The organism is Xanthomonas citri pv. mangiferaeindicae, from assembly GCA_002240395.1.
In the GTDB taxonomy this organism is placed as follows: domain Bacteria; phylum Pseudomonadota; class Gammaproteobacteria; order Xanthomonadales; family Xanthomonadaceae; genus Luteimonas; species Luteimonas citri_A.
Genome location: CP016836.1, coordinates 2100077 through 2214582, shown reverse-complemented (window position 1 = coordinate 2214582; position 114506 = coordinate 2100077). Strand labels below are relative to the sequence as shown.

Here is a 114506-nt window from a genome sequence, read left to right as displayed (position 1 = left end):
GAGAAGATGAAGTCGGTATGCGCTTCGGGCAGGTAGGAGAGCTTCTGCACCGACGCGCCCAGACCGACCCCGGAGAACTCGCCGCGCCCGACCGCCATCAGCGCATTGCTGAGCTGGTAGCCGGCGCCCAGCTGGTCTTCCCAGGGGTTCATGAACGAGGTGATGCGGCGTAGCCGGTAGGGCTCCATGACCGCGACCGCGACCACCGCCGGCAGCAGCAGCAGCACCGGCAGCATCATGCGCTTGAGGTGGCCGCCACCGAGCACGAGCATGCCGGCGGTCACGCCCAGCAGCAGCATCGACGAGCCGAAGTCGGGCTGCAGCAGCAGCAGACCGACCAGCACCACGGCCACGCCGATCGGCTTGAGCATCGCGCCCCAGGTGGCGTTGACCTCGTCGCGGAACCGCACCAGGTAGCTGGCCAGCCAGACGATGTAGATGACCTTGACCGCCTCGACGACCTGGAAATTGGAAATACCCAGGTTGATCCAGCGGTGCGCGCCATTGACCGAACGCCCCAACCCCGGCACGAACACCAGCAGCAGCAGGCCCGCGCACATCAGCAGCACGAAGCGGTCGTACTTCTCGATGGTCTTGAGCTCGGTGCGCATCACTGCGAACGCCAGGCCCAGCCCCAAGCCGATGAACATGAAGTGGCGGCTGAGGAAGTAGTACCGCCCCACCCCCATGTCCTCGCCGACGGCGATCGAACTCGACGCGACCATGATCACGCCCAGCGTCGCGATCGCGACCATGATCCCGACCAGCCACGGGTCGAACCGACCGTGGATCTCGTCGAGCCGGGTCGCCTGGCGGGCGCCGAAGCTGTCGTGGAGTGCGGTGTCGTGGACGCGGGCCATCAGCGCACCTTCAACGTGGCGAGACCGACGAGGACCAGGATCACCGAGATGATCCAGAAGCGAACGATCACCCGCGGCTCGGGCCAGCCCTTGAGCTCGAAGTGATGGTGGATCGGCGCCATGCGGAACACGCGCTTGCCGGTCAGCTTGAAGCTGGCCACCTGGATCATCACCGACAGCGTTTCGATGACGAAGATGCCGCCCATGATCACCAGCACCAGTTCCTGGCGCACGATCACTGCCATCGTGCCGAGCACCGCGCCGAGTGCGAGCGCGCCGATGTCGCCCATGAACACCATCGCCGGATAGGTGTTGAACCACAGAAAGCCCAGGCCCGCGCCGGCGATCGCCGCGCAGATGATCACCAGTTCGCCGGCGCCGGGCACCTGCGGGATCTGCAGATAGCTGGAGAACACCGCGTTGCCGGAGGCGTAGGCGAACACGCCCATGCCGCAAGCGACCAGCACCGTTGGCATGATCGCCAGCCCATCGAGGCCGTCGGTCAGATTGACCGCGTTGGAGAAGCCGACGATCCAGAAGTAGGCGATCGCCACAAAGCTGATACCCGCCAGCGGCAGCGCGATCGACTTGAACAGCGGCAGGTAGAACGTGGTCGCCGCCGGCACGTCCGCGTACAGATACAAGTACAGGCCGGCCGCCAGGCCGAACACCGACTGCAGCAGGTACTTCCAGCGCGATTTCAGACCGTTGGGATCGCGGTGCACGATCTTGATCCAGTCGTCGTACCAGCCGATCGCGCCGAAGGCGACCATCACCGCCATCACCAGCCACACGTACTTGTTGCGCAGGTCGCCCCACAGCAACACCGCCGCCAGCACGGTGATCAGGATCAGCGCACCGCCCATCGTCGGCGTACCGGCCTTGGAGAAGTGCGTCTGCGGACCGTCCTGGCGGATCGGCTGCCCCCCCTTGTACTGCGCCAGCTTGCGGATCACCGCCGGGCCCAGCCACAACGACAACGACAGCGAGGTCAGCGCCGCCAGGATGCCGCGGAAGGTGAGGTATTCGAACAGACCGAAGAAGTCCTCGAACCCCTGCAGCCAGCGGGCGAGTTCAAGCAGCATCGTGGGTTCCTTGCGCGTCGAGCAGTGCGGCGACCGTCCGGTCCATCGCACTGCCCCGGGATCCCTTGACCAGGATCGTGAGGGCCGGTCGGTCGTCCGTGGAAGACCGCGTGTCGTGAGCCGAGGCGCTGGCATCCAGGTCGCGGACCAGGGCCTGGGCGAGCGCAGCGTGGGTGTCGAAGCGCTGCGCGCCGTCGCCGAAGGCGTCGGCCGCGTGCGCGGCCAACGGTCCGAGTGCGTAGAGCGCAGCGATGCCGGCAGCCTTGGCGCGCAGCCCGGCCTGCGCATGCATCGCAGCGCCGTCGGCGCCGAGTTCGCGCATGTCGCCCAGTACCAGCCAGCGCGTGCCCGGCATGGTCGTCAGGGTCTCGATCGCGGCGTGCAGCGAGCCGGGATTGGCGTTGTAGCTGTCGTCGATCAGGGCCGCGCCACTGGACAGGCGATGTAGGGCCAGCCGGCCGGACACCGCCTGCGCTGCTTGCAGCCCATCGACGATCGTCGCCAGCGGCACGCCGGCCGCCAGCGCGATCGTGGCCGCAGCCAGCGCATTGCGCACGTTGTGGCGGCCGGCCAACGGCAGCGCAACCGGCGCCTCGCCAGCGGGCGTGATCAGCTGGAAGCGGGTGCCGGCCGCGTCGGGACGGATGGCGCGGGCGACCACGTCGGCCGTGGCCTCGATGCCGAAGCGCAGCAGGCGGCGCCCGTGGGCGCGCTGCGCGAAATACGGCGCGAACGCATCGTCGGCATTGATGACCGCGGTGCCGTCGGCAGGCAGCGCGTCGTAGACCGCGGCCTTGGTGTCGGCGATGCCCAGCAGGCTGCCCATGCGCTCCAGGTGCGCCGGCGCGACGTTGTTGACCAGGGCAATGCGCGGGCGCGCGATCGCGGTCAGATAGGCGATGTCGCCCGGCTGCCCGGCGCCCATTTCGTAGACGGCGAACATGGCGTCCTCGGGCGCATCGAGGATCGACAGCGGCAGGCCGATCTCGTTGTTGAGGTTTCCGGGGTTGAAGCAGGTCGCGGCATGCCGGCGCAGGATCTCGACCGTCAGCTGCTTGACGCTGGTCTTGCCGTTGCTGCCGGTGATCGCGACGACCTGCGCGACCCGCGCACGCTGGACCGCCGTGGCCAGTGCGCCGAGCGCGGTCTGCGGGTCGGCGACGACGATCTGCGGCAGCGCCAGGTCGAGCGGACGGGCGACGAGCGCGGCGCGCACACCCAGCTCGGCAGCGCGCGCGACGTGCGCGTGGCCATCGAAGTTCTCGCCGCGCAGCGCGACGAACAGACGCGCACGCGGGTCCGTGGCGTCGAGCCGGCGGGTGTCGGTGACGACGGCCTTGATCTGCACGCCGTCGTCGGCGCCCTGCAGGCGGCCGTTGACCAGCGCGGCGATCCGGGTGAGCGACAGCGGCGTCATCGTGCGCCCTCCGTCCCGCGCGCAGCCAGCGCGGCCTGCGCGACCTGCCGGTCGTCGAAGGGATGCTGCACGCCGTCGATCTCCTGGTAGGGCTCGTGTCCCTTGCCGGCGATCAACACGATGTCACCGGGCTCGGCCTCGGCGATCGCCTGCGCGATCGCGCGGCCGCGGTCGCGCTGCACACGGACCGTGTCGGCGCGTTCGAAACCGGCGAGGATGTCGGCGACGATGGCATCGCCATTCTCGCGGCGCGGATTGTCGTCGGTGACGATCACCCGATCGGCATGGGCCTCGGCGATCGCCGCCATCTGCGCGCGCTTGCCGGTGTCGCGTTCGCCACCGCAGCCGAACACGCAGGTCAGTCGGCCGCGCAGATGACCGCGCAGCGACTGCAACGCCTGCTGCAGCGGATCGGGCTTGTGCGAGTAGTCGACGACCACCAGCGGCTGCGTATCGCCGCCACCGAAGCGGTTCATGCGGCCGGCGATGGGCTGCAGCACGCCGAGCGCGCGCACGATCTGCGCCGGCGCCTGGCCGAGCGCGGCGAGCACGCCGGCGACGGCCAGCAGGTTGTCGACATTGAAGCGGCCCAGCAGCGGCGAGCGCACCGTCAGCCGTTCGCCACCGATGCGCAGCGAGAACGCGATGCCGTCGGCATCGAGCGCGACATCGGACGCGGCGATGTCGGCATCGGCCGCGCCGGCGGCGCTGACGCGGATCGCGCGTACGGCAGTATCGAGCCGCGCCGGCAGTGTGGCGCCGAACGGATCGTCGACATTGATTACCGCGGCCTTGAGGCCCGGACGCATGAACAGCTTGGCCTTCGCCTCGCCGTAGCCGGCCATGTCGCCGTGGTAGTCGAGGTGGTCGCGGGTGAGGTTGGTGAACACCGCGACATCGAAATGCACTGCATCGACACGGCCCTGGTCGAGCGCGTGCGAGCTGACTTCCATCGCCACCGCCTGCGCACCGTCGTCGCGCAACTGCGCCAGCAACGCATGGGTCTGCAGCACCAGCGGCGTGGTGAAGCCAGTCGGGGCGACCGCGCCGTGCAGGCCGGCGCCGAGCGTGCCGATGGTGCCGGCGCGCGTGCCCGAGGCCTCCAGCGCCTGCGCCAGCAGCTGCACCGTGGAGGTCTTGCCGCTGGTACCTGTGACGCCGACCATCGTCATCGCCCGCGAGGGCTGACCGTGGAAGGTATCGGCCATCGCGCCCATGCGGTCGCGCAGGCCCGCCACGGCGATCGCATCGGCCGGCAGCGTCTCGATCTCGGCCGGGACCGGCGGCTCGAACAGCACCGCGTTGGCGCCCGCGGCCTTGGCCTGGGCGGCGAAATGCAGGCCGTGCGTGCCGAAGCCGCCGATCGCGACGAAGGCATCGCCCGGCCGCAGCGCGCGGCTGTCCTGCACCAGGCCGGTGATGACGGTGTCGGCCGGCACGGTGGCGACGTCGGGCAGCAGTTCGGACAACGGCATCGCGCGGCTCATCGCGGCGTCCCCGTCGTCGTCGCCTGCGCAGCGGCCGGCGTGCGCCCGTGCTCGCGTGCGAGCTTGGCCTCGTTGGCGGCCTGCGCGGCCAACCAGGTCTCGATGTCGTCGGGCGGCACGTCCATCAGCCGCAATGCACCATCCATGACCCGCTTGAACACCGGCGCGGAGACGTAGCCGCCGCCGTAGGTCGATCCGCCCTTGGAGGTGTCGGGATCGTCGATGACCACGACCATTGCAAAGCGCGGATCGGCCACCGGCACCAGGCCGGCGAAGAACGCGAGATAGCGCCGGGCGTACCCGCCGCCGCTGGCCTTGCGCGCGGTGCCCGACTTGCCGGCGACGTGGTAGCCCAGGATCGCCGCGCGGGTGCCGGTGCCGCCGGGCTCGGTGACCGTCTGCATCATCCGCACCACTTCGTCGGCGACCTTCGCCGACAGCACCTGGCGCGGCTCGCCGGCACCGCCCTTGACGAAGGTCGGCGGCAGCGCGCGGCCGTGGTTGCCCAGCGTGGCGTAGGCGTGCGCGATCTGCATCGGCGTCACCGACAGGCCATAGCCGTAGGACATGCCCTGCTTGGTGGTGCCGCTCCAGCGCGAAGGGTCCGGGAACAGGCCGGCCGCCTCGCCGGGGAAGCCGCTACCGGTGCTGCGGCCGTAGCCGAAGCTGCGCACGAAATCGTAGAAGTACTGGCTGTCGAGCTTGTGCACGACCATCGCCGAGCCCACGTTGGAGCTCTTGGTGATGATGCCGGTGGTGTCGAGCACACCGTAATTGCGGAAGTCGCTGGTCTTGAAGCGCCCGTTGGGAATCCAGCCCGGGCTGGTGTTGAAGGTGCTGGTCGGCGTGATGACACCCTTCTCCAGCGCCGCGGCGATCGTGATCGGCTTCATCGTCGAGCCGGGCTCGAGCAGGTCGGTCACCGCGCGGTTGCGGTGGGCGTCGCGGTTTTCGCCGGTCACGCGGTTATTGTTGTAGGTCGGCAGGTTGGCCATCGCCAGCACCTCGCCGGTCGCCACTTCGAGGATCACGATCGAACCGGCACTGGCGCCGGTTTCCTCAATCGCGCGCCGCAGCTCGCGATGGGCCAGGAACTGGATGCGGCGGTCGATGCTCAGCACCAGGTCCTTGCCCGGCTCGGCGGCGCGGACCAGGTTCACGTGCTCGACGATGCGGCCGTGCCGGTCGCGGATCACGTTCTGCGCGCCAGGGGTGCCGGTCAACCAGTCGTCGAACGCCAGCTCGATGCCTTCCTGGCCGCGGTCGTCGATATTGGTGAAGCCGAGCACGTGCGAGACCGCCTCGCCCTGCGGGTAGAAGCGGCGGTATTCGCGCTGCGAGAACACACCGGGAATGCCGAGGTCGAGCACGCGCTTGGCCGTCGACGGACTGATCCGGCGATGGCGCGGCACGTACATGAACTCCTTGTCGGCCCGCTGCGAGACCGCGCGCGACAGCTCTTCGAGCGGCAGGCCGGTCGCCTCGGCCAGTTCGGGCAGGCGGTCGGGATGCTTGCTCAGTTCCTGCGGGTTGATCCACAGCGACTCGACCGGCGAGGAAATCGCCAGCGGCTCGCCGTTGCGGTCGGTGATCATGCCGCGCGAGGCCGGGATCGGGATTTCGCGGCGGAAGCGCGCGTCGGCCTTCTGCTGATAGAAGGCGTTGTCGATCAGTTGCAGGTCGACTGCGCGGCCGACCAGCGCCACCGCGCCCAGGCCCAGCGCACCGCCGACCAGCATCAGCCGCAGACGCAGGTCGAACTGCGCGCGCTTGCGCGGCTTTTTGGCGTGGCCGTCGCCGGCCTTGATGAACCTGCCGAGTTTCATGGCCGCACCACCACGATTTCGGCGGTCTCGGGGAAGCGCATGCCCAGGCGCTCGCGCGCGACCTGGTCGACGCGGTTGCTCATCGCCCAGGTGGCCTGCTCGAGCTGCAGACGGCCGAAATCGACGTTGAGTTCGTCGCGCGCGCGCTCGAGCCGGGTCAGCTGGATGTACAGCTGGCGATAGTCGTGACGCGCGTGCACCACGCCGATCGCGGTGATCACGTTGGCAGCCAGCAGCAGGGCGACGACGAGGTGGCGCAGCTTCATGCGGCCTCCCCGTGCACGGTCGGAAGCTTCTCGGCCACGCGCAGCACGGCGCTGCGCGCGCGCGGGTTGTCGTGCAGCTCGGCGGCGTCGGCCTTGGTGGCATCGGCAACGATGCGCAGCGCCGGCACGAAGGCCTGCGCTTCGGGCAGGCGGCGATTGCCGGCCGGCGCCTTGGCATGGCGTGCGATGAAGCGCTTGACGATGCGGTCCTCGAGCGAATGGAAGCTGATCACCGCCAGCCGCCCGCCCGGTGCCAGCGCGTCGAGCGCGGCATCCAGACCCGTCTCGAGATCGGCCAGTTCGCGATTGACGTGAATTCGGATCGCCTGGAACGAGCGCGTCGCCGGATGGGTCTCGCGCTGGCCGCGCTGCGGCTTGGCGCGCGGCACGTTCGCGGCGATGACCGCCGCCAGGTCCGCGGTGCGCTCGAATGGGGTCTGCGTGCGCCGGGCGACGAGCGCGCGCGCGATGCGCCGGCTCATGCGCTCCTCGCCGTAGGTCCACAGCACGTCGGCGATCTCGGCCTCGGCGGCCCGCGCCACCCACTGCGCAGCGCTTTCGCCAGCGTCCGGATCCATGCGCATGTCCAGCGGGCCGTCCTTGCCGAAGCTGAAGCCGCGATCGGCGACATCGAGCTGCGGCGACGACACGCCCAGGTCGAACAGCACGCCGTCAAGCGGCGCCTGCACCACGGCGTCCCACTCGGAGAGCGCAGCGAAGCTGCCGCGGCGGATGGCCACGCGCGCGTCGGCGCCGAAGCGCGCCTGGGCCACTGCGATCGCGTCGGGATCCTTGTCCATCAGCAGCAGTCGACCTCCGGGGCCAAGGCGTTCGAGGACGCCGCCGGCGTGACCGCCGCGTCCGAACGTGCCGTCCAGGTACCGCCCGTCTTCACGTACACGCAGGCCCTCGAGGACTTGCGCATACAACACCGGGAGGTGGCCGGACGTGGCATCCGCACCACCGCCCGTCACAACTGCAGTCCGACCAGGTCGTCACCGTCCATGTCCGCGTCGCTGAGCGTCTGCCGGATCTGGGCCTGGTGCGCCTGCTCGCTCCAGAGTTCGAATTTGTCCCCCATGCCCACCAGCACCGCCTTGCGCTCAATGCCGACGGTCGTGCGTTGGCTGGCGGGGATGCTGATGCGGCCGTTGCCGTCGGGCTCGACGACCATCGCCGCGCCGACCAGCTTGAGCTGGAGGGTGCGGTTGGTGGAGCGGGTGCGCGGCAACGCGTTGACCTTGTCGCGGACGCCTTCCCACACCTTGTAGGGGTAGAGATAGAGGCTGCCGGCGTCGAAGGGGTTGTAGGTCAGCACCAGGCGGTTGTCGCACTCACGCGCGACGACGTCCCGATAGGCGGTGGGAATCGCCAGTCGGCCCTTGTCGTCGATGGTGATGGCGGTTTCGCCCTGGAACACGTCCGTCCTACCTCGTGGCGCCCGTCTTAGGCGGGCTTGTGCGCCGGAAAACCACGAAATCCCAGGTTTCCCCACGTGTCGCCACCTTAGGAGTGCGTCTACGGGTTGTCAACAGCTTTGTACGGCGCTTTTCACCTGTCCGGTCAATGACTTGCGTCACTCTTCAGAGACTTGTTCAAGCTTTATCCACAACCATCTGTTTCGTCTCAAATTTTGAGAATGCGTCACTTTTGGACCTGAACGGCACCGTCACGCGGCCTTTACGGAATCGTCATGTTGCAACGCAGCAGATGCAGGCCGATCACCGAGGTGCGACGGGTTGACGCGCAGAAATGTCGCGTTTGTCTCACCTAAGCGACGAGAGCCCCGCCCCCAATCCCGCCCCCACCCGCGCGCTGCGCGCGCGACCTCCCCCGCGGTGCGGGGAGGTGATCGGTACGCGGCGCTGGCAGGAGACCTCGCATGCCTGCGGACCCGCCATGCGCCCTCCCCCGCCATACGGTGGAGGACTATCGCGTTTGCCTCAACCTAAGCGACGAGAGCCCCGCCCCCACCCGCGCGCTGCGCGCGCGACCTCCCCGCGGTGCGGGGAGGGTTGGGGTGGGGGCAGACGCCTGCGCCCTCCCCACCTGCGGGGAGGCCTGGGGTGGGGGGCGGACGCCTGCTCCCTCCCCCGCCATGCGGGGGAGGGCTGGGGTGGGGCGGACGCTCGCAGGATCGGGCCTTTCTCTCTCACCGCGTTCCATCACGCCGCGACCTCGACGAGCGCGCCGCCTCTCGATCAACGCAGCCCATCCAGCCCACAGCACGCGCCGACCTCCCTGCGCTGCAGGGGAGGTCAGCCGCGTCTCAAAAAGGGGCGGAGCCGGCCTGTAAGCCGGGTTCTGTCGTGGACAGTCATTCCTCTAGGCGCATCGTCACCGATACGCTCGAGCAACCTACCCGGACCCGACGCGGGCCGCGTCATGAGGTCCCTATTTGGTCTTGCTCCCGGTGGGGTTTGCCGTGCCGGCCTGTTACCAGGCTCGCGGTGCGCTCTTACCGCACCATTTCACCCTTGCCCGCACCTGGCCGTCCGGAGACGACCGGGCCGCTGGCGGTATCTTTCTGTTGCACTTTCCGTCGACTCGCGCCGCCCAGGCGTTACCTGGCACCGTGCCCTGTGGAGCCCGGACTTTCCTCGGCGCCGGTCTCCACCGAAGTGAAGGCCGACGACGCGACTGTCCGGCCGACTCCGCCGGCGCGCATTGTCGCATGCCGCTCCAGGCGTGGCAGCCTGGGCCAGTGCGATCGCCATCAACGCTGCGCGTCCATGCAGGCTTGTCGCCTGCACGGTACCCAACGATGCCAGTTCAGTCGCGCTCGACGCGGTCGAGCATCGCCAGCATGGCGGCGCGGAACTGCGGCGAGAACGACGCGTCGTTGTGGCCGCGCTCGGGCACGATCTCCAAGCGCTTGTCCTGGGCCGGCAACGGCGTCGCCTCGAACAGCGCCTGCGAGAACCGCGGCGCGGTGACGACATCGCGTTCACCGACGACGAACAGCACCGGCTCGTCCAGCCGTCTGGCGACCTCGAGATTACCGGCCTGCTGCAGCGCCGGTGCGATGTCGAAACGGCGCACCGCCAGCCGCGTCCAGAACCCCGACCGCGCGCGCATCGCTGCGGCCCAGTCCTCGGTCGTGGTCATCGAACTCTCGAGTACCAGCCCATCGAGCGTGCGCGCATCGGCGACATGGCCGGCGAGGAAGCTCCCCAACGATTGCCCGTGCACGATCAGCGGCCGGCCCGACGCCGCGGCATCGCTGCGCAGCGCGTCATAGACCTGCAGGGCATCGGCCTGCAGCGCGGCGATCGTCGGGGTGCCGGTGCTGCCGCCGTAGCCGCGGTGATCGACCAGCACCAGGTCCACCGGCAAGGCGTCGTAGGCCCGCAGCGCGTACTTGGCATGCAGGCCGATGCGGTAGCCGTTGCCGCCGAAGTACAGCACCGTCGCCCGGGCATCGGGCCGCTGCAGCCGCAGTTGATACAGCGAAGCACCGTCGGGCGTTGCGATCCGCGTCTCGGTCGCGGTGTACGCAGGGGACGCGGCACGCAGCGCGGCCAGATCGGTGGGCGGCGCCGGCATCGGCCGAACAAGATGCGATTCCTGCACGCGATAGGCACAGCCGGCCAACACGAGACAGCACACGACGGCCGCCAGACGGCATCGGGGTCGAGACATACGATCGGCATCCTTGCGATGGAAGTCGTTCGACCCGGTCAGGCGTCGTGAGTTCCCTGGCCGTAGAGCGCCTTGCGCGGCGCGCCGCTGAGCTCGGCGGCGACCTTGGCTGAGGTCGACGGCGGCAGGTGACGCGCGAGCGCGGCATAGAGCCGCCGCCCTTCCGCCAGCGCGGCGTCCTCGGACGCCGGGGCGCCTTCGACGAGCACGACGAACTCGCCCTTGCGCTGGTCGGCGTCGGCGACGACGCGCGCGTGCAAGGTCGCCAGATCGCCGTCGAGCACGGTCTCGAACAACTTGGTCAGCTCGCGCGCGACGACCGCGCGGCGCGTGGGGCCGAATGCGGCGACGGCATCGGCGAGCATCGCGTCGATCCGGTGCGAGGATTCGTAGAACAGCAAGGTGCGCGGTTCGGCGGCGAGCGCCTGCAGCCGCTCGCGCCTGGCGCCGGCCTTCGCCGGCAGGAAGCCCTCGAACACGAAGCGGTCGCTGGGCAGGCCGGCCACGCTCAGCGCGGCGATCAGCGCGCTGGCCCCCGGCACCGGCGACACCCGCAGGCCGGCCGCACGCGCGGCCGCGACCAGCCGGAAGCCCGGATCGCTGACCAGCGGGGTGCCGGCATCGCTGACCAACGCCAGCGCCTCGCCACCGCGTAGGCGCTCCACCAGACGCGCCGCCAGCCCGTCCTCGTTGTGCTCGTGCAGCGCGACCAGCGGCCGCTCGATGCCGAAATGACCAAGCAACTGGCGGGTGTGCCGGGTGTCCTCGGCGCAGATCGCATCGACCTCGCGCAACACCTGCTGCGCGCGGGGCGACAGGTCGCCGAGGTTGCCGATCGGCGTGGCGACGACGTGCAGGACGCCCGGCGCGGGCGTGAGGCGGGCGGATGCAGTCATCGTCTCCACAGCGGAACGCTAGAATGCGGCCATTATCCCGCAGCGGAACCGCGACATGACAGCAACCCAGGCCCAGACCGCGCACGCGACCCCGCGCGTCCTCCGTCCCGGCAGCGCCACCCGCCCGATGGTGGCTGTGGCTCTGGTGGCGCTGATCGCGGGGTGCGCGACGGTGCGCACCACCGGCACCACTGGCCCCGGGGCCAGCGACGTCGCCCCCGCCGAGCCGGGCCGCTGGCAGTTCGACGACGCCCGCCCCCCGCCGAGTCCGACGGCTACCGCCCGCCGCGCAAGCTCGCGGTGCTGCTGCCGATGAGCGGCGCACTGGCGACCGCCGCCGGTCCGGTCCGCGACGGCCTGCTGGCCGGCTACTACGGCGAGCGCCGCACGCGGCCGGAACTGGCCTTCTACGACACCGCCGGCACGCCGGCGGGCGCCGCCGGGGCCTATGCCCGCGCGATCGCCGAGGGCGCCGATCAGATCGTCGGGCCCCTGGGCCGCGACGAGGTCGACGCGGTCCTGCAGTCGGCGCCGGCGGTGCCGCTGCTGGCGCTCAACCGCGGCGCGACCACACCGCCCCAGAACGCCGCGGCGTTCTCGCTGGCACCGGAGGACGAAGGCGATGCGGCCGCGCAATACCTGCTGAACCGCAACGCGCGCAACGTGCTGGTGCTCAGCAACGGCGACGACAATGCACGGCGCAGCGTCGACGCGCTGCGTGCACGCCTGACTCAGGCCGGCGGCAGCATCGTCGGCACGATCGCCATCGTCGGCGACACCCCGGTCGACCAGACCGCCGTGTTCCGCAATGCGGTGACCGCCGGTGCGGGCGTGGACGCGGTGTTCCTCGCGATCCGCGGCAACCAGGCGCGCGTGATCGCGCCGCAGCTGTCGGTTGCCGGGCTCGGCAGCAGGCTGCGCCTGGGCACCTCGCAGCTGACCGCGGGCACCGGCAAGCCGGAGGAAGACCAGATCCTGGACGGCATCGTGTTCCCGACCGAGAGTTGGTCGACGGGCGCGAGTGCGCGCTCGCTGCCGCCGCAGGCGACGATCGCGCGCGACCTGCCGACCGCGCGCGGCGGCGCGGCGCGGCTGTTCGCGTTCGGCTTCGATGCCTGGCTACTGAGTGGCTACCTCGAACACCTGAGCCGCAATGCCGAGGCCGGTATCGGCGGCGCCACCGGCATGCTGCGCATCGGCCCCGGTGGTCAGGTCGTGCGCCAGCCGGCGTGGGCGACCTGGCGCGACGGTCGCGTGGTCGCGCAGGCGGACGCCGGCGGTTGAACGATCGCCGCAGCGACGGCCAGGCCGCCGAGCGGGCGGCGCGGGCTCACCTGCAGGCGGCCGGGCTGACCCTGCTGGCCGCCAACGTCGGCTATCGCGGCGGCGAACTCGACCTGATCATGCGCGATGCGCGCGGCGCGTCCGCAACGGTCGTGTTCGTCGAGGTGCGCCATCGTCGCAACCTGCGCTTCGGCGGCGGCGCGGCCTCGATCGATGCCGGCAAGCGCCGCCGGCTCGTGCTGGCGGCGCAGTTGTACCTGTCGCGACAGCCGCAGCTGCGTGACCTGCCCTGTCGCTTCGATGTCGTCGAAACCAGCGGCGATGCGGCCGCGCCGACGCTGCGCTGGATCGAGGACGCATTCCGCGCGGACGATTGAGCGTCTGCTGACGACGCCTGGGCGTCGATCCGTGAGGCCGCGATACCCGATGGCCGCACAAACGCGCCGGCTCCAGCGGGGCTTGAGACGCATCGCACGAGCGCATGCGAGAATCGGCGCGGAGAACCACAGGGGATTCAGGGATGAGGCGATCGATCGCCAGCTGCGTGCTGGCCTGCCTGCTGTTCACCGCTGCGATGGGCAGCGCGTCCGCCCAGGACGCAACGCCACCGGCGGTCGGCAGCCTGCCGCCGCCCTTGCTCGGCAAGGACCGCGCGGGCCGCGACGTCGACCTTGCCGCGCTGCGCGGCAAGGTCGTGATCGTGACCTTCTGGGCCTCCTGGTGTCCGCCCTGCCGCAAGGAACTGCCGGTGCTGGGCATTTCCAGCGCGTGGTGGGCCGCGATGCGCTCGAGGTCATCGCGGTCAACTACAAGGAACCGCGCGCCGAGTTCAACAACGTGGTCCGCCAGAACCGCGACATCGATCTGACCTGGATTGCCGATCCGCGCGGCCGCATCAGCGATCTCTACGGCGTACGGACGCTGCCGCATATGTTCATGCTCGACCGCGACGGCCGCGTGGCATTCACGCATCGCGGTTACAGCGAGCAGTCCCTGCCCGGCATCATCGACGAAGTGCTGAGCCTGCTGCCCGACGAGGTGCGCACGCGTCCGGTGCCGGACACCGCATCGCGCTGACTCAGCCGGCGAAATGGTCCCAGCCGGCGCGCGCCGGCGTCCACGCAGCCCCATCGCCCGTGCGCGCGACGACGCCGTCGCCGGCCACGATGCACCCGATCCGGGTGACCGGCGTGCTGCAGGCCCGCGCGACCGCAGCGATCTCCGCGCGCACATGCGGGGGAGCGGTAAAACACAGTTCGTAGTCGTCGCCGCCCGTGGCCTGCAACGTACGATGTCGTCCAGGATCGGCGATCTCGCGCCGCAACGCCTCGGAGGCCGGCAGCGCATCGACATCGACCTGCGCAGCCACCCCACTCGCCCGGCAGAGATGGCCGAGATCGGCCAGCAGGCCATCGGACACGTCGATCGCGGCATGCGCATGCGTCACCAGTGCCTGTCCCAGCGCAAGCCGCGGGTCCGGCCGGTCGAGCCGACGACGCAATTCGGCATCGCGCGCGCCGCCCTGGGTCCACTGCGCAAGTGCGGCCGCCGCATCGCCCAGGGTGCCGCTGACCCAGACGTCGTCGCCGACCTGGGCACCGTCGCGCCGCAGGGCGTGGCCAGGCGCGACGAAGCCGTGCACCGTGACGCAGACCGACAACGGGCCGCGCGTGGTGTCGCCGCCGACCAGCGCGACCGCGTGCGGACGCGCCAGCGCGTCGAAGCCGTCGAGAAAAGCATCGATCCAGCCGGCGTCAGGGGCCGGCAACGACAGCGACAAGGTGCACCAGGCCGGGCGTGCGCCCATCGCCGCCAGGTCCGAAAGGTTGACTGCCAGCGCTTTCCAGCCGATGTCGGCAGCGGCGGTGTCGTCTGGAAAATGCACGCCGACATTGAGCGTGTCCATCGCGACCACGAGCTGCGCGCCCGGTTCGGGCGCCAGCAGCGCGGCATCGTCGCCGATGCCCAGCACCACATCGCCCCGCTGCACCACACGGGCGCGGATGCGGTCGATCAGCGCGAACTCGCCAGGCACCGGAACGCGAGCGTGGTCAGCGGCCGCGCAGCGCCCCGACCTCGGGCGCGCGCCACTGCGCAGCGGCGCGGTCGAGCACACCGTTGACGTAGGTGTGGCCGTGCTCGGAGCCGAAGCGCTTGACCGTACGCAGGGCCTCGTCGATGACCACGCGGTAGGGCACGTCGACGCGGTGCTGCAGCTCGTAGGCGGCGATGCGCAGCATCGCGCGCTCGATCGGGTCGACCTCGTCGATCTCGCGGTCGAGGAACGGCGCCAGCGCGGCGTCGAGCTCGCGGTAGCGGCTGCCCACGCCGTGCACCAGATCTTCGAAGTACGCCAGATCGGCGACTTCCTTGGCCTGTTCGTGGGCGAACTGCGCGACGATCTCGCGCGCCTGCGCGCCGGACATCTGCATCGCGTAGACGGCCTGCAGCGCGCGGCGGCGCGCGCGCGAGCGCAGCACCGGGTCGACGCCATGGGGTTTGCGGGTCTGGGTCATCCAATCTTGTCCAGCAGGTTGCTCATTTCGATGGCGACCAGCGCCGCCTCCTCGCCCTTGTTGCCGTGGCTGCCGCCGGCCCGCTTCTCGGCGTCGCCGTAGTCCTCGACCGCGAGCACGCCGTTGGCGACCGGCACGCCGGCATCGAGCGCGACGCGCATCAGCGCATCGCTGCAGCCGTCGGCCACTTGCTCGTAGTGGCGGGTGTCGCCGCGCACCACGCAGCCCAGTGCCAACAACGCGGCATGGCCGCTGGCCGCGGCGAGGCGCGCGCACGCCAACGGGATCTCCCAGGCACCGGGCACGCGCACCACGTCGACCGCGTCGTCGGCGACGCCGTGGTCGGCGAACGCCTTGCGCGCGCCGGCGACGAGGGCGTCGGTGATCTTGGGATTCCAGCGGCTGGCGACGATCGCGTAGCGCGCGCCGGCCGGGGCGCGCAGGTCGCCTTCGATGTGACTCATGGGCATGGGGCCTCGCTCAGGCCGGCCAGTTTAGCGCGCGTCATGCCGGAACGGTCTCCACGACCTCCAGCCCATAGCCGGCCAGGCCGATCTGCCGGCGCGGCGTGCCCAGTACGCGCAAGCGGCCCAGGCCCAGGTCGGCAAGGATCTGCGCGCCGGCGCCGTTGCGCCGCCACTGCCCGACATCCTTGTCCTTGCCCGGCGGACGCACGACCGGCTCCTGCCGCAACCGTGCCAGCAGGCCGTCGGCATCGCGCGGCGCCGACAGCACGACCATCACGCCCTGCCCCTCAGCCGCGATCGCACGCAGCGCATCAGTAGCAGCGACGCCGAAATCGTCGCGGCGCCAGTGCAGCAGGTCGGCCAGTGGGTTCTCCACCTGCACGCGGACCAGCGTCGGCGTCGCTGCATCCGGCGTGCCGCGGACCAGCGCAAAATGCAGTTCGTGCGCGATCCGGTCGCGATAGGTCACCAGCCGGAACGGGCCGAACTCGGTCTCGATGTCGCGCTCGTCGATGCGCTCGACGGTGCGCTCGGTGCTCAGGCGATAGGCGATCAGGTCGGCGATCGAGCCCATCTTCAGGCCGTGCTCGCGCGCGAACGCCTCCAGTTCCGGGCGCCGCGCCATGCTGCCGTCGGGGTTGAGGATCTCCACCAGCACGCCCGCCGGCTCAAGACCCGCCAGCATCGCCAGGTCCACACCGGCCTCGGTGTGGCCGGCGCGGGTCAGCACACCGCCTGGTTGGGCGATCAGCGGGAAGATGTGGCCGGGCTGGTGCAGGTCCTCGGGCCGTGCATTGGGCCGGACCGCGGTGCGGATGGTATGCGCGCGATCGTGCGCCGAGATGCCGGTGGTCACGCCCTCGGCGGCCTCGATGCTGACCGTGAAGTTGGTCTGGAACTGCGCGGTGTTGGCCCGCACCATCGGCGCCAGGCCCAACTGGGCCGCGCGGTCGGCGGTCAGCGGCAGGCAGACCAGGCCACGGCCGTGGGTGACCATGAAGTTGATGTCGGACGGCCGGACCAGTTCGGCCGCCATGATCAGGTCGCCCTCGTTCTCGCGGTCCTCATCGTCGACGACCACGACCATCCGCCCGGCGCGGATCTCTTCGAGCAGTTCAGGGATCGGGGCGAAGTTCATGCGTGCGCTCCAGGCGGCACCACGCCGCTGGCGAGCAGGCGCTCGACATAGCGCGCGACCAGGTCCACCTCGAGGTTGACCGCCTCGCCCACCGCGGTGGCGCCGAACGCGGTGTGCGCCACGGTGTGCGGCACCAGCGCCACTTCGAAGCCGTCGGCATCGACCGCGTTGACCGTCAGGCTGACGCCATCGACGCAGATCGAGCCCTTGTGCGCGACGTAGCGCAGCAATGCCGCCGGCGCCTCGAAGCGCCAGCGCTGCGCGCGCGCGTCGTCGTGCACCGAGGCCACCCGGCCGACGCCATCGACATGGCCGCTGACCAAGTGTCCGCCGAGCCGATCGGTCGGGCGCATCGCCCGTTCGAGGTTCACCGCTCGGCCCGCGGCCAGCGCACCAAGCGTGGTCAGCGCCAGCGTCTCGGTCGATGCATCGGCCTCGAAGTGCGCGTCGTCGTGCGCGACGACCGTCAGGCAAACGCCATTGACCGCGATGCTCTCGCCCATCGTCACGTCCGCGAACGGCAGCGTGCCGACCGCGATGCGCAGCCGCGCGTCGCCGCCGCGGGGCTCGTTGGAAACCAGGCGTCCGACGCCTTCGATCAATCCGGTGAACATGTCGCTGCCTCCGTCCGCGCGGTCGCCCGCACGGTGTGCCGAATGGGAACGGTTCGGGACGCGACAGCGCGCGCGGCCGCGAGGCCACGCATGACGTCGTCTTCTCGCATCCGGACTATGACCGTCGGCCCCGGACTTCGACCGGGTCTGCTGACCTGTCGGGCCGATGCGAGGATTTCGCACGTCGCCGGCAGCGCTCGCGGGCTCGCGCGTCGCCGCGCCTACCGCCGGTGGGGACTTGCACCCCGCCCTGAAGACATTCGATTGGATGCCGGACAGGCCGGCGCGGGCATTCTAGCAGCGCCGCGTCCCTTGCCTGCCCTGCGCGGCGGGACGCTTCATTGCACTGGCCTCGCGCGCCTGCCGGGATGCGTGAGCCGATCCGGGGGGCGGGTGTCGCGATCAGGGGCCTTGGATCAGGGAGGCCGGCTCAGCCGGCGGCGAGCGGGCGCAGCCGCAGCCGGATGTCGTCGCCGAAGCGCGCGACATCGATGGTCTCCAACTGCAGCCGTTGCGCCATCGCGTCGATGCCCAGGCCATCGAACAGCGGTCGGGCACGCTCGCCGAGCAGCATCGGGGCGACGTAGAGCAACAACTCGTCGACCAGACCCGCACGCAGCAGCGCGCCCGACAGCACGGCCCCGGCCTCGACCTGGACCTCGTTGATCCCGCGCGCGGCCAGCAACGTCAGTGCCGCCTCCAGGTCCAACCGTCCGTCGCGCCGCGGCAACGCGGCGTGTTCGCAGCCCAGATCCGCCGGCACCGCGGCATCGGCGGCATGCAGATACAGGGTGGGCGCGGCCGCGTCGCGGACCTGGCGGCGCGACAGCGAGGCGAGCCCGGCATCGAGCACGACACGCAGCGGCGGCACGAACGTCGCCGCGTCATCCAATCGCACGGTCAGCGCCGGATCGTCGGCGAGCACGGTCCCGCTGCCGGTCAGGATCGCGCCACTGCACGCACGCCAGCGCATGACGTCGGCCCGCGACTGCGGACCACTGATCCACTTCGACGTGCCGTCGGCCATCGCCGTGCGCCCGTCGAGGCTGCAGGCGAGCTTGACCCGGACCCAAGGGCGGCCGCGCTCGACCCGCGACAGGAAGCCCACGTTGAGCGCGCGCGCCTGCGCTTCCAGCAAGCCGGCCTGGACCGCGACCCCGGCCGCACGCAGCCGGGCAAAGCCGGCGCCGTCGACTTGCGGGAACGGGTCGCGCATCGCCGCGACCACACGCGTCACCCCGGCCGCGATCAAGGCATCGGCGCAGGGCCCGGTGCTGCCGACATGCGCGCACGGTTCGAGGGTCACGTAGGCAGTGGCGCCCTGTGCCCGCTCACCGGCGGCCTGCAGCGCGACCACCTCGGCGTGCGGCCCACCCTTGCGCGCGTGCCAGCCTTCGCCGACGACCGCACCGCCTTGCACCAGCACGCAGCCGACCATTGGGTTGGGCCGCGCCGTCCAGGCGCCGCGCTCGGCCAGCGCCAGGGCATGCGCCATGTGGTGGTGGTCGTCGGTATCGAAGTCGGTCATGCGCGGCATTTCCAGTTGATCAGGGGTGCTTGCGCCGTGTGCCTAAGCGCGCAACTCGGATCCCGCCAACCGCGCGCGCGGCCCGTCAGCGCTTGCGCGTACCGCGACCGGACGGCAGGGTCTCGCCGCCGAGCAGCGGCAATTGCGCATCGGCCGGCAGGTCGCGTTCGAGCCGGTCGAGTTCCTCGCGGAAATCGGCCACGTCCTCGAACGCGCGATAGACCGAGGCAAAACGCACGAAGCCGACATGGTCGAGCTTGCGCAGTTCGGCAATGACGAATTCGCCGACCCGCCGCGACGAGACCTCGCGCTCTGCGGTCATGCGCAACTGATGCACCACCGCCCGCACCGTCGCCTCGATCTGCTCCTCCGACACCGGGCGTTTGTGCAGCGCGCGATCCATGCTCAGGCGCAGCTTGCGCGCGTCGAACGGCTCGCGCCGGCCGTCGCCTTTGATGATCGCCGGCAACTTGAGCTCGATCGTCTCCAACGTACTGAACCGTTCGCCACAGGCCTCGCACTCGCGACGCCGACGGATCGTCGCGCCGTCCTCGGACGCGCGCGAATCGATCACCCGGGTGTCGATGTGCTGGCAGAAGGGGCAGTGCATCAGGCGTGGGGATTCGCGATGGCGGATCGGGGATCGAGACAAGCAACCGCGCCGGGACGCGGCCGTACGCCGCATCCCGACACCTGCATCCCGAACCCCGGCGCGTCAGCCATACACCGGATACTTGGCGCACTGCGCAGCGACCTTCTCGCGCACCGCGGCGATGACAGTGTCGTCGGCCGGTGCGTCGAGCACGTCACAGATCCAGTGGGCCAGGTCGGTGCAGTCGGCCTCGGTGTAGCCGCGCGTGGTCACCGCCGGTGTGCCCAGGCGCAGGCCCGAGGTCACGAACGGCTTGCGCGGGTCGTTGGGCACGGAGTTCTTGTTGACCGTGATGTGGGCGCGGCCCAAGGCTTCTTCGGCCTCCTTGCCGCTGACGTCCTTGCCGATCATGTCGACGAGCATCAGGTGGTTCTCGGTGCCGCCGGAGACGATCTTGTAGCCGCGCTCGATGATGACCTTCGCCATCGCCTGCGCGTTCTTCACCACCTGCTGCTGGTAGGTCTTGAACGCCGGGTCCAGCGCTTCCTTGAACGCAACCGCCTTGGCGGCGATCACGTGCATCAGCGGACCGCCCTGAATGCCGGGGAACACGATCGACTGCAGCTTCTTGCTCATGTCGTCGAACAGGTCGCCCGCACCTTCGCGGCTGGCAACGATGATGCCGCCGCGCGGACCGCGCAGGGTCTTGTGCGTGGTCGAAGTCACGACATGCGCATGCGGCAGCGGGCTGGGGTAAACGCCGGCCGCGACCAGACCCGCGACATGGGCCATGTCGACGAACAGCAGCGCGCCGACCTTGTCGGCGATCGCGCGGAAGCGCGCCCAGTCGATCTTCTGCGAGTACGCCGAGAACCCGGCGACGACCATCTTCGGCTTGTGCTCGAGCGCGAGCCGCTCGACCTCGTCGTAATCGATCAGCCCGGCATCGTCCACGCCGTACTGCACCGCGTCGAACAGCTTGCCCGAGGCGTTGACCTTGGCACCGTGGGTCAGATGGCCGCCATGCGCCAGGCTCATGCCCAGGATCTTGTCGCCGGGCTGGAGCAACGCGAAGTAGACCGCCTGGTTGGCCTGCGAGCCGGAGTGCGGCTGCACGTTGGCATACATATCGTCCTTGGAGCCCGCCCCGAACAGCTGCTTGAGCCGGTCGATCGCCAGTTGCTCGGCGACATCGACGTACTCGCAGCCGCCGTAGTAGCGCTTGCCCGGATAGCCCTCGGCGTACTTGTTTGTCAGCTGGCTGCCCTGGGCGGCCATGACCAGCGCGCTGCAGTAATTCTCCGATGCGATCAGCTCGACGTGATCCTCCTGCCGGCGGACCTCCGCGGCGATGGCCTGGGCGAGTTCGGGATCGAAGCTGTCGAGACGGGCGTCGCGCGGGAACATCGAGAACTCCAGAGATCGGGCATGGCCGGCCATTGTAGCCGGCCGCGCGGGGCGAAGCCCGGCCGGACGCCCTGCCACGGCTCTGCAGCCGGAGGGCGCGGCGGTGCCGGGCTCGCCCGACGATGCGCAAGTGCGCGCCGCGGCCTCAGGTCGCAGGCACCCTCCGCACGGGCGCGACCGTGGTCCCGACGCGCGCAGCCGCGGACGCGTCCCTTGGGATGCGGGCTATAATCGCGGGCATTCTTCTCCCGCCTGACGCCGCCCGACCGGGCCCCGGCGCGGGCAGGCGCAACCGGAGCCCCCATGTCCTCGCAATACATCTACACCATGAACCGCGTGTCCAAGGTGGTTCCGCCGAAGCGGCAGATCATCAAGGACATCTCGCTGTCGTTCTATCCCGGCGCCAAGATCGGCCTGCTGGGCCTCAACGGCGCCGGCAAGTCGACGGTGCTCAAGATCATGGCCGGTGTGGACACCGACTTCGAGGGCGAGGCCCGCCCGCAGCCCGGCATCAAGGTCGGCTACCTGGAGCAGGAGCCGCGCCTGAACCCGGAGCAGACGGTTCGCGAGGCGGTCGAGGAAGGCGTCGGTGAGGTGCTGCAGGCCCAGGCCGCGCTCGAGGCGGTCTACGCCGCCTACGCCGAGGAAGGCGCCGACTTCGACGCACTCGCCAAGGAACAGGAGCGCCTGGAGGCGATCCTGGCCGCGGGGGATGCGCACACGCTGGAGAACCAGCTCGACGTCGCCGCCGACGCGCTGCGTCTGCCGCCGTGGGATGCGAAGATCGGCAACCTCTCGGGCGGCGAGAAGCGCCGCGTGGCGCTGTGCCGCCTGCTGTTGCAGAAGCCGGACATGCTGCTGCTCGACGAACCGACCAACCACCTCGACGCCGAGTCGGTGGAGTGGCTGGAGCAGTTCCTCGCTCGCTACACCGGCACCGTCGTGGCCGTCACCCACGATCGCTACTTCCTCGACAACGCCGCCGAGTGGATTCTCGAACTCGACCGCGGCCGCGGCATTCCGTGGAAGGGCAACTACACCGACTGGCTGACGCAGAAGGATGAGCGCCTGAAGCAGGAAGAGAACCAGGAGAAGGCGCGCCAGAAGGCGATCCAGAAGGAACTGGAGTGGTCGCGGCAGAACGCCAAGGGCGGCCGCTCCAAGGGCAAGGCGCGCCTGGCCCGTCTGGAAGAGCTGCAATCGCAGGATTACCAGAAGCGCAACGAGACCAACGAGATCTTCATTCCGCCGGGCGAGCGCCTGGGCAACTCGGTGATGGAGTTCAAGAATGTCAGCAAGAAGTTCGGCGACCGGCTGCTGATCGACAACCTGTCGATGATCGTGCCGCCGGGCGCGATCGTCGGCATCATCGGCCCCAACGGCGCCGGCAAGTCGACGCTGTTCAAGATGATCACCGGGCAGGAAAAGCCGGACTCGGGCGAGATCATCGTCGGACCGACCGTGCAGCTGTCGTACGTCGACCAGAGCCGCGACAAGCTCGAAGGCAACCACAACGTCTTCCAGGAGATCGCCGGCGGTCTGGACATCCTCAACATCAATGGCGTGGAGATCCAGTCGCGCGCCTACATCGGCCGCTTCAACTTCAAGGGTCAGGATCAGCAGAAGCTGGTCGGCTCGCTGTCCGGTGGTGAGCGCGGTCGCCTGCACATGGCCAAGACGCTGCTGCAGGGCGGCAACGTGCTGCTGCTCGACGAACCGTCGAACGACCTGGACATCGAAACGCTGCGCGCGCTGGAAGACGCGCTGCTGGAGTTCCCGGGCAACACCTTCGTGATTTCGCACGATCGCTGGTTCCTCGACCGCATCGCCACGCACATCCTCGCGTTCGAGGGCGACAGCCACGTCGAGTTCTTCCAGGGCAACTACCGCGAGTACGAGGAAGACAAGAAGCGCCGCCTCGGCGACGACGCCGGTCCCAAGCGCCTGCGGTTCAAGGCCCTGAAGTGACCCCACGAGGCCCCGCTCACCCCGGGGCCTCCACCCGGCCATGATCCCGACCCATCGCCTCCACATCTTCGGCGCGTCCGGAAGCGGCACCACCACGCTGGGCGCCGCACTGGCCGCACGCCTGGCGCTGCCGCACGTGGATGTCGACGAGGTCTACTGGAAGCCAACCGACCCGCCTTACACCGAGAAGGCGACGCCGGACGAGCGCATCGCAGCGATCGAACAACGTCTGGCCGGTCATGACGGGTGGATCCTGACCGGCTCGCTGGTGAGTTGGGGAAGCAGTCTCGTCGCGCGGTGCACGCTGGCAGTCTTCCTCTCGCTCGACGACACCGAACGCATGCGTCGCCTGCACGCGCGCGAACGCGCTCGCTACGGCGACCGGATCGCGCCCGGTGGCGACATGGTCGAGCACCACCGCGCTTTCATGGATTGGGCTGCGCAGTACGAGACGGGCGGGCCGGAGATCCGCAGCCGGGCGATGCACGACCGCTGGCGGCAAACCCTGCACTGCCCGGTCATGACGCTCGACAGCCGGCAGTCGCCGCAGGCGCTGGCCGATGCGATCATCGCCCGACTCCCAAAACCGGGGTCAGAGTCGATTTTTCCCTGACCCCGTACCCACAACGCCCTCGGCACACACTGCCATGAAATTCGACTCGGACCCCGGTTTTCCATGACGATCCAGACGCCTGATGAGCTCGAAGGCCTTCGGCGCGCAGGCGCGCTGGTCGCCGGCATCCTGTCCACAATGCGGGATCAAGCGATTGCGGGCGTCACGCCGCGCGCGCTCGATGCGATCGGCGCCCAGATGTTGCGCGAGGCCGGTGCGCAGTCGGCGCCGGTGCTGACCTACGGCTTTCCGGCGGCGACCTGCATCAGCGTCAATCGGGTGGTCGCACACGGCATTCCGGATGGCACGCCGCTGTGCGACGGCGACCTGGTCAACATCGATGTCTCGGCCGAGCTCGACGGCTTCTTCGCCGACACCGGGGCGAGCTTCGTCGTCGGCACCGCCAGTGCGGCGCAGCAGCGCCTGCTCGATGCGACCCGCGAGGCGCGCGATGCGGCAATCGCCCAGTTGCGCGCGGGCGGGCTGATCAACAGCATCGGCCGGACCATCGAGACCGTCGCCGCGCGTCGCGGCTTCCGGGTCATCCGCGACCTGCAGAGCCACGGCGTCGGGCGCGCACTGCACGAGGAGCCGGGCTCGATCCCGGGCTATTACGACCGGCGCGACACCCGTCGGCTGCACGCCGGCATGGTGATCACCGTCGAGCCGTTCCTGGCCACGCACAGCACCCGCACCGACGCGCTCGACGACGGCTGGTCGCTGATCTGCCCGAAGGGCGTCGGCGCGCAGTTCGAGCACACGGTCGTGGTCACCCACGACGCCCCGATCATCGTCACCTGAGGACCGCCATGCCCCGCTCCTTCATGCAGGCGCTGCATGCGCGCTGGCAAGCCGCCGACACCCTGGTCTGCGTGGGGCTGGACCCCGAACCCACGAAGTTTCCGGCCCGGTTTTCCGGCGATCCGGACGCGGTGTTCGCCTTCTGTCGCGACATCGCCGATGCGACCGCCGAGTACGCCTGCGCGTTCAAACCGCAGATCGCGCACTTCGCCGCGCTCGGCGCCGAGGCTGCGCTACAGCGGCTGATCGCGCACCTGCATGCCCAGCATCCCGACGTGCCGGTGATCCTCGACGCCAAGCGCGGCGATATCGGCAGCACCGCCCAGCAGTACGTGGGCGAGGCCTTCGAGCGCTACGCCGCCGACGCGGTCACGGTGAATCCGTATCTGGGGCGCGACTCGGTGCAGCCGTTCCTCGACCGCGAAGACAAGGGGGTGGTGATCCTGTGCCGCACCTCCAATCCGGGCGCCACCGACCTGCAGGACCTGCCGGTCGCGCACGGCGGCGCCACGCGTCCGCTGTACCAGCACGTCGCCGAGACCATCGCGCGCGACTGGAATGCGCACGGCAACTGCGCCCTGGTCGTCGGCGCGACCTGGCCGGCGCAGTTGCGCGAGGTCCGGGCGATCGTCGGCGACCTGCCGTTCCTGGTGCCCGGCGTCGGCGCACAGGGCGGCGATGTCGAGGCGGTCGTGACCCACGCCAGGACCGCCGACGGCACCGGGCTGATGGTCAGCTCCTCGCGCGCCATCCTCTATGCGTCGAGCGGCGACGACTACGCCGAGGCCGCGGCGCGGAGCGCGCGTCAGTTGCGCGACCAGATCCGCAGCGTCCGCTGATCGCGTGCGGCGTCAGCCCGCCGACAGGAGCAGGAATACGGCAAGTACCACAAGCCCGATCGCCACAGACGCACCGACGACATATAACGCCAAACCGAAGGCACCACGCAGCAGCGCGTTCCACCACGGCAGGCTGTCGACGCTGCGGACCAGGCTGTAGAGGAACCAGCCCACGGCCAGTTGCGTGGCCCACAGTTCGGCGTGCGCGAACACCCCGCGCAACGCGATGCCGATCGACCAGAGCAGGAAGGTCTGCGCGGTCAGGAATGCGGTCACGGTCAGCCACTCGGGATAGTTCAGTCGTGCCCCACGCCAGAAGGCCAGCTTCAGCGCGGCCGCTTCCAGCGGGACCAGCAGCAAGGTCACGATGCTCAGATTGGCCGCAGCGGATGCGCCGAGCCAACGCAACAGCGCCACCGCCCGCCCGGCGTCGCCGGCGGCGTCGGGTCGGGCCCCGATCGCGGCCTGCGTGCCGGCATGGAAATCGGCAATGGCGCCGGTGCCCGGCAGCAGGCGGTTGAGCAGCACCACCAGAGCGGCCGTGGAGACCAGCAACCACAGGGGCTTGGCATATGCGGCGCGCCGGCCGGACAGATAGTCGCCGATCACCCGGCCGGGGCGCAGCAGCAGCCAGACCATCGTGTGCAGCATGCCGTGCTCGAGGCTGAAAACGTCCCGGCGCAACGCATCGCCGATGAAGCGCCAGTCGATGCGCTGCCCGTCCGTGTTCGCGCAACGCGGACAGACCGCGTCCATGTCCCCGGACTCCAGCGCCTGCGGCTGCCGATCCCACCCCGTCTGCTGCATGCGTTGCCCCCTACGCTGCCTCGCGTGCCCGGGAGTATCGCACCTGGAAACACCCGCCGCGGAAGCTGGCGCAGCCGGTCAGTCCAACGTCTTGGCCACCCCGAACACCTGGCGCAGATAGCTCAGGTAACCGGGGTCGTCGCACATGCTCTTGCCCGGCGAATCACTGAGCTTGGCCACTGGCTGGCCGTTGCAGCGGACCATCTTGATGACGATGTTGAGTGGCGTCGGGCCGAGGTCGTTGGTCAGGTGCGTGCCGACGCCGAACGCGACCTGGCAGCGGCCGCGGAAGTGGTCGTGGAGCCGCATCACTTTGGCGAAATCCAGGCCGTCGCTGAAGACCAGGGTCTTGCTCGCCGGATCGACGCGATTGTGCTGGAAATGCGCGAGCATGCGGTCGCCCCAGACGAACGGGTCGCCCGAATCGTGGCGCACGCCGTCGAACAGCTTGCAGAAGTACATGTCGAAATCGCGCAGGAACGCGTCCAGGCCGACGACGTCCGACAGTGCGATACCCAGATCGCCGCGGTACTCATGCGCCCAGGCTTCCAGCGCGGCGACCTGCGAGTCGCGAAGCCGTGGCCCGAGCGCCTGGAACGCCTGCAGGTACTCGTGCGCCATCGTGCCCAGCGGCGTCATGCCGTAGCGGCGCGCGAAATCGACATTGCTGGTGCCGACGAACTGCGCGCCCAGCGCTTCGCGCAGCAGCGGCAGCATGTGCCCGTGCCACTGCCGCGAGTAGCGGCGCCGCGTGCCGTAATCGGCGACCTTGCAATCGTCGAAGCCGGGCGTGTCGCGCAACAGCGCAGCCTTGGCCTGCAGCCTGCGCTCACCCTCGGCAAAATCCGGCGTCGAGGTGTTGCGGAACCAGACCTCGTTGACGATCGCCAGCAGCGGCACTTCGAACAGGATCGTGTGCAGCCAGGGGCCACGGATGTCGAGTTCGATCTCGCCCGGCACCGATGCCGACGGCCGCAACTCGATGTACTTGCGGTCAAGCCGGAACAGCCCGAGGAAGTCGGCGAAGTCGGGCTTGATGAAGCGCAGTCCGCGCACGTAGGCCAGTTCGTCATCGGTGAAGCGCAGCGCACACAGCGCGTCGATCTCCTGCTCGATCTGGTCCAGATAACGCGCCAGGTCGATGCCCGGCGTCCTGCACTTGAACCGGTACTCGACGTGCGCACCGGGGTGCTGGTGCAGCACCGCCTGCATCATCGTGAACTTGTACAGGTCGGTGTCGAGCAGGGACTGGATGATCGGCATGGGGGAGGTCCGCAAAGAAAGCCCGGCTAGCCTAGCGCGTGGGCGATGGCGCCGGCGTCTGCACCGGCCACCGGCGGCAGAACGCTTCGGTCCAGCGCCTACAGCCGGCGCAGCACGGCCAGCGGGAAGCGCAGCCAGATCGCCATCCACACACCGACCCGCTGCGCGGCGCTCCGGTGCGGCGCCTCGAAGCGGTTGAAGTAGCGCCACAGCCCCCGGTGCTTGTGCCACTCGACGAACAGCGGCCGCGCGCGGCTGGAGACGCCGCGGACGTGCAGCACCGCGACGTCGTTGGCAATCGCAACCGTGGCGCCCGCCTCGCGGGCGCGGCGGCACAGGTCGAGATCCTCGGCATGCAGCCGATAGCCGGTGTCGAAGCCGTCGATGCGATCGAACAGCGTGCGCGGCAGCAGCATCAGCGCACCGGAGACCGCATCGACACGTTGCAGCGACTGCGCCGCATCGCGCGGCAGCGAGAGATCGCGCGCGGATGCGCTGCGCAACATCGCGACGAAATCGGGATCCCGGCGCCGGGCGGCGGGATCGGGCGCGCCGTCCTCGCCGAGCAGTTCGCTGCCCAGCAGACACGCGTGGCCGAGTGTGTCGGCATGCACGCGAAGCCGCGTCAGCGTATCCACCTCGACCAGGCAATCGGGATTGATGAAGGCGATCCAGGGCGCGTCGGCATCGCGGGCCCCCTGGTTGCAGGCGACCGCGAAGCCGGGATTGTCGGGGTTGCCGATGAAATGCACGCGCGGATCGAGCGAAGCGTGCCGCTGCACGATCGTCAGGGTCTCGTCGATCGACCCGTTGTCGACGATCCGGATCTGCGCCACGCCGTCGGCTTCGCGCAGACGCCGCAGACAGGCATCGATCGTGCTCGCGCTCTGGTGGGTGACGACCACGGCGACCACATCGGGCGCACGTATCGGAGTCGAAGATGCGCTCATCGAGGGGAGGCCCCGGCCTCGGTCTGCGTGGCCGCTGCGTCCTTGGGCGAAGCCGTGCCGTCCGGCGCCCCGGATGCGGTATGCCGGCTTGAGGTTGCGTCGTCGCCTGCTGGCCCATCACCCATTTCGGTGAGGTCGTGCGCGGCGAACAACCCCTGCTGGGTCGGTGCATTTTCGAGTGCGGCATAGCCGCGCTGCAGCTGCGCGCGGCAGGCGTTCAGCGGATCGTTCATCAGATACGTGGCCAGTCGCGCGTGCCAGGCTGGCCAGCGGGCCGCGAGCGCGTCCATGTCGCCCTCGCGCGGACCGCCCTCGCCGCCGCGCGCGACGAACGCGGTCTCGCACAACGCGTTGCGCCAGCCCAGGCCGGCCATGCGCAGCGACAGGTCGATCAGCGCGGCATACCAGGACCCGTAACTCGCGGCGTCCAGCCCGCCCGCCTTGCGCCGGGCGTTGCCGCGCAGCAGCACTGCGTGGTCGATCGCAGCCGGCAGTTCGGGATGCATGGGCGGCAACTGCTGGCAGGCACGCGCAAGGCGCAGCGGATCATCCGGCACGGGCGCGATCTCGCCGATGCGAGGCCATGAAGCGGCTTCGCCGGCATTGCACCAGGGCGTCGCGGTCGCGATCGAGGCGTCACGCGCGAAGCACGCGGCCAACTCGACCAGCCAGCCGGGCAGCGGCACGGCATCGGGCGCGAGCACGACGACATCGGCATCGCCGCAGGCGCGCAGCACGTCGTCCAGGTGCGCGACCTCGCCGACGCCGCGCTGACGGCAGGTGTAATCAGCCTGCAGCGGCGTGCTGGCCAGCCAGCGCTGCACGATCTGCGCGCCGCGCGGCCCGATGCGCGCATCGTCGGCCAGCCACACCTGCGTGCCGGCAGGGGTGCCGGCGTCGAGCGCGGCCAGGCAGGCGTCGAGCGCATCGTCGTCGTGCCCAACCGGCAGCAACACCACCGGCAACGCCGTCATCGGCGCGCGTCCTCAGTCATATCAGTTGCGGGGCTGCAGCGGCTGCAGCGCGCGGAAGCGGCGGCCGTACTCGTCGGTCAGCTGGCGCGCTTCCTGCGGATTGCGCACGATCGTCGGCGTCAGCAGGACGATGACTTCGCTGCGCTCGTTGCTCGTCGCCTGCGAGCCGAACAGGCTGCCGAACACCGGAATCCGACTCAGGCCGGGTAATCCCTTCGAGGTGCGTCCAACCTCGTCTTTGATGAGGCCGGCCAGCATTACCGTATCGCCGGCCTGTACCGCCGCTTCGGTCTTCAGCCGCCGGGTATCGATGCGCACATTGCCCTGCGCATCCGCGGTACTGCTAGGTCCGGGTGAGCTGACCTCCTGCACGATGTCCAGGAACACCATGCCGTCGCGAGTGACACGCGGTCGCACCTTCAGAATCGTGCCGGTCTCCAAGTACTGCACGCTGGTATAGCTGCTATCGCCGAGAATCGGATTGACGCTGGTGGTCGAGATCGGAATGCTCGCGCCGACGTTGAACTCAGCCATCGCATTGTTGCGCACGAACACAGACGGTGACTGCAGGATGTTGACGTCGGTGACCTCATCCAACGCATCGATCACCGCCGCGGCGTCGTTCTTGACCAGCGTCCAGGCCAGGCCAGGTCCCGATACGCCTCCGATGCTCGCACCCAGCGTACTCCAGCGGGTTGGGCCGGCCAGTCCTTGCCCGGCCCCAGAGGGCCCGAAGGGTCCAATGCTGTTGTCGGACATCCCCTTTTCGATGAACCAGTTGACGCCGTACCTGAGCTCGCCCTTGAGCGTCACCTCCACCACCTGCGCCTCGATGTGCACCTGCGCGGGCATCACGTCGAGCCGTTCGACGACATCGCGGATCGACCGCCACGCCGCCGGCGTCGTGCGCACGAGCAGCGTGTTGGTCTCGTCGACCGCCGACACGCCGACGCGGTCTCCGCCGACCTCCAAGGTCACGCTGCTGGGGCCGTCCTGACGCTCGTCGAGCTGCATCTGACCGATGTCACCGCCGCTGCCACCACCGCGCATGCCGCCGCGGCCGCCGCCCATCCTGGAGTTGCTGCCCAGGCCGCCTGTCGACGAATCAAGCCCGCCGCGGCCACCGGACGTGCTGCCGTCGAGACCACCGCTGCGCAAAGTGTTGCCGCTCAAGCCCGGCATCAACGAGGCGCTGTCCTGGCCGCTGCTGCCACCACTGCCGCCGAACACCTCCGACAAGCGTTGCGCGAGCTCGCGCGCCTTGATGAACTTCAGTTCGAGCGAGAACAACCGCGGCTCCTGGCCGGCGTTGTCGATGCGCTCGAGCCACTGCTGGATCTCGCCCAGGTAATCGGCCTGCGGCGTGATCACCAGCACTGCGTTCGCACCTTCAAGTGGCATGAAGCGGAACATGCCTGCGACCGGCGATTCGCTGTCCTGGCCGAACACCTTCTCCAGATCGGCGACCACCTGCGTGGCCTTGCCCGACTGCAGCGGGAACACGCCCACCGACATGCCCGAGAGCCAGTCGACGTCGAAGATCTCGATCGTGCGCAGGTAGTTGTCGAGTTCGGAGCGGCTGCCCGAGATCGTGATGACGTTGCGTGCGTTGTCGGCGCCGACGATCGCGTTCGGGCGCGCGTAGGGCTCGAGCACCTTCTCCATCTCGGTCGCGGAGATGTAGCGCAGCGGCACCGTGCGCACTTCGAAGCCGCGCGCGGCCCCGGTGCCGCCGGTGCGCGGCGCGACCGTGCCGGTGGCGAGCGCGGTGTCGGCCGGCACGATGTTGTAGCGGCCGTCGCTGTAGATCATCCGGGCGTTGTTCCAGCCCAGCACCATTTCCAGCAGGCTCAGCGCCTGCGCCGCGCTCACCGGCTTGGGCGTCGCCAGCGTGACCGTGCCCTGCACTTCCGGCGCAATGACATAGTTCTGGCCGAGCATGTCGCCGAGAATCGCCTTGGCGACCGCATGCACCGATTCGCCCTCGAAATTGAACGAGGCCTGCCCGGTGGTGGTGCCGCCGAGCGTCGGCGGCGGCGCGGCTGCGGCGCCGCGATTGATCACCGTGCCGCTGCCGCGACGGATCTGCGGACGCGGCCGGTCGTCGTCGTCGACCAGCGACTGCACACGCGGCCCGTCGGCGACGCCCGTGGCATCGGCTTCCACCCCCTGGCGTAGATCGGCATCGCGCCGAACGGTCGGCGGCGGCGCCGTGGCGCAGCCGGCGAGCAACGCGATGCAGATGCCGATCGCGAGCGTCCTGGACGGAAGGGCGGGAGTCATCGAAAGAGGCTTCATCGACTGGAGTCTACGGATCCTGGACGGGGGTGGGCGACGGCTGCGGCGAGGGCGACGGCCGGGAGGGCGGTTGTTGCTGCTGTTGTTCCTGGCGCAGGCGCGCGCGCCGCTCCTCGATCCGGCGACGGATCGCCTCGACCTGCGCCTCCGCCGTCGCGGCCACGTCGTTGCCGGCCGTCTGCGCACCACCTGATGGTGCGCGGTTGCGCGCAGCGTTCCGGGCCTGGGCGCGTCCGGCATCGCCGGCCTGCGGAACATCGGGCGGCGGCAGATCGGTCGCGGGCGGCGGCCGGCGCAGCGGCATCTGCACAGCACGGTCCTGCGCGACCGGCGTGGTCATCGGGGTCGGCGGCTGGCCGCCGGTGCCGTCGAACACGCGCAGTTCCAGCGTGCGCGGTCCCTCGGGGCCGTTGAACACGACGCTGCGCGCGTCCACGCTGCCGAGCACCCAGCCGGGCGTGGTCGGTGGCGCCTCGCCGATGCGCAGGCGGATCGATTCGCCGCCCCCGCTGGGCTGCAGGATCGCCATCGCGAAATCGGGCGTCAGCAACACGCTGGTCAACACGAAGTCGAAGCCCGGCGCGGCCTCGCCGCCTTCGTCCTGTGGGTCGATGAAGAAGGGATGCGGTTTGCGATCGGCCGAGAACAGCGGCCGCGCCGCGATCTCCCCGTACTGCGACAGCGGCGGCTGGGGCGCGACATCCGGCATCGCCGGCGCGGTCACCGCCGACGGGTCGCCCTCGTCCTCGCGCTGGCCGATGCGCCCGCCCAGCCCGGCCAAGGTCAACGCCAGGAACAGCAGCGCCCACGCCGCGACGGCGCCGATCACCCAGGTCCGGGGATTGAGCCGATCAACCCGCATCGGTCGCCGCCTCCGCGCTGGGCGCCGCCGCAGGTGCGGACGGACCCGGCAACACATAGCCCGACAGATCGAAACTCACATCGACGCCGCCGCTGGCGGCGCCCGCGGCCAGCGTGTGCCGCTGACTGAGAATGTTGAGGTTGTCGACGAACAGCCGGGGCGTTCCCGCTTCGAGCGAATGCAGCACCGCGGCGAGCTCCGGCATGCCGCAGCGCAGCCGCACCTGCACGGTCGCACGCGGGTAGCGGTCGTTGCGACCACCGGCCAGCGGCGAGCGGTTGCTGATCGCACAACTGCGGTTGCCGGGACTGGCCTCGAGCACCGCATTCTCGAGCCGCTGCACCAGGGCGGCCGTCGCCAGCTCCACGCTCGCCTGCGGCATGAAGCCGGGCGCCGCGGCCATCGCCTCTCGCGCGCGCTCAAGTTCGGCGCGCACCTGCGGCGCCTGCTCGAGTTCACGGCGAATCCGCAGTTCGCGCTCCTGCAGCGAGTCAATGCGCGCGCCCAGTTCTTGCATCGGCTGCGTCCACCAGGGGTGCAGCAGCACCAGGTAAGCGAGCAGCAGCGCGCCCAGCAGCAGACCCAGCGCCAGCCAGCGGTCGCGCGCGGGCACCGGACTATCGGGCATCGTCGGCACGGGCGGCCTCCTGCGGTGGCGGCGCGGTGGGCGCGGGCGGCGGTGCAAGTTCGGCGGTCAACGTGAAGCGGTCCGAGCGCGTCCGCGGATCGTTCTGCAACGCCCCGGCGAGCGCCGGCGAATGCCACAGCGGCGACCCCTCCAGTTGTCCGACCAGCGCCGAGGCCTCGGTGCTCAGGCCGATCAGCAGAATCCGGTTGCCCTCGATCGCCGCTTTCTCCAGCGAGGTGCTGTCGGGCAGCCGCCGGCTCAATTCGTCGAGGACAGCGACCGTGGTCGGCCGCGCAGCCCGCTGGGCCTGCAGAAACGCCATGCCCTCGCGCAGGTCGGCCAGTTGCTGGCGCTGCGCAGACGCTGCACGCGCGCGGATCGCCTCGGCTTCGACCTTCGCCTGCAAGGCATCGGCCGCGGCGGCGCGGTTCTCGCGCATCTGCCACAGACCGGCCACCGTCAGCAGCACCGCGATCGCCGCGAGCAGCCATTGCAGCCGGCGCTGGGGATCTTCGCGGTGGCGCCTGCGCTCGGCGTCGATCAGATCGACCCCGAGCGGGCGGTCGCCCTCGGCCAGGTCGATGCCGGCGAGCGTCGGCGCCAAGCTGCCGAGCGCCGCGAGTTCGGCTTCGATCGTCGCCCGCGGCACTACCACCAATTCGACCTCGAGTTGGCCATCGCCTCGACGCCCCAGAAGACGGTGCCCATGCCGCACGTCACCAGCGGCGAACGGCGTCTGCCGGTCGATCTCGAAGCCCAGCACGTCGTGCAGGCGATCGGCGGCGGCTTCGGGCAGCAGCATGCGCCTGCGTAATCCTGCCTGGGCCGGCAGCAGCAGCCAGCGCGGCGTCCCGGCCAGGCGATCGCCCAGCAATGTCGCCAGCGGGTCGCCAGCGCGCCCTGCCAGTTCGGCAAGCGGCACCTGCGCCAGCTCACGTGTGTCGCGCGCTTCATGCAGGACCAGGCGCAGGCTGTCGCCCTGCGGCTGCAGCAGGAGGCGGCGGCCGGACAGTCCGAACAGGTCGCGCACGCGCGGCGGCAACCAGGCCGCGAGCGCGGTGCGCCACCATGCCAAGGCGCTGCGGACGCGGGCCCAGGTTCGCCCGTCCGGGCGCCAGCCACGGCGCGGCGGCGCCGACGCGCCCGGTGATGCGGGTGTTGCGGACATCATCGTGGTGAAGCTCCCTCCTCCCAACGCAGCACGCTATATGCCGTGCCCGGTACGGCGCCAGCGCCGGTCCTGACCACTGCCCGCAGCCGCGCGCTCCGTCCCCCTTCGAGCCGCGCACGGCTGTCGATACTATACGTGCCGCTGCCGCCGCCCAGCACCGCCTCGGCCAGCAGTGCACCGGTGGCCGCGCGCGCGGCCAGAATCGGGTCGGCGTCGACGCCCATCGCCTGCAGCACCACCGCATCGGCGAATTGCGGATCGGGCGACGGCAGGCGGCCGTAGACGGTCAGGTGCGGCGACACCGCCTCGAACAGCGCCGGCGTCATCCCGAGCACCTGCTGGACTTCGGCCACGGTTTCGAACGGCGCGTTCTTGGCGCCATAGGCGCGCCCCTGCGCCGCGTACTCGGCGCGTTCGGCGCCGCCCACCGGCTGCACCAGGTCGTCCTCGTCGCGCCAGTCGACGATCGCGCCGGCCACCTGCGCCGCCACATCGGGCTCGGCGCCCACCGCATGCAACAGCGCAGCCAGCAAGTCGCCGCCGGCCGCGTTGAGATCGACCTTCCCGGTTTCGTCGACGATCCGGATCTCCACGGCCATGTCGTGGAACTGCCAGGCATAGGGCCGGCCATCGGGCTGCCAGCGCAGGGCCTGGTCCGGCAATGCGAGCCGCATCAGCGCGTACTCGAGCCCGGCACGCGCGGCGGCATCGCCCACGGTGCCGCGTGCCAGCACGCGCCCCTGCTGGTTCTCGATGCGGGCGGTGAGCGCGAAGGCGCCGACCAGCGCCGACAACAGCACGATCAACCACAACACCAGCAGCAGGGCCGCGCCGCGGCTCCGGCTCATGGCACGGCCTCCTGCGCGGGCTGCCCGCTACCCTGCGGCAAGGTGACGACCAGCAGGGGCCAGGCGCCATCGCGTTCGGTCTCGATCGCGATCTCGACCTGCAACGGCAAGGTCGCCGGCCCCCAGCGCTCGCCCCATTCGCCGAGCGCGCCGGTCGCATCGAACCCGCGATAGCGCAGGCGCAGTGCAGTCAGATCGTCGATCAGCGGTTCGGGCGGGCGCGGCGCGGCATCCTCGACCGTGCGTCCGCCCAGCACCATTGCGAACGCCGCGGTCAGGCGCTGCGGATTGCCGTCGTCGTCGACCGCGAGGTCATGCAGGTGCGGCCCGCCCTGCCCCAGGTAGTCAGGGAGATCGGCGACGAAGCGCAGCCGCTGCGCTTCGCCGACAAAGCGCAGCGGCTCACCTGTGGTGTCGTCGACCTCGAAGCCGATCGGCAACGCCGAGGCGATCCGGCGGCGCAGGAAACCTTCGACCGCGCGCATGCGCTCGCTGCGCTGGGCCAGCGTCTCGCCGCGCTCGACGGTCGCAGTCGCTGCGCGCAGCGTAGTGAGTGCGAGCGCGAGGCCGGCGGCCAGCAACGCGGTCGCCACCAGCACTTCGATCAGCGTGAAGCCACGGATCGGACGGCTCATGGCACCGCCAGGCCAGTCGGGTCGGACGCATGCAGCCGCAGCGTACGCACCTGCAGGCGCTCGCGCGGGCCGGCCTCGCCCCAGTCCATCGCCAGCGTCAGTTCGTACACCTGCGGTCCGCCCTGCGCGAGCGGCGCAGCAGGCGGCAGGTCGGGATCGACATACGGTGCGATCGCGAGCGTCCAGCGGTAGCGGCCGTCCTCGACGCTGCCGCTGCTGTGACCCGGCACGACCGGGATCGACAGGCCGACGCCGTCGAGCAGCGAACGTGCATGCAATGCAGCGCGCCCGGCATCGGCCGCCCAGCGGACCTGCCGGGTACCGTTGGACAAGGTGCCCAGCAACAGCATCAGGCCCAACCCGAGCACGGCGAAGGCCACGATGACCTCGATCAGCGTGTAACCCGCCTGGCCGCGTCCTGCGCCCGGACGGTTCACGGCTCGCCCCTGCCAAGCCGGACCTCGCCGGTCAGCCAGGCGACATCGACCTGCCAGGCGGCGCCGCGCAGCATCACCCGGATCCGGCCGCCGGTGGCCGCCCCATCGGCGAAGAACACGATCGCGCCCTCGCTGCGCGAGGCCTGCAGCTCGCGTGCGCCGGTGAACTCGACATCGAGCTTGGCCGGGATCTCGCCATGCCGACCGTTGGCCGCCTGCCAGGTGCGCGCCTGGGGATCGAGCACGAAGCGCTGCGGCTCGCCGGTCGCAATCGCCTGGGTCCGCGTGTAGCGCAACTGCGCGGCCAGTTCCTTTGCGGTCGACTGCAGTGCGATGCGGTCGAAGCCACCACTCATCGCCGCCGCGGCGAGCACGCCGGTCACCGCGATCAGGCCCACGACCAGCAGGACCTCCAGCAGCGAGAAGCCACGCTGGCGTCCCGGCGCCGCGTGCCCAGGGGGCGGCCGCGGCGCCGACGGTCGCGGCCGCCGCGGGATCATTCGTAGCGGATATCGGCGTTGACGCTGTCGCCGCCCGGCTTGCGGTCGGCGCCGAAGCTGACGATCTCGAAGGGCTGGCCGTCGCCCGGCGCGCGGAACTCGTAGGGGGTGTTCCAGGGGTCGCGCAGCTCGCCTTCCTTCGCGTACGGCCCGAGCCAGCCGCCGGCATCGCCGGGCTGGACGACCAGGTCGTTCAGGGCGTTGGGCAAGCGGCCGGTGTCCATCTCGAACTGGTGGACCTTCTCGGCCAGGGTCTGCACCTGGGCCTTGGCCAGGTTGACCCGCGCGCGGTCGCCGCCGCCCAGGATCCGGCTCGCGGCGAAGGCGACGATGCCGCCGATCAGCACGACGACCAGGATGATTTCGATCAGGCTGAAACCGCCCTGTTGCGTCTTGCGGACCCCGCGACGCGATCGGAGGGAGTGGTGCATGGGGCGCTGCCTCGTCTTGGGATCGAGTCCGGATTGTATGCCGCACGGACGACCGACCGGGAAGCCCGGCATCAGCACGATCGGGGCCGCCGTCCTGCTCGATCACCTAGTTGTAAATGATTCGCATTTGATATCATCGCCACCGCCGCCCTGCCTGACGCCCGCAATGCCCACCCCCGCTCCTTTGACCGCCCGTGCCCAGCGCGCCCGGACACCGATCGCCGTCCGTCTGGATGTGGTGTGCCGCGTGCTGGTCGCGGTGCCCGGCAACTACGCGGCCACGGCCCTGTGCGTCGTGGCGATCGCACGGCTGCTGCCCGGTGGCGCACTGTCGGCCGCGGTGACCGCCACGCTGCTGTCGTTCGCGCTGTTCGCGGCCGGTGTGATGGCCACGTTCGCTGCGCGCGACGGCTTGCGCGCCGGCCTGTGGCTGGCTGGTATCGCGGCCGTGGCGGGCACGGTCGTGGCGCTGACCGGGGCACCGGCATGAGCCGCGGTTTTCGCCAGTCGCAGGCCTGGCTGCACACCTGGAGCGGTCTGCTGGTGGGCTGGGTGCTCTATGCGATGTTCCTGACCGGCACCAGCGCCTATTGGCGCGAGGAAATCACCCGCTGGATGACGCCCGAACTGGGCGCGCCGGTCGACGCCGCGACCGCCACTCGCCAGGCGCTGGCCTGGCTGGAAACGCACGCCCAGGGCGCGGACGCGTGGACCGTGCAGTTGCCCGGGCCGCGCACCACCGGCACCCAGGTATCGTGGCGCATGCCGGGGCAGTCGTTCCGCGAGGCATACGCCTCGCGCACCTGGCTGGATGCCGATGGCCACGCGGTCGCGGTCCGCGACACCCGCGGCGGCGATTTCTTCTACCGGCTGCATTTCGACATGCATTACATGCCGGTGCTGTGGGGACGCTGGCTGGCCGGCATCTGCGCGATGTTCATGCTGGTGGCGATCGTCAGCGGCGTGGTCACGCACCGCAAGATCTTCGCCGACTTCTTCACCTTCCGCCGCGGCAAGGGCCAGCGCAGCTGGCTCGACGGCCACAACGCACTGGCGGTGCTGGCGCTGCCGTTCCATCTGATGATCACCTACACCGGCCTGATCACGCTGATGGCGCTGTACATGCCGTTCGGCATCGATGCCCGTTACGCCGACGAGCAGGCGTTCTACGCCGAACTGTTCCCGCAGGCACCGACTGTCGAGCGCAGCGGCACGCCGGCGCCGCTGGGCGACGTCGAGGCGATGCGCGTCCGCGCCGCCGCAGGCTGGCAGCCCGATCGCGTCGACACGCTGCGCATCGACCTGCCCGGCGATGCCGCCGCGCAGGTCGTGGCCTCGCGCAGTACCGATGCCCGCATCCTCTATGACTACGAGTCGATGGCATTCTCCGGTACCAGCGGCGAGCTCGTCTGGCGCACACCGCCGCAAGGCGCGGCGGCCGACACCCGCGACGGCATGGTCGGGCTGCATGCGGCGCGCTTCGCACCGATGACCATGCGCTGGCTGTTCTTCCTGTCGAGCCTGGCGGGCACGCTGATGGTCGCCAGCGGGCTGGTGCTGTGGACGGTGAAACGGCGCGCACAGTTGCCCGACCCGACACGCCCGCACGTCGGCTTCCGGTTGGTCGAATCGCTCAACATCGGCTTCGTCGCCGGCCTGCCGGCCGCGATGGCGGCGTTCTTCTGGGCCAACCGGCTGCTGCCCACCGGCATGGCCGAGCGTGCGCAATGGGAGATCCACTTGTTCTTCCTGTTCTGGCTGGCGTGCGTGCTGCACGCCTGCGTGCGCCGGCCGGTCGCGGCCTGGCGCGAGCAACTGGCGGTCGGCGCCCTGCTGTTCGCAGCGCTGCCGGTCTACAACCTGATCGCAACGCGCCACGGGTTGTTCGCCAATCTCGCCGCTGGCGACACGGCGATGGCGACGATGGACATCGGCCTCCTGGTCCTTGGCGCGATATTGGGCTGGATGGCTTGGGCAGTCGATCGCCACGCGCGCCGCGCCCCCGTACGACCGCCACGGCGCGCGCGCGTCGGCGATGCGCAGGTGCCGGCATGAGCGCCGCCCTACTCGTGCTGGCCATCCTGCTCGCGGCCGCCGGCTTCGCCGCGCTGGCGCTGGCGATGGACCGCCACCACGCCGCAGTGCTCGGCGGCACGCCCACGCCGACGCGCCGGCGCGCCTTGCGCTGGGCAGGCGGACTCGCGCTGATGCTCGCGGCCTGGGTGTGCATGCACGTCTGGGGCCCGGCGCACGGCGCCGTCGGCCTGTGGGGCGTGGCGAGCGCAGGCGCCGCGACCGTGCTGCTGTGGCTGCGCTGGCGCGAGCCTGCGCGTACTGCGCGTCCACGCAGCACGCGGTGATCGACGCCGCGCGATCCGTCGCCGGAACGCGCGCAGATGTCAGGGACGCGGGAGTCCGCTGCTCACGAATCGCCGATCACGACGGGCGGCGTCTCACCCGATCACACTGGTCAGGTCGTAGATCGGCACCAGTACCGCCAGGATCACCACCATCACCACCAGGGCAAGTAGCATCGTGATCGCGGGCACCAGGGCCGCGAGCATGCGGTCGAGCGACTGCCCGGTCTGTTGATCGAAGGTGTCGGCGGTGCGCATCAGCATTGCATCGAGGGCACCCGATTCCTCGCCGACCTGGACCATCTGGATCGCAAGTCGCGGGAACCGGCCGCCACGCGCGAGTGCCGACGACAGCCCGACACCATTCTTGACCTCCGCAGCCGCCGCCTCGACGTCGGCCGCCAGCGCCAGGTTGCCCAGCACGTTACGGCCGATGCCCAGCGCCGTGATCAGCGGCACGCCGTTACGCAACAATGTGCCCAGCGTCCGCGCCAGTCGCGCGGTTTCGATGCGCGCGGCCAGCGGGCCGGCCAGCCGGCGCTCGAGCAGCCAGGCATCGAAACGCGCGCGGAACCGAGCGTCGCGCAGCTTCAGCGCGAAGGCGTAGGCCGCGACCACCGGCACGATCAACAGCACGATCCACCAGTCGCGCACGAAGCTGCCAACGCCGAGCACCAGGCGCGTGAATACGGGGAGTTCGGCATCGAGGCTGTCGTACATCGCCGCGAACTGCGGCACGACGTAGCCCAGCAGGAACATCAGCGAGGCGCCGACCATGACGATCAGGATCGCGGGATAGATCAGCGCATTGACCACCCGGCCGCGCAAGGCGCGCGCGCGTTCGAGATAGTCGGCCAGCCGCTGCAACGTGTCCTCCAGGCTGCCGCCGGCCTCACCCGCGCGCACCATGTTCACGTACAGCCGCGAGAAGGTGCCGTGCTGGCGCTCGAGCGCCGTCGACAGCGATACACCGCCGCGCACCGCGTCGCGCAGTTCGGTGATCGTGCGCTTGGCCTCCGGTTCCTCGGGCAGATCGAGCAGGATCGTCAGGGCGCGGTCGAGTGGCTGCCCGGCATGCAGCAACGTTGCCAGCTGCTGGGTGAACTGCACCAGCCGCTGCCCGGAGAACGGCTTGGGCTTGAACGCCGCCCGCCAATCGCCGAGCCCACGCGCCTCGCTCGCCGGGCGCGCCTCCACCGGCAGATGCCCCTGCTCCTGCAGGCGCAGCGCGACCTCGGCCTCGCTGGCGGCATCCATGGTGCCGTCGAGCACTTCGCCGCGGGTGTTGAGGGCCTTGTAGCGGTAGAGGGTCATTGCCGCCTTTTTCAACGGACCTTGATGGCTGAGGTTGCGGGATCGGTCGAGAAGAGAATCCGCATCTCTCGACGACCGTCCGGCGAGATGAAAAGCGAATCCGCGAACACCGGAACCGACATCGGAGGATCGAAGCCGACGTCACGCCAGGCATCGTAGCGCTGGCGGGCGTCCGGTGTGTCGAACGCAATCGTCGCGGCGCAAAGACTCCGGCCGCAGCCAAAACCAGCCGGCACGAAATCGTATCTCGCCAGTGAACTGCGAAGCCATTCACCGAACAGCAGATGAAGATCCCGCGCATCCGGATCCACCAACCCATCGCGCTCGAAATCGCGGACGACCGCATCCCATCCCGGCCCATCGTTGGCCGCCTCAAATGCATCGGCACGCAACGCGCCGCCTTGCAGGAAGCGTGATTCCGCCGGCGAGGGCGCCGAGTCTGGGACCCGTGCTGTCGACTCTGACGATGCGGTCAGGCCAGTCGTCTCTTCGACATCCGATCGCACTGCTTGGTCGCCGGGCGCCGTCCGCTTGCCCGGTACGCCGCTCTCACCGGCAACGAGCCCATGTCCCGACGAGGTCTCGATCGCAGCGGCCGAGGGTTCGACCCCCGGCGGCTCCGCGACGCCTTCTATGGGAGTCGCGCGTGCAGCCTCATCACCCGCTTTGCGCTCCCCGCCACAGGCCGCCAGAAGGGCGACCAGCAGACAACCCCACGCCGTCCTGCTCATGCCTCCCCCCCGGCTATTCCATTCCAGCACGGCGTCTCGATCACGCCTCCTCCGTCACCCGCAGCACTTCCTCGATCGTCGTCAGCCCGCGCAGCGCCTTGGCGATGCCGTCTTCGTACATCGTGCGCATGCCGGCGCGGCGCGCGAGGTCTTCGAGCTCGCCCATGCCCGCATGGCGCATCACCGCGCGCCGGATCTCGTCGTTCATGACCAGAAACTCGACGATCGTCGTACGCCCCAGGTAGCCGGTCGGCGCCGCAGCCGACGGTCCCGGGCGGTAGAGGTGGATCTCGCCCTCGGGCTGATGGCGGCGCAGTTCGAAGCGCTCGATCTCCTCGGGCGAGGCCGCATAGCGCACCGCGTGTGTCGGCTCGAGCCGGCGCACCAGGCGCTGGGCCAGGATACCGTTGACCGTGGACGTCAACAGGTAATCCTCCACCCCCATGTCCAGCATGCGGGTGATGCCGCCAGCGGCATTGTTGGTGTGCAGCGTGCTGAGTACCAGGTGGCCGGTCAGTGCCGACTGGATCGCGATGCGCGCGGTCTCCAAGTCGCGCATTTCGCCGATCATGATGATGTCCGGATCCTGGCGCACGATCGAGCGCAGCGCATTGGCGAAGTCCAGACCGATCTGCGGCTTGGCCTGGATCTGGTTGATGCCTTCGATCTGGTACTCGACCGGGTCCTCGACGGTGATGATCTTCACGTCCGGCGTGTTGAGCTGCGACAGCGCGGTGTAGAGCGTCGTCGTCTTGCCCGAGCCGGTCGGACCGGTCACCAGCAAAATGCCGTGCGGTTGGTCGAGCACCTTCTGGAACTGCGGCAGGAATTCGCCGTCGAAGCCCAGCCGCTGGAAGTCGAACACCACCGTCTCGCGGTCGAGCAGACGCATCACCACGCTCTCGCCGTGCGCGGTCGGCACGCTGCTCACGCGCAGGTCGAGCTCCTTGCCCTGCACGCGCAGCATGATGCGTCCGTCCTGCGGCAGGCGACGCTCGGCGATGTTGAGCCGGGCCATGATCTTGATGCGGCTGATGACCGCGGCGGTCAGATTGACCGGCGGGCTCTCGCCATCGATCAGCACGCCATCGACGCGGTAGCGGACCTTGAGCCGGCTCTCGAACGGCTCGATGTGGATGTCGGAGGCGCGCAGTTCCACCGCGCGCTGGATCACCAGATTGACCAGCCGGATGACCGGCGCCTCGGACGCCAGATCGCGCAGGTGCTCGACATCGTCGACATCGCCGCCGCCCTCGCCGTCGGCCGACTCGACGATCGTGCCCATCGCGCTGCGCCCCTGGCCGTGCCAGCGCTCGATCGCGTCGTCGATTTCCGAACGCAGACCCACCGCCGGTACCGGCTCGCGCCCGGTCGCCAGACGCACAGCATCGAGTGCGTAGCCGTCATAGGGATCGGACATCCACAGATGCAGGCGGCCGTCCTGCTCACCGATCGGCAGCACGTGGAACTGGCGCAGGAAGCGCACCGACAGCGGCGTCGCGCCTTCAGCTGTCTCGGGCGGCTCATCGGGCAGCTCGCGGCCGGCCAGCAGCGGCAGGTCGAACTCCGCAGCGCAGGCTTCGGCATGGTCGCGCTCGGACACCAGGCCCAGCCGGGCCAACAGTCCCAGCAGGCTGCCCCCTGCCTCGGCGTGCAGGCGTTGCGCGCGGGCGAGATCGACGTCCTTGAGCCGGCCGTTGTCGCGCAGCCGCGCGATGACCCGCAACTCCGGCGCAGCGGATGACGCCTCGGACCCCTCCAGCACGGCATTCACCAGACACGACCCCAGTGGCGATGGACCGCACGACTGTAGCAGTTCGCCCGCAGCCGGGGCTCAGCGCGGCCCGTCGTCGCGTGCCGGGCGGTGCAGATCGTCGGGCGGCGGATCCTCACCGTCCTGGGCGGCCGGCGGGCGGCGGTCCCCGTTCGTCGGGCTCGGAACGTAGTAGCCCACCCGCTCGAAGAACCGGCGGTAGAAGCCGGCATCCTGCACGGTGCTGCTGGCCACGCGCACCAGCGAATCTTCGCGACTGCCGATCGGCACCGACAACGAACCGAGCGCACCGACCCCCAGGCTCGCCGAGTTGGAACTCTTGCGCAGCACATAGCGGTCGAGCAGCGCGCTGACGAACAGCAAGGTCCGGTCACTGCCACGCGGCACGCACGACACGCGCACCGACAGCTGGGTGTGTACCTCGTCCTCGGGCTGGAAGTTCTTGGTCGCCTCGACCGCGTCGTCCCCGGCCTTGCCGACCGCATAGCCCTGTCCGAGCAACGCCAACCGCGCAGCACTGCAGGCCTGGGCCGGCGGCAGGGCGTAAGTGCGCGAATAGATGTCGTCGGCATCGAACGATTCGCCCATGAACGGCACGTCCTCGCGCACATTGCGCCCGCAGCCGGCCAGCAACGCGACGGCGACAGGCAACGACACCAGGGCGGGCAACAGACGGACGCGAACCATCACAGGGGTATCGAATGGAGGAGCCGCGGATGATAGCGGTGGCGACCGCGAGCGCCCTCGACACCGCCTGCACGGTTCATCGTTCAGCAGGCCGTGCCGGGCGCTCGCATTCAATGCACGGCCGGTGCCGGGTCGTTGCGCGTGCGCCGCTCGGCCTCGAGCCAGTCCAGATGCGCGGCAAGCGTGCGACCGGCCGCCTGCGCCTCCGCGCACGCGGCAGCGTCGAGGACCTTGGAGACCGACAGCCGGGTCCGCACACCGGCCCGCCCCTGCACTGCGGCCGTGTGGCGCAGCATCGCCAGCAGCATCGCGGCGCTCGGCGTACTCGCCACGGGGCGACCGGCCAGCACCATTGTCCATTCGCCGTCTTCCAGCGTCGCACCGGCGAGCACGCGGCCATCGCCGTCGCGCAGCTGTGCGTGGATCGGCGTGCCCTGCGCGCGGCGGGCGGCTTTCTCGACCGGGGAACGGCGCGGACCGGAAGGTTTGGACATGGCGATCTGGGCAGAGAACCTGGCGCGACAGTATCCCAGATGCCGCCTGTATCGCTCGTCCCTGCTCGCCACACGCACTGAGGCCCTGCGCGACCTCTCCCATTAGCGACTCCGCATCCGCCCGAAGTCGGGCTGCACGCGTCCAGGGCGGCGGACTGACGGCCGGTACCCGCGTCGAGCGCGCGACCTGCAAAACCGGGGTCAGAGTGCAATTTCGCGAGGCGAAATTGCACTCTGACCCCGGTTTTCGCGTGGGCGGACAGCGCACTGCTCATCCGAAGTGAACGCCCATGCCCGCCTTGATTCAGGAGAAGCGCCACAAAAAAGCCCGCGGCTGGCCGCGGGCTCGAGTGGCGGACCGCACCCGCGTCCTTGCGGGTGCGGCGGTGGTCTTACACCCCTGGCGTCGTGAACTTGGCCTGCAGGGTCACGTTGCTGTAGGCACGCGTGCCGGCCAGCTTGATGTAATAGATGCCCGCGGCCGGCCGGTTGATCCGGACGGTCTCGGTGTTGCCCGGACGCGTCGAGTTCCAGGTGCCGGTCTGCGCCGGTGCCTCGTCCAGGCTGACATGCAGCGACACGTCGCCGCTGCCGCCGCTGGTGGTGATCGTCAGCGCGCCGGTCACACCGGCCGGCACCTCGATCGAGTACAGCGTCTCGCCGCCGGCCGTGCCCGCCAAGCCGCGCAACGGCACACCGTTGCCGATCGGCGTCGAATCCGGCGCGCAGCTCTCGACTTCCGGATCGCACGGCGGCTCGATGGCCTTGAGCACCGCGGCGCCGGCATTGACGATGCCCGGGCCGATCGGCTGGCTGGTCGACGGCGCCACCGTGAAGGGCGTGACGGTGCGCTTGAGCACATCGAGCACTTCCTCCGGGGTGAACAGCGGCAACTCAGCAGCCAGGCGCGCGCTCTGGATCAGCGCAACCACGCCAGCGACGTGCGGCGAGGCCTGCGAGGTGCCGGCGGTGCCGTAGGTCGGCGCGCCGGTGATGCTGGCCAGCGGCGTGGGCGTCGTCGTGCTCGGGTTCTTGGCCTGCCACACGAAGCCGTCCTCGATCTGCGTACCCGAGCTGCCGTCGTTGGCGTAGACGCCGCCGCCGGGGGCCGAGATGTCGATGCCGGTGCCGTAGTTCGAGTAGTAGGCACGGCGGCTGGTGATGCCGTTGGAGGCGACGGCGATCGCGCCCGGGCAGTTGGCCGGCGAGAAGTTCGCCACGTCGGCATTGCTGTTGCCCGCGGCGATCACCACGGTCGCACCCAGCGCATTCGCCTGTGCGATGGCATCGGCCTCGGCTGCCGAACAGGCCCCGGTGCCGCCGAGGCTCAGGTTGATGACCTGCGCGGGGTTGGCGTTGGCCGGCACGCCATCCACGTCGCCGCCCGCCGCCCAGATGATGGCATCGACGATGTCCGAATCGTAGCCACCGCAATGACCGAGCACGCGGACCGGCAGGATCTTGGCGCCGTAGGCGACGCCGGTGACCGCGACGCCGTTGTCGGTACGCTGGGCGCCGGCGGTACCGGCAACGTGCGTACCGTGCCAGCTGCTGTTGCGCTGCTGACAGGTCTCTGCGCCGGCATAGCCGATCGTCCAGTCGCCCAGATCCCAGCCGCCAGGCACACGGTCGTCGGTGGCGCGACCCGACACGAAGGCATCGGAGATGAAGTCGTAGCCGGCATCGCCAAGCGAGCTGTCGATGTCGGGGTGTTCGGTAATACCAGTGTCGAGCACCGCGATCGTGATGCCGTCGCCGTCGGTCAGGTCCCAGGCAGCCGGCGCGTTGATGCCGCCACGATTCGGGCCGCCATCGCCGGTCACGGTGCCATCGGGCGCGAGCATGTGCCACTGCCATTCCAGGCCCGGATCGTTGGGCACGTAGGCCGGCTGCACCGGCGCGGCGGCGATCTGACGCAGACGATCAGGCGCCACCGACTTGACGTTCGGATCGGCGGCGATCTGGCGCATCAGGGCTTCGGCCGAGACGCGGTCCACGCCCTGGGCCAGGCGCAACACCTGGTGTCCGGTCGCGAGCGTGCGCAGGTACTGCACGTTGTTCGCCTTGGTGGCACCGCGCACGATGCCCGAGCGGGCGAGCGCGGTGCGGACGCCCGCCACCGCTGCCTGCTGGTCCTGCCGCTCCCGCGCGCCTTCCCGGTACTCGACGATGAAACGCCGGATCGGGGTCGCGTCCGATTGCTGCAATGGCGCCTGGGTCCCCGCCTTGTCGGCCGGGCGCTGGGTCTTGCCCGCATGGACGGCGCCGGTGGCGAGCACCGCGCCGACCGCGATGGCCAGGGCGCTGGGGATGATGCTGTTCTTCATTTTGGACCCTCGTTGGAGTATTGGACCTCGGAAGCGTCGGTGCGGCGGCACAAGGCCCCCGTCCCGACGGACGTCGCATGGACGGCAGCAGGTGTCCCCGATGCCATCGAACCGCGGACCGGCGGGCAAAGCCCACCGGCCCCGCGGGATTACCAGCCGAAGCCGGCACCCACACCCACGGATTTCTCATCGCCGCTGAGCGCGCCGCCCACGGTGATCGTGGCGCGCTCGCTGATCGCACGCTGGTAGCCGAGCGACAGCGCGCTCTCGCCGCCCTGGAAGCCGACACCGACGCCGACACGGTTCTGGGTGCGGATGCCGGCGGCGCTGGTGGCCATGTTCAACATCGCCGCCCCCATCGCGCCCTGACGGTCGATGCGGCGGTCGGTGTCGTAGAACCGACGATCGACATCGCCCTTGAACGTCTCGAAGTTGTCGTTCCAGGCAGCGAACTTCTGGTCGGTGTAGGCCTTGGAGGTGGCCACCGCCTGCGTCGCCGTGGTATCGGCGTAGGCCTTGGCTTCGGTAACACCGGCATTGACCTGGCCGACGTTGGCAGCGTCGGTCGCGGCAGTACCGGCCGCAACGTTGGTGATCTGACGCTCACTGCCCGCGCTGCCGACCGAGACCGTGTTGGCGCGGTCTGCGACCGAGCCCTGGCCCAGTGCGACCGCACCTTCCGCAGTGACTGAAGCGCCCTGCCCCAGCGCCGTGCCCGAGGCCGCACTCACACTCGCCCCTCACCGACGGCCACCGCGTTGGTCGCCTCGGCGGTGATCGTCGTGTTCGCGCCGAGCGCCGTGCTGCCGTCCGCGTACACCTTGGCGTTGCCGCCGACCGCGGTATCGTTGGGGCCATGCGCGTAGGCGTCGCCGCCCATGGCCACGCCGTTCTGACCGCCCGTCTGCGCACCATCGCCGACTGCGACCCCGTTGGTGCCGTCGGCGATCGTCGCCGGCGTATCGCCGCCCACCGCCACCTGGTCGTTGGTGCCCGCACCGGACTCGATCACCGTCTCGACCTGGCCCACACGCGTCTTGAGCTCGGTGATCTGATTGTCGAGTGCGGCGAAGGTGTCGCCGATCGAGGTGTAGTTGGCGCCCTGGATCGCGTAGCTCGGCATGCTCAGCGTGCCGGCGGCCGTCATCGTGACCCCACCGCCGAAGATGTCGGCCGCCGATTGCATCGCGTCCTGCAGCTTGCCGCCGACGCCATCGGACATGCTGCGCAACTGCGCGAGGTTCACCGCATCGGTGTCCTCGGTACCGGCGGCGACATTCGTGATCTGGCGCTCATTGCCTGCCGAGCCGACCGACACGCTGTTCTCGCGATCGGCCACCGAATTCGCACCCAGCGCGACGCTGTTGTCGGCCGACGCCCCGGCCAGGAAGCCGATTGCCGTCGAGTCGACGCCGCTGGCCGAACTGCCGCTGCCCAGCGCCGACGCGCCGTCCGCGGTCGCATACGCCAACGTGCCGAGCGAGGTCGCCTGCGCACCGGTCGCCTCGGCCAGCGTACCGACCGCGGTCGCGCCGACATCCGTTGCCCAGGCGCCATTGCCCAGCGCAGTCGACGCCACACCGCTGGCCTCGGTCGTCTGCAGGATCAGGCCCGGGAAGCCGATCAGAAGGTCGCCGTAATCGGCGATGCCGCCCACCGCCAGGCCGTAGTCACCGCTGGCCACGCTGCCGTAGCCCACCGCGGTCGCGAAGCCGCCCATTGCCTCAGAGAACGCGCCCAGTGCGCTCGACCCGTCCGTCGCGGCACTGCTGCTGTAGCCCACTGCGGTCGACTGCGCGCCCGTCGCACTGGCCGCCGCACCCGTCGCGGTGCTGAATGCACCGAGCGCCTGCGCACCCGCGCCAAAGGCCGATGCACCCACTTCGCTGGCGGTCGTCGTCTGGTCGAGTACGACGTTGCCGTCCTCGTCTTCGTAGTACAGCCAGCCGCCGACGGACGTGCTCGAGTCGCCCTCGGCGACCGCGTTGTAGCCCGATGCCGTCGCGTACTGTCCGCTCGCGCTCGCGCCGCTGCCGAAGGCCGAAGACCCAACGCCCGACGCATAGGTCGTCGAGCCCATCGCGGTCGCATAGTCCGCTTCGGCAATCGCATTCGAGCCCGCCGCGATCGCGTCCTCACCCTCGACATACGCCTCGCCGTCGCCGGTGGCACGGAAGTAGCGACCCGCGAGCAGCGCGCCGTCCGCAGCGGCGTTGAGCTGCGCGAGGTTCACCGCATCGGTGTCCTCAGTGCCCGCCGCGACATTGGTGATCTGACGCTCCTCACCAACCGAACCGACCGACACCGTGTTGTCGCGGTCGGCCTCGGAGTTCGCACCCAGCGCGACGCTGTTGTCGGCCGATGCGAACGCATTAAAGCCCAGTGCGGTGCTGTCGTCGCCTTCAGCAGTGGCGTAGTAGCCAACCGCAGTCGCACGATCGCCGCTACCCCACGACTGCGCGCCTACCGCCGTCGAGGTCTCGGCCTGCGCGTAGGCGAAGTAGCCCAGCGCTGTCGCGCCTACCCCATCCGCCTGGGCCAGGGCACCGATCGCGGTGGTGTAGTTGCTCCATGCGCCCGATCCCGAGCCAAACGCGGAAGCAGCCGTGCCAGCAGCTTCGGCCGGAACCAGGAAGCCCAAGCCGGGCACCAGATCCCCCATGCCACCGACCGCTGTGCTGCCAGCGCCACTGGCGACGGCGCCCCAGCCTACTGCCGTGGCGTACTCGTTCGATGCCTCTGTCGCATATCCAAGTGCAGTGGCCCCTCGACCGCTCGCGACGCTGAAGCCACCGTTCGCGACGCTGTAGTCGCCCACAGCCTCACTCGAATAGCCAGTCGCCGTGGATTGCAAACCGCTTGCACTGGAGGCTGCACCAGTGGCCGTGCTGAATCCGCCAGTCGCTTGCGCGCCCGCACCGAACGCCGAATCACCGACTTCAATGGCCATTGTCGTCTTGTCGAGCACGACCTCGCCGTTCTCATCCTCGTAGTACAACCAGCCACCGACCGCGGTGCTCGAGTCGCCGTCGGCCACCGCGTTGTAGCCCGACGCCGTCGCGTACTGGCCGCTCGCGCTCGCGCCGCTGCCGAAGGCCGAGGACCCGACGCCCGAGGCGTAGGTCGTCGAACCGACCGCGGTCGAGTAGTCCGCCTCGGCGATTGCGTTGGAGCCCGAAGCCGTCGCATCCTCGCCCTCGGCATAGGCCTCGCCGTCGCCGGTCGCGCGGAAGTACTGGTTGTAGGCCGTCGCTTCCTGCAACTGACTCAAATTCACCGCGTCGGTCTCTTCTGTACCGGCCGCAACATTGGTGATCTGGCGCTCATTGCCCTCGCTACCTACCGACACGGTGTTGGCCCGGTCGGCCTCCGAACCCTGGCCCAATGCCACGCTGCCCTCTGCCAAGGCGGTCGAGTCGGAACCAAGCGCCAGGCTGTTCTCACCTGCGGCAGTAGAGAAGTTGCCCAATGCCGTGCTGTTATCGCCGCTGGCCCACGCGGCGCCACCGACGGCCGTGGAGAAGTCGCCCGAGGCTTCGGTGGGGAAGAGATTGAACAATCCCGCGCCACCACCGATCGCGACACTGTTGGCGCCGCTGGCAACCGAGAAGGAACCGATGGCCGTGGAGTCGGCGGACGTTGCGACCGCCGCGTAGCCGAGCGCGGTCGACTGGCTGCCCGATGCCGTCGCGACGGCACCAAAAGCGGCAGCCATATCGCCGCTGGCGGTGGCACCTACACCGACCGCACTCCCAGCGAACCCGCTGGCTTCCGCGCTCGCACCCACAGCGGTGCCGGCCACGCCAGCGCTGGTGGCAGAGGCTTCGACTGGCTGCCCGCCGAGGGTCAGCAGCGGCTCGCCATCCTCGTCGACCGCATTACCGCCGATCGCCACACTCGCCGCACCACCGGCCTCGGCACCTGCGCCGAACGCCGCGCTGTTCTGGCCGCTGGCAACGGCATTGAAGCCAACCGCTGTCGCGTTGTCGGCAAGCGCAAACGCCCCGCTGCCGAAGGCTGACGCCCCTTGCGCCAGCGCTTGCGCCGCCGAACCGACCGCGGTCGAGTAATCACCATCGGCGGCCGCCCCGCACCCGCCGCAACCGACTCCTCGCCCGTCACATAGGCCTCGTCGTCGCCGGTCGCCTTGAAGTACTGGTTATAAGCGGTCGCGTCTTCGAGCTGTGCCAGATTGACCGCGTCGGTCTCTTCCGTACCGGCCGCCACGTTGGTGATCTGGCGCTCGTCGCCCGCCGAACCGACCGACACGCTGTTCTCGCGATTGGCCACCGAGTTCGCACCCAGCGCCACGCTGTTGTCGGCCGAGGCCCCGGCCAGGAAGCCGATCGCCGTCGAATCGACGCCGCTGGCCTCGCTGCCGCTGCCCAGCGCCGACGCGCCGTCCGCGGTTGCGTACGCCAGCGTGCCGAGCGAGGTCGCCTGCACACCGGTCGCCTCGGCCAGCGTACCGACCGCGGTCGCGCCGACGTCCGTTGCCCACGCGCCATTGCCCAGCGCAGTCGACGCCACACCGCTGGCCTCGGTCGTCTGCAAGATCAGGCCCGGGAAGCCGATCAGAAGGTCGCCGTAATCGGCGATGCCGCCCACCGCCAGGCCGTAGTCACCGCTGGCCACGCTGCCGTAGCCCACCGCGGTCGCGAAGCCGCCCGTTGCCTCAGAGAACGCGCCCAGTGCGCTCGACCCGTCCGTGGCGGCGCTGCTGCTGTAGCCCAGCGCGGTCGACTGCGCGCCTGTCGCACTGGCCGCCGCACCGGTCGCGGTGCTGAACGCACCGAGTGCCTGCGCACCCGCGCCAAAGGCCGATGCACCGACTTCGCTGGCGGTCGTCGTCTGGTCGAGCACGACGTCGCCGTTCTCATCCTCGTAGTACAGCCAGCCGCCGACCGCCGTGCTCGAATCGCCCTCGGCGACCGCGTTGTAACCTGATGCGAGTGCGTACTGACCGCTCGCACTCGCGCCGCTGCCGAAGGCCGACGACCCGACGCCGGAGGCGTAGGTGGTCGAACCGATCGCGGTCGAATAATCCGCTTCGGCAATCGCGTTCGAGCCCGACGCGGTTGCATCTTCGCCCTCGGCAGAGGCCTCGCCGTCGCCGGTCGCGCGGAAGTACTGGTTGTAGGCCGTAGCTTCCTGCAATTGGCCCAGGTTTACTGCGTCGGTCGCCTCCGTGCCATCTGCGACGTTGGTGATCTGACGCTCATTAGCAGCGTGGGTCACCCCGTACTCGTCAGTCCATTCGCCCGAAGCGCCGACCGATACAGTGTTGGCTCGATCAGCGCGTGCGCCTGCGCCCAGAGCCACGCTGTTCTCTGCAGCAACACTCGTATTGGCACCGAGCGCGAGACCGCCATCTGCATCTCTCCCCACAGTGGCGCGAGCGCCGAAAGCCACCGCACCGCTGGCTAAACTCAACGAGCCTTGACCGATTGCGACTGCATTAGCGCCATCGGCGAGCGAAGTCGCACCGATCGCAATGGCACGGTCATCAGTACTGAGAGCGCCACGTCCCACTGCGATGGCGTTTGCGCCATCCGCCCAGGAATCCATACCCAGTGCCATGGATCCCGAGCCGGAAGCCCAGGCGCCGTAGCCGAATGCAGACGCGTTTGTTTCGGTTGCCCATGCCGATGTCCCGAACGCGGTCGCACCGTCTTTGGTGGCCCATGCATACGCGCCCACGGCGGTGGTTTCACTCCCACCAGCCCACGCATTGCTACCAATCGCTGTACTCCATGCTCCGGTCGCACGCGACTTCATGCCGCCGGCGTAACTTTCATCGCCAAGCGCCTGAGCCCCGCTGCCCAAAGCGGTGGCGTTCTGCCCTGTCGCAAGCGCCCCAGCACCGACGGCAGTACCGCCAGCCTCTGCTTGCGTGGAGACAAGGACAGCATCGCCATTCTCATCGAAGATCGGCGAATTGAACTCGTCGTACGCTTGCCCAAGGCCACCGACTGCGACGGCCCCCTCCGCTGCGGCGTAGCTGTTGAAGCCGATGGCCACACTGTTCGCTGCAGACGCATGCGCCCCACTGCCGAACGCCGAGGCGCCCTGCGCCGATGCCAGGGCCGATTCGCCCGCCGCGGTGGCGTACTCGCCATCCGCGTACGCGGCGTTGTCGCTGTCCTCGCCACCGGACGCGGCGAAGTACTTGGTGTACTGGGTCGCCTCCTCGAGCTGCGCGACGTTGACCGCGTCGGTCGCTTCTGCGCCCGCCGCCACATTCGTGATCTGGCGTTCGCTGCCCGCCGAACCGACCGACACGCTGTTCTCGCGATCGGCCACCGAGCTCGCACCCAAGGCCACGCTGTTGTCGGCCGACGCACCGGCCAGGAAGCCGATCGCCGTCGAATCGACGCCACTGGCCTCGCTGCCGCTACCCAGCGCCGACGCGCCATCCGCGGTCGCGTAGGCCAGCGTGCCGAGCGAGGTCGCCTGCACACCTGTTGCCTCGGCCAGCGTGCCGACAGCGGTCGCGCCAACATCCGTTGCCCATGCGCCATTGCCCAGCGCAGTCGAGGCCACACCGCTGGCCTCGGTCGTCTGCAGGATCAGACCCGGGAAGCCGATCAGCAGGTCGCCGTAATCGGCGATGCCGCCGACCGCCAGGCCGTAGTCGCCACTGGCCACGCTGCCGTAGCCCACCGCCGTGGCGAAACCACCGGTTGCTTCAGAAAACGCGCCCAATGCGCTCGACCTATCATTGACCGCGCTGCTGCTGTAGCCCAGCGCGGTGGACTGCACGCCCGTCGCGTTGGCAGCCGCACCGGTCGCCGTGCTGAACGCACCGCTCGCCTGCGCACCCGCACCCAGTGCCGACGCGCCGACCTCGCTGGCGGTCGTGGTCTGGTCCAGCAGCACGTCGCCGTTCTCATCCTCGTAGTACAGCCAGCCACCAACCGCCGTACTCGAGTCGCCTTCAGCCAGCGCGTTGTAGCCCGACGCCGTCGCGTACTGCCCGCTCGCGCTCGCGCCGCTGCCGAAGGCCGACGACCCGACGCCCGAGGCGTAGGTCGTCGAACCGACCGCAGTCGAATAGTCCGCTTCGGCGATCGCATTCGAGCCCGACGCGGTCGCGTCTTCGCCCTCGGCGTAAGCCTCGCCGTCGCCGGTCGCGCGGAAGTACTGGCTGTAGGCCGTCGCTTCCTGCAACTGGCCCAGGTTCACGGCGTCGGTCGTCTGGGTACCGTCCGCAACGTTGGTGATCTGACGCTCAGCCCCTTCAGCGCCCACCGAGACGCTGTCTTCGCGATCGGCCACCGAGTTCGCGCCCAGCGCGACGCTGTTGTCAGCCGACGCCACAGCGCCGGTGCCGGCGGCGGTCGAGGCGACACCACTGGCCGCGCTGCCATTGCCGAGCGCCGTGGCTTCCTGTGCACTCGCAGACGCCAGCGCGCCGACTGCGGTCGACCACTCGCCCTCGGCCGCCGCCTGGAAGCCAAGTGCGGCCGACATGCCTCCGCTGGCAATGCTTTCGGCACCGATCGCGCTCGCGAGTTCGCCCGACGCATCGCTGCCATAGCCCACCGCCGTGGCTTCGAGCCCGGATGCGCTGCTGTCCGCGCCGACGGCGACGCTGCCATCACCACCGGCCGTCGCATCCGAGCCGGCGGCGAAGGCGACATCGCCGTCGGCAGCCGCCGCACCTTCTCCGGTCCCCGCGACGTACTGCGCGGTCACATCCGCGACGGCGGCAACGGCATCGAGCTGCGCGCGGTTGACGGCATCGGTGGCCTCTACGCCCGCGGCCACGTTGACGATCTGGCGCTCCTCGCCTTCGGCACCTACGGACACCGTATTGGCGCGGTTCGCGCGCGAATTGGCACCCAGCGCGACACTGTCGGCGGCGATCGCGCGTGCATTCGCACCGAGTGCGAGCGCCTGGAGGGCCGTGGCGCGCGCCGACGCGCCGAAGGCACCCGAGGCGAACCCGGTGGCGACCGTCTGCGTGCCCACGGCGGTGGACGTCACACCGCCGGCCTGCGCTGCACCACCAATGGCGACCGCCCCCACCGCAGCACTCGCGCCCCCGGCACGATGCATTCGTAGGTCACGCCGCCAACCGTGCACTCAGCGAGCTCGCCGATGGCGACCTGTGCCCAGGCAGCAGGCATGGCGGCCAGCAGCGCCAGCGCCAGCAGTGCGGGGCGTGCACTCCGACCGACGGTGACGGTCGCGCCGACGCCGTCGCCGGTCGCCAGTTCGGAGGCGACGACGATCTGGCCGAGCGACTTGTTCCACACCTTGCGATAGATCCGGTTCATATGGGCTTCCCCTCGGAGTGCTTGTTTGGGCTGATGGAATACGGGCGAAAAAAAAGCCGCAGGTCGACGATCGACCGAGCGGCTTTGCGATGGAATTCAGTGGGGCTGGGAACCCGCGCCGGGCGCGGACACGCGCTTGGCAGCGCGAATTTCATGAATGGCGAGTGTACGCAACTTGAATCGTCCCCAAACGACCGACCGGATGCCGACTCTCTCCAGACTGACGCGCCGCGTCAAGAGGCACTGCCGCAGGAGGTCAATACGGTAACGAAGGGTGCTTTTTGCTGACGATTTGTGCTCGCCTCTATGCCGGCACGGCATGCGGCTTCAACCCAATGAATTGATTGGGTTTTCTCACAGCCGATTGTGGACTTGGAGGCAGCCCCCGCTGCTAGGCGACAGCGGGATGACGGACACGGAGACGGGACCCGGCCGTCCGGCCAGGTCCCGATCGGGACAGGTTTGCGCGAAAGTGACGAATCGCGTCAGTTCAGGCCAAGGACCTGCGCGCGTTGTGGAACATTCGCATCCATGGGCTGGCGTCCGACCAGTCGGCAGGCGCCCAGCTGAAGTTGACGGCGCGCTGGGTGCGCTCGGGGTGCGGCATCAGAATCGTCGCGCGCCCGTCGTCCGAGCACAGCCCGGCGATCGCATCCTGCGAGCCGTTGGGATTGGCGGGATAGCGCACCGCCGGCGTGCCATCGCCCTCGATATAGCGCAGTGCCACGCGCGCCGAAGAGCGCGCCTGTGCATCGTCGAACTGCACGCGCCCTTCACCGTGCGAGATCGCGACGGGGATCCGTGATCCGGTCATGTCGGCGAGGAACAGTGACGGCGATTCGACGACCTCGAGCAGGCCGACCCGGCCTTCGAAGCGCTCGCTGCGGTTGCGCAGCAATCGCGGCCAGTGCGCTGCGCCCGGAATGATCGCCTTGAGCTGAGAGAGCATCTGGCAGCCGTTGCACACGCCCAGCGAGAAGGTGTCGCCGCGCTCGAAGAACGCTGCGAACGCGTCGCGCAGCTGCGTCCGCTCGAGCACCGAGGTGGCCCAGCCACGCCCCGCGCCGAGCACGTCGCCGTAGCTGAAGCCGCCACAGGCTGCCAGGCCCTGCATGGTCGCCAGGTCCACGCGCCCTTCGATGAGGTCGCTCATATGGACGTCGATCGCAGCAAATCCAGCACGATCAAAAGCCGCGGCCATCTCGATCTGGCCGTTGACGCCCTGCTCGCGCAGGATCGCCACACGCGGACGCGCACCGGTAACGATCGAGGGCGCCGAAGCCGGATCGAAGGTCAGCACGGGACGCAGGCCGGGGGCGGCGAAGTCGCGCGCGGACGCCCGCTCCTCGTCGGCGCACTCGGGGTTGTCGCGCAGCGCCTGCATCGCATGCGTCACCGACCACCACGCGTCGAACAGCGCCTCCCACTTCCACTCGGCCAACGCGTCCTCGCCATCGACGACACGGATCGTCGGCGAGGACGTCGGCCGGGCGATGCGCTGCGCGCATTCGATGAGACCGTGCCGTTCGACCAGATCGGCGAATTCGGCCCGGTTCTCCGACGCGATCTGCACCACCGCGCCCAGCTCCTCGGAGAACAGCGTGCGCACGGCATCGCGCTGACGCGCCTCGCCCCAGCCTTCCAGATCGATGTCCAGACCCTGCCGCGAGCAGAACGCCATCTCGCACAAGGCGGCGAATGCGCCACCATCGGAACGGTCGTGGTAGGCCAGCAGCAGGCCAGCCTCGCGAGCCTCGCAGATCAGCTCGAAGAACGCCTTCAATCGGGCCGGATCGTCGACGTCCGGGCACGGGCCGCCGAACGCATCGAAACACTGCGCCAGCACCGAGCCGCCGAGCCGCTGCTTGCCAGCGCCCAGGCCAATCAGCCACAGCTCGCTGCCCGGCGCGCGCGCCAGCAGCGGGGTCAGCTGCGTGCGCACGTCCGGCACCGGCGCGAATGCGCTGACGATCAACGAGACCGGCGAGACGACCTTGTGGGTCACGTCGTCGGCGCTTTGCGACGGGGCGCTCGACGACGCGGAAGCGCCGGCGGTCTCCTGCCACTGCGCCTGCATCGACAGCGAGTCCTTGCCGACCGGAATCGACAGGTCGAGCGCCGGACACAACTCCATCGCGACCGCGCGCACGGCATCGAACAAACGCGCGTCCTCACCAGGGTGACCAGCGGCGGCCATCCAGTTGGCCGACAGCTTGACCCGGTGGAGCGTCTCCACCGGCGCCGCGCACAGGTTGGTGATCGCCTCGCCAACGGCCATGCGCGCCGCGGCGGCGGCGTCGATCAGCGCCAGTGGCGTGCGCTCGCCGATCGCCATCGCCTCGCCGGTGAAGCCATCGAAGTCCGATAGGGTGATCGCGCAGTCGGCCACCGGCAGTTGCCATGGCCCCACCATCTGGTCGCGTGCGGTCAGCCCGCCGACCGAGCGGTCGCCGATCGTGACCAGGAACTGCTTAGCCGCGACCGTCGGATGCGCGAGCACGCGCAGGCCGGCCTCGTGCAGGTCGATGCTGCGAGTATCGACGGCCGGCCAGCGATGCGGTGCCAGCCGCGCGCTGTCGCGGTGCATCTTCGGCGCCTTGCCGAACAACACATCCATCGGCAGGTCGATCGGGTGGGGCTGCGCGGCACTGCTGTGCGGCGCGCCCGCCGCGGCGAGCACGCCGTAACCGACAGTCAGATGTTCTTCGGCAGTCGCCACGCCGACGACCGCGAATGGGCAACGCTCACGCGCGCAGATCGCGGTGAACTCATCGACCCGGTCCTGCGGAATGCCCAGGACGTAACGCTCCTGCGACTCGTTGCACCACAGCTGCATCGGCGACAGCGACGGGTCGTCGCTCGGCACGCGGTCCAGATCGATGATGCCGCCCACGCCCGAGTCATGCAGCAGTTCGGGAATCGCGTTCGACAAGCCGCCGGCGCCAACGTCGTGGAACCACAGGATCGGATTGCGCTCGCCCAGCGCAACGCAGCGGTCGATCACTTCTTGGCAGCGCCGTTCCATCTCGGGGTTGTCGCGCTGCACCGAGGCGAAATCCAGGTCCTCGGCGCTTTCGCCCGAGGCCACGGAACTGGCGGCGCCGCCGCCCAGCCCGATCAGCATCGCCGGCCCGCCCAGCACCACGACCGCATCGCCGGGCGACAGGCACTTCTTCTCGACCATCGAGCGGTCGATCGCACCCAGGCCGCCAGCCAGCATGATCGGCTTGTCGTAGCCGCGCCGCAGGCCGTCGTCGCCCTCGGCGAGTTCGAAACTGCGGAAATAGCCAAGCAGGTTCGGACGGCCGAATTCGTTGTTGAACGCCGCGCCGCCGAGCGGCCCATCGAGCATGATCTCCAGCGCCGGCGCCATGCGCGGGTTGAGCGCACGCACGCCCTCCCACGGCTGCGGCAACGTCGGAATGCGCAGGTGCGAGACCGTGAAGCCGGTCAGGCCCGCCTTGGGCTTGCCGCCGCGTCCGGTCGCACCCTCGTCGCGGATCTCACCGCCCGCACCGGTGGCCGCACCGGCGAACGGCGAGATCGCCGTCGGGTGGTTATGGGTTTCGACCTTGATGCAGAACGCGCTGTCGAGCAGCGGCTCGCTGCGGTACTCGAACGACACCGGATCGGGCCGGAAGCGACGGGCCGGATAGCCTTCCACCACCGCGGCGTTGTCGCTGTAGGCCGACAGCGTGTGCTCGGGCGTCTGCGCATGCGTATGGCGGATCATGCGGAACAGCGACTGCGGTTGCGCCTCGCCGTCGATGGTCCAGGTCGCATTGAAGATCTTGTGCCGGCAATGCTCGGAATTGGCCTGCGCGAACATCATCAGCTCGACGTCCGAGGGCGCACGCCCGAGTACCCCAAAGCGCTCGCGCAGGTAGGCGATCTCGTCGTCGGCCAGCGCCAGGCCCAGGCGCGCGTTCGCCGCCTCGAGATCGTCAAGCGGGATGCGCTCGAGCACGCCACGCTGCGGCACGGCGAACAGCGCCTGCGCCGCTTCGACGTCGTCGAGCAACGACTCGGTCATCGGGTCGTGCAGCAGCTTGTCCACCGCGGCGCGCTCTGCTGCCGAATCGGACCAGCCGAGCAGATCGATGCGCAGGCCGCGCTCGACGCGGTGGATCGGCAGCCCGGCACCGCGCAGCAGTTCGCCGGCCTTGCTCGCCCAAGGCGACATCGTGCCCAGCCGCGGCGACACAATGCGCGACACCGTATCCGGCGCAGGCGCAGGTCCCGGACCGGCATCGACTTCGAGCAGGCGACGCAGCGTGGCGTCGTCCGGCGTGCGGCCCGGTTCGGCCTCGACGAAGTAGACGTGCCAGGCATCGGCGACGCGCAGCGCCGGCGAGACCGCTTGCAGACGCGCTTCAAGCCGCTCACGTCGGAACGGCGACAGGGCCTGCTGGCCCTCGAGGACGATCATGTCCGGGCAAACCGTGATTCAGGGCCGCCCATTGTAGCCAATGGCCGGGCCTGCCGCCCGGCCACGCACTGACTGTCGGCTCAGCGGCCGCCGGCGGCGCCGGCCAGGCGTTGCAGCGCGGCGAGCAACTGGTCGGGGGCATGTAGCCCGGCATCTGAGTGCCGTCCTCGGCCACGATCATCGGGGTGCCGGTCAGGCCCACGCGCTGGCCCAGCGCGTAATGCGCCGCCACCGGATTGGCGCAGGGCTGGGAGGTCACCCGGCGCCCGGCTTTGGCATCGGTCAGCGCCTTGCGGCGATCGGCCGCGCACCACACCGACTCCATCAGCCGGAAATCCTCGCTGCCAGGCCCCATGCGCGGATAGGCCAGGTATTCGATCGCAATGCCGCGCTTGTTGTACTCGGCGATGTCGTCGTGCAGACGACGGCAGTACCCGCATTCGACGTCGGTGAAGACCGACACGGTGTACTTGGGGTTGGCCGGTGCGAAGATGATCCGCTGCTCCTCGGGCACCTCCGACAGCAGGCGCTTGCGCAGCTGCGACAGTCCGGACTGGCTCAGGTCGCGCTTCTCTTGCGCATCGAACAGGCTGCCCTGCATGACGTAGCGGCCATCATTGCTGACGTAGAGCACCTGGCCGGCAACGATCACCTCCTGGAACCCCGGCAGCGGCGCGTCGTGGATGCTCTCGATCGAGACCTGCGGGTTGATCGACAGGATCGCGTTGCGCGCGATCGCGGCCGGCGTGCCCGGGGCGGCGGCGGGACATTGGCGGCAGCGCTCGCGGCCGAGGTCGGTGCGGCCGGGTTGGCCGCCGCATCAGGGGTACTCGTGCCCTGGGCACAGGCGGACAGGCTGAAGGCGCTCAACAGGGCGAACAGGTATCGCTTCATCGCATCGGGCTACCGCGGACGGAGAAACTCCAGGACCGGCGATTCTGGCACGAAGCCGTGACCGGGAATCGAACCGGGGCCTTGCGGTCGCATTGGTGTTCACGGGCAGAATGGCGAACGGGGCCTTCGGGTGCCGGGCACCGCCAGCGGGCAGACGCCGTGTCGACCACGATGCCCGAGCTTCCCCCACCCGGCGCCTGCGGCGCCGACCTCCCCCGCAAGCGGAGGAGGTAGCCCCAAGCGAAGGAGGTAACGCGCGACCCTGCTTTTCGCCCCTTCTCCCGCCTGCGGGGGCGTTGCTCTCTTCACGGTTGGAAGGTGGGATAGGGTGCATTTCGCGCAAAGCTCGTGCCCGCAGACGGGAAGCGACGCACGAGGTTGCCCCCACCTGGCACCAGCGGCGTTGACCTCCCACGCAAACGGGGAAGTACCCTGCGCGATTCTGCTTTTCGCCCCTTCCCTCGCCTGCGGGGGAAGGTTGGGATGGGGGTGCATTTCGCGCAAAGCCTGTGCGCGCAGACGGGAGGCGACGCTCGAGGTTGCCCCCACCTGGCACCTGCGGCGTTGACCTCCCGCGCAAACGGGGAAGTACCCTGCGCGATTCTGCTTTTCGCCCCTTCCCTCGCCTGCGGGGGAAGGTTGGGATGGGGGTGCATTTCGCGCAAGCCTGTGCGCGCAGACGGGAGGCGATCCGGCCTGCCCGTTGGGCGGGCTCTTCCGCGCGCCGGCCCCGCCCAGCACGCGGCGCGTTCGCGCATGCGCGGTCGGCGTCGGGTCGCAATCGGCTATTCGCTCCAGCGCTCGCCCGTCCTCGCGAAGCACGCGAGGCGTTCGCCAAGCCCGCGCGGCAGTGCCGCCTCGGAGTCGATACCTCCCACCGCCGTCCATGGCGGAGCCTAGTCGCTTGACGAACGCCCAGCCCGGCTGGCCGGCCCCGCGCAGCACGCGGGGCGTTCGCCCAGGGCGCGAGGCGGTGCCTCGCAGCGCCCTCGTCTCACCCTTGGCCGGGCGTTCGCGCATGCGGGGTCGGCGTCGGGTCGCAATCGGCTATTCGCTCCAGCGCTCGCCCGGCCTCGCGAAGCACGCGAGGCGTTCGCGCATGCGCGAGCCAGTGGCTCGCAAGCGCATGCGCTCACCCCCTAGGGTGATGGGTGGCGTGGAGGCGTTTGAGGTGTTCGCGGGCGACGAGGGTGTAGATCTGGGTCGTCGACAGGGAACTGTGGCCGAGCAGCATCTGCAGCGCGCGCAGGTCGGCGCCGTGGTTGAGCAGATGGGTGGCGAAACTGTGGCGCAGGCCGTGTGGGCTGATCCGGGCCGGGTCGATGCCTGCGATCGCGGCATAGCGCTTGACCAGGCCCCAGAACTGCTGCCGGGACAGCGGCAGGCGTCGGGCGGTCAGGAACAGCGGCGTGCCACCCTGGGTGTCGGCCGGCAGCGGCTTGCCGCCGGCCAGCACCGGGCGGGCCTCGGCCAGATACCGCTGCAACCAGTGCTGCGCCTCTTCGCCCAGCGGCACCAGGCGGGTGCGTTCGCCCTTGCCGGTGACCCGCAGTGCGCCCTGGCGCAGATTGACGCCATTGGCCGGCAGGCCGGTCAGCTCGCTGACCCGCAGGCCGCAGGCGTACATCAGCTCGAGCATCGTGCGATCGCGCAAGCCATCGGCGGCGGTCACATCCGGCGCGGCGAGCAAGGCCTCGATCTGCGATTCGCCCAAGGCCTTGGGCAGCGGCCGAGGCAGCTTCGGCGGTTCGAGCAGGGCGGTCGGATCGTCGGCGCGGCCATGCCGGCGCTGCCGGTCGGCGTAGAACGCGCGCAGCGCCGACAGCAGCCGCGCATTGCTGCGCGGCGACCAGCCATGGCGGGTGCGCCATGCCAGGTAGTCGAACAGCGCGGCACGGTCCGCGTTGGCGATGCCGCCGTCGCGGCCGTCGCGCCAGCGCGCGAGCCCTTCCAGGTCGCGACGGTAGGCCGAACCGGTCTGCGCGGCGATGCCGGTCTCGGCCCAGAACGCGTCGAGAAACCCTTCGATCGCAGCGCGGTCATCGTCGCGCAACGGTGGCAGGCCGACCACGAGGGCGCGGCGTTCGGCGGGTGTGGCGGTGGTCGGCATATCGTGCACAGCTTAGAGCCTGACGGCCGACCCCACACCGTCGGTCTGACATCCGCCGCCGAACGCAGGCGTCATCGTCGCGCCTGCGCAGCGCAACACCGGGCGCTGCCGCTATCCTGTCGCGATGTCTGCATCGCTTTCCCGTCCCGCCGCCCCTGCTCGCCCCTGGATCGGCTGGCGACTGCTGGCGCTGGTCTACGATCTTTGGCCGGCGCTCGCGTTGTGGCTGTTGCTATCGGCCCTGTTCACCGCGGGCTATACCTTCGCCGGGCATCACGACCCGCATGAGAACATCGCGCCGCTGAGCACGCTGCAGTGGCTGCTGTGGCTGTGCTGCTGGCTGGCGACCGGCGCTTATGCGGTCGTGAGTTGGCGCCACGGCGGCCAGACATTGGGCATGCGGCCCTGGCGCATCCGGGTGCGCGGGCACGATGGCGGCCAGCCGACGGCACGCGCGTTGTGGCTGCGTTTCGCGATCGGGACGGTGTCGCTGCTGGCTGGCGGCCTGGGGTTCTGGTGGGCCTGGTTCGATCGCGACCGCCTGACCTGGCACGACCGGGCGAGCGGCACCCGGATCGTGCGCGATCCCAAGCGGTCTGCGCGCTGAGAGGCCCTGCGCTGCCCGGGGCGCCAGGGGCGCAGCCGACCGCATGCCCACGTCGAAATGACAGTTCAAACCCGCCGCCGGCCATCGTTGTTCGCGGCCCGGCAAGCGCCGCCCGACGCCGCCGCCCGTCAGGCGCTGCGTCGACGGAACAGCAGCCAGGACACCAGCAGCATCACGCTAGGTGGCAGCAGGTAGGCCAGGCGGAAATCGATCCGGTAGACCGCGGCGAACTTCACCACCTGCATCTGCATGAGCCAGAAGCCGAGCGCGAACACCACGCCGATAAAGAGGCGCTTACCGGCATTGCCGCTGCGCAGCGAGCCGAACGCGAACGGAATCGCAGCCAGGCACAGCGCGAGCACATTGAGCGGGTAGAACCAGCGCCCCCAGTAATGCTCCTCGAACTCGCCGGCGTCGAGTTGGTTGCGCTTGCGATACTCGATGCCCGCGCGCAGTTCGCTGGCCGGCATGTAGCGCGGCCGCCAGATGCTGCTGGCGCTGGCCGCCAGCGTGGACGCGTCGAGCTGCGAGGCCCAGTGCTCTTCGAGCGCCTCGGTCCGGGTCACTGCGCGCGGCTCGAACCAGGTGCGCTGCACGTCGCGCAGCAGCCAGCCGTCGGCGCCGTGCTCGGCGGTCTTGGCGTGGGCGACAGACTCCAGGCGGCCGTCGCTCGCGAACTCGAACAGGCGCACGTCCTGCAACTGGATCCGGCTGCCGCCCGCCTCGGCGACTTCGCTGCCGTTCTGCGCATTGAGGAAGGTGTCGCCCTCGCGCGCCCACAGGCCCGAATACCGGCCAACCACCATGTTGTTCGAGCGCTGGGCCGATTTCATGCTGTCGGCGCTGCGCTGGGCCATCGGCCCCAGGGTCTCGCCGTTGACCACCATTAGGGCCGTCAGCACCAGCAGCGGCAGAGCGACCGAGATGGCCAGACGTGTGCGCGACAGGCCCAGCGCACGCATCGCGATCAGTTCCGAAGTCGCGGCCAGTTGCCCCAGGCCCATCAGCGACCCGATCACCGCCGCGGTCGGGAACATCACATAGGCGCGGCGCGGCAGCGTCTGCAGGATGTAGGCCACCGCCGACATATAGGTGTAGTTGCCCTGCCCGACCGCGCCGATCTCGTTGACGCCGGCCATCAACGCGTCCAGCCCGACCAGCACCACCCAGGTCGCGAACACCGCGATGGTGACCATGCGGGCGACGTAAAGATCATGGATCCGCACCCACGGCCTCATCGCGCACGCCTCCACTTCGGCGCGACCACACGGCCATCGCGGAAATACAGCCAGGCGCCGAAGCCCAGCAACGGCAGCACCAGCCACCACAAACCCAGGGCGACCGGAATCCGGCCCTCGCCGACCCAGTCGGCACCCAGCATCATCAGGTTCATGCCCATGACGTAGGCCAAAAAGCCCATCATCATCCGACCGTAGCGGGCCTGGCGCGGCGGACTTCGGGCCAGCGGCACCGCGAGCAGCGCGAAGGCCAATGCCAACAGCGGCGGCGCCAGCCGGAAATGCAGCTGCGCGCGGGCCTCGCGGCGGTCGTCGCCAAGCAGCGCCAGCGTCGGCTGCAGCGCCGGATCGTCGGCATCGGCGCCCAGATCGGCGGCCGGCAACCGGATCTCGTTGCTGGCATAGCGCATCAGCCGGTAATCGAGCCCGGCATCGAGCGGGCCTTCGACGCGGAAGCCCTCATCGAGCCGCAGAAAGCGCCCCGCCGCCTCGACACTCAATTCGCCGCTCAGCGCGGTGGTCACGTCCATGCGCCCGTCGTCCTGGCGATAGACGAAGACCCGACCCAGGCGGCTGCCGTCGTCGGACATCGCATTGACGTACACCACGCCGTTGCCGCCGGGGAACTCGACGAACCGGCCGGCCTCCAGCCCCGAGACCAGCAGGCTGCGTTGGCCGGCTTCGATCATCTGCTGCGAGTAGCCACGAGCCCACGGGCCGAGCCACAGCGAGCAGGCGCCGATGAACAGCGTCATCGGCACCACGACCAGTGCCAGCGGCCGCAACAGCCGCACCGGGCCGACGCCGACCGAGGTCAGCACCGGCATTTCCGAATCGCGGTACAGGCGTCCGAACGCCAGCATCAGGCCCAGCATCAGGCCCAGCGGCAGGATCAACGGCAGATAGTTGACGACCTGCAAGCCCAGTTGGGCCAGCATCAGGCCGGCCGGCACCCGGCCGCGCGCGATGTCGCCGAGCACATCGGCGAACACCCCACCGAGGCTGACGATCATCAGCACCACCAGCGCCGCGAAGGTCGCCTGGGCAAATTCGCGGAACAGGTAGCGGTCGAGCTTCGGCATCGGGCGCGGGGGCTTTGCTTTAGACTTGGGGGTTCGTCCAGCCGCGCCTTCACGACGCATCTGCGATGGCGAGCCTGTCACAGGCCACGCCCGCTGGACCGTGAAGTGTACCGATCACCCCATGGAATCTGGTTGATGACCCTCGAATTCTCCCTGAACCGCGACGCGCCCCCCACTTTGTCGAGCGACTGCCTGGTCGTTGGCGTCTTCGCCGACGGTCCGCTGTCGGGCGCGGCGGCCGCCATCGACACCGCCAGCGGCGGTCGCCTGTCGGCGCTCGCCCAGCGCGGCGACCTGCCCGGCAAGCCCGGGCGCACCACGCTGCTGCACGACCTGCCCGGCGTGACCGCACCACGCGTGCTGGCCGTCGGCCTGGGCGAGCGCGCCAAGTTCGGTGCGCCCCAGTACCTGCGCGCCGTCGGCGATGCGATCCGCGCCCTCAAGGACGGCACCATCGCCAACGCGGCGCTGGCACTGGCCGACCTCGAGGTCGCCGGCCACGACACCGCGTGGACGATCCGCCAGGCGGTGATCGCCGCCGATCACGCTGCCTATCGCTATGTCGCCACGCTGGGCGCGCGCAACAAGAAGCGCGAGCCGGCGAAGCTGGCTTCGATCGCCATCGTCGGCGACGACGACCAGGCACTGGCGCAGGGCAAGGCGATCGCGGCAGGTGTGAAGTTCGCGCGCGAACTGGGCAACCTGCCGCCGAACGTCTGCAATCCGGCCTATCTGGCCGAACAGGCGCGCACGTTCGCCGACCGTTTCGACAAGGCCTCATGCGAAGTGCTCGACGAAGCGCAGATGGAAGCGCTGGGCATGGGCTCGCTGCTGGCCGTCGCCCGCGGCTCGGCCAACCGCCCCCGCCTGGTCGTGCTGAGCTGGAAGAACGGTGGCGACGCCAAGCCCTACGTCCTGGTCGGCAAGGGCATCACCTTCGACACCGGCGGCGTCAACCTCAAGACGCAGGGCGGCATCGAGGAGATGAAGTTCGACATGTGCGGCGCGGCGACGGTCATGGGCACGTTCGTGTCCGCGGTCGGCCTGGACCTGCCGATCAATCTGCACGTCGTGGTGCCGGCGGTCGAGAACGCGATCGACGGCAACAGCTATCGCCCGTCCGACGTCATCACCAGCATGTCGGGCAAGACGATCGAGGTCGGTAACACCGACGCCGAGGGCCGGCTGATCCTGTGCGACGCGCTGACCTACGCCGAGCGTTTCGAGCCGGCCGCCCTGGTCGACGTCGCCACGCTGACCGGCGCCTGCATGGTCGCACTCGGCACACAGGCCACCGGCCTGATGAGCAAGCACGACGACCTGGCCGCCGAACTGCTGGCCGCCGGCGAGCACGTCTTCGACCGCGCCTGGCGCCTGCCGCTGTGGGACGAGTACCAGTCGATGCTCGATTCCAACTTCGCCGACGTCTACAACATCGGCGGCCGCTGGGGCGGCGCGATCACGGCCGGCTGCTTCCTCTCGCGCTTCACCGAAGGACAGCGCTGGGCCCATCTGGACATCGCCGGCAGCGCCAGCGGCAGCGGCAAGATGGCCTACGCCACCGGCCGTCCCGTCGGCCTGCTGTCGCAGTGGCTGCTCGACCGCACCGCCGCCTGAAAACCGGGGTCAGAGTGCAATTTCGCAAGGCGAAATTTCACTCTGACCCCGCGTCGAATTGCACTCTGATCCCGGTTTAGCCCGCTCGACTGATCCCTGCTGAGACGACCTCTTTCTCTGCCTTTTCCATGCGCGCCGACTTCTATCTGATCGCCAAGCCCCGTTTCCGCGATGAGCCGCTCCGGCTGGTCTGCGAACTGGTGCGCAAGGCCTATGCCGCGCAGCAGTGGACGCTGGTGCTGGCGCGCGACATGGCGCAAGCCGAGATGCTCGACGACATGCTCTGGGACATGGGCGAGGACGACTACATCCCGCACCAGATCGCTGGTACCGACGACGAAGACGACGAGGCGCCGGTGCTGATCGCAGCCCCCGACACCGACACCCCGATGCGCGCGTTGGTGATCAACCTGCGCGATGCCGCGGTCGACGGCGGCTTCGAACGCGTACTCGAAGTCGTCCCCGCCGACGACTCGGCCCGTGAACCTCTGCGCGAGCGCTGGCGCCACTACAAGGCCGCCGGACTCGAGGTCTCCAAGCACGACATGTGAGGGCAAGGCCGAACACCGGGATCGGGGCTTTGGCGTCGAGCGATGCCGCCCACCCCGCCCTGTATACGCGCCCCCATCACGAATCACCCATCACGAATCACGGCGCTCCCACCATGCCTCTCGCCCCCAGCTACGACCCCGGTTCCTTCGAAGCCCGCCTGTACGCCGAGTGGGAGGCCGGCGGCGTGTTCGCGCCGCAGGGTGACGGCCCGGCTTACACGATCCTGCTGCCGCCGCCCAACGTCACCGGCACGCTGCACATGGGGCATGCGTTCCAGCACACGCTGCAGGACGCCCTGGTGCGCTATCACCGGATGCGCGGCTACCGCACGCTCTGGCAGATGGGCACCGACCACGCCGGTATCGCGACCGAAATGGTGGTCTCGCGCAACCTCAAGCTGGCCGGCAGCAGCGAGACCCGCGATTCGCTGGGGCGCGAGCGTTTCATCGAGAAGGTGTGGGAATGGAAGGCCGAGTCGGGTGGCACGATCGAGCGCCAGATGCGCCGATTGGGCGCCTCGGGCGACTGGTCGCGCACGACGTTCACGATGGACCCGCAACCGTCGCAGGCCGTGGTCGAGGCCTTTGTGCGCCTGCACGAGCAAGGCTTGATCTACCGTGGCCAGCGTCTGGTCAACTGGGATCCCGTGCTCAAGACCGCGATCTCCGACCTGGAGGTCGTCAGCGAAGAGGAAGACGGCTTCCTGTGGGAAATCCGCTACCCGCTGGCCGACGGCGCGACCTACGAGCACATCGAGATCGACGCCGACGGCCACGAGACATTGCGAGAGACGCGCGACCACCTGGTCGTGGCCACCACGCGGCCGGAAACGATGCTCGGCGACACCGCCGTGATGGTGCACCCGGAGGACTCGCGCTACGCAGCCCTGATCGGCAAGGCCGTGGCACTGCCGTTGACCGGCCGGACGATCCCGGTGATCGGCGACGCCTACGTCGACCGTGCATTCGGCACTGGCGTGGTCAAGGTGACCCCGGCGCACGACTTCAACGACTACCAGGTCGGCCAGCGCCACGGCCTGCCGACGATCAATCTGTTTACCCCCGACGCCGCGCTCAACGACGCGGCGCCCGAGCGCTTCCGCGGCATGGACCGCTTCGAGGCGCGCAAGGCCGTGCTCGCCGAACTCGAGGCCGAGGGGCTGATGCTGCAGGCGCGCCCGCACAAGCTGCAGGTGCCGCGTGGCGACCGCACCGGCCAGGTCATCGAGCCTTATCTGACCGACCAATGGTTCGTCGCGATGGACGGCCTGGCCCAGCGCGGCCTGGCGCTCGTGGAAAGCGGCGCCGTCAAGTTCGTCCCGCCGAACTGGACCAGCACCTATCGCCACTGGATGGAGAACATCCAGGACTGGTGCATCAGCCGCCAGCTGTGGTGGGGACACCGCATCCCGGCGTGGTACGACGCCGCCGGCAATATCTATGTCGCCCGCACCGAAGCCGAGGCGCGCGAGAAGGCGGGCCTGGGGCCGGACGTGGCGCTGACCCAGGACAGCGACGTGCTCGAGACGTGGTTCTCGTCCGGGCTGTGGCCGATCGGCACGATGGGCTGGCCGGACACGGCGGCGATGGACGCGCGCGGCTTCGCGCAATTCGTCCCTTCGAGCGTGCTGGTCACCGGCTTCGACATCATCTTCTTCTGGGTGGCACGGATGATCATGCTGACCGATCATCTGGTCGGCCAGGTGCCGTTCCGCGACGTCTACATGACCGGTCTGGTCCGCGACAAGGACGGCCAGAAGATGTCCAAGTCCAAGGGCAACGTGCTCGACCCGCTCGACATCATCGATGGCATCACGATCGAGGATCTGGTCGCCAAGCGCACCACGGGGCTGATGAAGCCCAAGGATGCGCCGAAGATCGAGAAGGCCACGCGCAAGGAGTTCCCCGAAGGCATCGCCGCGCATGGCGCCGATCCGCTGCGCTTCACGATGGCCGCGCTCGCGGGCCCCGGTCGCGACATCAAGTTCGACCTCGGCCGCGCGGAGGGCTACAAGAACTTCTGCAACAAGCTGTGGAATGCCACACGCTTCGTGCTGATGAACACCGAGGGCTTCGACGCTGCCACGGCCGATACCGCCTGGCCGGTGACCGACACCGAGAAGTGGATCCTGTCGCGACTCGACCAGGCCGCCAACGAAGCCCGTACGCATTTCGAGAGCTACCGCTTCGACCTGCTTGCGCAGACGCTCTACGAGTTCGCCTGGAACCAATTCTGCGACTGGTTCGTCGAGCTCGCCAAGCCCGCGCTGCTGGGCACCGACCAAGCGGCCGCCGACAGCACCCGCCGCACCCTGCTGCACGTGCTCGAATCGCTGCTGCGACTGCTGCATCCGCTGATTCCGTTCGTCACCGAGGAACTGTGGCGCCAGGTCGCGCCGCGGCTGGGCATCGCGGACACGACGATCTCGCTGCGTCCCTATCCCCAGGCCGACGCGCAGGCCGTGGCCGCGTACTCGAAGGCCGACGCCGATGTCGAATGGCTCAAGCAGATGGTCAGCGCCCTGCGCCGCATCCGCAGCGAACTGGGCGTTTCACCGTCGCGCCAGATCGTGCTGCTGACTCGGGAAGACCACCCGCTGTCGACCGAGCGGCTGCGTCGCTTCGACTCGCAGCTGCGCTCCCTCGTCCGCCTGGAGCGCATCGACCGCCTCGAAGGCGACCCGCCGCCGGCAGCCACGGCCCTGGTCGGCGAGTTCGCGCTGTACGTCCCGCTCGAAGGTCTGGTCGACCTCGATGCCGAACGCACGCGCCTGGACAAGGAACTCAAGCGCGTCGAAGGCGAACTGGCCAAGTGCCACGGCAAGCTGTCGAACGAGACCTTCGTCAAGAACGCCCCGATGACCGTGGTCGAACAGGAACGCCAGCGCCTGGCCGACTGGACCGCACAGCGCGACGCCCTCGCCGCACAACGCGCCCGGCTGTGACCGCGCAGCGCTAGCCCCCGCAGAACCGGGGTCAGAGTCGATTATTCGCCCGCATCCATCAGGCCGCGGCGAATCCAGTGGACGCTGCCCCCGGTTGCTTGAAAATTCGACTCTGACCCCGGTTTTGTGTGTGTGCACGGCGCTCGACCTAGAATCGAGCGTCCCCGCTTCGAGAGGCCGCGATGTCCGCCGCTTCCGATCTTCCCCGCGTCGTCATCGTCGGCGGCGGCTTCGCCGGGCTCTGGGCCACGCGTGCCCTGGCGCGCGCGCCAGTGCGCATCACGCTGATCGACCGCGGCAACCATCACCTGTTCCAGCCGCTGCTCTATCAGGTCGCCACGGCCGGCCTGTCGGCGCCTGACATCGCCGCGCCGCTGCGTCACATCCTGCGACGCCAGCGCAACGTCGAGGTCCGCATGGCCGAGGTCGAGGGCATCGACCCCGAGGCCCGCACGCTCACCCTCGATGGCGGCATGACCTTGGGCTACGACCGCTTGGTCCTCGCCGCCGGCGCCACCCACGCTTATTTCGGCAATGACCGCTGGGCGCCACACGCGCCGGGGCTGAAAACGCTCGACGACGCGCTGCACCTGCGTCGCCGCATGCTGTTGGCGTTCGAGCGCGCCGAGGCCGAAGCCGATCCCGACGCCCGCGCCGCGTGGCTGAGCTTCGCGATCGTCGGGGGCGGTCCGACTGGCGTCGAACTGGCCGGGACGCTGGCCGAGATCGCGCGCCACACCCTGCGCAGCGAGTTCCGGCATATCGACCCTGCGCTGGCCAAGGTCCGGCTGATCGAGGCCGGTCCACGCGTGCTCGCCTCGTTCCCCGAGGACCTGTCGGCCAAGGCCCGCCGCCAGTTGGAAAAGCTCGGGGTGGAGGTGCTCACCGGCGAACCGGTCGCCGAGATCGATGCCGAGGGCTACCGGATCGGCGAGCGTCGCATCGCCGCCCGGACCGTGATCTGGGCTGCCGGCGTCGCGGCCTCGCCGCTGGGCGCGCTGTTGGACGTGCCGCGCGATCGCGCCGGCCGTGTGCAGGTGACCCCCGACCTCACTGTGCCCGGCCATCCCGAGATCTACGCCATCGGCGACATGGTCGCGGTCCAGAGCGAGGGACGCACGGTGCCGGGCGTGGCGCCCGCCGCCAAGCAGATGGGCGAGCACGCAGCCACCAATCTGCTCGCCGACTTGCGCAACCAGCCCAGGACCCCGTTCGTCTATCGCGACTACGGCAACCTCGCCACGATCGGCCGCATGGCCGGCGTCGCCCACCTCGGGCGCATCAAGCTCTCGGGCGCGCCCGCCTGGTGGTTCTGGCTGGTCGCCCACGTGTTCTTCCTGATCGGCTTCCGCAACCGCGTCGTAGTGCTGCTGAACTGGACGCTCGCCTACTGGACCCACCGGCGGGCCGCCCGGATCATCTTCGGGCCGGCACCGGAAGTGGGACCCGAAGCGGGGGTGCAGGACCATTCGCTGCAGGCTTCGGATAGCATGGCCGCTCATCCGTCGACGCCCGACACGGCGCCGGACTGACCACTTCGATCCGGCCGCCCCCATGCTCGACATCTCCAGCCAGCACTTTTTGATCGCGCTCGCGGTCACCACCGCCGCTGGCCTGGCGACCGGCCTGGGCAGCCTGCTGGTGATCTTCGCCAAGCAGCCCAATGCGCGGCTGCTCGCATTCGGGCTCGCATTCGCGGCCGGCGCGATGGTCTATGTGTCGCTGACCGAGATCCTCGACAAGTCGATCCTCGCCTTCACGGACGCCTACGGTCCGCAGCTCGGCTTCACCTGGGGAACGTTCGCGTTCCTCGGCGGCCTGCTGTTCATCGTCGCCATCGACAAGCTGGTGCCCAACCCGCACGAGCGGCTGGAGGTCGACGACCCGTACTTCCGCGAGCACAACGCCAGCTACGTCAAACGCGTCGGCCTGCTGACGGCGATCGCGATCACCGCGCACAACTTTCCCGAAGGCCTGGCGACGTTCTTCGCCACGATCGAGAACCCCGGCGTCGGTCTGCCGTTGGCATTCGCCATCGCGATCCACAACATCCCCGAGGGCATTGCGATCGCAGTCCCGGTGTACTTTGCCACCAACAACAAGACCTACGCCTTCCTGGCCTGTCTGCTGTCGGGCCTGGCCGAGCCGCTGGGCGCCCTGATCGGCTACGCGCTGCTGCGCCCGTTCCTGTCCGAACCGGTGTTCGGTGCCGTCTTCGGGCTCATTGCCGGCGTCATGGTCTTCCTCGCACTCGACGAATTGCTGCCCGCCGCCAAGCGCTACGCCAAGGGCCACGAAACCGTCTACGGGTTGGTCACCGGCATGGCCGCACTGGCGTTGAGCCTGGTGCTGTTCAAGTGGTGATCGAGGCGCGGCTGCCCGATCGCCGGTAAGACGCCGCATCGGCAGGTGCAAGCCCACCAGGTCATCGCGCCTCGCGCCAGCTGCCCGGCGGCAGCCCACATGCAGACGGCCCGCTTGCGCGGGCCGTCAGTCTGTATCCTGCGGTGGCTACTGCGGCACTCAGGCCGCGAACAACGCCTTCATCTTCTTCAGTGCGTTGGCCTCGACCTGGCGGATCCGCTCGGCGGACACGCCGTACTCGTCGGCCAGTTCCTGCAGCGTCACCTTGTGCTCGTCGTCGAGCCAGCGGCGACGGATGATGTCGCGCGAGCGGGCGTCGAGCTTGGCCATGCCTTCGCGCAGCAGTTCGAGCTGGTCGGCCTCGCTGTCGCTGCGCTCGTAGGCCTGCGCCGGGTCCTCGTCCTGCGCGACGAGGTAGGCGACCGGCGCCGGTGGCGCATTGTCGTCGTCCTCGCCCGCGGGCGCATCGAAACCGATGTCGCGGCCCGACAGGCGAGATTCCATCTCCAGCACTTCGCGCTCGGAGACGTTGAGGTCGGCGGCAACGGTGCGCACTTCCTCGGCGTTGAGCCAGCCCAGACGGGTCTTGCTCTTGCGCAGGTTGAAGAACAGCTTGCGCTGCGCCTTGGTCGTGGCGACCTTCACGATGCGCCAGTTCTTGAGGATGAACTCGTGCATCTCGGCGCGGATCCAGTGCACGGCAAAGCTCACCAGTCGCACACCGACGTCCGGATCGAAGCGCTTGACCGCCTTCATCAGGCCGATGTTGCCTTCCTGGATCAGGTCGCCCAGCGGCAATCCGTAGCCGTTGTAACCGCGGGCCACATGGACGACGAAGCGCAGGTGCGAATGGACCAACTCGCGCGCGGCATCGAGATCGTCATGATCGCGATACCGCTGCGCCAGCGCCTGCTCCTCTTCGACCGTCAGCACCGGAATCTGGTGCACGGCGCCGATATAGGCATCGAGCGAACCGAGCGGGCTGGGGATCGGCAGGCTGTTGGCAACCAGGGCGTGGGTCATGGTCTGCGTGCTCATGAAAGGATGGTAGCAGTCTCCAGATATGACTGCTAAGGCTGCCGGAAGTTCCCGAGTGTTCTGGCCATGGAACGTCCAACGCTTTCTGGACAGGGACCGTTCACCCAAGCGGGTAGCCGCGCCACCGCTGTGGGCCGTCTCCAGAGGGTCAAGCCTGCGCCTGTCCGGGCGAATCCAGGATGAAGATCAGGCCCAGCCGGCGATACCTGCGATCGTCGCCCGAGCCGATGCCAGCGCCGGCGAGACCGATGCGATGCGCGGCCGGCGATCGAGCATGCAGGCCAGCGCCGCCTCCAGCAGACAGGCATGGCCCTGACGCAGCGCCTGACACTGGGTGGCCGGCAACAGGCCCGCCGCCGCCGCGGCCTCGAACAACGCCGGGCTGGCGCGGGGCACGAGCAGCTCGGGATGCGTCGCCGCGCCCTGCAGCACCAGCGACTGGGCCAGGAACTCCAGATCCACCAGCCCGCCCTCGCCCTGCTTGAGGTCGAACCGGTCGGCAGTCGAACGATCGAGTTCGCCACGCATGCGCCGGCGCATCGCGGCGATCTCCTCCCGCAGCGCCACAGGCTCGCGAGGCCGGGCCAGCGTGTCGTTGCGGACCGACTCGAACGCCTCGCGCATCGACGCATCGCCCGCAACCACCCGCGCACGCACCAGCGCCTGGTGTTCCCAGGTCCACGCGCGCTCGCGCTGGTACTCCGCGTAGCTGGCCAGCGACGAGACCAGCAGCCCTTTGCCGCCGTCCGGGCGCAGGCGCACGTCGACGTCGTAAAGCCGGCCACCGCCGGTCACCGTCCCCAGCAGCGCGACGATCTTCTGCGCCAGACGTGCCGCCCAGCGCTGGGCATCGAGCGGCCGGGCGCCATCGGATTGGGCGTCGGCGGGCGCGTCGTAGAGGAAGACCAGGTCGAGATCCGAACCGAACCCCAGTTCCTCGCCGCCCAGGCTGCCGTAACCGACCACTACGAAACGGGCGTCGGGCAACCGGCCATGGGCACGCTCGAGTTCGCGCATCGCCAGCGCGAGCACCACCGCGACCACCGCGTCAGCCAGCCAGGCCAACTGCCGGGTCGCGGTGGGAGGATCGAGCCTGCGATCGAGCGTGGCCAGCGCGATCCGGAAGCTCAGTTGCTGGCGGATCTCGTTGAGCGCGAGCAACGCCGATTCCAGATCGCGCTGTTGCAGCACGCGATTGCACTGGGTCGCCAGACCATCGCGCTCGGGCAGTGGACCCTCGACCCGGGCGTCGAGCAGTTCGTCGAGCAGCAGCGGATGCGCAGCGAGGCGCTCGGCGAGGAAGGCGCTGCGAGTCACCGCCTCCACCAGCCGCGCCAGCGCAGCCGGTTGCTCGTCGAGCAGGGCCAGATAGCTGGCACGTCGCAAGATGTTGTGCAGCAGCGCCAGCAGGCGGCGCACGGCCTGCAGCGGCCGATCCGCCGGCGCGGAGGCTTGCAGCAGCACCGGCATCAGCCGGTCGAGCCGCGCGCGCGCGTTGTCAGACAGATCGCGCACGCTCGGCGATCGGGCGAAGTCGCGCAGTGCCTCGGCGACCTCGCGCGCATCGGCAAAGCCGGCCTCAGCCAGCGTCTGCGCATCGCCGCCATCGGGCAGCGCGCGCCACCACGTCGCCAGATCGCTGTCGGTGTCGACGCGACGCTGCTGGCTGCGTACCGCCAGCAGCGCATCGAACTCGTGCGCGACGTGGCCGCGCTCGCGCCGCAGATCCGCCTCGAGCCCCGCCCAGTCGGCATAGCCCAGGCCGGACGCGATCCGCAGCCGGTCGAGCGGATCGGCCGGCAGTAGATGGGTTTGCGCATCGCGCAGCATCTGCAAGCGATTCTCGACGCGGCGCAGGAACAGGTACGCCGCCTGCAGTCGCGTCAGCGCCTCGTCGGACAATTGCCCGGCCGCATGCAGCGCCCGTAGCGCCGGCAGCAACCGTCGTTCGCGCAATGCCGGCTCGCGCCCACCCCGGATCAATTGCAGCGCCTGGGCCAGGAACTCGACTTCGCGGATGCCGCCGTCGCCGCGCTTGATGTCGTCGGCCAGTTCCCGACGCGCGACCTCGGCCGCGATCATGTCCTTCATCTGCCGCAGACCGTCGAGCGCACCGAAATCGAGATAGCGGCGGTAGACGAATGGCCGCAGCAGGTCAAGGAAACGCGCGCCCGCGGCGAGGTCGCCGGCCACGGGCCGCGCCTTCTGCCAGGCGTAACGTTCCCAGTCGCGCCCCTCGCGCTGGAAGTACTGCTCCATCGCCGCGAAGCTCAGCGCGATCCGGCCCGCATTGCCGAACGGCCGCAGGCGCAGGTCGACGCGATGGCAGAAGCCGTCGCCGGTGATCTCGTCGAGCAGCCGCGCCAGTTGTTGCCCCAGCCGGGTGAAGTAGTCCTCGGCCGCCAGCGACCGCGCGCCATCGCTCTCGCCGGCCGCTTCGAAGCCGTAGACCAGATCGATATCGGAGCTGAAGTTCAACTCGCCGCCGCCGAGCTTGCCGAGCCCGAACACCACCAGGCGCACCGGGCGGCCCTCGGCGTCGCGCACGACGCCGTGGCGGCTGGCGAAATCCTGTTCGAGGGCGCCCAGCGCGACCTGCAGGCAGGTCTCGGCCAACTGCGTGCTGCCGGCCAGCGTCGCTTCGACATCATCCAGCCCATGCACATCGCGCCAGATCAGTCGCGTCGAGCAGGCCAGGCGGTAGCGCCGCAGCAGCATCGGCCAGTCATTGCGATTGCCCGCCTCCAGCGACGGCGGTGTGGGCGACGTGTCGCCGTCGTCGGCCAGCAGTTGCGCAAGCAGGTCGGGCTGACGCTGCAGCACATCGATCGCAAGGTCGCTGGCGACCGCGACGGGGCGCAGCCGCGTCATCACCGCGGGGTCGGCGCCTACCTCATCCGGCAGGCGGGCCAACAGGCGGGCGACATGCGCATCGAGCGCTGCACGGGGATCGTCGGTCATCCCACCATCATGACAGCGGCCGCCGGTGCGAAACAGGAGACCGGAATGGGCGCTCCCCTTCTGACGCACATCGGCCTGCCAGCGGGACGTCGCTCTCCCCCGCAAAAACCGGGGTCAGAGTGCAATTTCGCCTTGAGAAAATGCACTCTGACCCCGGTTTCGGGTCTGCGGGGAGACGCAGAATCGACCGACGCCGGCGAACGACCAAAAAAAAAAGCCCGCTTCCGGCGAACCGGTTACGGGCTTGCTCCCTCCCCCACGTCGGGTGCGGGGCGATATTGGAAGACTGGTCGACGGGATGCACGCTGCAGTGCAAAACGATACTGGCCGGTTCACCAACCCGCGCGCATTCAGGCTCAGGCCGCGGAATGGGCGCCCCGCGAGCCACTGTCGCGCGCGATGCCCAGCGTCGTCTGGACGAGATCGGCAAGCGCCGACGCGGCGTCGGGTCGTCCGAGCACGACGGCCGCGCGCGCCGCAGTCGGCAGCACCGTCGGCGAACCGAACGCATCTTCAAGCAACGCGGCGAGCCGCTCGGCGCTCAGTTCGGCCTCGGGCATGCACCAGCCCACACCCGCAGCCGCCAGAGCCTCGGCGTTGCGGCGCTGCTCATCGCGCGAGCCGCCCTGCGGAATTGGGACCATCACCGCGGGGCGGCCAACGGTCAACAGATCGGCGGCAGTCGTTGCGCCGGCGCGGGTGATGACCAGATGCGCATCGCGCAGCCGCACGCCCATGTCGTCGAAGAACGGGCGCACGGTCGCCTCGATACCGGCCGCGCGCAGCGCCGCCTCGACCGCGTCGACCCCCTCGCCCTTCATCTGCAGCGAGACGTGCAACCGGCGCCGGATCGTCTCGGGCAGCCGCAGCAGTGCGGGCGGCACGACTTCGCCGAACACCCGCGCGCTTTGGCTGCCGCCCACGACCAGCAGCCGCAACGGCGCATCGCCATCGAGCGCAGGGTAGCCGCCACGTGCGGCCAGGATCGCGGCGCGCACAGGATTGCCGGTGTCGACGACGCGCGCCCGATCGAAGCCGTCGAGCCCTGCGGTCGCCGGGAACGAGGTCGCTACGCCGGCGGCCAGCCGCAGCAGTTTCTGGTTGGCCAGGCTCAGCCGCGCGCCCTGCTCGTGCAGCAGCAGCGGGCAGCCCAGGCTTCGGGCCGCGAGTGCGGGCGCGAAGCTGGGATAGCCGCCGAAGCCCACCAGCAGGCCGACGCCACGCCGGCGCATGTCGCGGCGCGCCTGCCAGGCCGCCCGCAGGATCGTGACCCCGGCGGCGAGCTTGCCGGTGACGCCGCCTTCGAGGCTGCGCGCCGGCAGCACGACGTGGTCGAGCCCGGCCAGTGCCTGGGTGTAGGCCGCACCGCGACGCTCGGTGTAGATCACCACCGGATGCCCGCGCCGCTGCAGTTCCCGCGCCAGCGCCTCGGCCGGAAACAGATGGCCGCCGGTGCCGCCTGCAGCGCAGGCGATGGCGGGAAGCGAAGTGCGGACGACGGGCGACGACATGGCGAATCCGGGAACGGACGGGGGCACGACTATAGCGAGCGCACGCGGCGCCGCGTGGTCCTGCACGATCCCGCCGCCCACGCGATAATCGGGGCTTCAACTCCACTGTGCCCGTCATGACCGAAGACCGTATCCGCAACGCCACCCTGCGCAGCCGCATCGTCACGCCCGAGCAGGCAGCCGCGCTGATCGAACCGGGCCAGACCGTCGCGATGAGCGGCTTCACCGGCTCGGGCTACCCCAAGGCGGTGCCAGTGGCGCTGGCCGCACGCATCGAGCAGGTCCATGCCGCGGGGCAGCCGTTCCAGATCCGACTGCTGACCGGGGCCTCGACCGCGCCTGAACTCGACGGCGCACTGGCCAAGGTCGATGGCATCGCGTTGCGCCTGCCGTTCCAGAGTGATCCCGAGGCGCGCCGCCGCATCAACGACGGCAGCCTGGCCTATATCGACGCGCACCTGAGCCACGTCGCCCAGCACGCGTGGTTCGGCTTCTACGGCGACATCGACGTGGCGGTGATCGAGGCGGTGGCAATCCGCGAGGACGGCACCATCGTGCCGTCGACGTCGGTCGGTAACAGCAAGACCTGGTTGGACCTGGCCAAGCGCGTGATCGTCGAGGTCAACGAGGTGCAGCCGCTCGCGCTCGAGGGCATGCACGACATCTACTACGGCACCGCGCTGCCGCCGCAGCGCCGCCCGATCCCGCTCGAACACGCCGACGACCGCATCGGCGAGACCGCACTGCGCTGCGACCCGGACAAGATCGTCGCGGTCGTGCGCACCGCCGCCCCCGACCGCAACAGCCCGTTCAACCCGCCCGACGAGGCCAGCCAGCGCATCGCCGCATCCCTGGTCGAGTTCCTGCAGCACGAGGTCGCCAAGGGCCGCCTGCCCAAGGGGCTACTGCCGCTGCAGTCGGGTGTGGGCAACATCCCCAATGCGGTGCTCGCCAACCTCGCCGACAGCGGATTCCGTGATCTGACCGCGTTCACCGAGGTCATCCAGGACGGCATGCTCGACCTGCTCGAATCGGGTGTGCTGCGCAGCGCCTCGTGCACGGGCTTTGCGCTGAGCCCGGAGGCCAGCCTGCGTTTCGAAGCCAACCTCGGTTTCTTCCGCGAGCGCATCGTGCTGCGTACCCAGGAAATCTCCAACCACCCCGAACTCGTCCGCCGCCTGGGCTGCATCGGCATGAACGGCATGGTCGAGGTCGACATCTACGGCAACGTCAACTCGACCCATATCATGGGCAGCCGCATGCAGAACGGCATCGGCGGCTCAGGCGACTTCGCCCGCAACGGGTTTCTGTCGATCTTCATGAGCCCGAGCACGGCCAAGAACGGCACCATCTCGGCGATCGTGCCGATGGTCAGCCACGTCGACCACACCGAGCACGATGTGTCGATCGTGGTCACCGAGTACGGCCTGGCCGATCTGCGCGGGCTCTCGCCCAAGCAGCGCGCGCGGGTGCTGATCGACCGCTGCGCGCATCCGGACTATCGCGACGCGCTCGAGGACTACTTCGCGCGCGCGCTGCGCGAGAGCTACGGCAAGCACACGCCGCATCTGTTGCCCGAGGCGCTGTCCTGGCACCAGCGCTGGCTCGACACCGGCGACATGCGCGCGACGCGCTGAAGCAGCGAACGCCGGCCTGCCGCAGGTCGCGCAACAGACAGGGCCGTTTGCCAGGTCAGGCCTCGGGCTGCGCCTGCAGCCAAGCCAGTTTGCGCGCGCGGGGCAGGCGCTTGAGTTGCCATTCGGCGCGCGAGGCGCTGGCGCGGTCGGGGTAGACGCGGCTGGCGAGGATGCGCACCGGTGGATTGCCGCGCGTGTACTTCGCGCCGCGACCGGCCGCATGCGCTTTGAACCGCGCGTCGAGATCGTTGGTGATGCCGGCGTACCAACTGCCGTCGCGGCATTCGAGCAGGTACAGGTGCCAGAGCGTGGGCGCGGTCATCGCACCGATTATCCATGCGCAGGCAAATGCGGATGCGGCGCGCCGTCAGCAGTGGAGCCGGTCGAACGCGAACAGCCGGGCCAGCGGATGCCGGCGACGCTCGATCCCGGCGCGCAACAGCCCGGCACCGAGCATCGAATACGTGATGCCGTTGCCACCGTAGGCCATCGCGTAGTGCACGCGCGGCCCGGTCGCCGGATGCGGACCGAAGAACGGCAGGCCGTCCTCGGTTTCGGCGAAGGTACCGGCCCAGGCGAAGGTCGGTTGCAGGTCGAGCTCGGGCCAGAGCGCATGCACCCGCTTCATCAGCCGGCGCGCCTTCTTGTCGACGCGCGCATCGCGGCGGGCGGGCACGTCGACCGCGTCATCCTCGCCGCCGATCAGCAGGCGACGGTCGCTAGTGGTGCGCAGGTACAGGTACGGCCGCGCGGTCTCCCAGACCAGCAGCCGCGCCAGCCGCTCGGGCAGGTCGTCGTCCAGGGGATCGGTGACGAACGCGTAACTGCTGCGGTTGCGCGCCACCCGTTTGGGCAGCCAGTGCTGGCTGGCGTAGCCGGCCGCGACGACGACATGACGCGCACGGACCCGGACACCGGCGTCGGTCGTCGCGAGCACGTCGCGGCTGCGCGCCTGCAGGTCCACCACCTGGGTGCGGTCGTAGACGCCGGCACCACGCCGGACCAGCCGCGCCAGCAACCGTGAGGCGAACCGGTAGGGATCGACCTGCGCAGCCTGCGCGCTGAGCAACGCGGCCGGTGCCTGGAAACCGTAGCGTGCCTGCACCGTGGGCCCGTCGAGATACTCGATATCGAACCCGTGCCGGCGACGCGCGACGTATTCGTCCCGCAGCGCCGAGACGTCGCGCTGCCGGCTGGCGTAGTAGAGGCTGCCGGTGCGCTCGAAGTCGACATCGCGCACGTCGCGGGCGATGCCGGCGAGCAGGTCGATCGCCTCGCCGCAGGCGCGATAGGCCAGCGCCGCATCGTCCTCGCCGTAACGCTGCGCCAGGTCCACCAGGTGCGTGTCGATCTCGTACTGCAGCAGGGCAGTACTCGCCGCGCTGCTGCCCCAGGCGACATCGCGCTGCTCGAGCACAACGACTTCATGGCCGTGCGCCACCAGTTCGTCGGCGATCAGCGCACCGGTGATCCCGCCGCCGAGCACCAGCACGTCGCAGTTGAGGTCCTGGCAGAGCTTGGGAAAGGCATGCATCAGGCCGTTGCGGACGGCCCAGAACGGATAGCCGCTCTTGAGATCCATGGCTGCATCATCGAGGAAGATGGCGCAGCCTATTCAGCGCCGTGTGAGTGCCGTGCGGAGACCGCACCGCCCCACCGCCGAGGCGTTGAGGCGTTGAGGCGGTAGACCGCCTAGACTGCGCCCCCGCTCGCCGCCGTGCCGTCCGATGTTCGATGCCGCCCATGCCTCCCCGCCCCGCCAGGATCCGGACGTGATCGTCCTGGGGGCGGGCGCGGCCGGACTGATGGCCGCGATCGCGGCCGGCCAGCGCGGTCGCCGCGTATTGGTGCTCGACCACGCCAACAAGGTCGGCAAGAAGATCCTGATGTCGGGCGGCGGCCACTGCAACTTCACCAACACCGGCACCACCCCGGCGCAGTACCTGTCGTCGAACCCGCACTTCTGCAAGTCCGCGCTGGCGCGCTACACGCCGCAGGATTTCATCGATCTGGTCGACCGCCATGGCATCGCCTGGCACGAGAAGGAACTCGGGCAGTTGTTCTGCGATGGTGCGTCGAAGCAGATCGTGCGCATGCTGCTCGACGAGGCGCAGGCCGTCGGTGTGCAGGTCCGCACCCATTGCGCGGTGCAGCTGCCGCGCGCGGTCGAGGGCGGCTTTCGGCTGGAGACCGCGATCGGCACGCTGCAGTGCGCGTCCTTGATCGTGGCGACCGGCGGGTTGTCGATCCCGAGCCTGGGCGCGAGCGGGTTCGGCTACGAGATCGCACGCGCGTTCGGGCATGCCCTGCTGCCCACGCGGGCCGGTCTGGTGCCGCTGACCCTCAGCGGCAAGCATCAGGAGCGGCTGGCCGAGCTGTCGGGCGTCGCGCTCGATGTCGAGGCCGGCTGCAACGGCGCCACGTTCCGCAACCGCATGCTGATCACCCATCGCGGCCTCAGCGGACCGGCGATCCTGCAGATCTCGTCCTATTGGCAGCCCGGCGACGACCTGCGCCTGGACCTGCTGCCGGGCCGCGATGCGTTGGCGTGGCTGCAGGCGCAGCAGGCCGAGCGCCCGGCGTCCGAACTGCGGACCGTGCTGGCCGAGGTCATGCCACGCCGCTTCGCGCAGCGGCTGTGCGAGGTGTGGCTGGCGAGCCGGCCGATGCGGCAGTACACCCCGGCGCAACTGCACGACACCGCGGCGCTGTTGCAGGCATGGCCGCTAGTCGCCAGCGGCACCGAGGGCTACCGCACCGCAGAGGTCACGCTCGGCGGCGTCGACACCCAGGCGGTGTCGTCGCGCACGCTCGAATCGCGGCACGCGCCGGGGCTGTACTTCGTCGGCGAGGTCCTCGACGTGACCGGCTGGCTGGGCGGTTACAACTTCCAGTGGGCCTGGGCATCGGGCATGGCGGCCGGCAGCGCCGCTTGAGCGCATCTGCGCCCGCAGGCGCCCACCGCCGCCCCCCCGTCGACGCTCACGCCGCCTGCGCGTCGGCCCGGCTCCGGCGGGTCCGGACCGCGTCGGCCAGCCGATCGAGCACGTCGACCGTCGTTGCCCAGTCGATGCAGCCATCGGTGATGCTCTGGCCGTAGGTCAGTGCCCGACCCGGGGTGAGCGCCTGCTTGCCGGCGACCAGGTGACTTTCGATCATCGTCCCCACGACACGCCGTTCGCCGGCGGCGATGCGGTCGGCGATGTCAGCGATCACTGTGGGCTGGTTGTCGGGATTCTTGCCGCTGTTGGCATGGCTGGCGTCGACCATCAGCGCCGGGCGCAGGCCATTGCCGGCGAGGACCTGGGCCGCGGCTTCGACGCTGGCCGCATCAAAGTTGGGCCGCGCGCCGCCGCGCAGGATCACATGGCAATCCGGGTTGCCGGCGGTGGCGGCGATCGCGCAGCGGCCGTCCTTGCCCACGGCGAGGAAATGATGCGGGTGCGAGGCCGCGCCGACGGCATCGACCGCGATGCGGACATCGCCGCCGGTGCCGTTCTTGAAGCCGACCGGGCACGACAGCCCCGACGCCATCTCGCGATGCACCTGGCTTTCGGTGGTCCGCGCGCCGATCGCGCCCCAGGCGACGAGGTCGGCCAGGTACTGCGGGCTGATGATGTCGAGGAACTCCACGCCGGCCGGCAGCCCGAGTGCGTTGACGTCGCGCAGCAGGCTGCGCGCGAGCCGCAGCCCGCGGTCGATGCGAAAACTGCCGTCCAGATCGGGGTCGTTGATCAGCCCCTTCCAGCCGATCGTCGTGCGCGGCTTCTCGAAGTACACGCGCATGACCAGTTCCAGCGCATCGCCGTGCGTGTCGCGCAACGCGCGCAGACGGTGTGCGTAGTCCATCGCCGCGACCGGGTCGTGGATCGAGCACGGCCCCACGACGACGATCAGCCGGTCGTCGTGGCCGTGGAGGATGGCGTGGCAGGCCGCGCGGGCATCGGCGACGGTCGACGACATCGCCTCCTCGCAGGGCAGCTCGGCCAACAGCTGCATCGGGGGCGTCAGCGGCTGCAGGTCGCGGATACGCAGATCGTCGGTATCGGGGGCATGCGGAAGGTCCTGGAAGGAAGCGTAAAGAGCGGGCATGAAAAAAGCCGCCAGGGTCGCTGGCGGCTTTCAGGGATGCGTGTGAACCGAGATCGTCAGGGTACGCGCAGGCCTTCCACCGCCAGGGGCGTGGGAAACCAATACCAACGATAGAAGGCGGCGACGCGGTTCATGGGGGCATTGATAGCACGTCGTTCCAGTCGATGCGACGGTTGCATCTGCGACCATCGCCTTACCGGGCGGACCTGGGCAGCAGCGGCGGTCGCCCCTCGTACCAGTCGCGGGCACCGGCGATATGCAGCGTGCGTTCGCCGCCCTGCAGTTCCACGCCCAGGCCCAACACGCCCCAGCGCGCGTACAGATCGCCGGCCGGACGGCCGTCGTCGATCCGCAGCTTGGCCTTCAGATCGACCCGGTCGTTGCTCGCCTCGATGCGGTCGAACACCAACTCCTTGTTACGCATGCGCAAGTCGCCCGTCGCATGCACCTGACCGGCATCGACCAGGTTGCCGATCCAGCGCGGCAGCACCCGCCGCTCGGCGAACAGGCCCAGCAGCACGCTGATGTCGCGCATGTCGACCTGGCCGTGGCCCGCCACCTCGAAGGGCTCCTTCCACTGCAGCGTGCCCTGCTCGAGCGCCAGACGCGCCCACCACGGTGCGGCCGCCTGGTCCGCCTCGCCCTCCAGCCGCACGCCATCCAGGCGCGCGGCCACCGAGTCGATCGTGTAATAGCGCCCGACCTTTTGCGCCCGCGTCAGGCGGCTGTCGAGCGCGACATCGCCGGTCAGCCGCGAAGGCCCGAGCGCGACCCGGACGCCGCTGCCGCGCACCTGCAGGCGCCCGCTGGCCATCTCGCCGGCGTTGTCCAGGCGCAGATCGCCACTCGCCTGTCCGCTGCCGCCCAGCAGGCGTGCGCTGTCACCGGGCAGATAGCGGTTGAAGCTACGCAGATCCGGCACCTGGGCATCGTCGAACCGCAGCCGCGCATCCAGGTGCTCGTGGAATTCGGCCAGCGGACCGCTGGACGCAAGCTCCAGGCGCAGGTCGCGCCCGCGCAGATCGATGCGTTCGGGCGAGGCCTCGGGCGCCAAGGTGAAGCGATCCATCTCGATCGCGATGGTGGTTCGCGGCGCGTCGTCCTCCGCCCCTTGCATGCGCATCGCGGCATGCGCGGCGCCTTCGAGCCGGTTGTCGAGCACACGGGCGCGCACGCGTGCGTCGCGCACGTCGATGCGGCTCCCGGGCTGCAAGCGGCCCTGCTGCAGGGCGAGCGCGGCATCGACGTCAGCCCGGCCGTCGAAGGACAACCAGTCGACATCGTCGAGCAGCACGTCGACCCAGCGCAGCGGCACGGCCGGCCACTGCGTTTCGAGGGTACCGCCGAGCGCGCGGAGAGGACGCAGCCAGTCGCCCGGTCCGATCCGGCGGTCGTCGACGCGCAGGTCCGCGCGCAGCCACGGGGTGCCGGACGCCGGCGCTGGCACCCGAGCGGCCAGCGCGATCGCGTCGGGCGCGGTGCGTAGCGCTACACCCAGCGGGTGGCGCAAGGGCGTGCCGTCAGCGCCGCGCGAGAACACCGGCGCCGACCAGTCGAGCCGGCTGCCGGGCATCAACACGCCGCGTTGCAACTGCAGGTCGGCACGCAACTGGCCGGAGGTCTCGGCGGTCCCGATCGGCAGCGCATCGTCGTTGTGCGCCACCAGATCGACACCCGGCGCCGGGCCGTCGACCCACAGCCGCAGATCGACCAGCACCAGCTTGTCCACGCCTTGCGCCTGCTCGCGGATATGGCCCGGCATCGCGATCTCGAGGTCCAGCGTGCCCTTGCGCAGCAGTTCCACGTCCCCGACCTGCAGGGTCGCATCGGGCATGTGCAACGTCGAGCGTCCAACCTCCATCGGACCGCCCTCCAGTTGCTTCTCGAACACGAACTTCGCGTCGCCGTGTCCGGTCACGCGCGCCTCGTAGAAGTCGAAACGCAACAGGCTCGGCGTGGTGATCGCATCGAAGCGCAGCGTCCAGGGCCTGCGTCCCGGACGCTGGGTGGTCGGCATGTCGTGCGGCGTACGGGCGACGTGCACCGACACGTTCTGCGCCCGGATGGTGCCGAACGCGACCTCGTGCCACAGCAGCGGCAACAGCTTGATCCGACCGTCCGCGCGCGGCGTGGCGGCGGTCCACAGGTTGGTACGGGCATGCCCGCCCATCACCACATCGCGCGCGTGGATGTGCCCGGGGTACAGACTCATCGCCCAGGACCATTGCGCGTGATAGCGCTCGGGCTTGCGATTGACCAGGCGTTCGCCCAGCGCGCTGTTGAGCAGCACGTTGGCGGCGATCAGATACAGCAGATACAGGGCCACGAGCAGAGCCGCGCCCAGGCGCACCCCTCGCCGGTGCGTGCGGAACCAGGAGGCAGGCGTGGTCGTCATGGCGACAGCATCGCCGATGATCGGTGACGGCGCCGAACACGCCTCGACAGCCCCACCCGATCGTTCAGCACGCGGCTGCGCATTGCGCAGGCGCGGCGCCTGCGCTGGTCGCGTCGCATCTCACAGGATGGGTCGATGCCCTGGCAGGCCCCTCGCGCGATCAATCTGGTGCCCATCGACGCGCACCGAGAACAGGCCGCCCCGGCGCCCGCCTGTCACAAAAAACAAGACCCCCGCTTGCGCGGGGGTCTCGGGTATCGCGGTCAAGCTGAGCGCTGGATCAGAAATCCATACCGCCCATGCCGCCCATGCCACCGCCCGGCGGCATCGCCGGCTCGTCCTTCTTCGGCAGCTCGGCGACCATCGCTTCGGTCGTGATCATCAGACCGGCGATCGACGCGGCGTTCTGCAGCGCGGTGCGGGTGACCTTGGTCGGATCCAGGATGCCGAACTCGACCATGTCGCCGTACTCGCCATTGGCAGCGTTGTAACCGTAGTTACCGGTGCCGCCCTTGACGTTGTTGACGATGACCGACGGCTCTTCGCCGGCGTTGGTCACGATCTCGCGCAGCGGGGCTTCCATCGCACGCAGCGCGATCGCGATGCCGTGGTTCTGGTCTTCGTTGGCACCCTTGAGATCGGAGATCGCAGCCAGCGCGCGGATCAGCGCGACGCCGCCGCCCGGGACCACGCCTTCCTCGACCGCTGCGCGCGTGGCGTGCAGGGCGTCTTCGACGCGGGCCTTCTTCTCCTTCATTTCGATCTCGGTCGAGGCGCCGACCTTGATCACCGCCACGCCGCCGGCCAGCTTGGCCACGCGCTCCTGCAGCTTCTCGCGGTCGTAGTCCGAGGAGGTCTCCTCGATCTGCGCCTTGATCTGCTTGATGCGCGACTCGATCGAACCGGTGTCGCCGGCACCGTCGATGATCGTGGTGTTCTCCTTGGAGACCTGCACCTTCTTGGCGCGGCCCAGGTCGTTGATCGTCGCCTTCTCGAGCGACAGACCCACTTCCTCGGAGATCACGGTGCCGCCGGTCAGCACGGCCATGTCTTCGAGCATCGCCTTGCGACGATCGCCAAAGCCCGGGGCCTTGACGGCCACGACCTTGACGATGCCGCGGATGGTGTTGACGACGAGCGTGGCCAGGGCCTCGCCCTCGACTTCCTCGGCGACGATCAGCAGCGGCTTGCCGGCCTTGGCCACGCCCTCGAGGACGGGCAGCAGGTCACGGACGTTGGAGATCTTCTTGTCGTGCAGCAGGATGAACGGATCGTCGAGATCGGCGGTCTGCGACTGCTGATTGTTGACGAAGTACGGCGACAGGTAGCCGCGATCGAACTGCATGCCCTCGACGACGTCGAGCTCGTTCTCCAGGCCCGAGCCTTCCTCGACCGTGATCACGCCTTCCTTGCCGACCTTCTTCATCGCGTCGGCGATGATCGTGCCGATCGACTCGTCGGAGTTGGCCGAGATCGTGCCGACCTGGGCGATCGCCTTGTCGTCGGCCGTCGGCTTGGACAGCTTCTTGAGCTCGGCGACGGCGGCCTGCACGGCCTTGTCGATACCGCGCTTGAGGTCCATCGGGTTCATGCCGGCAGCAACGGCCTTGGAGCCCTCGCGGATGAACGCCTGCGCGAGCACGGTCGCGGTCGTGGTGCCGTCACCGGCGTTGTCGGAGGTCTTGGAGGCGACCTCCTTGACCATCTGCGCGCCCATGTTCTCGAACTTGTCGGCCAGTTCGATTTCCTTGGCGACGGACACGCCGTCCTTGGTGATCGTCGGCGCGCCGAAGCTCTTCTCGAGCACGACGTTGCGGCCCTTCGGGCCGAGGGTCGCCTTGACGGCGTTGGCGAGCACGTTGACGCCGCGCACCATCTTGGAGCGCGCGTCTTCGCCGAAGCGGATTTCCTTAGCAGCCATTGAAAACTCCGGAATTGGGATAGGGGATTAGGAATTGGGAAAAGCGCAGGACGCAGATGATTCGCAAGGAACGGGATGGGCGCTGACCGCCTCGATTCCCCACCGCGAATCGTTGAAGTCCTTGCCTTCGATCAGCCGACGATCGCGAGGATGTCGTCTTCCTTCACGATCTTGTATTCGATGCCCTCGGCCTTGTAGGCGCTGCCCGAGTACTGACCGTAGATCACGATGTCGCCGACCTTGACCTTCGGCGCGCGCACGCTGCCGTTGTCCAGGGCCTTGCCCTCGCCGACGGCGACGACTTCACCCTTGGTGGGCTTTTCCTTGGCGTTGTCCGGGATCAGGATGCCGCCGGCAGTCTTCTCTTCGGCCTCGACGGGCTTGACCACGACGCGGTCGTACAGCGGCTTGAGATTGCTCATTCCAACCCTCTCTAAGTGATTGATTGTGAAGAAAACGGGCCCGAATTCTAGCACTCGCCTCTAGGGACTGCTAGAACGCGCGGCGCACGCACCCCGGCAACCCGGGACGCGACGGGAGATGGGTGCACGCGCCAGCTTTACAAGGGGCGGGCGCAAAAAAAATCATGGGGTCGCGCAAAGGCACTGCCCCGGCATCATGCCGGGGCAGGCCCGTCTCTTAGCGATGGCTCAGCGGAAGCGCCAGGCGGCGACGAGCATGGTCTCGCCGTCGTTGGGCTGCTTGATGCTGGCGTTGGAGATGTGCCGGGCCAACAGCGAGAAGCGCTGCCAGCGCCAGCCGATGGTGCTCACGAACTGGGGATTACCCGACAGCGCGTCGGTCTCGCCGATCTGGGCGCCGACGCCGAAGCCGGCGGTGAACCCGTTGTCGCGTTCGTAGCGAGCGCCGCCGTGGACCACGCCGACATCCTCGTCGAGGTCGAAACGGGTCTTGTCGCGGGCACGGACATAGATCGCACCCAGCTCCCAGCGCAGTACGCCGTGGGCAGTGCGCCGCCACTCCGGCATCCAGGCCGCGGTCGCGACCACGGTGGTCTCGTTCTCGCGCGTGGCCGAGACACCGACGCCGACATCGATGGGAGAGGCCGCCTGGGCGGCAAACGGCGCGGCCAGCATCAGACCGGCAGCGAGGACAAAAGATGAGCAAAGGCGCATGGGGACCGCCAGGACAGCGTAGGGGAGGGAAAGTTAAGTATACCGGCGAGTTCACTAATCGTTGATCGCGTGAACTGCCCACCGGCGGGATAGACCATCCCCAACGGGCCGGCGCAGCGTCGCGCCGAAGTTGTGCACGCCGCGTGCACATTGGGCGCTGAGCCGATACCTTGGCTAAATGCCTGTTCTTACTTGCCTGAACACCTGTCCGGACGACGCCACAGCCCAGCGCATCGCACGTGCGCTCGTCGACGCCAGACTGGCCGCCTGCGTCAGCCTCGTCCCGGGTGTGACCTCGATCTATCGCTGGCAGGGCGAGGTCCAGAGCGATGCGGAGGTCCTGCTGGTGATCAAGACCACAGCCGACCGCCTCGAAGCGCTGACCGCACGGCTGCGGGCGCTGCATCCTTATGACACCCCTGAGCTCGTCGCGCTGCCGGTCGCCGGCGGGCTTGCCGAGTACCTGCGGTGGATCGATGACGAGACCGCACCGATCGAGACCGGCGAGGCGGACTGAAATCCCGGGTTGGGCAGCGCAAGGGGCGGCCTGCGATACTGCCTCGATGCGTACGTTCTTCTCCGCCTCGTTCCTGACCCAGGCTGCGCACCTCCGCCGCCAGGCCCGTCGCCCCTGGTATGGCCTGCTCGCGGCCACGTTGTTGGGCGCGGTGTCGCCTGCCGCTGCCGTCGACTTCGACGACGTGCTGCCGGTCGACGAGGCCCTGGCGCTTTCGGCCACCGCGGTCGCGCACGACCGCATCGAGATCCGCTGGAAGATCGCAGACGGTTACTACCTGTATCGCCACCGCACGGCGGCCCAAGTGGCCGACGGCAGCTTCGGGGCCACCACGCTGACCCTGCCCGACGGCCACCGTCACGTCGACGAGTTCTTCGGCGAAGTCGAGACCTACCGCGGCCGCCTGGTCGCGACCCTGGACGGACACCCCAGCGCCGACACGCGCCGCATCGCACTGCAGGTCAAGTACCAGGGCTGCGCCGACGCCGGCATCTGCTACCCCCCGCAGATCCGCACCCTCCAAATCGCCCTGCCCCAACCCAAACCGGGGTCAGAGTCGGTTTTCCCGCGAACTGACGCGACAGCGCCTGCTGCAAAAAGCGACACTGACCCCGGTTTTGCGGCGCTGGGGCGGGCGCTGTCGGGGACGGGCGATGCGTTGCCTGCCGAGCGCGCGTTCGCGTTCGAGGCGATCGCGCAGGACGGCGACACCGTCCTGATGCGCTTCACCCCGGCGCCGGGCTATTACCTCTATCAGGACCGCAACCGCTTCACGGTCGAGGGCGCGGCGGGCATCCGCGCCGGCGAGCCGCGCTGGCCCGCCGGCAAGGCGCATCACGACGATCATTTCGGCGCGGTGACCGTGTATTTCGACCAGGTCGACGTGCCGCTGCCGGTGCTGCGCAGCCGGCCCGATGCCGCCGACGTCGAGGTGGTGGCGACCTTCCAGGGCTGCCAGACCGATGGCATTTGCTACCCGCCGATGACGCGACGCGTGCAGGTGGCGCTGCCTGCCGGCACGACCACGACCGCTGCGACCGCGCCCGAGGCCGCCACAGCACGCCCCGCCGCCGACGCCCCGCAGGCACCTGCCGATGCCAACGCCACCACACTGCGCTCGCCTGACGCCGCCGCGGATGGCGCCGTCGCGACCGCGGCCGGCAGCGATGCGACCGCCGATAACGCCGCGCGCACCCGGCCACCCGCCGGGCCGCGCACCGGTCTAGTGGCGGCGCTCGCCCTGGCATTGCTCGGGGGCTTGGTACTGAATCTGATGCCCTGCGTGCTGCCGATCCTGTCGTTAAAGGTGCTGGGCCTGGCACAGAGCGGCGGCAGCCGTGCGCGGGCCCGGGCGCATGCGCTGTGGTACACGGCCGGCGTGCTGGTCGCGTTCGCCGCGGTCGGCCTGCTGGTGCTGGCGCTGCGCGCCGCGGGCCAAGCGCTGGGCTGGGGCTTCCAGTTGCAGCAGCCGTGGTTCGTGGCCGCGCTGGTGTATCTGATGTTTGCAGTCGGGCTGAGCCTGTCGGGCGTGTTCACGCTCGGCGGCCGGGTCGGCAACCTCGGCCAGGCGCTGGTCGCACGCACTGGGCCCAGTGGCGACTTCTTCACTGGTGTCCTGGCCTGCGTGGTCGCGAGCCCCTGCATCGCGCCGTTCATGGGCGGGGCGCTGGCCTACGCGTTCGCCGCGCCCGCCGCGCTGGCGCTGGCGGTGTTCCTGATGCTTGGTCTGGGCCTGGCACTGCCGTTCCTGCTGATCGGGCTGGTGCCGGCGCTCGCCGACCGCCTGCCCAAGCCTGGCGCGTGGATGGAGACATTCAAGCAGGCACTGGCCTTCCCGATGTACCTGACTGCGTTGTGGCTGCTGTGGGTGTTCGGGCGGCAGTCGGGCGTGAACGCGATGACGCTGCTGCTCGCCGGGCTGGTGTTGTTCGCACTCGCGCTGTGGTGGTTCGAACGCCGCCGCTGGACTGGTGGCGGAATCTCGCGCGCACTGGCGCTGGCGCTGCTGGTGGCGTCGCTGCTGCCGGCCGCCTATGCGGTCCGCGATGCGCAGTCCGACACGCCCCGCGCAGTCGCCGCCGACACCGACGATGAGGTCGCGTACTCGGCGCAGCGCCTGCAGGCGCTGCGCGAGGCCGGCACGCCGGTGTTCGTCAATATGACCGCCGACTGGTGTGTGACCTGCAAGGCCAACGAGCGCCGCGTGCTGTCCCAGCCGCCGTTCCGCGAGGCCCTTGCGCGTGCGGGTGCGACGTACATGGTGGGCGACTGGACCAACGTCGATCCGCAGATCGGCGCATTCCTCGAGGCGCACGGCGCCGTCGGTGTACCACTCTATGTGGTCTATCCGCGCGGCGGCGGCGAAGGCGAGGTGCTGCCGGCGCTGCTGAGCGAGGCGGTCGTGACCGGCGCACTCGAACGCGCGGGCGCCCCGCAGTGAAGCGGCGTGGCGGCACCCTGGCAATCGTCGCGGTCGCCATCGTGGCCGGCGGACTGGGCGTGCTCGCCAGCCTGTTCGTGTCCGGCCCCGGTCCGCTGCTCGGCACCGAAGCCGGCCAGCGTCTGTACAACGATGCGCTGGTCGCCGCCGCGAAGCCGCCGCCCGCCGGCGTGACCATGGCCCGGCGCGGCGAGCCGGTCCCCGGCTTCGAGATCGCATTGCTCGACGGCAGCCGCCTGCAACTGCCCGACGCCTATGCCGGGCGCCCGGTGCTGGTAAACCTCTGGGCCAGTTGGTGCGGCCCCTGTATCGAGGAAATGCCCGAACTCGACCGCTTCGCCCGCGAACAGGGCGCAGATGGCGTGCAAGTGCTCGGTATCGCGCTCGACGATGCCGACGCCGTGCAAGCGTTCCTGACGCGCATCCCGGTGGCCTACCCGATTGCGATCGACGCGCCTGGCCCGGCCGATGCCGGTGTGCGCCTGGGCAACCCGCGCGGCGTGCTGCCCTATAACGTGCTGATCGATGCGCAGGGCCGGGTGCGCAAGCAGCGGATCGGCCCGTTCGCGCACGGAGAGACCGAGGACTGGGCGACGCGCTGAGCGGAAAAATCAAACGGCCGTTTAAAATCGCCGAACGTCTGCGAACTGGACAGCTATGGAGACATCCCGCAGACTTCGCGCACCTCCCGCACCCGGTGCCCGATGGCGTCGATCCTCGTCCTGCATGGCCCCAACCTCAACCTGCTCGGCACACGCGAGCCGGAGGTCTATGGCCATGCGACGCTCGCCGACATCGACGCGATGCTGCGCGAGGGCGCAGCCGCGGCCGGTCACACGCTCGAGAGCCTGCAGTCCAATGCCGAGCATGTGCTCGTCGACCGCGTCCAGACGGCCCGGGGCGACGGCACGGCGATGATCCTGCTCAACCCCGCGGCATTCACCCACACCTCGGTCGCGTTGCGCGACGCCCTGGCGGCTGTCGCGATCCCGTTCATCGAGATCCACCTGTCGAATCCTCACCGTCGCGAGCCGTTCCGGCACACCAGTTATTTCAGCGACCTGGCGATCGGCGTGGTCTGCGGGTTCGGTGCCGACAGCTACCGCTACGCGCTCGATGCTGCGCTGCGCAGGCTGGAGCCGGTCGCATGACGCGCCGCGGTCCCGTCTCCGCCTGGTTGCTGGCAGGCATCGCGGCAGCCTGGCCGCTGGCGGCCTCGGCCGACCCGTTGACCGAGGCCGATTGCGTCGCGCCGCTGTCGACCGACACCGCCGCGCTGTGCATGTCCGCCGAGTACACGCGCCTGGACGCCGAGCTCGAACGGGCCCAGGACGCCGCCATCGCAGCGATGGCCGATCCCGACGGGTGCGGCGGCGCCTGCGACGCTGCGGCCGCCGCGCTCGCGGACGCACACGATGCCTGGCAGCGCTTCCGCGCCCGGGATTGCGACGCCATCTTCGCCCTCGCCATCGCCGGCAGCGGTCGCAACGACGCCCGCCTGACGTGCCTGAGCGACCACACCCGTCTTCGCATCGGACAGTTGCAGCAGCTTCGCGCGCTGTAAGCCTGTCCGCCATTCCGCCGACAACCACGAGGCCCGCCATGGACCTGAGAAAGATCAAGAAGCTCATCGACCTGCTCGAGGAGTCCAACCTGACCGAAATCGAGATCAAGGAAGGCGAGGAATCGGTCCGCCTGTCGCGCACCTCGGTCGCGGCCGCACCGGTGGCCTATGCCCCGGCCCCGGCCCCGGCCCCCGCCCCGCGCGCGCCCGAGCCGGTGATGCCGATGAGCTCCCCGGTCGAGGCCGCCACCGGCGGCACGCCCAAGGCCGGCGACGACCTGCCGCCCGGCCAAGTCACCAAGTCGCCGATGGTCGGCACCTTCTACGCCTCGCCCGCACCGGACAAGCCGCCGTTCGTGTCGGTCGGCCAGCAGGTCAAGGCCGGCGACACGCTGGGCATCATCGAGGCGATGAAGATGTTCAACCCGATCGAGGCCGAGACCTCGGGCACGGTCGTCGCGATCCTGTGCGAAAGCGGCCAGCCGGTCGAGTTCGATCAGCCGTTGTTCGTGATCGGCTGAGGCCGCCCCGATGCTTGAAAAAGTCGTCATCGCTAACCGGGGCGAGATCGCGCTGCGCATCCTGCGCGCGTGCCATACGCTCGGCATCCGCACGGTCGCGGTGCATTCCACCGTCGACCGCAACCTCAAGCACGTGGCCATGGCCGATGAGTCGGTCTGCATCGGCCCGCCGCCGTCCAACCGCAGCTATCTCGACATGCCAGCGATCATCGCCGCGGCCGAGGTCACCGACGCCCAGGCGATCCACCCCGGCTACGGATTCCTCAGTGAGAACGCCGACTTCGCCGAACGCGTCGAGCAATCGGGCTTCGTGTTCATCGGCCCGAAGGCCGAGACCATCCGCCTGATGGGCGACAAGGTCGAGGCGATCCGCGCGATGAAGGAGGCCGGTGTGCCCTGCGTGCCCGGTTCCGGCGGCCCGCTCGGCGACGACCCGGCGACCAACGTCAAGATCGCCCGCGAGATCGGCTATCCGGTCATCGTCAAGGCGGCCGGCGGCGGCGGTGGGCGCGGCATGCGCGTGGTGCACACTGAGGCCGCGCTGGTCAACGCGATCGCCACGACCAAGCAGGAAGCCAAGGCCGCGTTCGGCAACGACATGGTCTACATGGAGAAGTTCCTGGAGAACCCGCGCCACGTGGAGATCCAGGTGCTGGCCGACGGCCAGGGCGGCGCGATCCATCTGGGCGAGCGCGATTGCTCGATGCAGCGCCGGCACCAGAAAGTCGTCGAGGAAGCGCCGGCGCCGGGCATCACGCCCGAGGCGCGCGCGCAGATCGGCAAGGTCTGCGTGGACGCCTGCATCCGCATCGGCTATCGCGGCGCGGGCACGTTCGAGTTCCTGTACGAGAACGGCCGCTTCTACTTCATCGAAATGAACACCCGCATCCAGGTCGAGCATCCGGTGACCGAGATGGTGACCGGCATCGATCTGGTGCGCGAGCAGCTGATGATTGCCTCGGGCCACAAGCTGTCGATCCGCCAGGAGGACGTGGTGCTGACCGGCCACGCGATCGAATGCCGCATCAACGCCGAAGACCCCGAGAGCTTCCTGCCCTCGCCCGGCACGATTCTGCATTTCCACGCGCCCGGCGGCCCGGGCGTGCGGGTCGATACGCATGTCTACGAAGGCTATGCGGTCCCGCCGAACTACGACTCGATGATCGGCAAGCTGATCGTGCACGGCGCCGACCGCGAGCAGGCGATCTGCCGGATGCGGGTGGCGCTGTCGGAGATGGTGGTCGACGGCATCAAGACCAACATCCCGCTGCAGCAGCGGATCATGCGCGACCAGGGCTTCCACGCGGGTGGTCAGAACATCCATTACCTGGAAAAGCGCCTGGCCGAGCGCAAGAACAAGACGCTGGCCATCGGCTGAAGTCGACGCCGGCGCGCGCAGATCGCGCGCCGGCGGTCGTCAGGGCTCGCGGTCGGGAAACGCCCGTCGCAGGGACGCATCGAGCTGGATCGGCCGCGCCCAGCGGTCATAGCTCGCCACCAGGCCACGCTTGACCCGCACCACCGGCTCGCCGCCCTGCGCTGCGCCGAGGCGCTCGAGCACGCCGACCCAGCCGCCGCTGCGATCGCGTCGCCAGTGTGCGGCGATCTCGCGGCAAGGCCGACCCAACGCCCGGCCCACGGCACAGGCGAAATAGACATCGCCGGCGCGCATGCCCGCCTCGTCGAGCAGTTGTTCGACCAGCGCCCGCGGTGCGACCTGATAACGCGCGACCTCGTCGACGAACGCGTCCCGGTAGCGCGCCGCATACAGATCGACATCCTCAAGCCAGGTGTCGAGCCAGGCATCGCCGGTCCCGGGATCGGGCACGGCGTCTTCGCTGGCGTCTGCAGCGTTTGTGGGCAGGGCGCCGTCCTGGGCCGATGCCGAAGACACGACGGCGGCCAGCAGCAGACACGACAGGCATACGGCAGCGGATAGCGGACGCATCGGGCAGTTACTCGGGGCAGAACCTGGTCGGATCACATCGCGGCTTCGACGCCGCCGCGACGCACAGAGGCCGACGATAGCCCAACACCGCAAGCGAGGACACCTGCAAGATGGAGCCGCATCGAACCACCACGCGCGCGCCGCGCATGCTGCGCTGGGGCATCGCGGCCGGCGTCATCGCATTGGGTCTGGGGGCCTACTGGATCGCGCTCGACCATGTGGCCACGCGCGTGGGCCAGGACGCCGAGAACAGCCTGCGCAACGTACCGCGCAACGACGACACCCGGCACCGCGCCGACTGAGCGCAGTCTCGGCAACGCCACCGCCTCGTCGCGCACCACCCCGACGCGATCCCGAAACGCGAATCGCCGCCCGAAGGCGGCGATTCGCTGGATTGACATTCGCCTGGATGGACGCCCGATCGCCTCCTCAGCGCCACCCGCCTCGACGTCCCCGGTCCTCGCGCGGATCGTAGTAGTACGTCGTGCAGCGGCCGCGGCGGTCGCATTCGGTCCTGCCGCGCGCACGCTCGTGGTGGCGATGGCGCTCGGCGGCATAGCGCGGCGGACCAGGATGATGGCGGCCATGGCTGCGCGGCGCAGTGCGGTAGTACACCGGCCGGCCGTGGCGGTCGTAGGACACGCGCAGGCGATCATCGTAGCCATAGCCGCCGCGCCGGTCGTAGGCGGTGTCGCCACGCATCACGACGTCGGCAATGTCCACGATCACCTGCACGAGGTCGTCGCTGGCGCGGGCCGGCGTCGGCACTGCGAAGGTCGTGGCCAGGCCGGTAGCCAACGCGGCCGGCCACATCCAGCGGGTCAGAGTGTTGGATGTCATCGGACTCTCCTGCGACGCGGCCACCACCGCGGCGGCCTGTGCCCCCAACATGCCGTGCTCGAAATGAATCGTCGTGCAATATTTCCCGCGTCGCACCGATGCAGCCACGCCGCGTAAACAGCGCATTCAAATTGGAAACGGTTACGCGCGCTCAACGCGGATTTCAGGCGCTCAACGCGATGCGATTGCCTGCGCCGCCAGTTCAACCACCGCTTCGGGCAGGCGGTCCGGCGTGGCGACTTCGCGCATGCGCTCGCTGCCTTCGACGATGTCGGCCTGCGTTTCGTGCATCCAGGTCGTGCGGTAGGGCATGTACACGCCCCAGCCGCCGAGTGCGAGAACCGGCGCGATGTCCGAGCGCAGCGAGTTGCCCACCATCAGGAAGGCCTGCGCGTCGACATCGAACTCGCCCAGTACGCGCGCATAAGTCGCCGCATCCTTCTCGCTGACGATCTCGATGCGGCCGAACAGGTCCGACAGCCCCGAGTCGCGCACCTTGGCCTCCTGGTGGAACAGGTCGCCCTTGGTGATCAGCACCACATCGAAACGCTCGGCGACGGCCGCGACCGCATCGCGGATGCCGGGCAGCAATTCGACCGGGTGTCGCAACATCGCCTTGGCCATCTCGACGATGCGATGGAGATCGGCTGCGGCGATCCGCCCACCGGTGATCTGGGTCGCCGATTCGATCATCGACAGCGCCATGCCCTTTACGCCGTAGCCGAAGACCGCGATGTTGGCGGTCTCGACCGCGTACAGCGCTTCGGCGACGCGACCGTCGGCCAGATCCACATAGCGCCCGACGATGCGCTCGAACTCCAGTTGCGCTTCGTCGAAGTAGTCCTGGCTACGCCAGAGCGTGTCGTCGGCATCGAAGCCGACCAGTCGGATGCCTTGGGTCATCGACGCATTATGCCGGCCGCTGCCGTCCTTCGTCGCGGAGATCGCCAAGGGATCGACTTGCTCAGCGAGAAGGAGTTCCACTTCGGATGGGCAGCGGCCTGCCGGCCGGAAGCCGCTCTTCCCTCGGCAAGGCCGCTGCGCGGTCCGGCCACGCGTAGCTCGCGTGGCGTTCGCCTGGAGGCGCGGCATGCCGCGCAGGCCCTCCATGCTCACCCTGCCTTGACTCGGGCGCGCGCCATCCATGGCGCGCTCGACGCGGCCACCGGCCGCCAGTCCGCTGCTAAAGGCGTTTGCAACCCGACTTCGTGTGGACGAAAGATCGCGTGCAAAGACAAAACGCGCGCGCTCGACTCCATAGATGGTGGCCGCAATGCCGGCACAGCTTCGCAGCAGTCTAACCACCGAGAGAGTAGCTCCCCGCGAGCAGGCCGCTGCCCAGCCGAAGAGGACTGAAGTGAGCTGTTTACTCGCCACATTCAAAAAAAGCGGCCCCAACGGGGCCGCCTTGGTCTGGACTGCAGGCCGCCATCAGCGGCCTGCAAGCAAGCGAGACTCAGTTCTCGCTGGCACCCGCACCCGAGGTCTGGGCGTTGACGTAGTTGCGATACTCCTCCGGCGTGATGAAGCCATCGCCGTCGGCATCGACATCACTGAAGACCTGCGCCAGGCCCTCAAGGCCGGCGGCCTCGGTCTGGCTCAGACGGCCGTCACCGTCAGTGTCCAGATCCGCCCAGGTGACCTGGCCCTGCTGCGCCTGCGGCGCCTCGGCCGTCGCATCCTGCGCATAGTCCTGCGTGGTCGCCTCCGTGGTCGGCGGCGCCTGTTCCGCGGTCGGGTCCTGCGCGAATGCCATCGGCATGACCATCGCGGCACCCAGAGCAATGGCGGCGATCAGCGGCTTGCGAGCATTCTTCATCATGGTCTCTCCTGCGTTTCTTTGGGGAAGTGGGCGCGGGGGTCTTTCATCCTCGTCAGTGGATACCGCACGGTCCCTACCCTGCCTGCGCCGAAATGAACCGCCGCGGCCTCTGAATCCCACCTGATTACAGCCCCTTAACCACACGCTCGGCGATGCCGGGTAAGCCGATGTTCCCGCATGGTGAACGCCGCGCCGCCAGCCCCGTCGCGATGGGCTTTCCGGACTGCGGCGTCCGAACGCAGAAACATCGCAATGCGATGTCAATGACTGAACAAAAACACAATATTTACGAACCGTCGCGCATTCGCCGCGTTCTCAGCGCACGCACGGACGTATGCCACACTCGGGTTTTCCCCGATTGTTTCCTGGAGATCCGCATGCCACGACTGCTCGCGCTCGCCCCGCTCGCCGCCTCACTGTTGTTGACGATCGGCTGCGATGGCACCGCCGCCAACACCGCACCGACGTCAGCACCGGCCTCGAGCGGGGAACAGGCCGAGCGCGACACCGCTGGCGCGGACGCGATCGAGGGCCTGCCGTTCGCGAGCACCGCGGTCGCCAGCTTCGACGAACCGTGGGCCCTGGCCTTCCTGCCCGACGGCCGCCTGCTGGTGACCGAAAAGGCCGGGACGCTGAAGCTGGTGACGCTGCCCGACGGGCAGGCGCGCGAGATCACCGGTGTGCCGGACGTGGCGTACGCGGGCCAAGGCGGCCTGGGCGATGTCGAGCCGCACCCGCAGTTCGCGCAGAACGGCCTGATCTACCTGAGCTATGCCGAGGATGGCGAGGGCGGGCGCGGTGCGGCCGTGGCGCGCGGGCGCTTGGACACCGACGCCGGCACGCTCGAAGACGTCGAGGTGATCTGGCGTCAGGTGCCCAAGGTCTCGGGCAACGGCCATTACGGGCACCGCCTCGCGTTCGACCGCGACGGCAAGCTGTGGATCTCGTCGGGCGAGCGGCAGAAGTTCGATCCCTCGCAGAACATGGCCTCCAATCTCGGCAAGATCCTGCGGCTTGAGGACGACGGCCGCGTGCCGGCCGACAACCCGTTCGTCGACCAGGGCGGCGTCGCGGCGCAGGTCTGGTCGCTCGGCCATCGCAATCCGCTGGGCATCGCGTTCGATGCCCAGGGCCGGCTGTGGAACAGCGAGATGGGCCCGGCCGGTGGCGACGAACTGAACCTGGTCAAGCGCGGCGCGAACTACGGCTATCCGATCGTCTCCAACGGCAACCACTACGACGGTCGGCCGATCCCCGACCACGACACCCGCCCCGAGTTCGAGAAGCCGGCGATCACCTGGACGCCGGTGATTTCGCCCTCGAGCCTGATGTTCTATTCGGGCACGCTGTTCCCGGCGTGGACCGGCAACGCCTTCATCGGCGGCCTGTCGGGCCAGACCCTGGTGCGCGTGGAGATCGACGGCGACAGCGCGCGCGAGGCCGAACGCTTTGCGATGCGCGCGCGTATCCGCGGCGTCGAACAGGGCCCCGACGGCGCGTTGTGGGTCATCGAGGATGGCAAGGACGGCCGACTGATCCGGCTGGCGCCGCGCGAAGGGTGAGCGCGGCGGCGTCGCCGCAGACGCGATGCCCGTCACCGGCCCGCAGGCCGCGCAATCGCGGCCTACGGGCAGCAGGTCAGAGCGCCGGGCGCTCCACCGGGTGGCCCATCGCCGCCCGATAGCGCACGTACAGCGCCTGCACTTTCGCGATGTAGGCCTGCGTTTCGGGGTAAGGCGGCACGCCGCCATAACGCGTCACCGCGCCGATCCCGGCGTTGTAGGCGGCCAGCGCCAGCGTGCGATCATCGCCGTAGCGACGCAGCAATGCGCGCAGATGCCGGGCGCCGGCGCGGATCGACTCGCTGGGCGCGTGCGGATCGGCAACGCCATAGTCCGCGATCACGTCCGGCATCAGTTGCATCACTCCGCGCGCGCCCTTGGGCGATACCGCGTCGGCATCGAAGCCGCTCTCGGCATGCGCGATCGCGCGCAGCCAGGCCTCGTCCAAGCCATAGGCCTTCGCAGCCGCCGCGAACACCGCCGAATGCGGCTGCAGCCTGGGTACACCCACCGCACCCAGGCCCTCGTGCGCGGGCTCGCCCGGTGGCGTATGAGCAGTGAAGCGCAGGTACTCGCGCGCGCCCGGCAACCGACGCGTGCCGTAGACCCGTTGCCCGTCCTGCTCGCGCTCGTACAGCACACCGCTGAACACCCCCATCGCACCCCACAGGTTCGGCGTCTGCACCGCATCGTCGGCGATCTGGCGGGCCTCGCACTTCGATCCGGGCTCGGGCGCCGTCGACAGGCTCACCGTGCCGTCGCGCACGCAGCGCCAGACCGTGCGCGCCTGCGCGGGCGCGGCGGACAGCACGGCAGCCAGGACGAAGCCACAGGCGAGCGAGGCACGTTGGGCGGGCATACCGGTTCCGGCAGGAAACTTCCGGCGAATACGCCCGTCCCGGTGAACATTGTGTCGGCGGCCCGATTGCGGCGATCATCCCCGCCCTTGCTCGAGCCCCTTCGATGCCGCACTGGTCGACTCTGATCCGCGAGATCCCCGATTTCCCCAAACCCGGGATCGTCTTCAAGGACATCACCCCGGTGCTGGCCGAGGGTGCCGCATTCGCCGCTGCGATCGAGGCGATGGCCGCGCCGTGGCGCGACATGCCGCCGACCGCATTCGTGGGCATCGAATCGCGCGGCTTCATCTTCGCCGCCGCGCTCGCGCAGGCGCTGGGCACGGGCTTTGTGCCGGTGCGCAAGCCGGGCAAGCTGCCCGCACGCGTGCTGCACCACGATTACGCGCTCGAGTACGGCCAGGACCGACTGGAAATGCATGCCGATGCGTTGCCGCCCGGCGCACGCGTGGTCCTGGTCGACGATGTGCTGGCGACCGGCGGCACGCTGCGTGCGGCATACGCCCTGGCGCGGGCGCAGGGCGCCGAGGTCGTCGGAGCTGCGGTGCTGGTCGAACTGGCAGCGCTGGGTGGACGCGCGCGCTGGGACGGCGCCGTGCCCTTGCACGTCGCGTTGCCGGGTTGACGGACGTACGTCGTCGTCGCGGCGCTTCGACGGGAGCCGACCTATGGTGCGGGCCCCCACCCGCTGTCCCCGCCCCATGCATGAGGAACGCCTGACGCTGAGTCGCAACGACTGGGTGCCGAACAATCCGCGGCTTCCGGTGCGCATCTACCGTGGCCTGCGCATGGCGACCGATGCGCCCTTCGACGCCGCGGCCTTCGAAGCTCGCTTCTCGGCCAACGGCTGGCCGCCCGACTGGCGCGGCGGGGTCTACGACTATCACCACTTCCATTCCAGCGCCCACGAGGTGCTTGGCGTGGCCGCCGGGACCGCCGCACTGATGCTGGGCGGCCCCGACGGCACGATCGTCGAGGTCGGTGCGGGCGATGCGCTGCTGCTGCCGGTCGGCACCGGCCACTGCTGCGTGCGGGCCGACGCGGCGTTCTGCGTCGTCGGCGCCTATCCCCGCGGCCAGGAGTGGGACATCCAGCGCAGCGCGCCCGATGCGAAGACGCTCGAGCGGATGCACGCCGTGCCCGACCCGCGTCGCGACCCGGTGACCGGCAAGCGCTTCTGATCCGCGTCGCCACCGGCACCGCAACAGCGCGTCAGTCGTCGTCTTCGTCGAAGGCGTGCGCGAGCCAGTCGCCGTCGGTCTCGTCGTCGTGGCGCTCGTGCGCCGCGGGCTCGAGCAGCGTGTAATCGTCGACATCGGGGCTGCGGATGCGCCGCGAAACCGGATAGGCCTCCAGCAATGGCTGCGGCATGGTCTCCAGGAAGCGCGGTGCCGCGGGCGGACCGGCCAGCCAGTCGCCGATTGCCGCGGCAGGCATGAACACCGGACCGTCGGGCACCAGCGGCGCCGGGATCGCCGGGTTGGGATGGGTCAGCACCGCGAACGTGTACAGCTCGGGTGTGTCCTTGGCCCAGTGGTCCCACAGCCCGGCAGCGAACAGCGGCTCGCCGTCCTGCGCCTGGATGAAGTACGGCACCGGCGTCTCGCCGCTGCGGTCCCATTTGTAGTAGCCGTTCATCGGCACCGCGCAGCGGCGGGTCTCCCAGGGCCGCCGGAAGATCCGGCTACGCGGGGCCCGCGCCAGCCGCGCGGTCACCGTGGTGTAGGGCGTTTCGGGCAACGGCGACCAGCGCGGCACCAGGCCCCAGTCGAAGTCCTCGACGACCGGGCCGTCGCCGCGATCGAAGATCACCGCCGCCGGGCGCCGTTTGCCGATGTTGTAGCGCGGCGGGGTGGCCGACAACGTCTCGCCGACGGTCCGGGGCAGCGCCGGCGGCCACGGCGCATCACCAAAGGCCTGCACGAACCTACGCATCGCTCGGACCGGGTGCCACCGGCGCGGGTTGTCGGCTGGACATGCGTGCATTCTCTCCATGGCCGCGTGAAGCGGCCGCGCCGGTCTTCACGTGCTGCCTCCGCGCTGCGGGCCAGGGTCGTGCGCTCCCCAACGAGGATGACGACATGCAGCGCACGCCAGATCCGCAGGATGCCCCGATGCCCGACGGTGACGTGCCCGGCTCGGCACCGCATCCGATGCACGACCCGATGCCCGACCGGCCGATCGATCCGCCTGTGCCGACACCGGGCGATCCCGAACGCGACCCGCAGCCGCAGCGCGATCCACCGTCGCCCACCCGCCCGCAGGATCCACCGCGACCGGCCTGACGCGATCCTGTGCCACGCCGGCCTGCCGAGGGCGCGTCACGCCATCGCAGGCGCCCGCGGCTGCCAGCAGGCCTCGCGCTCGCGCCGGGGAAGCGGCGATGCCGGCGTTATCGCAGGGACCACGCGTTCGCCTTCAAAGCCGCCATCCACGCTGTGGATGCGCACAATGGCGCCGCACAGCAGCACCGAGGCGTCGCTCGCCAGTTGTCGGAACGCAGCATCGCGCGTGGGGTGGTGAGAAAGCGTCCGTCCGGAGCCGGCGTCGAGCAGGGTCCAGTCGAGCGAAGCCGCGCAGTGGCGCAGCAGATAGCGGATCGGGGTCATGGCGGCCTTCAGTCAATGAGAGCGACGACCGGGGTGACCGGCGCCAACGCATCATGAATGCCGCCCGATGAGTGCCCGGTGTGCAGCGCGTCGATGGGCTGCACTATCTGCACGAACGCCAACCGGCGCACCCACCGGAACCGAGGTGGGATCGCCAGCGCGCGCGTGGCGGGGCACAATCGACCTCGGGGCGACGCGAGGGCGTCGCCTTTCGTCTGTGTCTCGCCGGCACACCCGTTGCCGGCCCTTCTTGATGGAGAACCTGATGTCCACGCTTCCCCGCAGCGGCCTGCCGCCGTCCGATGCTGGCGCCACGCCGGCGATCACTGTGTCCAGCATCGACCTGGCGCGGCTCGAAGCCATGCTGCAGTCGCCCGCGCTGCGCAACCACCCGACGGCCGAACTGCTCCAGCGCGAGCTCGACCGCGCCGAGGTGCTGCCCCCCGACGCCATGCCCCCGATGTCGTGCGCATGCACACGGTCGTCGAGTGCGAGGACGCCGACGGTGCCCCGCGCCACCTCACCCTGGTCTATCCCCAGGAGGCCGATGTCGCCAAGGGCCACGTCTCGGTGCTCGCGCCGGTCGGCGCCGCATTGCTCGGTCTGTCGATCGGACAGTGCATCGACTGGCCGACGCCCGGCGGCGTCCTGCGCCTGCGCGTCACCTCCGTGCAGCCGTTCGAGGGCTGATCCGGCCCGGTTTCGCGCGCCGGCGATGCCGGCAGCGGCAAGCTCGCACCATGCGTCCCCTGCCCCGATCGTTCTACGCGCGCGATGCCCGCCGCGTCGCGCCGGACCTGCTCAACAAGTGCCTGGTGGCCCGCGATGGCCGCCGGGCCCGCATCGTCGAGGTCGAGGCCTACTGCGGCGCCGAGGACGAGGCGGCCCATTCGTTCCGTGGCCCCACGCCACGCAACCGGGTGATGTTCGGACCGCCCGGCCATCTGTACGCGTACTTCATCTACGGCATCCACTGGGCGATCAACGCGGTGTGCGGCGACCGCTGCGGCCATGGCGTACTGCTGCGCGCAGCCGAGCCGTTGCTCGGGCTGGCCGAGATGGCCGCCGCACGCGGCACCGCCGACCCGGCCTTGCTGGCGTCCGGGCCGGGGCGTCTGGCCCAGGCCTTCGGGGTCTCGGGCGCCGATGGCGGGCTGGACCTGACCTCGCGCCGCGCTCGCCTGTGGATCGGCGACGACGGTACGCCGCCACCCGATGCGCCCATCGCCACGCCGCGTATCGGCATCCGTCGCGCCGCCGACCGCCCCTGGCGCTGGGCCGTGCCGGACCATCCGCATGTCTCGCGGTTCCGGTCGCTGCCGCGCAAGCGCGCGCCACGCTGACCGCTCGACTCAGTCGGATGCGGCGAGCGCAGCCTCCACGTCTTCAACCGAACCGGGGCGCGTGACGCGGGCGACCTCGACACCGTTGCGCAGCACGACCAGGGTCGGCCACAGTTTCACGCCGAAGCTGCGGCCCAGCGGCCGGCCCTTGCCGTCTTCGACCTTGATGTGGGCAAGATCCCGACGCCGCTCGATCGCAGCACGCAGCAGCGGCTGCGCGGCCTGGCAGTGACCGCACCAGTTGGTTCCGAACTCGAGTGCGAGCACGCCTGTCATGGCGTCGATGTCGTCGCGCGTGGGCGTGTTCGCGGAGTAACGTGCGGTCCAGGCCATGATCAGCCGCTCCGGCTCAAGATAATGCACGCTCGATCGCGTCGAGCGGCAGGTTCGTGTAGTCCTTGGCCAGATCTGCGACCAGGCGCTGGGTGGTCTCCTTGTGCAGCAACGGACGCACCCGTCCCAGCGTGTTCGGGTCGGCGATCAGCACCAGGTCGGTGAACTTGTTCTTCAGCGCGCCTTCGTTGAGCCCCAGGGCCAGCTGCTTGGCGAATGTGGCCTCGTCGAGCTGCGATGCGCTCGATTCTGCGGGCATCGCGCCGGCCGGGCCGTCGTCGTCGAGGTTCATGCCTTCGAGCAACGCTTCCTGGCGCAAGGCCAGCGTGCCTGCCTCGCCAACGTTGGTGAACACGCGCGCCGCGCCCCCGTTGGCCACCACGATCATCGCGCCCTGGGGAATCTTCATCGTCATCGTTTCGCCTCCACTTCGCTGCATTGCGCCGGATGGCGCCGAGCCAATGTAGGCAGGCGGATGTGAGCGCGATGCAATGCGACGCAGCTCGAGCGCGGCACGGTCAGCGCCAGGGCCGACGCCCCTCGGTCCACGAGCCCGAGCGCGTCCGCCCGGCCGGCCACGGCTCATGGATGTCGCGCCAGGTCGGCCCGAATGGCGTGTCGAACGCGTCGTACATCCCATCGCCGGGCAGCAGGCCCAGGCCACCGTAGCCCACCGGACCGTCCGAACGCGCCACGCGCAGATTGAGGTTCACGGTGCCGCCTGCCTCGCCCTCGCGCTCGCGGCACAGATTCAGATCGGCGGCGTTCCAGTGGCTGGTGCCGCCGCGTGAGGAATGGCCGATGCCGGTGCTGACGCTGCCGGTGATCGCGCGCTCCTGGCCGTCGGGCGCCGTCGGGCAGCCGCCACGCCGCACCAGGGCATCGTCGTGGCGCTGACGCCAGGCGGGCGTCGCGGTGCGCGGTCCGGTGTACTCGCCCTCGCCGAAGACGGCCTCGCCGGTGAACATCGGCGTCTCGGGCAGGCGCAGGTCGGCGCGTCCATCGCTGGCATGGGCCAACGGCGGCGCCAGTGCGGCCGCAAGCAGCCAAGTCAGCATCCAAGTGCGCATGGCGCAGGTCCCGTTACGCCCGAGGGCGACGACTCACGCTACCAGTGTTTCGTTGAATCGTCGCTGGCCGCGGCCCGACGCCGATCAGCCGTAACGCATCCACAGGCAGTCGATCGCATCGAGCGCGATGTGCACCAGCAGGCCGATCGCCAGCAGCCGCGTGCGCCGCGGCACCAGCAGGACGCCGTAGACCGCGACCGCAGGCGCGGTGTGCAGCGGATGGAATCCGATGCTGCAACGATCGGGCTGGTACACCGGGTCGGCGACCAGATGATCGAGATCGATCAGCCAGCCGAGCAGCAACAGGCCCCAGGCCTGCAGAAAACGCTTACGCCAGAACATCCAGGCCAGCAGCGCCGGCACCGCGGCGTGGAGCAGGAGGTGGACGACGGCACGCGCACCCATCGTGAGTCTCCGGCGGGGCGCGACAGGGTACGTCACCCGGGCCACGGCCGATCACGCCCATCCCGTACCATGTCGTCCCTTCCTTGGGAAGGCGCAGGGGCTGCTTCGATGCGAAGCGGTGAGCGAAGCAGGCATGAAGGCAGGATCGGGGATGCGCAAGGCGGGGCTGCTGACGATCTTTGCAGGCGTGCTGTCGCTGGCAGCCTGCGTCGGGTGGCATGACGATGCCCCTGTGGTCACGGGGCAGCCGACGACGGCGGTCGAGGCCTCGCAGACTTGCGACCATGCGCACACCGGGCCGCATGTCGCACTGCGCCTGCCGGCCCCCGAAGGCGGCTGGTCCGGCGCGCCACAGGCCGTGGTGGTGATGAACACCTTCGCCGGCTCGGTCGACATCCGACATGGCACGCGCATCCGCTGCGGCTCGCCCGAAGACGCCCGGTCGCTGGATTCGCGGTTCCGCGCCGGGGTCGGGGCGGTGATCGTGCCGGATGCAGGCGACACCGCGCCGATCGAAGTGGGCTTCGACGACAACGCGCTGCCACTGTGGCGCCCGATCGTCCAGTTGGGCGAGCCAGCGCCGATCCAGCGCGCCGACATCGCACGCTTCGCGGTCCGCATTGCGTCGATCGCCGTGGTGCTGACCCTGCTGGTCTCGGCACTGCTGGCGTTTTTCGCCACCCGCGAGCGTGCATTCGCCAGTTACGCGATCGCCGCATCGCTGTTCGCACTGTGGCAGGCGTTGCTGTCCGGCTTGTGGGCCTGGCCCCGCCCCTGGCTTCCGGTGGCCGGTATGACCGTGCAGGCCCTGGTCGGGCTGGGGCTGGGCATGGCCGGACTGACCGCCAGCGCGTTGCTGCGCCAGTCGGGCCTGCGACGACGACACCCACGGCTCGATCGCGCCGCCACGTGGGGCGCGCGCGGCCTGATCGCGATGGCCGCCGTGGTCCCCTGGCTGCCGGTGCAGGCAGTGGCCGGCCTCTCGGTTGCGATCGAGCTGGGTTTCTATCTGCTGTGTCTGGCGTTCGCGATCGCGGCACTGACCGCACTGGCGCAGCGCCGCGGCGACGGCTTGCTGCTGCTGGCCGGCGTTATCCCGTTCCTGCCGATCGCCGGCCTGCAGGCGGCCTGGCCCGATGCGCTGGCGCTGTGGAAAGTCGAGGCGTTCATGCTGGCCGGTGGCTGGCTGGCGCTGACTTGCAGCATGACCCTGACACTGCGCCTGGGCCGCTTGCGTCGACAACGCGACGAGATGCGCATGCTCGCGCAGACCGATGCTCTGACCGGCCTACCCAACCGGCGTGCCGCGCTGGAACGACTCGAGCAGTGCATGGCCGATGCGCGCGAGACCCACACACCGCTGACGATCGCCTTCCTCGACGTCGACCACTTCAAGCGCATCAACGATGTCCATGGCCACGAGACCGGCGACCGCGTCCTGCGTCATGTGGCCCGCGCGTTGCGACACGCCTTCCGGGACGCCGACCACATCGCGCGCATGGGCGGCGAGGAATTCCTGGCGATCCTGCCCGGCGCCGAACCGGTGCATGCGCAGACCCGCATCGACGTGCTCCGCGTCTCACTGCAGGACATCGGCAGTGCGCTGGGCATCGCCGGCCTCCAGGTCACCCTGAGCGCCGGCGTGAGTGCCTTGCACCCGCTCGACCGGGACACCGCGGCCCTGCTGCGCCGCGCGGATTCGGCGATGTATGCGGCCAAGCGCGGCGGCCGCGATCGGACCGAAACGGCCGCGGCCGCGGTCGCCTGACGACGCTGCACGACCGCCTGACCGAGGCGCCGCCGCGTTCACCGGACCTGCACCGATTTGATGCGACCTTCGCGGACCTTAACTGCAGTCGGAGTTCGTTGGATGGCGCATCACAGCCCCGGAGGCCTCGTCCTTCTGGTCGAGGACAACCGCAATATTTCCGAGCCGGTCGGCGAGTACCTGGAAAGCCGGGGGTTCGAAGTGGACTATGCCGCCGACGGCCTGGACGCCTACAACATCGCCTCCGAAAATCCGTTCGACGTCATCGTGCTGGACCTGATGCTGCCGCGGCTGGGCGGCATCGAAGTGTGCCGCCGCTTGCGTGCGGACGGCCGCAATGCGACCCCGATCCTGATGCTGACCGCGCGCGACTCGCTGGAGGAGAAGATCGAGGGCCTGGAGGCCGGCGCGGACGACTACCTGACCAAGCCGTTCGACATCAAGGAACTCGAGGCCCGGATCCGGGCACTGATCCGCCGCGATCGTCGCGAGGTCGGGGCTGCGGTGCTGGAGGTCGGCGACCTGCGACTGGACCCTGTCTCGCTACGTGTCCAGCGCGGCGGACGCGAGCTCAATCTCGCGCCGATCGCGATGAAGATCCTGACCATCCTGATGCGCGAAGCGCCGCGGGTCGTGACCCGCCGGGAGATCGAACAGGAGATCTGGGGTCTGAGCCTGCCCGACTCCGACACCCTGCGCAGCCACTTGTACAACCTGCGCAAGATCATCGACCGCGACCAGCCGGTCCAGCTGTTGCACACGATCACCGGCGCCGGCTACCGGATCGCGGACCTGAGCCAGGCGGTCGCCTGAGCCATCGCCGCCATGCCGTCACGGCATGGCGGTCGAGCAGCCCCGTTCGATGCGGCTTGCGCCGCGCCGCATGGTGTCCGACAAGACCGACGCGCGGGCGCCTAGCGTGTCTTGGCGGCCGTCTTGCGCGGAGCCTTGGCCGCCGTGCCGGTACGTGCTGCCTGGGTCGTCGTCGCGCCGGCGGTCCTTGGGGTCGCCTTCTTGGCGGTTTTCTTGGTCGCTGCCTTGGTGGTCTTCTTCGCGACCTTCTTGACGACGTTGCCGGCGTCGGCGAGCTGTCGGGTGGCCTTCTTGGCGACCTTGCCGACGGCGGTCTTCGCTGTCGTCTTGGCGCCCGGACGCGCAGCCGTCTTTTTGGCGGCGTCCACCGAACGCGCCTTCGCAGCCGCGCGCTCGGTCGCGGTCCGTCCGGCGCCCTTGCGCTTGAGCGCGGCGATCTCGGCCGCGGCAGCCGATTGCGCGGTCTCCAGCGTCTCGCGCGCTGCGGCCACGCGCCGACTCACCGCATCGGCGGCCTTGGCCACGATGCGGCTGGCGCGATCGCCCAGCGTGCGCGCGCCGTCCGCCACGGCCGACTCGGCGTGTCGGGCGGAGCTCTCGACCGACGCGGCGGCCTTCCGGACCCGCTTACGCACGACCGCGACCACATCGCCGGCGCGTCCGGCAGTTGTCCCCTTGTCCTTGCCCATGCTGCTGCCCCGTCCTGTGCGTACGGGCCCATCGCCCGCACCCGGCAATGTAACGCGCCGCGCTGCGGTCGAGTAGCGGCGCGCCGTGCCGGCGGGCCTTGGCGGCAATGCCGGGTTGCCGCACCGGCCGGGGCGCCTCGCCTGATCGAGCGGTGCGCAATGGCGAGCGCATGAATGCGGACTTCAACACCGATTCAAGCGAATGCAGCGACACTGCGCGGGCGCTGGCCGTCGCCGGTCTTGCAAACGCTTGAGCAACGCCGCGGCAGCCACTACGTTCGATCTCCGACCCGATTCGTTCCGCCACGGCCACGCCGACAGGGGATGCCACCGCCATGCGAGCCAAGACCACGCTTCTCGCCCTGACCCTTGCCGCCGCATTCGGCGGCTTCGCCGCAACTGCGATGCGCGACGCGCTGCAGCAGCCCGCGGCGGCGACGCCACCCGGCACCGCCGCAGTGCCGATGGTCGCCCTGCCCGCCGCCGTCGATGGCCAGCCGCTGCCGTCGCTGGCCCCGATGCTGCGCCAGGTCACGCCCTCGGTGGTGTCGGTGCATACCAAGCAGCGCGTGCGGGTGAGCCCGTTCGGCAACGATCCCTTCTTCCGCCGGATGTTCCCCGAGCTGTCGCAGGAACGCATCAACGAGTCGCTGGGGTCGGGCGTCATCGTCGACGCCGCGCAGGGCTACGTGCTCACCAACCACCACGTCATCGAAGGCGCCGACGATGTTTCGGTGACGCTGTCGGACGGGCGCACACTCGAGGCCGAGTTCATCGGCTCGGACGTCGATACCGACGTGGCGCTGATGCGGGTCAAGGCCTCGGGCCTGACCGCGATCCCGCTGGCGCAGGACAGCAATCTGCAGGTCGGCGATTTCGTCGTCGCGGTCGGCAACCCGTTCGGATTCGGCCAGACCGTGACCTCGGGCATCGTCTCGGCGGTCGAGCGCAGCAACGTGCCGGGCGTGGGGTTCCAGAACTTCATCCAGACCGACGCCTCGATCAATCCCGGCAACTCGGGCGGCGCGCTGGTCAACCTGCGCGGCGAACTGGTCGGCATCAACACCGCCAGCTTCAACACCCAGGGCAGCATGGCCGGCAACATCGGCTTGGGGTTCGCGATCCCGATCGGTCTGGCACGCAACGTGATGACCCAGCTGGCGACCACCGGCAGCGTGCAGCGCGGCACGCTCGGCGTCGACACCCAGACCGTCGATGCGCGCATCGCGCAAGGCCTGGGCCTGGAGACCCCGCGCGGCGCGGTGGTCACGCGCGTCTACGGCGGCTCGCCGGCCGCCGACGCCGGGCTGCGGACGGGCGATGTGGTGATCGCCGCCAACGGACAGCGCATCGACAACAGCGAGGCCCTGCGCAACTTCCAGGGCCTGCAGACGCTCGATGCGCCGGTCACGCTGGAGGTGCTGCGCGACGGCAAGCCGCTGAAGATCGACACCCGCCTGCGCGCATTGCCCCGCGACGGCGCGAGCTTCGATCCGCGCCTGGCCGGCGCGACCCTGGCCGACCTGCCCGAGGCGATCCGTCGCCAGAACAACCGCATCGGCGGCGTGCGCATCGAAAAGGTGGCACCGGGCAGCCGGGCGTTCGAAAATGGCCTGCGCGAAGGCGATCTGATCCTGGCGGCCAACAGTGGCGAGTTCCGCGACCTTGCCGGATTCCGCGACTCGCTGGCCAACCGTCCGACCGATCTGGCCATGCGCATTTCACGCGGCGGACGCATCTACAACGTGATCATGCGTTGACCCCATCCGCGCCGTGCGCGTCCGCACGGCACGTCCCACACAGGAGTGAGCGAACATGAGCCCCACCTCGACCGAAGCGGTGAAGTCCAATCTTGGCGAAGCCGGTAACCACCTGGCGCAGGCTGCGCGTGACGCGACCTCGGCCGTCAAGAATGCGGCCGGTGTCGCGGGCGAAGAGCTCAAGCTCGGCAAGGCCAGCGTCAAAGCCGATCTCGCCGGCTCGGCCTCTGCCGGGTTGGCCGCCGTCGAGGAAGGCACCGCCGCAGCGAAGGAACAGGCCGACCTGCTCATGGAGAAGGGCCGCGATCTGATCGACAGCGCCGCCGACCTGATCCGCGAGCGTCCCATCGCCGCCTTCGGCACGGCGTTCGCGGCGGGCTGGATCATCGCCAAGCTCGCCCGCACCAAGTAATCGCGGATCGACATGACCGAGCGCGTGACCGGGGAAGACCCGCGCGAGGGGCAACCGGCCGGCAGCGCAACCCGCGCGCCCGGCGAGGTGCCGAACCTGGATGAGAGCGTCCGCCGCGTCCGCGCGGCGGCCAAGGAGACGCTGGGCTCGGGGCTGGATACCGGACGCGCCCTGCGCAAGCTTGTGTCGGCCGACTTCGCCCTGGCCCGCAGCGCACTGGGGCGGGCCCTGGCATGGTCCGCAGTCTCCGTGGTGTTCGGCGCCTCGGCCTGGCTGCTGGCCATGGGCGCCGCGATCGCGTTGCTGCAATCCTGGGGCCTGTCGTGGCTGGCCTCGATCTCGATCGCGATGGCCATCAGTCTGCTGGTGACCGCACTGGCGGCCTGGCGGGTCTCGGTGTTCTTCGATCATGCCGGCATGCACGCCACCCGGCGCCAGTTGACGCGGCTGGGGCTGTTCTCCGAAAGCACGCCAGACGAGGACGACGAGTCGACCCCGCAGCCAACGCAACAATCGAGGACGCCATGAACTTCGAAGGTCTCAAGACACGGGTCGAGCGTGCCGAGGCGTTGGTCGATGGGCGCGTGGTGCAGACGCTCGACCGCCACGCCGCGTTGCGTTCGAGCTGGCGCGAGGCCTGGACCCCATCGCGGATCGTAATTGCCGGCCTGATCGGCGGATTCGCGATGGGCGTCTCGCAGCCGAAGCTGGCGCTGCGGCGGCTGGGCAAGATCGGCGGGCCGAAGTCGTTGCAAATGATCAGCGCACTGTCGGGCCTGGCGTCGTCGATCCAGGCGACGATCGCTGCGGTCAGTGCCAAGCAGGCGGCCGAATCCGCCGATGCCTCCGAAGACGCCGCGGCCGACGCCGCCACCGAGGCGACGTCGCCCACCGCAAGCGCTGCTGCGACGGCCCCCCCTTGGATCCGAGCGCCGCATCGGCCCGTGTCGCGACCGCCGCAGACGACACCGCAGCCGTACCGGTCCCGGCCCCCGCGCCGATCGTCGTCGCCCGGAGCCCACCTACGACGCCCAGCCCCGGCCTGCCGAGGCAGCCACCGAAATCTCGGAATCGGGACGCTGAGCGCGTCGCAGACGCGCCCTTTCCTTCGATGAGCACCCCGACCACGCCGCCTCCGCCGGAGGATGCACCGCCGCCGGTGCCCACGCCTGTGGCCCCCAGGCCGCGCGCCTCGACTGCGCTGGTGGTCCTGACCACGCTCGCGGTGCTGGTCACGTTGTGGGCCGCGCAGGGGGTGATCCTGCCGGTCCTGCTGGCAATGTTTTTCGCGCTGGTCGGCAATCCCGTGCTGCGCGGCCTGCGCCGGTTGTGGATTCCCCGCTTCGTCGGCGCCTTGCTGGTGTTGACCGCCGGGCTCACCGCCACCGGCATGCTCGGCACCCAGCTCTACGGGCCAGCCAGCGAATGGGTGCAGCAGGCGCCCAAGCAGTTGCGTGCGCTGGCGCCGCGTCTGAAGCAGATGACCCAGCCGGTGCAGCAGGCCAACCGGGCGGCAGAGACCTTCGCCCGCGCGACCGAGGACCGGCCGCAACGCCGCGTGCAGTTGGTGCGGATCCAGGATGACAGTTCGTGGCGCACGCTTGTCGCTACGCCGCGCATGCTGGCTTCGGTGCTGGCAGTGGTGCTGCTGACCTTCTTCTTCATGGTCTATGGCGAGAACCTGCAACG

The 114506-nt window shown here is 69.6% G+C and carries 100 protein-coding genes, 1 other RNA gene, 6 pseudogenes and 1 other annotated feature (2 of these 108 running past the window's edge); of the genes and pseudogenes, 40 read left to right on the top strand and 67 right to left on the bottom strand.

Going from position 1 to position 114506, the window contains the following annotated elements; genetic code table 11:
* The 11 genes from BEN78_09560 to BEN78_09510 form a co-directional block, all read right to left on the bottom strand.
* Positions 1-860: the 5' portion of a cell division protein FtsW gene (locus tag BEN78_09560; GenBank protein ID ASR43580.1), read on the bottom strand. Its footprint begins 487 nt before the window's first position; 860 of the gene's 1347 nt are visible here — the first part of the coding sequence; the start codon lies at positions 858-860; its stop codon lies off the left edge, out of view.
* A complete protein-coding gene (locus BEN78_09555; protein ID ASR43579.1) occupies positions 860-1945 on the bottom strand; it encodes a phospho-N-acetylmuramoyl-pentapeptide-transferase in 1086 nt (361 codons plus the stop codon). Before BEN78_09555 ends, BEN78_09560 begins: the two co-directional genes overlap by 1 nt.
* Positions 1935-3362 (bottom strand): UDP-N-acetylmuramoylalanyl-D-glutamyl-2, 6-diaminopimelate--D-alanyl-D-alanine ligase, encoded by a 1428-nt coding sequence (locus tag BEN78_09550; GenBank protein ID ASR43578.1) that lies wholly within the window; start codon positions 3360-3362, stop codon positions 1935-1937. The genes BEN78_09555 and BEN78_09550 overlap by 11 nt, the downstream gene beginning before the upstream one ends.
* On the bottom strand, positions 3359-4849 hold the full coding sequence (locus BEN78_09545) for a UDP-N-acetylmuramoyl-L-alanyl-D-glutamate--2,6-diaminopimelate ligase (GenBank protein ASR43577.1): 1491 nt from the start codon (positions 4847-4849) through the stop codon (positions 3359-3361). The genes BEN78_09550 and BEN78_09545 overlap by 4 nt, the downstream gene beginning before the upstream one ends.
* A complete protein-coding gene (locus tag BEN78_09540) occupies positions 4846-6675 on the bottom strand; it encodes a cell division protein (GenBank protein ID ASR43576.1) in 1830 nt (609 codons plus the stop codon). The genes BEN78_09545 and BEN78_09540 overlap by 4 nt, the downstream gene beginning before the upstream one ends.
* The gene (locus BEN78_09535; GenBank protein ASR43575.1) at positions 6672-6941 is read right to left on the bottom strand and encodes a cell division protein FtsL; all 270 of its coding nucleotides are present in this window, start codon (positions 6939-6941) and stop codon (positions 6672-6674) included. Before BEN78_09535 ends, BEN78_09540 begins: the two co-directional genes overlap by 4 nt.
* Positions 6938-7915, bottom strand: a complete 978-nt coding sequence (locus tag BEN78_09530; GenBank protein ID ASR43574.1) for a 16S rRNA (cytosine(1402)-N(4))-methyltransferase — start codon at positions 7913-7915, stop codon at positions 6938-6940. The genes BEN78_09535 and BEN78_09530 overlap by 4 nt, the downstream gene beginning before the upstream one ends.
* Positions 7912-8361 carry a cell division/cell wall cluster transcriptional repressor MraZ gene (locus BEN78_09525; GenBank protein ASR43573.1) on the bottom strand — a complete coding sequence of 150 codons (450 nt, stop codon included), beginning with the start codon at positions 8359-8361 and terminating at the stop codon, positions 7912-7914. The genes BEN78_09530 and BEN78_09525 overlap by 4 nt, the downstream gene beginning before the upstream one ends.
* An 857-nt stretch (positions 8362-9218) precedes the next feature.
* Positions 9219-9597: RNase P RNA component class A (gene rnpB, locus BEN78_09520), an RNA gene on the bottom strand.
* Positions 9598-9713: 116 nt separating this feature from the next.
* Positions 9714-10487, bottom strand: coding sequence for a hypothetical protein (locus BEN78_09515; protein ASR43572.1), 774 nt, complete (start codon positions 10485-10487; stop codon positions 9714-9716).
* A gap of 134 nt (positions 10488-10621) precedes the next feature.
* A complete protein-coding gene (locus BEN78_09510; protein ASR45052.1) occupies positions 10622-11479 on the bottom strand; it encodes a 16S rRNA (cytidine(1402)-2'-O)-methyltransferase in 858 nt (285 codons plus the stop codon).
* A gap of 55 nt (positions 11480-11534) precedes the next feature.
* Here BEN78_09510 and BEN78_09505 point away from each other — a divergent pair, with 55 nt between their 5' ends.
* The 4 genes and pseudogenes from BEN78_09505 to BEN78_09490 all read left to right on the top strand — a co-directional run bounded on the left by BEN78_09505 (position 11535) and on the right by BEN78_09490 (position 13840).
* Positions 11535-11795 (top strand): hypothetical protein, encoded by a 261-nt coding sequence (locus BEN78_09505; GenBank protein ID ASR43571.1) that lies wholly within the window; start codon positions 11535-11537, stop codon positions 11793-11795.
* Positions 11780-12763 carry a hypothetical protein gene (locus BEN78_09500; GenBank protein ID ASR43570.1) on the top strand — a complete coding sequence of 328 codons (984 nt, stop codon included), beginning with the start codon at positions 11780-11782 and terminating at the stop codon, positions 12761-12763. Before BEN78_09505 ends, BEN78_09500 begins: the two co-directional genes overlap by 16 nt.
* Positions 12760-13140 (top strand): YraN family protein, encoded by a 381-nt coding sequence (locus BEN78_09495; protein ID ASR45051.1) that lies wholly within the window; start codon positions 12760-12762, stop codon positions 13138-13140. The genes BEN78_09500 and BEN78_09495 overlap by 4 nt, the downstream gene beginning before the upstream one ends.
* A gap of 143 nt (positions 13141-13283) precedes the next feature.
* Positions 13284-13840: pseudogene (locus tag BEN78_09490) on the top strand (thioredoxin family protein).
* A gap of 1 nt (position 13841) precedes the next feature.
* Here the strand turns inward: BEN78_09490 and BEN78_09485 are convergent.
* The 8 genes from BEN78_09485 to glyA all read right to left on the bottom strand — a co-directional run bounded on the left by BEN78_09485 (position 13842) and on the right by glyA (position 21025).
* Positions 13842-14798: a thiamine-phosphate kinase gene (locus BEN78_09485; protein ASR43569.1), complete on the bottom strand. Its 957-nt coding sequence runs from the start codon at positions 14796-14798 to the stop codon at positions 13842-13844.
* Between the two features lie 16 nt (positions 14799-14814).
* Entirely contained in the window at positions 14815-15279 is a 465-nt protein-coding gene (locus BEN78_09480) for a N utilization substance protein B (GenBank protein ID ASR43568.1), read from the bottom strand.
* Positions 15276-15743 (bottom strand): 6,7-dimethyl-8-ribityllumazine synthase, encoded by a 468-nt coding sequence (locus BEN78_09475; GenBank protein ID ASR43567.1) that lies wholly within the window; start codon positions 15741-15743, stop codon positions 15276-15278. The genes BEN78_09480 and BEN78_09475 overlap by 4 nt, the downstream gene beginning before the upstream one ends.
* A gap of 40 nt (positions 15744-15783) precedes the next feature.
* A complete protein-coding gene (locus BEN78_09470; GenBank protein ASR43566.1) occupies positions 15784-16884 on the bottom strand; it encodes a 3,4-dihydroxy-2-butanone-4-phosphate synthase in 1101 nt (366 codons plus the stop codon).
* Complete coding sequence (locus BEN78_09465; protein ID ASR43565.1) at positions 16881-17498, bottom strand: riboflavin synthase subunit alpha; 618 nt, start codon at positions 17496-17498, stop codon at positions 16881-16883. Before BEN78_09465 ends, BEN78_09470 begins: the two co-directional genes overlap by 4 nt.
* A gap of 94 nt (positions 17499-17592) precedes the next feature.
* Positions 17593-17760 (bottom strand) — a binding site (FMN riboswitch).
* A 168-nt stretch (positions 17761-17928) separates the two neighbouring features.
* The gene (locus BEN78_09460) at positions 17929-19026 is read right to left on the bottom strand and encodes a riboflavin biosynthesis protein RibD (GenBank protein ID ASR45050.1); all 1098 of its coding nucleotides are present in this window, start codon (positions 19024-19026) and stop codon (positions 17929-17931) included.
* Positions 19027-19111: 85 nt separating this feature from the next.
* Positions 19112-19636 (bottom strand): transcriptional regulator NrdR, encoded by a 525-nt coding sequence (locus BEN78_09455; GenBank protein ID ASR43564.1) that lies wholly within the window; start codon positions 19634-19636, stop codon positions 19112-19114.
* Between the two features lie 105 nt (positions 19637-19741).
* Positions 19742-21025 carry a serine hydroxymethyltransferase gene (gene glyA, locus BEN78_09450; protein ASR45049.1) on the bottom strand — a complete coding sequence of 428 codons (1284 nt, stop codon included), beginning with the start codon at positions 21023-21025 and terminating at the stop codon, positions 19742-19744.
* 303 nt (positions 21026-21328) lie between these two features.
* Between glyA and BEN78_09445 the strand changes: the two genes are divergently transcribed.
* The 4 genes from BEN78_09445 (at position 21329) to BEN78_09430 (ending at position 25246) form a co-directional block, all read left to right on the top strand.
* Positions 21329-22993, top strand: a complete 1665-nt coding sequence (locus BEN78_09445) for an energy-dependent translational throttle protein EttA (protein ASR43563.1) — start codon at positions 21329-21331, stop codon at positions 22991-22993.
* A gap of 40 nt (positions 22994-23033) precedes the next feature.
* Positions 23034-23606, top strand: a complete 573-nt coding sequence (locus BEN78_09440; GenBank protein ID ASR43562.1) for an adenylate kinase — start codon at positions 23034-23036, stop codon at positions 23604-23606.
* Between the two features lie 63 nt (positions 23607-23669).
* Entirely contained in the window at positions 23670-24407 is a 738-nt protein-coding gene (locus tag BEN78_09435) for a type I methionyl aminopeptidase (protein ID ASR43561.1), read from the top strand.
* Between the two features lie 8 nt (positions 24408-24415).
* Positions 24416-25246 (top strand): orotidine 5'-phosphate decarboxylase, encoded by an 831-nt coding sequence (locus BEN78_09430; GenBank protein ASR43560.1) that lies wholly within the window; start codon positions 24416-24418, stop codon positions 25244-25246.
* A 12-nt stretch (positions 25247-25258) separates the two neighbouring features.
* Here the strand turns inward: BEN78_09430 and BEN78_09425 are convergent, their stop codons facing one another.
* From BEN78_09425 to BEN78_09365, 13 genes and pseudogenes are all read right to left on the bottom strand, one after another.
* Complete coding sequence (locus BEN78_09425; GenBank protein ASR43559.1) at positions 25259-26002, bottom strand: hypothetical protein; 744 nt, start codon at positions 26000-26002, stop codon at positions 25259-25261.
* Positions 26003-26131: 129 nt separating this feature from the next.
* Positions 26132-27316 (bottom strand): nicotinate phosphoribosyltransferase, encoded by a 1185-nt coding sequence (locus BEN78_09420; GenBank protein ID ASR43558.1) that lies wholly within the window; start codon positions 27314-27316, stop codon positions 26132-26134.
* Between the two features lie 98 nt (positions 27317-27414).
* The gene (locus BEN78_09415; protein ID ASR43557.1) at positions 27415-28266 is read right to left on the bottom strand and encodes a glycosyl transferase; all 852 of its coding nucleotides are present in this window, start codon (positions 28264-28266) and stop codon (positions 27415-27417) included.
* A gap of 140 nt (positions 28267-28406) precedes the next feature.
* Positions 28407-29240, bottom strand: a pseudogene (locus tag BEN78_09410) (glycosyltransferase).
* A gap of 21 nt (positions 29241-29261) precedes the next feature.
* Positions 29262-31523, bottom strand: coding sequence for a type II secretion system protein GspD (locus tag BEN78_09405; GenBank protein ASR43556.1), 2262 nt, complete (start codon positions 31521-31523; stop codon positions 29262-29264).
* 25 nt (positions 31524-31548) lie between these two features.
* Positions 31549-32400: a hypothetical protein gene (locus tag BEN78_09400; protein ASR43555.1), complete on the bottom strand. Its 852-nt coding sequence runs from the start codon at positions 32398-32400 to the stop codon at positions 31549-31551.
* The gene (locus BEN78_09395; protein ASR43554.1) at positions 32390-33028 is read right to left on the bottom strand and encodes a general secretion pathway protein GspM; all 639 of its coding nucleotides are present in this window, start codon (positions 33026-33028) and stop codon (positions 32390-32392) included. Before BEN78_09395 ends, BEN78_09400 begins: the two co-directional genes overlap by 11 nt.
* A complete protein-coding gene (locus BEN78_09390) occupies positions 33018-34103 on the bottom strand; it encodes a hypothetical protein (GenBank protein ASR43553.1) in 1086 nt (361 codons plus the stop codon). The genes BEN78_09395 and BEN78_09390 overlap by 11 nt, the downstream gene beginning before the upstream one ends.
* A 92-nt stretch (positions 34104-34195) precedes the next feature.
* Complete coding sequence (locus tag BEN78_09385; GenBank protein ASR43552.1) at positions 34196-35047, bottom strand: general secretion pathway protein GspK; 852 nt, start codon at positions 35045-35047, stop codon at positions 34196-34198.
* On the bottom strand, positions 35044-35682 hold the full coding sequence (locus tag BEN78_09380) for a general secretion pathway protein GspJ (protein ID ASR43551.1): 639 nt from the start codon (positions 35680-35682) through the stop codon (positions 35044-35046). Before BEN78_09380 ends, BEN78_09385 begins: the two co-directional genes overlap by 4 nt.
* Complete coding sequence (locus tag BEN78_09375) at positions 35679-36119, bottom strand: hypothetical protein (GenBank protein ASR43550.1); 441 nt, start codon at positions 36117-36119, stop codon at positions 35679-35681. The genes BEN78_09380 and BEN78_09375 overlap by 4 nt, the downstream gene beginning before the upstream one ends.
* Entirely contained in the window at positions 36116-36619 is a 504-nt protein-coding gene (locus tag BEN78_09370; protein ID ASR43549.1) for a type II secretion system protein GspH, read from the bottom strand. The genes BEN78_09375 and BEN78_09370 overlap by 4 nt, the downstream gene beginning before the upstream one ends.
* Positions 36616-37050 carry a type II secretion system protein GspG gene (locus BEN78_09365; protein ID ASR43548.1) on the bottom strand — a complete coding sequence of 145 codons (435 nt, stop codon included), beginning with the start codon at positions 37048-37050 and terminating at the stop codon, positions 36616-36618. The genes BEN78_09370 and BEN78_09365 overlap by 4 nt, the downstream gene beginning before the upstream one ends.
* Positions 37051-37216: 166 nt before the next feature.
* Between BEN78_09365 and BEN78_09360 the strand changes: the two genes are divergently transcribed.
* The 3 genes from BEN78_09360 to BEN78_09350 are packed head-to-tail and all read left to right on the top strand — an operon-like array spanning position 37217 to position 39410.
* Positions 37217-37540 (top strand): hypothetical protein, encoded by a 324-nt coding sequence (locus tag BEN78_09360; GenBank protein ASR43547.1) that lies wholly within the window; start codon positions 37217-37219, stop codon positions 37538-37540.
* Positions 37537-39105 carry a peptidase gene (locus tag BEN78_09355; protein ASR43546.1) on the top strand — a complete coding sequence of 523 codons (1569 nt, stop codon included), beginning with the start codon at positions 37537-37539 and terminating at the stop codon, positions 39103-39105. Before BEN78_09360 ends, BEN78_09355 begins: the two co-directional genes overlap by 4 nt.
* Entirely contained in the window at positions 39102-39410 is a 309-nt protein-coding gene (locus BEN78_09350) for a hypothetical protein (GenBank protein ID ASR43545.1), read from the top strand. The genes BEN78_09355 and BEN78_09350 overlap by 4 nt, the downstream gene beginning before the upstream one ends.
* A 93-nt stretch (positions 39411-39503) precedes the next feature.
* Here the strand turns inward: BEN78_09350 and BEN78_09345 are convergent, their stop codons facing one another.
* The 11 genes and pseudogenes from BEN78_09345 to BEN78_09295 all read right to left on the bottom strand — a co-directional run bounded on the left by BEN78_09345 (position 39504) and on the right by BEN78_09295 (position 62449).
* Positions 39504-40721 carry a type II secretion system protein GspF gene (locus BEN78_09345; protein ID ASR43544.1) on the bottom strand — a complete coding sequence of 406 codons (1218 nt, stop codon included), beginning with the start codon at positions 40719-40721 and terminating at the stop codon, positions 39504-39506.
* An 11-nt stretch (positions 40722-40732) separates the two neighbouring features.
* Entirely contained in the window at positions 40733-41113 is a 381-nt protein-coding gene (locus BEN78_09340; protein ASR43543.1) for a hypothetical protein, read from the bottom strand.
* Between the two features lie 379 nt (positions 41114-41492).
* Positions 41493-43226: a type II secretion system protein GspE gene (locus tag BEN78_09335; protein ID ASR43542.1), complete on the bottom strand. Its 1734-nt coding sequence runs from the start codon at positions 43224-43226 to the stop codon at positions 41493-41495.
* Between the two features lie 60 nt (positions 43227-43286).
* Positions 43287-43913 carry a hypothetical protein gene (locus tag BEN78_09330; GenBank protein ASR43541.1) on the bottom strand — a complete coding sequence of 209 codons (627 nt, stop codon included), beginning with the start codon at positions 43911-43913 and terminating at the stop codon, positions 43287-43289.
* 110 nt (positions 43914-44023) lie between these two features.
* The gene (locus BEN78_09325; protein ID ASR43540.1) at positions 44024-44407 is read right to left on the bottom strand and encodes a hypothetical protein; all 384 of its coding nucleotides are present in this window, start codon (positions 44405-44407) and stop codon (positions 44024-44026) included.
* A gap of 392 nt (positions 44408-44799) precedes the next feature.
* Positions 44800-46755, bottom strand: coding sequence for a hypothetical protein (locus BEN78_09320; GenBank protein ID ASR45048.1), 1956 nt, complete (start codon positions 46753-46755; stop codon positions 44800-44802).
* A gap of 128 nt (positions 46756-46883) precedes the next feature.
* Positions 46884-54546: pseudogene (locus BEN78_09315) on the bottom strand (hypothetical protein).
* A 173-nt stretch (positions 54547-54719) separates the two neighbouring features.
* Positions 54720-55016, bottom strand: a complete 297-nt coding sequence (locus tag BEN78_09310; GenBank protein ID ASR43539.1) for a hypothetical protein — start codon at positions 55014-55016, stop codon at positions 54720-54722.
* A gap of 490 nt (positions 55017-55506) precedes the next feature.
* Positions 55507-59445, bottom strand: a complete 3939-nt coding sequence (locus BEN78_09305; protein ASR43538.1) for a phosphoribosylformylglycinamidine synthase — start codon at positions 59443-59445, stop codon at positions 55507-55509.
* Positions 59446-59525: 80 nt separating this feature from the next.
* A pseudogene (locus tag BEN78_09300) lies at positions 59526-60181 on the bottom strand (disulfide bond formation protein DsbC).
* Between the two features lie 1290 nt (positions 60182-61471).
* Positions 61472-62449 (bottom strand): site-specific tyrosine recombinase XerD, encoded by a 978-nt coding sequence (locus BEN78_09295; protein ID ASR43537.1) that lies wholly within the window; start codon positions 62447-62449, stop codon positions 61472-61474.
* A 124-nt stretch (positions 62450-62573) separates the two neighbouring features.
* On the opposite strand from BEN78_09295, the gene BEN78_09290 reads away from it, so the two are divergent.
* Positions 62574-63056 carry a hypothetical protein gene (locus tag BEN78_09290; protein ID ASR43536.1) on the top strand — a complete coding sequence of 161 codons (483 nt, stop codon included), beginning with the start codon at positions 62574-62576 and terminating at the stop codon, positions 63054-63056.
* Positions 63057-63184: 128 nt separating this feature from the next.
* On the opposite strand, the gene BEN78_09285 is transcribed toward BEN78_09290, so the two are convergent.
* On the bottom strand, positions 63185-64294 hold the full coding sequence (locus tag BEN78_09285) for an LPS export ABC transporter permease LptG (GenBank protein ID ASR45047.1): 1110 nt from the start codon (positions 64292-64294) through the stop codon (positions 63185-63187).
* The gene (locus tag BEN78_09280) at positions 64291-65376 is read right to left on the bottom strand and encodes an LPS export ABC transporter permease LptF (protein ID ASR43535.1); all 1086 of its coding nucleotides are present in this window, start codon (positions 65374-65376) and stop codon (positions 64291-64293) included. Before BEN78_09280 ends, BEN78_09285 begins: the two co-directional genes overlap by 4 nt.
* A 135-nt stretch (positions 65377-65511) precedes the next feature.
* On the opposite strand from BEN78_09280, the gene BEN78_09275 reads away from it, so the two are divergent.
* From BEN78_09275 to BEN78_09255, 5 genes and pseudogenes are all read left to right on the top strand, one after another.
* Positions 65512-66993: a leucyl aminopeptidase gene (locus BEN78_09275; GenBank protein ASR43534.1), complete on the top strand. Its 1482-nt coding sequence runs from the start codon at positions 65512-65514 to the stop codon at positions 66991-66993.
* 128 nt (positions 66994-67121) lie between these two features.
* The gene (locus BEN78_09270) at positions 67122-67544 is read left to right on the top strand and encodes a DNA polymerase III subunit chi (protein ID ASR43533.1); all 423 of its coding nucleotides are present in this window, start codon (positions 67122-67124) and stop codon (positions 67542-67544) included.
* Between the two features lie 113 nt (positions 67545-67657).
* A complete protein-coding gene (locus tag BEN78_09265; protein ID ASR43532.1) occupies positions 67658-70489 on the top strand; it encodes a valine--tRNA ligase in 2832 nt (943 codons plus the stop codon).
* A 182-nt stretch (positions 70490-70671) separates the two neighbouring features.
* A pseudogene (locus tag BEN78_09260) lies at positions 70672-71916 on the top strand (pyridine nucleotide-disulfide oxidoreductase).
* A gap of 127 nt (positions 71917-72043) precedes the next feature.
* The gene (locus BEN78_09255; GenBank protein ASR43531.1) at positions 72044-72853 is read left to right on the top strand and encodes a zinc transporter ZupT; all 810 of its coding nucleotides are present in this window, start codon (positions 72044-72046) and stop codon (positions 72851-72853) included.
* A 159-nt stretch (positions 72854-73012) separates the two neighbouring features.
* On the opposite strand, the gene BEN78_09250 is transcribed toward BEN78_09255, so the two are convergent.
* The 3 genes from BEN78_09250 to BEN78_09240 form a co-directional block, all read right to left on the bottom strand.
* Entirely contained in the window at positions 73013-73891 is an 879-nt protein-coding gene (locus BEN78_09250) for an RNA polymerase factor sigma-32 (protein ID ASR43530.1), read from the bottom strand.
* Positions 73892-74077: 186 nt separating this feature from the next.
* Positions 74078-76852, bottom strand: coding sequence for a glutamine-synthetase adenylyltransferase (locus tag BEN78_09245; protein ID ASR43529.1), 2775 nt, complete (start codon positions 76850-76852; stop codon positions 74078-74080).
* Positions 76853-77208: 356 nt separating this feature from the next.
* Positions 77209-78363, bottom strand: coding sequence for a hypothetical protein (locus BEN78_09240; GenBank protein ID ASR43528.1), 1155 nt, complete (start codon positions 78361-78363; stop codon positions 77209-77211).
* Between the two features lie 116 nt (positions 78364-78479).
* On the opposite strand from BEN78_09240, the gene BEN78_09235 reads away from it, so the two are divergent.
* The gene (locus BEN78_09235; GenBank protein ASR43527.1) at positions 78480-80000 is read left to right on the top strand and encodes an acetyl-CoA hydrolase; all 1521 of its coding nucleotides are present in this window, start codon (positions 78480-78482) and stop codon (positions 79998-80000) included.
* Positions 80001-80055: 55 nt separating this feature from the next.
* Here BEN78_09235 and BEN78_09230 read toward each other — a convergent pair whose 3' ends face one another.
* Together BEN78_09230 and BEN78_09225 are read right to left on the bottom strand one after the other, a co-directional pair.
* Entirely contained in the window at positions 80056-80322 is a 267-nt protein-coding gene (locus BEN78_09230) for a nuclease (protein ID ASR43526.1), read from the bottom strand.
* A gap of 45 nt (positions 80323-80367) precedes the next feature.
* Positions 80368-81582 carry an amino acid oxidase gene (locus BEN78_09225; protein ASR43525.1) on the bottom strand — a complete coding sequence of 405 codons (1215 nt, stop codon included), beginning with the start codon at positions 81580-81582 and terminating at the stop codon, positions 80368-80370.
* Positions 81583-81727: 145 nt separating this feature from the next.
* Here BEN78_09225 and BEN78_09220 point away from each other — a divergent pair, with 145 nt between their 5' ends.
* Complete coding sequence (locus BEN78_09220; protein ID ASR43524.1) at positions 81728-82936, top strand: hypothetical protein; 1209 nt, start codon at positions 81728-81730, stop codon at positions 82934-82936.
* 46 nt (positions 82937-82982) lie between these two features.
* On the opposite strand, the gene BEN78_09215 is transcribed toward BEN78_09220, so the two are convergent.
* The 5 genes from BEN78_09215 to BEN78_09195 all read right to left on the bottom strand — a co-directional run bounded on the left by BEN78_09215 (position 82983) and on the right by BEN78_09195 (position 89505).
* Entirely contained in the window at positions 82983-84092 is a 1110-nt protein-coding gene (locus BEN78_09215) for a 3-deoxy-7-phosphoheptulonate synthase (GenBank protein ID ASR43523.1), read from the bottom strand.
* Positions 84093-84285: 193 nt separating this feature from the next.
* The gene (locus tag BEN78_09210; GenBank protein ASR43522.1) at positions 84286-86487 is read right to left on the bottom strand and encodes a hypothetical protein; all 2202 of its coding nucleotides are present in this window, start codon (positions 86485-86487) and stop codon (positions 84286-84288) included.
* 280 nt (positions 86488-86767) lie between these two features.
* Complete coding sequence (locus BEN78_09205) at positions 86768-88408, bottom strand: chaperonin GroL (protein ID ASR43521.1); 1641 nt, start codon at positions 88406-88408, stop codon at positions 86768-86770.
* A gap of 131 nt (positions 88409-88539) precedes the next feature.
* Positions 88540-88830: a co-chaperone GroES gene (locus BEN78_09200; protein ID ASR43520.1), complete on the bottom strand. Its 291-nt coding sequence runs from the start codon at positions 88828-88830 to the stop codon at positions 88540-88542.
* A 228-nt stretch (positions 88831-89058) separates the two neighbouring features.
* Positions 89059-89505, bottom strand: coding sequence for a hypothetical protein (locus tag BEN78_09195; GenBank protein ID ASR43519.1), 447 nt, complete (start codon positions 89503-89505; stop codon positions 89059-89061).
* 217 nt (positions 89506-89722) lie between these two features.
* Between BEN78_09195 and BEN78_09190 the strand changes: the two genes are divergently transcribed.
* From BEN78_09190 to BEN78_09160, 7 genes are all read left to right on the top strand, one after another.
* The gene (locus BEN78_09190) at positions 89723-90061 is read left to right on the top strand and encodes a hypothetical protein (GenBank protein ASR43518.1); all 339 of its coding nucleotides are present in this window, start codon (positions 89723-89725) and stop codon (positions 90059-90061) included.
* 124 nt (positions 90062-90185) lie between these two features.
* Positions 90186-92501: a cytochrome C biogenesis protein gene (locus BEN78_09185; protein ID ASR45046.1), complete on the top strand. Its 2316-nt coding sequence runs from the start codon at positions 90186-90188 to the stop codon at positions 92499-92501.
* Between the two features lie 17 nt (positions 92502-92518).
* Positions 92519-93103, top strand: a complete 585-nt coding sequence (locus BEN78_09180; protein ASR45045.1) for a hypothetical protein — start codon at positions 92519-92521, stop codon at positions 93101-93103.
* 102 nt (positions 93104-93205) lie between these two features.
* A complete protein-coding gene (locus BEN78_09175; protein ASR43517.1) occupies positions 93206-93652 on the top strand; it encodes a type II 3-dehydroquinate dehydratase in 447 nt (148 codons plus the stop codon).
* Entirely contained in the window at positions 93649-94065 is a 417-nt protein-coding gene (locus BEN78_09170) for a hypothetical protein (GenBank protein ASR43516.1), read from the top strand. Before BEN78_09175 ends, BEN78_09170 begins: the two co-directional genes overlap by 4 nt.
* 38 nt (positions 94066-94103) lie before the next feature.
* Positions 94104-94586, top strand: a complete 483-nt coding sequence (locus tag BEN78_09165; GenBank protein ASR43515.1) for an acetyl-CoA carboxylase, biotin carboxyl carrier protein — start codon at positions 94104-94106, stop codon at positions 94584-94586.
* A gap of 10 nt (positions 94587-94596) precedes the next feature.
* Complete coding sequence (locus BEN78_09160; protein ASR43514.1) at positions 94597-95964, top strand: acetyl-CoA carboxylase biotin carboxylase subunit; 1368 nt, start codon at positions 94597-94599, stop codon at positions 95962-95964.
* Between the two features lie 39 nt (positions 95965-96003).
* On the opposite strand, the gene BEN78_09155 is transcribed toward BEN78_09160, so the two are convergent.
* Positions 96004-96534, bottom strand: coding sequence for a hypothetical protein (locus BEN78_09155; GenBank protein ID ASR43513.1), 531 nt, complete (start codon positions 96532-96534; stop codon positions 96004-96006).
* A 110-nt stretch (positions 96535-96644) separates the two neighbouring features.
* On the opposite strand from BEN78_09155, the gene BEN78_09150 reads away from it, so the two are divergent.
* Positions 96645-96836 (top strand): hypothetical protein, encoded by a 192-nt coding sequence (locus BEN78_09150; GenBank protein ASR43512.1) that lies wholly within the window; start codon positions 96645-96647, stop codon positions 96834-96836.
* A 127-nt stretch (positions 96837-96963) separates the two neighbouring features.
* Here BEN78_09150 and BEN78_09145 read toward each other — a convergent pair whose 3' ends face one another.
* From BEN78_09145 to BEN78_09135, 3 genes are all read right to left on the bottom strand, one after another.
* On the bottom strand, positions 96964-97425 hold the full coding sequence (locus BEN78_09145) for a hypothetical protein (protein ID ASR43511.1): 462 nt from the start codon (positions 97423-97425) through the stop codon (positions 96964-96966).
* 120 nt (positions 97426-97545) lie between these two features.
* Positions 97546-98277, bottom strand: a complete 732-nt coding sequence (locus BEN78_09140) for a haloacid dehalogenase (protein ASR45044.1) — start codon at positions 98275-98277, stop codon at positions 97546-97548.
* 553 nt (positions 98278-98830) lie between these two features.
* Positions 98831-99196: a hypothetical protein gene (locus tag BEN78_09135; protein ASR43510.1), complete on the bottom strand. Its 366-nt coding sequence runs from the start codon at positions 99194-99196 to the stop codon at positions 98831-98833.
* A 377-nt stretch (positions 99197-99573) separates the two neighbouring features.
* Here BEN78_09135 and BEN78_09130 point away from each other — a divergent pair, with 377 nt between their 5' ends.
* Complete coding sequence (locus tag BEN78_09130) at positions 99574-100758, top strand: glucose dehydrogenase (protein ID ASR43509.1); 1185 nt, start codon at positions 99574-99576, stop codon at positions 100756-100758.
* Positions 100759-100834: 76 nt separating this feature from the next.
* Here BEN78_09130 and BEN78_09125 read toward each other — a convergent pair whose 3' ends face one another.
* Complete coding sequence (locus tag BEN78_09125) at positions 100835-101578, bottom strand: transglycosylase (protein ASR45043.1); 744 nt, start codon at positions 101576-101578, stop codon at positions 100835-100837.
* Positions 101579-101721: 143 nt separating this feature from the next.
* On the opposite strand from BEN78_09125, the gene BEN78_09120 reads away from it, so the two are divergent.
* Both BEN78_09120 and BEN78_09115 read left to right on the top strand, forming a co-directional pair.
* A complete protein-coding gene (locus BEN78_09120; GenBank protein ASR43508.1) occupies positions 101722-102240 on the top strand; it encodes an adenine phosphoribosyltransferase in 519 nt (172 codons plus the stop codon).
* Between the two features lie 76 nt (positions 102241-102316).
* Positions 102317-102796, top strand: coding sequence for a cupin (locus BEN78_09115; GenBank protein ID ASR43507.1), 480 nt, complete (start codon positions 102317-102319; stop codon positions 102794-102796).
* Positions 102797-102827: 31 nt separating this feature from the next.
* Here the strand turns inward: BEN78_09115 and BEN78_09110 are convergent, their stop codons facing one another.
* Entirely contained in the window at positions 102828-103550 is a 723-nt protein-coding gene (locus BEN78_09110; GenBank protein ID ASR43506.1) for a hypothetical protein, read from the bottom strand.
* Positions 103551-103696: 146 nt separating this feature from the next.
* Here BEN78_09110 and BEN78_09105 point away from each other — a divergent pair, with 146 nt between their 5' ends.
* The gene (locus BEN78_09105; protein ASR43505.1) at positions 103697-103900 is read left to right on the top strand and encodes a hypothetical protein; all 204 of its coding nucleotides are present in this window, start codon (positions 103697-103699) and stop codon (positions 103898-103900) included.
* 36 nt (positions 103901-103936) lie between these two features.
* On the opposite strand, the gene BEN78_09100 is transcribed toward BEN78_09105, so the two are convergent.
* Positions 103937-104224 (bottom strand): hypothetical protein, encoded by a 288-nt coding sequence (locus BEN78_09100; GenBank protein ID ASR43504.1) that lies wholly within the window; start codon positions 104222-104224, stop codon positions 103937-103939.
* A gap of 471 nt (positions 104225-104695) precedes the next feature.
* Between BEN78_09100 and BEN78_09095 the strand changes: the two genes are divergently transcribed.
* Together BEN78_09095 and BEN78_09090 are read left to right on the top strand one after the other, a co-directional pair.
* Positions 104696-104914, top strand: coding sequence for a transcription elongation factor GreA (locus BEN78_09095; GenBank protein ASR43503.1), 219 nt, complete (start codon positions 104696-104698; stop codon positions 104912-104914).
* 50 nt (positions 104915-104964) lie between these two features.
* Positions 104965-105567: a 3-methyladenine DNA glycosylase gene (locus tag BEN78_09090; GenBank protein ID ASR43502.1), complete on the top strand. Its 603-nt coding sequence runs from the start codon at positions 104965-104967 to the stop codon at positions 105565-105567.
* Positions 105568-105576: 9 nt separating this feature from the next.
* Here BEN78_09090 and BEN78_09085 read toward each other — a convergent pair whose 3' ends face one another.
* The 4 genes from BEN78_09085 to BEN78_09070 form a co-directional block, all read right to left on the bottom strand.
* A complete protein-coding gene (locus tag BEN78_09085) occupies positions 105577-105900 on the bottom strand; it encodes a thiol reductase thioredoxin (protein ID ASR43501.1) in 324 nt (107 codons plus the stop codon).
* A 16-nt stretch (positions 105901-105916) separates the two neighbouring features.
* The gene (locus tag BEN78_09080) at positions 105917-106315 is read right to left on the bottom strand and encodes an attachment protein (protein ASR43500.1); all 399 of its coding nucleotides are present in this window, start codon (positions 106313-106315) and stop codon (positions 105917-105919) included.
* Positions 106316-106418: 103 nt separating this feature from the next.
* Entirely contained in the window at positions 106419-106970 is a 552-nt protein-coding gene (locus tag BEN78_09075; GenBank protein ID ASR43499.1) for a hypothetical protein, read from the bottom strand.
* An 84-nt stretch (positions 106971-107054) separates the two neighbouring features.
* Positions 107055-107375, bottom strand: coding sequence for a hypothetical protein (locus BEN78_09070; protein ASR43498.1), 321 nt, complete (start codon positions 107373-107375; stop codon positions 107055-107057).
* A gap of 151 nt (positions 107376-107526) precedes the next feature.
* Here BEN78_09070 and BEN78_09065 point away from each other — a divergent pair, with 151 nt between their 5' ends.
* Both BEN78_09065 and BEN78_09060 read left to right on the top strand, forming a co-directional pair.
* Complete coding sequence (locus BEN78_09065) at positions 107527-109143, top strand: hypothetical protein (protein ASR43497.1); 1617 nt, start codon at positions 107527-107529, stop codon at positions 109141-109143.
* Between the two features lie 102 nt (positions 109144-109245).
* A complete protein-coding gene (locus BEN78_09060) occupies positions 109246-109956 on the top strand; it encodes a DNA-binding response regulator (protein ID ASR43496.1) in 711 nt (236 codons plus the stop codon).
* A gap of 101 nt (positions 109957-110057) precedes the next feature.
* On the opposite strand, the gene BEN78_09055 is transcribed toward BEN78_09060, so the two are convergent.
* Positions 110058-110645, bottom strand: coding sequence for a hypothetical protein (locus tag BEN78_09055; protein ID ASR43495.1), 588 nt, complete (start codon positions 110643-110645; stop codon positions 110058-110060).
* A gap of 335 nt (positions 110646-110980) precedes the next feature.
* On the opposite strand from BEN78_09055, the gene BEN78_09050 reads away from it, so the two are divergent.
* From BEN78_09050 to BEN78_09030, 5 genes and pseudogenes are all read left to right on the top strand, one after another.
* Positions 110981-112405 (top strand): heat-shock protein, encoded by a 1425-nt coding sequence (locus BEN78_09050; protein ASR43494.1) that lies wholly within the window; start codon positions 110981-110983, stop codon positions 112403-112405.
* 55 nt (positions 112406-112460) lie between these two features.
* Complete coding sequence (locus BEN78_09045; protein ID ASR43493.1) at positions 112461-112817, top strand: hypothetical protein; 357 nt, start codon at positions 112461-112463, stop codon at positions 112815-112817.
* An 87-nt stretch (positions 112818-112904) separates the two neighbouring features.
* The gene (locus tag BEN78_09040; protein ID ASR45042.1) at positions 112905-113345 is read left to right on the top strand and encodes a hypothetical protein; all 441 of its coding nucleotides are present in this window, start codon (positions 112905-112907) and stop codon (positions 113343-113345) included.
* Positions 113342-113932 carry a hypothetical protein gene (locus BEN78_09035; protein ASR43492.1) on the top strand — a complete coding sequence of 197 codons (591 nt, stop codon included), beginning with the start codon at positions 113342-113344 and terminating at the stop codon, positions 113930-113932. Before BEN78_09040 ends, BEN78_09035 begins: the two co-directional genes overlap by 4 nt.
* Positions 113929-114506, top strand: a pseudogene (locus BEN78_09030) (AI-2E family transporter) (it continues 543 nt past the right edge of the window). The gene BEN78_09035 and the pseudogene BEN78_09030 overlap by 4 nt, the downstream one beginning before the upstream one ends.

Excerpts from the sequence above, each read along its gene's own strand:
- BEN78_09475 (ASR43567.1), bottom strand. The coding sequence starts at position 15,743 with ATGAGTCACATCGAAGGCGACCTGCGCGCCCCGGCCGGCGCGCGCTAC.
- BEN78_09345 (ASR43544.1), bottom strand. The coding sequence starts at position 40,721 with ATGACCCTCTACCGCTACAAGGCCCTCAACACCCGCGGCGAAGTGCTC.
- BEN78_09165 (ASR43515.1), top strand. The coding sequence starts at position 94,104 with ATGGACCTGAGAAAGATCAAGAAGCTCATCGACCTGCTCGAGGAGTCC.
- BEN78_09135 (ASR43510.1), bottom strand. The coding sequence starts at position 99,196 with ATGATGAAGAATGCTCGCAAGCCGCTGATCGCCGCCATTGCTCTGGGT.
- BEN78_09230 (ASR43526.1), bottom strand. The coding sequence starts at position 80,322 with ATGACCGCGCCCACGCTCTGGCACCTGTACCTGCTCGAATGCCGCGAC.
- BEN78_09255 (ASR43531.1), top strand. The coding sequence starts at position 72,044 with ATGCTCGACATCTCCAGCCAGCACTTTTTGATCGCGCTCGCGGTCACC.
- BEN78_09130 (ASR43509.1), top strand. The coding sequence starts at position 99,574 with ATGCCACGACTGCTCGCGCTCGCCCCGCTCGCCGCCTCACTGTTGTTG.
- BEN78_09445 (ASR43563.1), top strand. The coding sequence starts at position 21,329 with ATGTCCTCGCAATACATCTACACCATGAACCGCGTGTCCAAGGTGGTT.
- BEN78_09310 (ASR43539.1), bottom strand. The coding sequence starts at position 55,016 with ATGAACCGGATCTATCGCAAGGTGTGGAACAAGTCGCTCGGCCAGATC.
- BEN78_09440 (ASR43562.1), top strand. The coding sequence starts at position 23,034 with ATGATCCCGACCCATCGCCTCCACATCTTCGGCGCGTCCGGAAGCGGC.
- BEN78_09550 (ASR43578.1), bottom strand. The coding sequence starts at position 3,362 with ATGACGCCGCTGTCGCTCACCCGGATCGCCGCGCTGGTCAACGGCCGC.
- BEN78_09270 (ASR43533.1), top strand. The coding sequence starts at position 67,122 with ATGCGCGCCGACTTCTATCTGATCGCCAAGCCCCGTTTCCGCGATGAG.
- BEN78_09435 (ASR43561.1), top strand. The coding sequence starts at position 23,670 with ATGACGATCCAGACGCCTGATGAGCTCGAAGGCCTTCGGCGCGCAGGC.
- BEN78_09370 (ASR43549.1), bottom strand. The coding sequence starts at position 36,619 with ATGATCCCGCGGCGGCCGCGACCGTCGGCGCCGCGGCCGCCCCCTGGG.
- BEN78_09265 (ASR43532.1), top strand. The coding sequence starts at position 67,658 with ATGCCTCTCGCCCCCAGCTACGACCCCGGTTCCTTCGAAGCCCGCCTG.
- BEN78_09195 (ASR43519.1), bottom strand. The coding sequence starts at position 89,505 with ATGCTGGCCGCGCCGTTTGCCGCCCAGGCGGCCTCTCCCATCGATGTC.
- BEN78_09465 (ASR43565.1), bottom strand. The coding sequence starts at position 17,498 with ATGTTCACCGGATTGATCGAAGGCGTCGGACGCCTGGTTTCCAACGAG.
- BEN78_09065 (ASR43497.1), top strand. The coding sequence starts at position 107,527 with ATGCGCAAGGCGGGGCTGCTGACGATCTTTGCAGGCGTGCTGTCGCTG.
- BEN78_09420 (ASR43558.1), bottom strand. The coding sequence starts at position 27,316 with ATGCCGATCATCCAGTCCCTGCTCGACACCGACCTGTACAAGTTCACG.
- BEN78_09505 (ASR43571.1), top strand. The coding sequence starts at position 11,535 with ATGACAGCAACCCAGGCCCAGACCGCGCACGCGACCCCGCGCGTCCTC.
- BEN78_09425 (ASR43559.1), bottom strand. The coding sequence starts at position 26,002 with ATGGACGCGGTCTGTCCGCGTTGCGCGAACACGGACGGGCAGCGCATC.
- BEN78_09200 (ASR43520.1), bottom strand. The coding sequence starts at position 88,830 with ATGAGCAATCTCAAGCCGCTGTACGACCGCGTCGTGGTCAAGCCCGTC.
- glyA (ASR45049.1), bottom strand. The coding sequence starts at position 21,025 with ATGTTCCCGCGCGACGCCCGTCTCGACAGCTTCGATCCCGAACTCGCC.
- BEN78_09470 (ASR43566.1), bottom strand. The coding sequence starts at position 16,884 with ATGAACTTCGCCCCGATCCCTGAACTGCTCGAAGAGATCCGCGCCGGG.
- BEN78_09415 (ASR43557.1), bottom strand. The coding sequence starts at position 28,266 with ATGAGCGCATCTTCGACTCCGATACGTGCGCCCGATGTGGTCGCCGTG.
- BEN78_09540 (ASR43576.1), bottom strand. The coding sequence starts at position 6,675 with ATGAAACTCGGCAGGTTCATCAAGGCCGGCGACGGCCACGCCAAAAAG.
- BEN78_09090 (ASR43502.1), top strand. The coding sequence starts at position 104,965 with ATGCGTCCCCTGCCCCGATCGTTCTACGCGCGCGATGCCCGCCGCGTC.
- BEN78_09160 (ASR43514.1), top strand. The coding sequence starts at position 94,597 with ATGCTTGAAAAAGTCGTCATCGCTAACCGGGGCGAGATCGCGCTGCGC.
- BEN78_09250 (ASR43530.1), bottom strand. The coding sequence starts at position 73,891 with ATGAGCACGCAGACCATGACCCACGCCCTGGTTGCCAACAGCCTGCCG.
- BEN78_09100 (ASR43504.1), bottom strand. The coding sequence starts at position 104,224 with ATGACCCCGATCCGCTATCTGCTGCGCCACTGCGCGGCTTCGCTCGAC.
- BEN78_09035 (ASR43492.1), top strand. The coding sequence starts at position 113,342 with ATGAACTTCGAAGGTCTCAAGACACGGGTCGAGCGTGCCGAGGCGTTG.
- BEN78_09045 (ASR43493.1), top strand. The coding sequence starts at position 112,461 with ATGAGCCCCACCTCGACCGAAGCGGTGAAGTCCAATCTTGGCGAAGCC.
- BEN78_09430 (ASR43560.1), top strand. The coding sequence starts at position 24,416 with ATGCCCCGCTCCTTCATGCAGGCGCTGCATGCGCGCTGGCAAGCCGCC.
- BEN78_09290 (ASR43536.1), top strand. The coding sequence starts at position 62,574 with ATGTCTGCATCGCTTTCCCGTCCCGCCGCCCCTGCTCGCCCCTGGATC.
- BEN78_09080 (ASR43500.1), bottom strand. The coding sequence starts at position 106,315 with ATGACGATGAAGATTCCCCAGGGCGCGATGATCGTGGTGGCCAACGGG.
- BEN78_09105 (ASR43505.1), top strand. The coding sequence starts at position 103,697 with ATGCAGCGCACGCCAGATCCGCAGGATGCCCCGATGCCCGACGGTGAC.
- BEN78_09235 (ASR43527.1), top strand. The coding sequence starts at position 78,480 with ATGACCGAAGACCGTATCCGCAACGCCACCCTGCGCAGCCGCATCGTC.
- BEN78_09095 (ASR43503.1), top strand. The coding sequence starts at position 104,696 with ATGCACACGGTCGTCGAGTGCGAGGACGCCGACGGTGCCCCGCGCCAC.
- BEN78_09115 (ASR43507.1), top strand. The coding sequence starts at position 102,317 with ATGCATGAGGAACGCCTGACGCTGAGTCGCAACGACTGGGTGCCGAAC.
- BEN78_09190 (ASR43518.1), top strand. The coding sequence starts at position 89,723 with ATGCCTGTTCTTACTTGCCTGAACACCTGTCCGGACGACGCCACAGCC.
- BEN78_09385 (ASR43552.1), bottom strand. The coding sequence starts at position 35,047 with ATGAGCCGGAGCCGCGGCGCGGCCCTGCTGCTGGTGTTGTGGTTGATC.
- BEN78_09455 (ASR43564.1), bottom strand. The coding sequence starts at position 19,636 with ATGCACTGCCCCTTCTGCCAGCACATCGACACCCGGGTGATCGATTCG.
- BEN78_09535 (ASR43575.1), bottom strand. The coding sequence starts at position 6,941 with ATGAAGCTGCGCCACCTCGTCGTCGCCCTGCTGCTGGCTGCCAACGTG.
- BEN78_09280 (ASR43535.1), bottom strand. The coding sequence starts at position 65,376 with ATGCCGAAGCTCGACCGCTACCTGTTCCGCGAATTTGCCCAGGCGACC.
- BEN78_09150 (ASR43512.1), top strand. The coding sequence starts at position 96,645 with ATGGAGCCGCATCGAACCACCACGCGCGCGCCGCGCATGCTGCGCTGG.
- BEN78_09245 (ASR43529.1), bottom strand. The coding sequence starts at position 76,852 with ATGACCGACGATCCCCGTGCAGCGCTCGATGCGCATGTCGCCCGCCTG.
- BEN78_09555 (ASR43579.1), bottom strand. The coding sequence starts at position 1,945 with ATGCTGCTTGAACTCGCCCGCTGGCTGCAGGGGTTCGAGGACTTCTTC.
- BEN78_09460 (ASR45050.1), bottom strand. The coding sequence starts at position 19,026 with ATGACCGACTTCGATACCGACGACCACCACCACATGGCGCATGCCCTG.
- BEN78_09330 (ASR43541.1), bottom strand. The coding sequence starts at position 43,913 with ATGGTTCGCGTCCGTCTGTTGCCCGCCCTGGTGTCGTTGCCTGTCGCC.
- BEN78_09510 (ASR45052.1), bottom strand. The coding sequence starts at position 11,479 with ATGACTGCATCCGCCCGCCTCACGCCCGCGCCGGGCGTCCTGCACGTC.
- BEN78_09210 (ASR43522.1), bottom strand. The coding sequence starts at position 86,487 with ATGACGACCACGCCTGCCTCCTGGTTCCGCACGCACCGGCGAGGGGTG.
- BEN78_09075 (ASR43499.1), bottom strand. The coding sequence starts at position 106,970 with ATGCGCACTTGGATGCTGACTTGGCTGCTTGCGGCCGCACTGGCGCCG.
- BEN78_09175 (ASR43517.1), top strand. The coding sequence starts at position 93,206 with ATGGCGTCGATCCTCGTCCTGCATGGCCCCAACCTCAACCTGCTCGGC.
- BEN78_09205 (ASR43521.1), bottom strand. The coding sequence starts at position 88,408 with ATGGCTGCTAAGGAAATCCGCTTCGGCGAAGACGCGCGCTCCAAGATG.
- BEN78_09480 (ASR43568.1), bottom strand. The coding sequence starts at position 15,279 with ATGACCCAGACCCGCAAACCCCATGGCGTCGACCCGGTGCTGCGCTCG.
- BEN78_09285 (ASR45047.1), bottom strand. The coding sequence starts at position 64,294 with ATGAGGCCGTGGGTGCGGATCCATGATCTTTACGTCGCCCGCATGGTC.
- BEN78_09120 (ASR43508.1), top strand. The coding sequence starts at position 101,722 with ATGCCGCACTGGTCGACTCTGATCCGCGAGATCCCCGATTTCCCCAAA.
- BEN78_09110 (ASR43506.1), bottom strand. The coding sequence starts at position 103,550 with ATGCGTAGGTTCGTGCAGGCCTTTGGTGATGCGCCGTGGCCGCCGGCG.
- BEN78_09380 (ASR43551.1), bottom strand. The coding sequence starts at position 35,682 with ATGAGCCGTCCGATCCGTGGCTTCACGCTGATCGAAGTGCTGGTGGCG.
- BEN78_09050 (ASR43494.1), top strand. The coding sequence starts at position 110,981 with ATGCGAGCCAAGACCACGCTTCTCGCCCTGACCCTTGCCGCCGCATTC.
- BEN78_09365 (ASR43548.1), bottom strand. The coding sequence starts at position 37,050 with ATGCACCACTCCCTCCGATCGCGTCGCGGGGTCCGCAAGACGCAACAG.
- BEN78_09145 (ASR43511.1), bottom strand. The coding sequence starts at position 97,425 with ATGTTGGGGGCACAGGCCGCCGCGGTGGTGGCCGCGTCGCAGGAGAGT.
- BEN78_09070 (ASR43498.1), bottom strand. The coding sequence starts at position 107,375 with ATGGGTGCGCGTGCCGTCGTCCACCTCCTGCTCCACGCCGCGGTGCCG.
- BEN78_09275 (ASR43534.1), top strand. The coding sequence starts at position 65,512 with ATGACCCTCGAATTCTCCCTGAACCGCGACGCGCCCCCCACTTTGTCG.
- BEN78_09360 (ASR43547.1), top strand. The coding sequence starts at position 37,217 with ATGCCCACCCCCGCTCCTTTGACCGCCCGTGCCCAGCGCGCCCGGACA.
- BEN78_09215 (ASR43523.1), bottom strand. The coding sequence starts at position 84,092 with ATGCCCGCTCTTTACGCTTCCTTCCAGGACCTTCCGCATGCCCCCGAT.
- BEN78_09085 (ASR43501.1), bottom strand. The coding sequence starts at position 105,900 with ATGGCCTGGACCGCACGTTACTCCGCGAACACGCCCACGCGCGACGAC.
- BEN78_09350 (ASR43545.1), top strand. The coding sequence starts at position 39,102 with ATGAGCGCCGCCCTACTCGTGCTGGCCATCCTGCTCGCGGCCGCCGGC.
- BEN78_09220 (ASR43524.1), top strand. The coding sequence starts at position 81,728 with ATGTTCGATGCCGCCCATGCCTCCCCGCCCCGCCAGGATCCGGACGTG.
- BEN78_09515 (ASR43572.1), bottom strand. The coding sequence starts at position 10,487 with ATGCCGGCGCCGCCCACCGATCTGGCCGCGCTGCGTGCCGCGTCCCCT.
- BEN78_09060 (ASR43496.1), top strand. The coding sequence starts at position 109,246 with ATGGCGCATCACAGCCCCGGAGGCCTCGTCCTTCTGGTCGAGGACAAC.
- BEN78_09325 (ASR43540.1), bottom strand. The coding sequence starts at position 44,407 with ATGTCCAAACCTTCCGGTCCGCGCCGTTCCCCGGTCGAGAAAGCCGCC.
- BEN78_09545 (ASR43577.1), bottom strand. The coding sequence starts at position 4,849 with ATGAGCCGCGCGATGCCGTTGTCCGAACTGCTGCCCGACGTCGCCACC.
- BEN78_09295 (ASR43537.1), bottom strand. The coding sequence starts at position 62,449 with ATGCCGACCACCGCCACACCCGCCGAACGCCGCGCCCTCGTGGTCGGC.
- BEN78_09355 (ASR43546.1), top strand. The coding sequence starts at position 37,537 with ATGAGCCGCGGTTTTCGCCAGTCGCAGGCCTGGCTGCACACCTGGAGC.
- BEN78_09405 (ASR43556.1), bottom strand. The coding sequence starts at position 31,523 with ATGACTCCCGCCCTTCCGTCCAGGACGCTCGCGATCGGCATCTGCATC.
- BEN78_09140 (ASR45044.1), bottom strand. The coding sequence starts at position 98,277 with ATGACCCAAGGCATCCGACTGGTCGGCTTCGATGCCGACGACACGCTC.
- BEN78_09055 (ASR43495.1), bottom strand. The coding sequence starts at position 110,645 with ATGGGCAAGGACAAGGGGACAACTGCCGGACGCGCCGGCGATGTGGTC.
- BEN78_09170 (ASR43516.1), top strand. The coding sequence starts at position 93,649 with ATGACGCGCCGCGGTCCCGTCTCCGCCTGGTTGCTGGCAGGCATCGCG.
- BEN78_09400 (ASR43555.1), bottom strand. The coding sequence starts at position 32,400 with ATGCGGGTTGATCGGCTCAATCCCCGGACCTGGGTGATCGGCGCCGTC.
- BEN78_09240 (ASR43528.1), bottom strand. The coding sequence starts at position 78,363 with ATGTCGTCGCCCGTCGTCCGCACTTCGCTTCCCGCCATCGCCTGCGCT.
- BEN78_09395 (ASR43554.1), bottom strand. The coding sequence starts at position 33,028 with ATGCCCGATAGTCCGGTGCCCGCGCGCGACCGCTGGCTGGCGCTGGGT.
- BEN78_09225 (ASR43525.1), bottom strand. The coding sequence starts at position 81,582 with ATGGATCTCAAGAGCGGCTATCCGTTCTGGGCCGTCCGCAACGGCCTG.
- BEN78_09155 (ASR43513.1), bottom strand. The coding sequence starts at position 96,534 with ATGCGTCCGCTATCCGCTGCCGTATGCCTGTCGTGTCTGCTGCTGGCC.
- BEN78_09305 (ASR43538.1), bottom strand. The coding sequence starts at position 59,445 with ATGATCGTCCTCGAGGGCCAGCAGGCCCTGTCGCCGTTCCGACGTGAG.